The sequence below is a fragment of the bacterium genome, assembly GCA_035419245.1.
Lineage (GTDB): Bacteria > Zhuqueibacterota > Zhuqueibacteria > Residuimicrobiales > Residuimicrobiaceae > JAKPUX01.
Genome location: DAOLSP010000001.1, coordinates 755830 through 871172, shown reverse-complemented (window position 1 = coordinate 871172; position 115343 = coordinate 755830). Strand labels below are relative to the sequence as shown.

At 58.8% G+C, this 115343-nt stretch carries 88 protein-coding genes (2 of these 88 only partly in view); 20 read left to right on the top strand and 68 right to left on the bottom strand.

Annotated features, from left to right (window positions below):
• From PLH32_03500 to rlmN, 5 genes are all read right to left on the bottom strand, one after another.
• Positions 1-240 carry the beginning of a hypothetical protein gene (locus PLH32_03500; protein HQJ63654.1) on the bottom strand. 360 nt of this gene lie to the left of the window's left edge, so the window shows 240 of its 600 coding nt (coding positions 1-240); it begins with the start codon at positions 238-240; its stop codon lies beyond the left edge, outside the window.
• Between the two features lie 97 nt (positions 241-337).
• On the bottom strand, positions 338-1663 hold the full coding sequence (locus PLH32_03495) for a saccharopine dehydrogenase C-terminal domain-containing protein (protein HQJ63653.1): 1326 nt from the start codon (positions 1661-1663) through the stop codon (positions 338-340).
• Positions 1664-1673: 10 nt separating this feature from the next.
• The gene (locus tag PLH32_03490) at positions 1674-2984 is read right to left on the bottom strand and encodes a bifunctional lysine ketoglutarate reductase /saccharopine dehydrogenase family protein (GenBank protein HQJ63652.1); all 1311 of its coding nucleotides are present in this window, start codon (positions 2982-2984) and stop codon (positions 1674-1676) included.
• A 121-nt stretch (positions 2985-3105) separates the two neighbouring features.
• Positions 3106-4557, bottom strand: coding sequence for an alpha/beta fold hydrolase (locus PLH32_03485; GenBank protein ID HQJ63651.1), 1452 nt, complete (start codon positions 4555-4557; stop codon positions 3106-3108).
• A 15-nt stretch (positions 4558-4572) separates the two neighbouring features.
• On the bottom strand, positions 4573-5613 hold the full coding sequence (gene rlmN, locus PLH32_03480; GenBank protein ID HQJ63650.1) for a 23S rRNA (adenine(2503)-C(2))-methyltransferase RlmN: 1041 nt from the start codon (positions 5611-5613) through the stop codon (positions 4573-4575).
• Positions 5614-5815: 202 nt separating this feature from the next.
• Here rlmN and PLH32_03475 point away from each other — a divergent pair, with 202 nt between their 5' ends.
• The gene (locus tag PLH32_03475; protein HQJ63649.1) at positions 5816-6814 is read left to right on the top strand and encodes an AAA family ATPase; all 999 of its coding nucleotides are present in this window, start codon (positions 5816-5818) and stop codon (positions 6812-6814) included.
• A 3-nt stretch (positions 6815-6817) separates the two neighbouring features.
• Positions 6818-7726 carry a DUF58 domain-containing protein gene (locus tag PLH32_03470; protein HQJ63648.1) on the top strand — a complete coding sequence of 303 codons (909 nt, stop codon included), beginning with the start codon at positions 6818-6820 and terminating at the stop codon, positions 7724-7726.
• 61 nt (positions 7727-7787) lie between these two features.
• Here the strand turns inward: PLH32_03470 and PLH32_03465 are convergent, their stop codons facing one another.
• Positions 7788-8204, bottom strand: coding sequence for a hypothetical protein (locus tag PLH32_03465; GenBank protein ID HQJ63647.1), 417 nt, complete (start codon positions 8202-8204; stop codon positions 7788-7790).
• Positions 8205-8436: 232 nt separating this feature from the next.
• Between PLH32_03465 and PLH32_03460 the strand changes: the two genes are divergently transcribed.
• From PLH32_03460 to PLH32_03450, 3 genes are all read left to right on the top strand, one after another.
• Positions 8437-9282: an RNA polymerase sigma factor RpoD/SigA gene (locus PLH32_03460; GenBank protein ID HQJ63646.1), complete on the top strand. Its 846-nt coding sequence runs from the start codon at positions 8437-8439 to the stop codon at positions 9280-9282.
• A gap of 172 nt (positions 9283-9454) precedes the next feature.
• The gene (locus tag PLH32_03455; GenBank protein ID HQJ63645.1) at positions 9455-10378 is read left to right on the top strand and encodes a M23 family metallopeptidase; all 924 of its coding nucleotides are present in this window, start codon (positions 9455-9457) and stop codon (positions 10376-10378) included.
• Positions 10379-10438: 60 nt separating this feature from the next.
• Positions 10439-11485, top strand: coding sequence for a hypothetical protein (locus PLH32_03450; protein HQJ63644.1), 1047 nt, complete (start codon positions 10439-10441; stop codon positions 11483-11485).
• Between the two features lie 49 nt (positions 11486-11534).
• On the opposite strand, the gene PLH32_03445 is transcribed toward PLH32_03450, so the two are convergent.
• The 7 genes from PLH32_03445 to rpsU all read right to left on the bottom strand — a co-directional run bounded on the left by PLH32_03445 (position 11535) and on the right by rpsU (position 16960).
• Complete coding sequence (locus PLH32_03445) at positions 11535-12002, bottom strand: metal-dependent hydrolase (protein ID HQJ63643.1); 468 nt, start codon at positions 12000-12002, stop codon at positions 11535-11537.
• Complete coding sequence (locus PLH32_03440) at positions 11987-12433, bottom strand: hypothetical protein (protein HQJ63642.1); 447 nt, start codon at positions 12431-12433, stop codon at positions 11987-11989. The genes PLH32_03445 and PLH32_03440 overlap by 16 nt, the downstream gene beginning before the upstream one ends.
• 3 nt (positions 12434-12436) lie before the next feature.
• Entirely contained in the window at positions 12437-13246 is an 810-nt protein-coding gene (locus PLH32_03435; GenBank protein ID HQJ63641.1) for an inositol monophosphatase family protein, read from the bottom strand.
• A 42-nt stretch (positions 13247-13288) separates the two neighbouring features.
• Positions 13289-15664, bottom strand: a complete 2376-nt coding sequence (locus tag PLH32_03430; GenBank protein HQJ63640.1) for an endonuclease MutS2 — start codon at positions 15662-15664, stop codon at positions 13289-13291.
• The gene (locus tag PLH32_03425; GenBank protein ID HQJ63639.1) at positions 15661-16185 is read right to left on the bottom strand and encodes a CvpA family protein; all 525 of its coding nucleotides are present in this window, start codon (positions 16183-16185) and stop codon (positions 15661-15663) included. The genes PLH32_03430 and PLH32_03425 overlap by 4 nt, the downstream gene beginning before the upstream one ends.
• 93 nt (positions 16186-16278) lie before the next feature.
• Entirely contained in the window at positions 16279-16725 is a 447-nt protein-coding gene (locus PLH32_03420; protein ID HQJ63638.1) for a GatB/YqeY domain-containing protein, read from the bottom strand.
• A gap of 40 nt (positions 16726-16765) precedes the next feature.
• Complete coding sequence (rpsU, locus tag PLH32_03415) at positions 16766-16960, bottom strand: 30S ribosomal protein S21 (protein HQJ63637.1); 195 nt, start codon at positions 16958-16960, stop codon at positions 16766-16768.
• A 227-nt stretch (positions 16961-17187) separates the two neighbouring features.
• Here rpsU and PLH32_03410 point away from each other — a divergent pair, with 227 nt between their 5' ends.
• From PLH32_03410 to PLH32_03380, 7 genes are all read left to right on the top strand, one after another.
• Positions 17188-17523: a hypothetical protein gene (locus PLH32_03410; protein ID HQJ63636.1), complete on the top strand. Its 336-nt coding sequence runs from the start codon at positions 17188-17190 to the stop codon at positions 17521-17523.
• Between the two features lie 22 nt (positions 17524-17545).
• Positions 17546-18202, top strand: coding sequence for a cytochrome c nitrite reductase small subunit (gene nrfH / locus PLH32_03405; GenBank protein HQJ63635.1), 657 nt, complete (start codon positions 17546-17548; stop codon positions 18200-18202).
• A gap of 19 nt (positions 18203-18221) precedes the next feature.
• Entirely contained in the window at positions 18222-19667 is a 1446-nt protein-coding gene (gene nrfA / locus PLH32_03400; protein HQJ63634.1) for an ammonia-forming cytochrome c nitrite reductase, read from the top strand.
• Positions 19664-20662: an RluA family pseudouridine synthase gene (locus tag PLH32_03395; protein ID HQJ63633.1), complete on the top strand. Its 999-nt coding sequence runs from the start codon at positions 19664-19666 to the stop codon at positions 20660-20662. Before nrfA ends, PLH32_03395 begins: the two co-directional genes overlap by 4 nt.
• Positions 20663-20746: 84 nt before the next feature.
• A complete protein-coding gene (locus PLH32_03390; GenBank protein ID HQJ63632.1) occupies positions 20747-21604 on the top strand; it encodes a LiaF-related protein in 858 nt (285 codons plus the stop codon).
• A 246-nt stretch (positions 21605-21850) separates the two neighbouring features.
• Entirely contained in the window at positions 21851-24352 is a 2502-nt protein-coding gene (locus tag PLH32_03385; GenBank protein HQJ63631.1) for a FlgD immunoglobulin-like domain containing protein, read from the top strand.
• Positions 24353-24374: 22 nt separating this feature from the next.
• Positions 24375-24659, top strand: a complete 285-nt coding sequence (locus tag PLH32_03380) for a hypothetical protein (protein ID HQJ63630.1) — start codon at positions 24375-24377, stop codon at positions 24657-24659.
• Positions 24660-24715: 56 nt separating this feature from the next.
• Here the strand turns inward: PLH32_03380 and PLH32_03375 are convergent, their stop codons facing one another.
• The 16 genes from PLH32_03375 to PLH32_03300 form a co-directional block, all read right to left on the bottom strand.
• The gene (locus PLH32_03375) at positions 24716-26635 is read right to left on the bottom strand and encodes a cytochrome c3 family protein (GenBank protein ID HQJ63629.1); all 1920 of its coding nucleotides are present in this window, start codon (positions 26633-26635) and stop codon (positions 24716-24718) included.
• Between the two features lie 121 nt (positions 26636-26756).
• Complete coding sequence (locus PLH32_03370; GenBank protein HQJ63628.1) at positions 26757-27311, bottom strand: cytochrome c family protein; 555 nt, start codon at positions 27309-27311, stop codon at positions 26757-26759.
• Positions 27312-27454: 143 nt separating this feature from the next.
• Positions 27455-28837 (bottom strand): sigma-54 dependent transcriptional regulator, encoded by a 1383-nt coding sequence (locus PLH32_03365; GenBank protein HQJ63627.1) that lies wholly within the window; start codon positions 28835-28837, stop codon positions 27455-27457.
• Positions 28838-28854: 17 nt separating this feature from the next.
• Positions 28855-30150 (bottom strand): ATP-binding protein, encoded by a 1296-nt coding sequence (locus tag PLH32_03360; GenBank protein ID HQJ63626.1) that lies wholly within the window; start codon positions 30148-30150, stop codon positions 28855-28857.
• A gap of 44 nt (positions 30151-30194) precedes the next feature.
• The gene (locus PLH32_03355) at positions 30195-31280 is read right to left on the bottom strand and encodes a glycosyltransferase family 9 protein (protein ID HQJ63625.1); all 1086 of its coding nucleotides are present in this window, start codon (positions 31278-31280) and stop codon (positions 30195-30197) included.
• Positions 31281-31292: 12 nt separating this feature from the next.
• Positions 31293-34376 (bottom strand): family 10 glycosylhydrolase, encoded by a 3084-nt coding sequence (locus tag PLH32_03350; GenBank protein ID HQJ63624.1) that lies wholly within the window; start codon positions 34374-34376, stop codon positions 31293-31295.
• Between the two features lie 87 nt (positions 34377-34463).
• Positions 34464-36626 carry a fibronectin gene (locus PLH32_03345; protein HQJ63623.1) on the bottom strand — a complete coding sequence of 721 codons (2163 nt, stop codon included), beginning with the start codon at positions 36624-36626 and terminating at the stop codon, positions 34464-34466.
• A gap of 17 nt (positions 36627-36643) precedes the next feature.
• Positions 36644-39685 (bottom strand): TonB-dependent receptor, encoded by a 3042-nt coding sequence (locus PLH32_03340; protein HQJ63622.1) that lies wholly within the window; start codon positions 39683-39685, stop codon positions 36644-36646.
• A 63-nt stretch (positions 39686-39748) separates the two neighbouring features.
• Positions 39749-41902, bottom strand: a complete 2154-nt coding sequence (locus PLH32_03335) for a fibronectin type III domain-containing protein (protein HQJ63621.1) — start codon at positions 41900-41902, stop codon at positions 39749-39751.
• 30 nt (positions 41903-41932) lie between these two features.
• The gene (locus tag PLH32_03330) at positions 41933-44959 is read right to left on the bottom strand and encodes a TonB-dependent receptor (GenBank protein ID HQJ63620.1); all 3027 of its coding nucleotides are present in this window, start codon (positions 44957-44959) and stop codon (positions 41933-41935) included.
• A gap of 270 nt (positions 44960-45229) precedes the next feature.
• Positions 45230-47647 (bottom strand): FlgD immunoglobulin-like domain containing protein, encoded by a 2418-nt coding sequence (locus tag PLH32_03325; protein ID HQJ63619.1) that lies wholly within the window; start codon positions 47645-47647, stop codon positions 45230-45232.
• Between the two features lie 159 nt (positions 47648-47806).
• Positions 47807-49030, bottom strand: coding sequence for an IPT/TIG domain-containing protein (locus tag PLH32_03320; GenBank protein HQJ63618.1), 1224 nt, complete (start codon positions 49028-49030; stop codon positions 47807-47809).
• A gap of 45 nt (positions 49031-49075) precedes the next feature.
• Positions 49076-50083 carry a PorV/PorQ family protein gene (locus PLH32_03315; GenBank protein ID HQJ63617.1) on the bottom strand — a complete coding sequence of 336 codons (1008 nt, stop codon included), beginning with the start codon at positions 50081-50083 and terminating at the stop codon, positions 49076-49078.
• Between the two features lie 40 nt (positions 50084-50123).
• The gene (locus tag PLH32_03310) at positions 50124-52199 is read right to left on the bottom strand and encodes a hypothetical protein (GenBank protein ID HQJ63616.1); all 2076 of its coding nucleotides are present in this window, start codon (positions 52197-52199) and stop codon (positions 50124-50126) included.
• A gap of 32 nt (positions 52200-52231) precedes the next feature.
• Positions 52232-55387, bottom strand: a complete 3156-nt coding sequence (locus tag PLH32_03305) for a TonB-dependent receptor (GenBank protein ID HQJ63615.1) — start codon at positions 55385-55387, stop codon at positions 52232-52234.
• A gap of 314 nt (positions 55388-55701) precedes the next feature.
• On the bottom strand, positions 55702-57018 hold the full coding sequence (locus PLH32_03300; protein HQJ63614.1) for a PhoH family protein: 1317 nt from the start codon (positions 57016-57018) through the stop codon (positions 55702-55704).
• A 437-nt stretch (positions 57019-57455) separates the two neighbouring features.
• Between PLH32_03300 and PLH32_03295 the strand changes: the two genes are divergently transcribed.
• The 3 genes from PLH32_03295 (at position 57456) to PLH32_03285 (ending at position 62440) form a co-directional block, all read left to right on the top strand.
• Positions 57456-60449, top strand: a complete 2994-nt coding sequence (locus tag PLH32_03295; protein HQJ63613.1) for a UvrD-helicase domain-containing protein — start codon at positions 57456-57458, stop codon at positions 60447-60449.
• The gene (gene ltaE / locus PLH32_03290; GenBank protein HQJ63612.1) at positions 60446-61486 is read left to right on the top strand and encodes a low-specificity L-threonine aldolase; all 1041 of its coding nucleotides are present in this window, start codon (positions 60446-60448) and stop codon (positions 61484-61486) included. Before PLH32_03295 ends, ltaE begins: the two co-directional genes overlap by 4 nt.
• A gap of 90 nt (positions 61487-61576) precedes the next feature.
• Positions 61577-62440, top strand: coding sequence for an RNA polymerase sigma factor RpoD/SigA (locus PLH32_03285; GenBank protein HQJ63611.1), 864 nt, complete (start codon positions 61577-61579; stop codon positions 62438-62440).
• 58 nt (positions 62441-62498) lie between these two features.
• Here PLH32_03285 and pyrE read toward each other — a convergent pair whose 3' ends face one another.
• The 5 genes from pyrE to rsmA all read right to left on the bottom strand — a co-directional run bounded on the left by pyrE (position 62499) and on the right by rsmA (position 66952).
• Positions 62499-63071, bottom strand: a complete 573-nt coding sequence (pyrE, locus tag PLH32_03280; GenBank protein ID HQJ63610.1) for an orotate phosphoribosyltransferase — start codon at positions 63069-63071, stop codon at positions 62499-62501.
• Between the two features lie 135 nt (positions 63072-63206).
• Positions 63207-64022, bottom strand: coding sequence for an orotidine-5'-phosphate decarboxylase (gene pyrF / locus PLH32_03275; protein ID HQJ63609.1), 816 nt, complete (start codon positions 64020-64022; stop codon positions 63207-63209).
• A gap of 12 nt (positions 64023-64034) precedes the next feature.
• A complete protein-coding gene (locus tag PLH32_03270; protein ID HQJ63608.1) occupies positions 64035-65348 on the bottom strand; it encodes a glycine--tRNA ligase in 1314 nt (437 codons plus the stop codon).
• Entirely contained in the window at positions 65317-66147 is an 831-nt protein-coding gene (gene recO, locus PLH32_03265) for a DNA repair protein RecO (GenBank protein ID HQJ63607.1), read from the bottom strand. Before recO ends, PLH32_03270 begins: the two co-directional genes overlap by 32 nt.
• A 10-nt stretch (positions 66148-66157) precedes the next feature.
• Complete coding sequence (rsmA, locus tag PLH32_03260; GenBank protein HQJ63606.1) at positions 66158-66952, bottom strand: 16S rRNA (adenine(1518)-N(6)/adenine(1519)-N(6))-dimethyltransferase RsmA; 795 nt, start codon at positions 66950-66952, stop codon at positions 66158-66160.
• Between the two features lie 182 nt (positions 66953-67134).
• On the opposite strand from rsmA, the gene PLH32_03255 reads away from it, so the two are divergent.
• Both PLH32_03255 and PLH32_03250 read left to right on the top strand, forming a co-directional pair.
• Positions 67135-68010, top strand: coding sequence for a lamin tail domain-containing protein (locus PLH32_03255; protein HQJ63605.1), 876 nt, complete (start codon positions 67135-67137; stop codon positions 68008-68010).
• Positions 68011-68179: 169 nt separating this feature from the next.
• On the top strand, positions 68180-68845 hold the full coding sequence (locus PLH32_03250) for an MBL fold metallo-hydrolase (protein HQJ63604.1): 666 nt from the start codon (positions 68180-68182) through the stop codon (positions 68843-68845).
• Between the two features lie 94 nt (positions 68846-68939).
• Here the strand turns inward: PLH32_03250 and PLH32_03245 are convergent, their stop codons facing one another.
• Together PLH32_03245 and PLH32_03240 are read right to left on the bottom strand one after the other, a co-directional pair.
• Positions 68940-69881: a C1 family peptidase gene (locus PLH32_03245; GenBank protein HQJ63603.1), complete on the bottom strand. Its 942-nt coding sequence runs from the start codon at positions 69879-69881 to the stop codon at positions 68940-68942.
• 47 nt (positions 69882-69928) lie between these two features.
• Positions 69929-70315, bottom strand: a complete 387-nt coding sequence (locus PLH32_03240; protein ID HQJ63602.1) for a protease inhibitor I42 family protein — start codon at positions 70313-70315, stop codon at positions 69929-69931.
• A 208-nt stretch (positions 70316-70523) separates the two neighbouring features.
• Between PLH32_03240 and PLH32_03235 the strand changes: the two genes are divergently transcribed.
• Complete coding sequence (locus tag PLH32_03235) at positions 70524-71297, top strand: DUF481 domain-containing protein (GenBank protein HQJ63601.1); 774 nt, start codon at positions 70524-70526, stop codon at positions 71295-71297.
• Between the two features lie 58 nt (positions 71298-71355).
• On the opposite strand, the gene PLH32_03230 is transcribed toward PLH32_03235, so the two are convergent.
• The 32 genes from PLH32_03230 to PLH32_03075 all read right to left on the bottom strand — a co-directional run bounded on the left by PLH32_03230 (position 71356) and on the right by PLH32_03075 (position 112996).
• Positions 71356-72612 (bottom strand): sugar phosphate nucleotidyltransferase, encoded by a 1257-nt coding sequence (locus PLH32_03230; protein ID HQJ63600.1) that lies wholly within the window; start codon positions 72610-72612, stop codon positions 71356-71358.
• Positions 72609-73883 (bottom strand): glucose-1-phosphate adenylyltransferase family protein, encoded by a 1275-nt coding sequence (locus PLH32_03225; GenBank protein ID HQJ63599.1) that lies wholly within the window; start codon positions 73881-73883, stop codon positions 72609-72611. The genes PLH32_03230 and PLH32_03225 overlap by 4 nt, the downstream gene beginning before the upstream one ends.
• Before the next feature lie 159 nt (positions 73884-74042).
• Positions 74043-82466, bottom strand: a complete 8424-nt coding sequence (locus PLH32_03220; GenBank protein ID HQJ63598.1) for a CHAT domain-containing protein — start codon at positions 82464-82466, stop codon at positions 74043-74045.
• Positions 82467-82471: 5 nt separating this feature from the next.
• The gene (locus PLH32_03215) at positions 82472-83026 is read right to left on the bottom strand and encodes a DUF1318 domain-containing protein (GenBank protein HQJ63597.1); all 555 of its coding nucleotides are present in this window, start codon (positions 83024-83026) and stop codon (positions 82472-82474) included.
• A gap of 33 nt (positions 83027-83059) precedes the next feature.
• Positions 83060-86347 carry a hypothetical protein gene (locus PLH32_03210; GenBank protein ID HQJ63596.1) on the bottom strand — a complete coding sequence of 1096 codons (3288 nt, stop codon included), beginning with the start codon at positions 86345-86347 and terminating at the stop codon, positions 83060-83062.
• Between the two features lie 69 nt (positions 86348-86416).
• The gene (locus PLH32_03205) at positions 86417-87850 is read right to left on the bottom strand and encodes a UDPGP type 1 family protein (protein ID HQJ63595.1); all 1434 of its coding nucleotides are present in this window, start codon (positions 87848-87850) and stop codon (positions 86417-86419) included.
• A 3-nt stretch (positions 87851-87853) separates the two neighbouring features.
• Positions 87854-90256 (bottom strand): endopeptidase La, encoded by a 2403-nt coding sequence (gene lon, locus PLH32_03200; GenBank protein ID HQJ63594.1) that lies wholly within the window; start codon positions 90254-90256, stop codon positions 87854-87856.
• Positions 90257-90304: 48 nt separating this feature from the next.
• Entirely contained in the window at positions 90305-90748 is a 444-nt protein-coding gene (locus tag PLH32_03195) for an Hsp20/alpha crystallin family protein (protein ID HQJ63593.1), read from the bottom strand.
• Between the two features lie 112 nt (positions 90749-90860).
• A complete protein-coding gene (locus tag PLH32_03190) occupies positions 90861-91517 on the bottom strand; it encodes a TrkA family potassium uptake protein (GenBank protein ID HQJ63592.1) in 657 nt (218 codons plus the stop codon).
• Between the two features lie 21 nt (positions 91518-91538).
• Positions 91539-92909: a TrkH family potassium uptake protein gene (locus PLH32_03185; GenBank protein HQJ63591.1), complete on the bottom strand. Its 1371-nt coding sequence runs from the start codon at positions 92907-92909 to the stop codon at positions 91539-91541.
• Between the two features lie 87 nt (positions 92910-92996).
• Positions 92997-94280, bottom strand: a complete 1284-nt coding sequence (locus tag PLH32_03180; GenBank protein ID HQJ63590.1) for a P-loop NTPase — start codon at positions 94278-94280, stop codon at positions 92997-92999.
• A gap of 138 nt (positions 94281-94418) precedes the next feature.
• Entirely contained in the window at positions 94419-95588 is a 1170-nt protein-coding gene (locus tag PLH32_03175) for a hypothetical protein (protein ID HQJ63589.1), read from the bottom strand.
• 65 nt (positions 95589-95653) lie between these two features.
• Positions 95654-96109 (bottom strand): rRNA maturation RNase YbeY, encoded by a 456-nt coding sequence (gene ybeY / locus PLH32_03170; protein HQJ63588.1) that lies wholly within the window; start codon positions 96107-96109, stop codon positions 95654-95656.
• Entirely contained in the window at positions 96106-98397 is a 2292-nt protein-coding gene (locus PLH32_03165) for an HDIG domain-containing protein (GenBank protein HQJ63587.1), read from the bottom strand. Before PLH32_03165 ends, ybeY begins: the two co-directional genes overlap by 4 nt.
• A gap of 14 nt (positions 98398-98411) precedes the next feature.
• Positions 98412-99377: a PhoH family protein gene (locus PLH32_03160; GenBank protein HQJ63586.1), complete on the bottom strand. Its 966-nt coding sequence runs from the start codon at positions 99375-99377 to the stop codon at positions 98412-98414.
• A gap of 213 nt (positions 99378-99590) precedes the next feature.
• Entirely contained in the window at positions 99591-100445 is an 855-nt protein-coding gene (locus tag PLH32_03155) for a LysM peptidoglycan-binding domain-containing protein (GenBank protein HQJ63585.1), read from the bottom strand.
• A 46-nt stretch (positions 100446-100491) separates the two neighbouring features.
• A complete protein-coding gene (locus PLH32_03150) occupies positions 100492-100770 on the bottom strand; it encodes a hypothetical protein (GenBank protein HQJ63584.1) in 279 nt (92 codons plus the stop codon).
• Between the two features lie 160 nt (positions 100771-100930).
• Positions 100931-102709 carry an aspartate--tRNA ligase gene (gene aspS / locus PLH32_03145; protein ID HQJ63583.1) on the bottom strand — a complete coding sequence of 593 codons (1779 nt, stop codon included), beginning with the start codon at positions 102707-102709 and terminating at the stop codon, positions 100931-100933.
• A 149-nt stretch (positions 102710-102858) separates the two neighbouring features.
• Complete coding sequence (locus PLH32_03140; protein ID HQJ63582.1) at positions 102859-103263, bottom strand: F0F1 ATP synthase subunit epsilon; 405 nt, start codon at positions 103261-103263, stop codon at positions 102859-102861.
• A 46-nt stretch (positions 103264-103309) separates the two neighbouring features.
• Positions 103310-104731: a F0F1 ATP synthase subunit beta gene (gene atpD, locus PLH32_03135; protein HQJ63581.1), complete on the bottom strand. Its 1422-nt coding sequence runs from the start codon at positions 104729-104731 to the stop codon at positions 103310-103312.
• 38 nt (positions 104732-104769) lie between these two features.
• Complete coding sequence (atpG, locus tag PLH32_03130; protein ID HQJ63580.1) at positions 104770-105630, bottom strand: ATP synthase F1 subunit gamma; 861 nt, start codon at positions 105628-105630, stop codon at positions 104770-104772.
• Positions 105631-105633: 3 nt separating this feature from the next.
• On the bottom strand, positions 105634-107145 hold the full coding sequence (gene atpA / locus PLH32_03125; protein ID HQJ63579.1) for a F0F1 ATP synthase subunit alpha: 1512 nt from the start codon (positions 107143-107145) through the stop codon (positions 105634-105636).
• Between the two features lie 42 nt (positions 107146-107187).
• Positions 107188-107742: an ATP synthase F1 subunit delta gene (gene atpH / locus PLH32_03120; protein HQJ63578.1), complete on the bottom strand. Its 555-nt coding sequence runs from the start codon at positions 107740-107742 to the stop codon at positions 107188-107190.
• Complete coding sequence (gene atpF, locus PLH32_03115; GenBank protein HQJ63577.1) at positions 107739-108233, bottom strand: F0F1 ATP synthase subunit B; 495 nt, start codon at positions 108231-108233, stop codon at positions 107739-107741. Before atpF ends, atpH begins: the two co-directional genes overlap by 4 nt.
• Before the next feature lie 21 nt (positions 108234-108254).
• The gene (atpE, locus tag PLH32_03110; protein ID HQJ63576.1) at positions 108255-108482 is read right to left on the bottom strand and encodes an ATP synthase F0 subunit C; all 228 of its coding nucleotides are present in this window, start codon (positions 108480-108482) and stop codon (positions 108255-108257) included.
• A 73-nt stretch (positions 108483-108555) separates the two neighbouring features.
• Positions 108556-109374 (bottom strand): F0F1 ATP synthase subunit A, encoded by an 819-nt coding sequence (gene atpB, locus PLH32_03105; GenBank protein ID HQJ63575.1) that lies wholly within the window; start codon positions 109372-109374, stop codon positions 108556-108558.
• On the bottom strand, positions 109355-109762 hold the full coding sequence (locus PLH32_03100) for a hypothetical protein (protein HQJ63574.1): 408 nt from the start codon (positions 109760-109762) through the stop codon (positions 109355-109357). Before PLH32_03100 ends, atpB begins: the two co-directional genes overlap by 20 nt.
• Positions 109762-110001, bottom strand: coding sequence for an AtpZ/AtpI family protein (locus PLH32_03095; GenBank protein ID HQJ63573.1), 240 nt, complete (start codon positions 109999-110001; stop codon positions 109762-109764). The genes PLH32_03100 and PLH32_03095 overlap by 1 nt, the downstream gene beginning before the upstream one ends.
• 14 nt (positions 110002-110015) lie before the next feature.
• On the bottom strand, positions 110016-110408 hold the full coding sequence (locus PLH32_03090; GenBank protein HQJ63572.1) for a polymer-forming cytoskeletal protein: 393 nt from the start codon (positions 110406-110408) through the stop codon (positions 110016-110018).
• Between the two features lie 41 nt (positions 110409-110449).
• Positions 110450-111355: a M23 family metallopeptidase gene (locus tag PLH32_03085; GenBank protein HQJ63571.1), complete on the bottom strand. Its 906-nt coding sequence runs from the start codon at positions 111353-111355 to the stop codon at positions 110450-110452.
• Between the two features lie 17 nt (positions 111356-111372).
• Positions 111373-112242, bottom strand: coding sequence for a ParB/RepB/Spo0J family partition protein (locus tag PLH32_03080; protein ID HQJ63570.1), 870 nt, complete (start codon positions 112240-112242; stop codon positions 111373-111375).
• Positions 112232-112996 (bottom strand): AAA family ATPase, encoded by a 765-nt coding sequence (locus PLH32_03075; GenBank protein HQJ63569.1) that lies wholly within the window; start codon positions 112994-112996, stop codon positions 112232-112234. Before PLH32_03075 ends, PLH32_03080 begins: the two co-directional genes overlap by 11 nt.
• A 227-nt stretch (positions 112997-113223) precedes the next feature.
• Here PLH32_03075 and PLH32_03070 point away from each other — a divergent pair, with 227 nt between their 5' ends.
• Positions 113224-114123 carry a proline dehydrogenase family protein gene (locus tag PLH32_03070; GenBank protein ID HQJ63568.1) on the top strand — a complete coding sequence of 300 codons (900 nt, stop codon included), beginning with the start codon at positions 113224-113226 and terminating at the stop codon, positions 114121-114123.
• A 2-nt stretch (positions 114124-114125) separates the two neighbouring features.
• Positions 114126-115343: the 5' portion of an NAD-dependent DNA ligase LigA gene (gene ligA / locus PLH32_03065; GenBank protein ID HQJ63567.1), read on the top strand. The gene runs 780 nt beyond the window's last position; the window shows 1218 of its 1998 coding nt (coding positions 1-1218); it begins with the start codon at positions 114126-114128; the stop codon falls past the right edge of the window.

Genomic DNA, 115343 nt, shown 5'->3' with positions numbered 1-115343 from the left:
GTCGCTCTCCGGGAGGTCAGCGATCTCTGCCAGCAGATACTCTCGGGCTGCCTCCCGAGAAGAGATAAGGTGGCCGATGCCGAATCGGCCCTGATAAAGGAGCTTGTAATAGTCCTGGATCTCCATTCCCGGCCGGCGCTGCAGGGCATCCAGGAGGAAGTGCTCCCGGGCAGCATCTTGCCGATCACATGCGAAGGGAAAAAGCACCATCGCCATCAGGCTCCATGCCAGGAGCTTCATTTCATTCTCCTTCTGAGTTGATGCGGCCCCGGCTCATGGCAACAGGCAAAGCAAAAAGAGCCCGGTCGATCCGGGCTCTTTTTGTTGCGCTGGCCGATCAGGCCAGGAACTTGTAGCTATCGACGAAGCGGATGTTCATCTTTTCGAGTTCATCCAGTACCGGTTCATAGATTTCGGGCACGATGGGAATATGAACACCGGTGAGGGTTATCTTGCCCTGGTTCATCAGTTTGACAGCGACCGCGGCGGGGAGGCTGACCGTGCGCGCCATCGAGGTATCGCCGTGAGGGATGCCGTAATCGACCAGCAGGCTGGTGATCGCCTCCTTCTTGCCGCCCGGGTACTCCGCGACGAACTCGTGCTGCAGCACAACCAGGTCGCGCTCGCCTGGACGATAGGCCATCTTTTTCTCCATCAAAGCGGTGAGGGCATCCAGAAGGGTTGGTGGATTGCTCGTCACCGGCTCCGTGCTGAAAAGACCCAGCCATTCGAAACGTTTGATCACCTCGTGAACCTCCGGTATCTCGAGATGGCGGGCCATGGCCGCCTTGACATTCTCCGGCTTGGCGCCAATCAGGGAGGCGGTCAGCTGTGCCCAGTTCCATTTGAGGATCTCCGGCCGTTCGCTGTCGTTGAGAAAACCGAGCAGCACGACCTTTTCGAGTGTTTCACACCAGCCGGGATTGCGGAAGGTGCCGCGGAAAATGGTTTTGGCCTCCTTGAGGCCATAGAGTTCCTGGTAAAGCATCGAATCGCGATTGGGATAGACCTCGAGCCAGCCGATGCCCTTGACGCTCTTGATCATAACAGTACGAAAGAGGTCGCGGTTCTCGATCACCATATCCTTTCCATCCCGGAGGAAATGGGCGGAGTTGCGGCCTGCCAGCAGCACGCCGCGCGGGCTCCATGAGAACTTGTAGCCCCAAGGATTGTCATTGGCTTCGGGCGCCGGCAGGCCACCGCAGACCGATTCAAAAGAGGTCACCCGTCCCCCCTTGTGCGCCACTTCATGGATCATCTTCATCGCCGACATATGATCGATGCCAGGATCAAGACCGATCTCATTCAGAAAAAGCAAACCCTGGTCCTTCGCCTGCTGGTCGAGAGCCCGCATTGCCGGACTTACATAGCTGGTGGTCACCAGATGGGTCTTGTTCTTGAGGCACATCTCGGCCACCTGCACATGATAGATCCAGGGCAGCAGGCTGATGGCCACATCGGCTTCCGCCACCAGACTTTCGAGTTTCTCCTTCTCCTGTACCGTCGCCGCCACCGCCTTGCCGCCGGGATGGCCTTCGATCAGCGCCTCGGCCTTGCTGACCGTGCGGCTGGCGATGATGACCTGCGTATCCGGCTGATCGAGCAGGTAACGGACCAGGGGACGAGAGACCAGACCAGCGCCCAGAACCAGAACTTTTTTCATACCTTTCTCCTTACGCTTTGTTTAGATGTTCCCGTAAATAACGGAACGCGGGTGACAACGCACCCTGATGGCAGAGGATCGCATTCTTGATCTCCGGCGGCAGCTTGAGAGCCTCCAGCGGCTGGGTATAGTCGGCCATACAAATGGCCGGCATGAAGGGCAGCAGGGACTCGCTGAAAGCCCGGGAGGCATCCCGGGGCACCTCGGCGGGCAAATTGTCAACCGCCAAAATCACCACGCCCTCCCCCTCAACCCCGTCGCGGATGGAGTCGGACCGGGGATCATAGACATACATCGGGTGATCCGGTGCGGTGGCTTTCTCGGTGCACTCGATTGAGCCGTTGATATCGCAGCTGATGTCGCCGACAACCTGCAGCTTGAGCGGTTCGCTCTGCGCCCAGCGCGTCTTAAGATAGTGCTTGGTGAGCAGCCGGGGATAACGATTGTCCCAGTAGATGCCGTTTACCAGGGCGCTGAGATGGGGCAAATGCGCCTCGAACTGCGAAAGGTACCCTTCCGGCCGCTCGAAATAATCATTCAGCTCGAAACTCTTGCCGGGGTCGATCGGCCGGACCATGTCGCGCTCGGCAAAAACCACCTTGTGAAACAGGCCATCATGGTTCGGGCTCAAGGCGCTGATCTCCTGCGGTTCGACTTCCTGATGGGGCAGAAGATCGAAGACCTCCTGGGCGCCCTTGGAAACGTGTCCATAACCGGAAAAACCGATGACCATCGGGCGGATGGCTTTGGGCAGACCAGTGGCGGCAATCTTGTTGCCGACCCGCTTGACCTCGGCCTTGGCCTCGGCGATGTCGCGGTATTGATAGGCCATGCGAATCTCCGTCAGGGGGGTATCGTAACCGATATGGCGGAGCCGGAGCCCAAGGGTGTGCAGGGTGTCGACCATGCCGGCCATGCCCGCGAAGCGGCCGAAAAAGACCAGACGGCGGCCGTTGGCATCCTTGATCAATTCATAATCGATCAGGGTGCAGCCGAGTTCCAGCAACCGCGCCAGCATCGGCATATTATAGGGCTGCCCCTTGATGGTATGGGAGAAGAAAAGATAGGTTTTTCGCGGCATCAGCCGTTCGATGGGAATCTCCTTGATGCCGAAGATGATGGCGCAGGGGGAGAGATCGTCCTGGATGCGGGCGCCGGCGCGCTCGTACTCCTCGTCGGAGAAGGCACGCGTCTGGAAGGGCTGACAGATAGCCTCAAGCGGGAGCGCCTCCCGCAGTCGGCTGAGATGTTCCGGTATGATGGCTGATCGGCGTTCCCAGATATTCTTGTCTTCGCGCCGGATCCCGATGCTTGTTTTCATTAGCCGCTCCATTCAGTTCGATCGTATGGCGGTCCAGGAAGCAGCAGGCCGGGGCGGTTCGCAATCCGTCCGGGTGCCTTGATGCAACCGTCCCCTATTCTAACAAAAATCGTCCAGAATGTCAATGGATTTTTGCCGTACGGGCCAAAATCCACTCTGTCAACGTCTCCAGTACCACCGGCGAAAGGGTCTCCTCGATCTGGCCGTACTCGGACGGCGCGCCGGTGGTGGCATTCTGAAAGAGATGGTTGAGGCCGGGAAACAGCCGAACCGTATAGTCACGGTTGCCGCCCGCCTGGAGGGCCCGCTCGATGGCCTGGAGGTTCTCGCGCGGCGGCACCTGAAGATCGAGGGCGCCGTTGATCGCCAGCACCGGACATTTCACCCTTTTCAGCGCCGGGACCGGATCGTAGGTTAGGAAATAGCGGAACCAGGGCGAGGTGATCTGGCGGATCTGTCCGTTAAAATAAAGATCCGCGGGTCCCATCGCCTTTTTTTCTTCCTCGCTCAATCCGGCGATTGCCGCCTCCAAGATCGGGCGCAGCTTTGCAGCCGCCAGCGAATCGTTTTTCTCCGTCTTCACGACCGCAAAGAGCTTCTCCTGGATCGTCCGCTCATTGGCGATGGCCGCTGCGCTTGCCCCGCTGGCCCGGGCGATCAGCTCACCCTGGCGGTAGAGAATCTCCTCGCCGGGCAGACCGGTGCCCGCCAGGAGGATGATCCAGGCGACATCCCGCGAGCGGTTTGCAGCCATGGGGGCGACGATGCCGCCCTCGCTGTGACCGATCAGGCCGATCTGCCGGGGCTGAACGAAGGGCAGCGACTTGAGGTAAGCGACCCCCGCCAGGGCATCACCGGTAAAGTCGGGCGTGGTCGCTGCAGCGAAGGATCCCTTCGACTTGCCCACACCACGGTCGTCCATGCGCAATACCGCGATACCATGACGGGTCAGATAGTCGGCAAGCACCAGAAAGGGGCGGTGGCCCATGAGGGCTTCATCACGATCCTGCGGGCCGGAGCCGGTGATCAGCACCGCGGCCGGGAAGGGCCCACCCGAAGCGGGACGCGTGAGGGTTCCGGCCAGGTCGATGCCCGCCGTAGTGTTGTGCACCGTCACCTCCTCGCTTCGGTAGGGCAGGGGCAGGGCGGGTTCCTGGGGACGCCGCATACTGACCTCGCCCCGTTTCAGATCAAGCGGAAAGCTCATCCCACCCTGCTTCCAAAACCCGGCGAAAACCAGACTGTCGCGATGAAAGCGCCCCTGATAGAGTCCATGGATCAGAGCCGATTCGATCCTCAAGGAATCCCTTTCAAAGGTCACTTTCGAGGTCGGGATATCCTTGGCTCCCTGATCGGGGCTGTCGAGCAGAGCGGTGAGCGTGCCGTCCGCACTCTGCGCGATCCGGAAAACCAGACGCAGCTCGCTGCCCATTACCTTGAGGGTTCCCTGCCATGCGCCGGTGATCCGGTCCGGCGGCGTGGGATGCTGATCTTCTGGCTGGGCCAGCAGGGCGCCGGCGCCGAGGAGCAGAACGGTCAGGCCGATGCCGATGATCTTGTCTATTCTAAACATGGTTTTCCTCCGGGATTATCGATGGTGTGCAATCGCCTTGCCCGCCAGCTGCCCGCAGGCGGCGTCAATATCGGTCCCCTTGCTCCAGCGCACCGAAACTGGGGCATGCAGGGGCGCCAGCCAAGCGGCAAAGCGCGCAACCTGTCCGTCATCGGGACGCCGGAAGCCGAAGCCAGAGAGGGCCGGGTTGTAGGGGATCAGGTTGACCTTGCAGGGCACCTCGGCCGCCAGCCGGCGCAGGGCCGCGGCATCTTCTTCACCGTCATTGAAATCGGCCAGGAGGACGTATTCAAATGTGGGGCGTCGGCGCGCTTTTTTGGCATAGTACTTGACGGCATTCAGCAGTTCGGGCAGCGGATGACGCCGGCCGATGGGGACGATCTGCCGTCGCTTTTCATCAATGGCCGAGTGCAGTGAAATGGCGAGCCGGAAGGGTTGCCCCTCATCGGCGTAGCGCAGGATAGCAGACGGGATTCCGACCGTGGAAATGACGATGTGGCGGTGGCCGATGGCGATACCTTCGGCGTCGTTGATCAAGGCTGCAGCGGCCATGGTGGCCTCGTAGTTGACCATCGGCTCGCCCATGCCCATGAAGACGATGTTCGTCGGCTGGGCGCCGATATCGCGTGCGGTTTGCAGCACCTGATCGACGATCTCGCCGATGGTCAGGCTGCGCCTGAAGCCGAGGGCACCTGTGGCGCAAAAGGTGCAGCCTAGGGCGCAGCCCACCTGCGAGGAGATGCACAGGGTCCGCCGCCCGGCCTCGGGGATGTAGACCGATTCAATCAGGGCGCCGTCGCCGAGGCGGAAGAGATATTTGACCGAACTGCTCGCCGATGAGACCGCCTTTTGCTCCAGGGTCATCCAGCCCAGCTCCGCCACTTGCGCCAGTTTCAGGCGGGTGGCCTTGGCCAGATCGCTCATTTCCGCAAAATCGGCCTTCCCTTTGGCATAGATCCAGCTGAAGAGCTGCCTGCCGCGGAAGGGTTTCTCCCCGATCGATTGCGCATAGGCTTCCAGATCGGAGCGGTTCATGCCGACAAGGTTGGTTTTCATCGTCTCCCAGCAGCGCTTATTCATATCGACCGGCCTTATTTCCGCCCTTAAATTAATCCATCTTGAGCAATTTTCCAATCTTTTCCGCAATCTGGAACAACAATCCGTATAGGCCGGTTATAAAAGGACGATCGCCGCGGTTGATTTTTGCCGCGGATTTGCGTAAGTTGTGCTGGATAATAAAACTTTTCCCGGAGGCGGCATGGAAGTGCGTGGTGCCCACGATCTGGATGCGGTGCAACAGCTCAATCAAGCCTACCAGGCTATCAAGAACGAAATCGGCAAGATCATCATCGGCCAGCACCAGGTGATCGACGAACTGCTCATCTCGCTGCTGGCCCGCGGACACGCCCTGCTGGTGGGCGTTCCCGGCCTGGCCAAGACCCTGCTGATCAGCACGCTGGCGCGCGTCCTGGACCTCGAATTCAAGCGCATCCAGTTCACCCCGGATTTGATGCCCTCCGACATCACCGGCACCGAAGTGATCGAGGAGGAACCGGGCAGCGGCCGCAAGGCTTTTAAATATGCCAAGGGCCCGATTTTCGCCAACATCATCCTCGCCGACGAGATCAACCGCACACCGCCCAAGACCCAGTCGGCCTTGCTCCAGGCGATGCAGGAGCATGAAGTGTCCGCCGCCGGAGTCACCTACAAACTCGACGAGCCCTTTTTCGTCCTCGCCACTCAGAATCCGATCGAACAGGAAGGCACCTACCCCCTGCCCGAGGCCCAGCTCGACCGTTTCATGTTCAACCTTTGGGTGGATTACCCTCAAGAAGAGGAGGAGGAGCAGATCGTGCGGGCCACGACCAGTGCCTATCAGGCCGATCTCCGGGTGGTTCTCAAGGCCGCCGACATCATCGCCCTCCAGGATCTGGTGCGCCGGGTGCCGGTAGCAGAAAACGTCATCCACTACGCCGTGCGCCTGGCCCGCAGTACCCGGCCGGGCTCCGCGCATGCACCGGCTTTCATCCGCGAGTGGATCACCTGGGGCGCCGGCCCGCGCGCCTCGCAATACCTGATCCTCGGCGCCAAGACCCGCGCTATCCTCCACGGCCGCCCCACCCCCGATATCGCCGACGTGCGCGCTCTCGCCAAACCGGTGTTACGTCACCGCCTCGTCGCCAATTTCAACGCCGAGGCGGAGGGGGTCACCACCAGCCAGATCATCGACCGCCTGATCGCGGAGCAGGAGAGGTAGGTCATGGCCGCCGCCGCGCCGAACTACCGGCAGTTCCTCGAGCCCGCGACTGTATCCAAGCTGCACAATCTCAACCTCGTCGCTCGCCTGGTGGTCGAGGGCTTTATCACCGGACTGCACCGCAGCCCTTACCATGGCTTCAGCGTCGAATTTGCCGAACACCGCCCCTACATGCCTGGGGACGACATCCGCCACATCGACTGGAAGGTCTACGCCAAGACCCACCGCTACTACCTCAAGGAGTACGAGGAGGAGACCAATCTCAAGGCCTGGCTCTTGCTCGACGCGTCAGCCTCCATGGGCTACGGCTCGGGGGCGGTCACCAAACTGCAATATGCCACCTTCCTGGCGGCTGCCCTGGCCTACCTGATGATTGGCCAGCGCGACGCAGTCGGTCTGGTCACCTTCGATAAAACGATCCGCCGCTACCTGCCGCCGCGCTCGATCTCCAGTTACCTGAGCCTGCTGCTGCAAGAGATGCAAAACACCACCCCTTCGGCCATCACCGATGTCGCCCAAACACTGCACCAGATGGCCGAGCGCATTCATCGCCGCGGGCTGATCATGCTCTTCTCAGACCTGCTCGATGAACCCCAGCGGATTATCTCCGGCCTCAAACATTTCCGCCACAATCACCACGAGGTCATCGTCTTTCACCTCCTCGACCCGCTGGAACGCTCTTTCGATTTCAGCGAGGAGGGCCTCTTTATCGATATCGAAAACGGCGACACCATGACGACGCAGCCCTGGCATATCCGCGGCGACTACCGCCGCCTGATGGCCGGGCACATCGAGACGCTGCGGCGCCAGTGCCGTGAGAACCGCATTGATTATGTCTTGATGGATACAGGGGTCTCGTTCGAGGGGGCGCTGCTGCAATATCTCAGCAAACGCCAGCGGATCGGCGGTTGAGTTCTGCCCGAGAGGGGATAAAAAAAGCCCGGAAAACCGGGCTTTTAAAAAACAAACGGATTCAGCGGAACATCGCCTTGATACTGCCCCAGGTCTGCCGGGCGGAGGAAATCTGCGGCGTCAGGCGCAGGACCTTGTCGTAGTCGGTGGTGGAGCCATCGTCGTTGACCATGCGCAGCTTGTAATAGAATTCGTGGTTGTTTTCCTTGAAGACACTCTTATCGAGATAGGAATAGGTTTTCTCGCCGCTCTCCAGTTTTTTTGCATCGATGACAGCGATGCTCTCGAAATCATGGTTGTCCAGGGAACGTAACAGCTGATAGCTGCGGAGATTGTTCTCGGCAGCGACGATCCATTTGATCTCAACCTGATTGTAACCCGCTTCGCCCTGAAACGAGGAGATAATGGCCCCGCCGAACAGCAGCGTATTGAGCAAGATCAGAGCAATAACGGTGAGCGCTACGGCAAGTCGCAACATACCCCTGTCCTGAATGTGAGAGTGCGGAAAGATCTCAATAATAATATAATAAGTTTTCGGTCAAAGTCAATTCTTTTCTGCGTTTTGGCCATTTTGGCGGCGCGGACGCCAAATAATCACCGATCGGAGAAATCATATCTTGACAAAGTGGCTCGCTTTCCTTATATTAGCCCGATAGGCCCGCAGAAGCCAAGTTCGGAAACTCGGGGGGTGAAGATTGGCAGGGACAGGGATGCTTTTTCAGATCGCGAACGTCGAGGACTCCCTCGACCGCTATTTACGCGAAATCAACGAGATTCCCCTCCTCACCGCCGGTGAAGAGATCGAACTGGCAGGCCGCATCCGCTCTGGTGATCAGGAAGCGTTGGAGCTCCTCACCAAGTCCAATCTCCGATTCGTCGTCAGCGTCGCTAAACAGTATCAGAACCAGGGCCTCTCCCTCGGCGATCTCATCAATGAAGGCAATCTCGGCCTGCTCAAAGCGGCTACGCGCTTCGACGAAAGCCGCGGCTTCAAGTTCATCTCCTATGCCGTATGGTGGATCCGCCAGTCTATCCTTCAGGCTCTCGCCGAACAGTCCCGCATCGTCCGCATACCGCTTAACCGGATCGGCGCCCTCAACAAGATCGAAAAGCTCTTCTCCTCGCTCGAACAGGAATACGAACGCGAGCCCACCAACGAAGAGCTGGCCGAAGAGATGGACATGAGCCCCGCCGACATCTCCGACCTGATGAGCAACACCAGCAAACAACTCTCCCTCGATGCCCCGATCGATGAAGAGGAGGAGAACAAGCTGATGGACGTCATCGAGGACTATGAGATGCCCGCGCCCGATTCGCAACTTCAGGCGGAATCCCTGCGCATCGAGATCGAGCGCGCCCTCGCCTCCCTCGACAGCCGCGAAGCCGAGGTCATCCGCCTCTATTTCGGCCTCGGCATGGAACACCCCCTCACCCTCGAGGAGATCGGCCAGCGCTTCGTCCTCACCCGCGAACGCGTCCGGCAGATCAAGGAAAAAGCCCTCCGCCGCCTGCGTCATAACTCCCGCAGCAACCTTCTGCGTAAATATTTGGGCTGAAAATCTCCATATTTATCATAGAGTTAAAAATTAGAAGGCAATTTTTACTTGACTATTTTCTTTCGGATTAGTACATTGATTCATTACCCTCCATCTCTATCCCCGTTCAGTAGATCAGGTTTTAGGCATCTAAGGACAGGAGAATCTATCATTTAACTCAAAGGAAATAGAAATGAGCAACAAACAATTGAAGCTTCTCTATTTCTCTTTGGGGGGTACAGAACTTAAGGAAATTAGTCTAGGCTGGAAAAAAATCGTCGGAATCATTGCGTTAGGTATCGCCACGATCGTGCTGGTGGTTGTGGTCAGTGCCAGTCTGATCAATCTGCTCTACAGCGATTATCAGATGGCCAGCCTCAGCCGCAGTAACAGCCGCTTGCAGTCTCTGCTTGCGGACATGAACAAACAGGTCCGCACGCTCGAAGCCAAACTGCAATCCGTAGAAAAACAGGATGATGATCTGCGCGTTTTTGTCGACCTGCCCGCCATCAACAGCGATATCAAGAAGATGGGGGTTGGTGGAAATATCAACGCTGCGGCCATCGACCTGACCTATGGAGCCGGCAACGTGAACCAGCAGGCCTTCCAGATGAAGACCCTGCTGGACAACCTCTCGCAACGTGCGGAATTGGCCGTGGAGAGCCGCCAGGAGATCATGAAAGAGTATTACAATAACCTGCGGCGCTTGAAACAAACCCCATCCATAAGGCCTTTGGGCGGTGGCAGAGTAACGGATAAATTCGGGTACCGGCTCGATCCCTTTATCGACCGGTTCAAACATCACGAAGGTGTCGATTTTTCTGCCCCCCGCGGCACCGAAGTGTACGCCAGCGCCGATGGCAAAGTGGTTGAAGTGGTCACCAGCTACCGGCCCAATCATGACTACGGCAAATATTTGCTGATCGATCATGGTTATGGGCGCTTCACCCGCTATGCCCATCTCGAATCCATCTTGGTAAAGCCCGGCCAGACCGTCAGCCGCTATACCTTGATTGGCCGCGTTGGCGACACCGGACGCTCTACCGGTCCCCACCTCCATTACGAGGTGATCGTGAATGGCAAGCCCGTGGATCCTTTCCAGTACATCATGGACTAGTCCCGAGAGTTCACTGCAAAGCCTGTCGATCGGACAGGCTTTTTTTTTGCCCGGAGCCATATGACCCCTTCTCTTCCTGCGCCGATCCGCTTGGCGGCGGCTCTCCTCCTCCTCTTAGGCCCGCGGTTGCTCTTCTCGAGCCAGCCCGATGCGGCCGTGCTGCGCCAGGGCATTGAATGGGGGGTGATCCATGAGTATGACCGGGCGCTCGACCTCTTCGACCGCGTCATCCGCGACTATCCCGGCCGACCGGAAGGCCCCTTTTATCGCGCCGCTATCTGCCAATCGATGATGCTCGATTTTGAATCGGGCGAATGGCGCGACGCTTTTTATCAAGGCATCGATACCACCATCGCTCTGGCCAAACGGCTGCTGCGCTCGCAACCCCGCGATCCGGACGCCCAATTCTATGCGGGCGCCGCATATGCCTACAAGAGCGCCCAGCTCAGCCGCGAGGGGAAATATTGGCCCGCCTATCGCGCCATCCAGTCGGCCCTCGATTACCTGGAGCCCCTCCTCCGCCAGGACAGCACCTACTGCGATGCCCGCCTCGGTATCGGCACCTGGCAGTACTGGCGCAGCCGCGTAACCTTCCATTTTTCCTGGCTGCCCTTCTTTCCGGACCGCCGCCGTGAGGGTATCGCCAATATCCTGCGCGCCAGTGAATGCACCCGTTTCTCCCCCGCCTCCGCCTGGTCCAACCTCACCTGGATTTACCTTCGCGAGAAGCAATATGACCATGCCATCGCCTTTGCTCGCCTCGGGCTGGCACGCTACCCCTCAAGCCGTTTTTTCCTGTGGCCGCTCGCCGAAGCCCAGTTTCTCAAGACGGATTGGGCCGCCGCTCTCGAGAGCTATACCGCCCTATTACACGTAACCCGCCGCGCCGCGCATAACAACGGCTACAACGAGCTGGTCATCCTCTGGAAAATCGCCCAGTGCTGTGATGCCCTCGGTGAAAAACAGAGGGCCGCCACCTGGTACCGGCAGGTTCTGGCGTGCCCGGTCGCGATGGAGGTCGCCGGACGCGCGCAGGACAAGAAAGAGAAGGCCAGCGAGTGGCTGAAACGGGAGGGGGAGACGGCGCTGGAGGCAGACCAGCCCTGAACTGAATGAGCCGTGTGGTTCGGGCAAGCGGAAGGCAGCGCGTGGGTGTTCATACACCGGAAGAATGCCGGGATCGGCGCCACCAAAGCATCGCTTCCGCCGCCGCCATCAGCCCCAGCCAGAGCGGAATCCACGAGACCGTCGTCTCGGGCCAGAACCAGCCCAGCTCGAAGCTCCGCCAGGAAAAAGGGAAAAACCAGTAGTAGCCGGCGCCGAGATGGCTCTGCATCAAGTCGAGGACGAAGTGGAGGAGTATCCCGGCGCTGATTGCGATACGGGCGGCGCAGCGCAGCGCCGGCGCCATGAATTCGGCGAGCAGCAGAGCGCAAAGGAGGGCGAACAGAGGGGTATGCAGGGCGACCGTATAGCCCTGCCAGCGGGGTTGAAGAATATAAATGGGGCGGGAGATGATGTCGGGCAGAATGGCGCCGACGAAGAAAAAAAGCCGTACCTTGCGCCAGCGCTCGGGCCGTGCCAGCAGCCAGGCCGCGAAGGTATGGGTCACCAGGTCTGGCATGACTTCCGTTCCTCCCAGCATAGTGTGCTGAATCTGAAACGGTAGGCGGCAAGCCAAAATCCGGCGAGGATGAGCGGCGGCAAGGCCGACCAGAGAATTTTGGCGCGGCGGCCTTTGGCGGGATGCAGCTGCTCCAAGTCGAGCCGGGCGGGAGCGCGAAAGATACCCACAAGACTGAGATAATCACCCGGTTGCGCCGTACCAGGCGGCCCTAAAACCGTACAGAGTCGGCCCATCTGCCGAACCCACAAACTGTCCGGCCAGATCCGCACCACCGTCACCTCCGTGGCAAGAATGATGCGCCGGCCGTCGTATCGCGCCGGATCGTTCAAGCAGTCCTGCAGGGTGACCGCCGGATTGTCCGCCTTTCCATACCAGGTCATTCCGGCCATCGCCAGCAGCAGCAACACCATGCGAAACCGGCGCCGCACAGTTCAGGCTCCGGCAACCAGCGGTGCAAGGTGGCGGCGCGTAACCTGCAGCATCATCTCATGCAGCCGTCCGTTGGAAGCCACCACATTCCCGCTCCATACCGCCCGATCGCCGCCGCTGAAATCGCTGATCCGTCCCCCTGCTTCCGTCAGGATCAGGCTCGCTGCCGCGGCATCCCAGGGCGAAAGGCCCATCTCCCAATAGCCCTCAAACCGGCCGCAGGCCACATAACAGAGATCCAGGGCGGCCGAGCCGAGGCGACGAACGCCGCTGACTTGCAGGAAGAGCGCGCGGAAGGCCTCGAGGTAGATGTCCAGATGGTGTTTCTGTTTGAAGGGGAATCCCGTGGCCAGAAGGCTTCGCCCGGGCTCTGTGGTGGCCGAAACCGCGATGGCCGCACCGTTACAGGTTGCTCCGTCCCCCTTCTCAGCGGTGAAGAGTTCATCGCGTACCGGATCCAGCACCAGCCCGAACTGGATTTCGCCCTCCACCTCCAGGGCGATCGAGATCGAAAAAACCGGGATGGCATGAATGTAATTGGTGGTGCCATCGAGGGGATCGATAATCCAGCGGCAACCACCGCCATCCGCCCGGCTTGATTCCTCTGCATAAAAGGAATGAGCGGGAAAGGCACGGCTCAGCCGGTCGATGATCAGCTGTTCCGAACTCTTGTCGACAAAGGTGACGAAATCTGCCGCCCCCTTGAGATCGATCTGCTCCCTTTGAATGGCGCCGAAGTGGCGCATCAGTACAACGGCGGCTGCGCGCGCTGCGGCGATGGCCTCCTCCCGTTCCTTGCCAAGTCGTTGCATAGTTTCCCGATCCTGATATATTGCTCGAGGGGCCGGTGAAGGTCAGTCGGGTCGCAACTCCACCACGGTCACCCCGGTATTGCCTTCGTTCCAATGGCCCAGGCGCGCGGCGGCCACCCGCGGGTGGTCGCGTAGAAAACGGCCGATGGAGGCGCGTAGGGCCCCGGTCCCCTTGCCGTGGATGATGCGCACTTCGGAGAAACCCGCCATGACAGCCTCGTCCAGGTAGAGTTCGACGCGCGCAATAGCTTCATCGGCGCGCAAGCCGCGCAGATCGACCTCGTTACGCACGGCTTCCGACTCATCACGGGAGATCCGCGTGCCGCCCTGACGGCGCAGCCTTCGGCGGCTCACCTTGACCAGTTCCGCAAGCGGCGCCTTGATCTTCAGGCCCTCGACGCGCACCAGCACCCTCCCCTGCTGATCGGGTGCCGCAATCACCTCGCCGATGCCGCTCATCCGCGTCCAGCGCACGGCATCGCCGGTGTGGATCGGCCCCGGTTCCTCCGCCTCCTCAGGGGCTGGACTTTCCTCCTTCGTCTGCTCCATCACCGTCTCAACCTGCTGGCGTTGGGCCTCGAGGGCTTGCTTGGCCGTCCGGATCGACTCGGTTGTGGCCTGACTCTCACGAATCTCGCGGATCGTCTGTTCCATGGTGCTGTTGGCCTGGCGCAGGATCTCTTCGGCTTCCACCGCCGCCTTGCGCTTGAGGGCCTTTTCCTCGCGACGCAAGGCATCGCTGCGCTCCTGGTAGAGCTTGGCCAGGCCGCGGTATTCGGTCTCGCGCAGATCCGCCGCCCGTCCCGCTTCAGCAAAGTGCTGGATTTTACTCTCGAGCTCGAGGATCAAACCCTCCAGGCGGTCCTTTTGTGCCCCCACCAGCGCTTGCGACCGGCTGATCAAGGCGGCGTCAAGTCCCATCCGGCCTGCGATCTCGAAAGCATAACTCGATCCGGGTATCCCTGAACGGAAGTGATAGGTGGGCTGGAGGGTTGCGACGTCAAATGCCATGGAGCCGTTCTCCACGCCCTCGGTCCGGTAGGCAAAGGCCTTGAGGGCGCTCTGGTGCGTGGTCGCCAGCGTCAGAACCCGTTTCGCCGTCAGGGTTTCAAGGATGGCCATGGCGAGGGCGGATCCCTCCTCCGGATCGGTCCCGGCGCCAATTTCGTCGATGAGAACCAGACTGCCGGCTCCCGCTGATTCAACAATGGTTTTTAGTCCGGCGAGGTGCGAGGAAAAGGTAGAGAGATCATTGTCGAGCGACTGCTGATCACCGATGCTGGCGAAGACTTGCATAATGGTGCCGATGCGCGAGTGCGGCAAGGCCGGAATGTGCAGGCCGCTGCGGGCCATCAACGTGAGCAGGCCCACGGTCTTGAGCGCAACGGTTTTGCCGCCGGCGTTGGGGCCGCTGATGATGATGGTGCAATGGTTCTCGCCGAGGGTGATATCGAGAGGCACGACCGCCTTCTCCCCCATGCGCAGCAGCAGCAGGGGATGGCGGCCGCCGGCGATTTGCAGGAGGGGCACGTCGACCAACTCCGGGGGATAGGCATTGAGGCGGCGCGAAAAAAGTCCCTGGGCGTAGAGCAGATCGAGCTGGCCGAGCTGTTCGAGATTGTTCTCAAGGGCCGGCAGGGCCTCGCGCAGTAGATCGGCGAGGCGGCGCAGAATCCGCTCCTCTTCACGCACCTCCTCCGCCTGGATTTCGCGGATGCGGTTATTCTCCTCCAGCGCCTCGATCGGCTCGACAAAGAGGCTTGATCCGCTCGCCGACTGGTCGAGGACCAGGCCGCGGACCTTACGCTTGTACTCCTCCTTGATCATCAGCACCAGCCGCCCGTTGCGGACCGTAACGACATTCTCCTGAAGTACGCCCTGGCCCGCCAGGGTGCGCAGCAAGCTCTCCATATGCTGACGGGCCTGGTTTTGCGCCCGCGCCAGCTGCTTGCGCAGCGCAGCCAGTTCGGGCGAAGCATCGTCCCTTATCAGCAGGGTATTCTCGTCGATACAGCGGCGGATCTCCTTTTCGATCCCCTCCCGTATTTCAAGGCGGGCGGCGATTGGGTACAGATGGGGGGTCTTGTCACGGCGTGTCGCAAAATAGAGATGGAGCCTTCGGGCTGCGCCCAGGCTCTGCAAAACCTGGATAAGCTCTTCGGGAGGGAGGTAACTGCCGCCGATGCGCAGACTTTTAAGATGCGGAGTGAGATCCTGGATGCCGTCGATCGGCAGGGTCTGATCATAATCGAGCAGATCGCGCATTTCGGTGGTTTGCGCCATGCGTTCGGCCAGAAGCGATACCGTGCCGAGCGGTTCGAGAGCGAGGGCGCGGCGCCGGCCCAGGTCGGAACTGGCACTCTCGGCCAGTTTTTCGCGCACCCGATCAAATTCAAGCGTGACAAAAACGGAGATCATTGCCGCGACATGTCCTGATCAGAAGATTTCCGCGCCCCCCGCTCGGGGGCCACAACTTTGTCGACCACGAGTTGGGCGAAGCGAGACATGTGCGGAAAAAGGGAGGAGCGCTGCTGATAGTCTTCGAACCGGGGGCCCAGTTCGAGGCTGTTGATGGCCAGCGCGATAATACTGATGATAAAAGCCCCGCGGACAAAACCGATCACTCCGCCGCCGGCTTTGTCCAGAAAACTTTGCCCCTTGTCGCCGACCAGTTTGCGGAGCATGAAGCCGAACACGCGGAAGCAGAGGTGGGTGCCCAGCAAGGCGATGATAAAGCCGCTCACCCGGGTGGGCACGGCCTTGATAGCAGGCAGCAGGTTTTCCGCGTTGGCGCCCGCCCAACCGCCGTATTTGAGGGCCACGAGCACGGCGATGAGCCAGCCGGTCAGGCCGATCAATTCTTTGGCCATTCCGGTTTTGGCTCCCTGGTAGACGAACCAGATCAGGGCGGCGATGATGATGAGGTCAAACGGACTCATTCCCAGGTCCTGTCTTACTGCAATAAAAAAAGTGAATAGTGCGCCGCGATTGTGACGCCCTATTCACTCAATTCTGTTGCAGAAATCCGATCGCTACAGACTCAGTTTCCGGCGCACCATTTCGCTGACCATTTTGCCGTCCGCCCTCCCCTTGGTCTGGTTCATCACCAGAGGCATCACCTTGCCGAGGTCGCGGATCGTTTGGGCGCCCGCTTCCGCAAGGGCCCGGTCGACAATCGCTTCCACTTCGGCAACGCTCAGGGCCGCGGGGAGATAACTCTGGATCACGGCCAGTTCGGCCTCTTCCTTGGCGGCGAGATCGAGACGGCCGGCATCCTGGTAGGCTTGAATGGCTTCACGACGCTTTTTGGCGGCATTGGCAAGGACACCCAATTCCTCATCATCAGTCAGGTCGGCGCGTTTATCGATCGCAGCATCCTTGATCTGACCACGCAACAGGCGGATCGTGCCGAGACGCACCGTTTCGCCTGATTTCATGGCTGATTTCATATCCTCAGTGAGTCGGTCGAGAAGACTCATGGTCGCTCCAATGGGCCCAAAAGCCTGATTTTGTAGAGATTTAGCGTTCCATCATCTGCAATTTGCGCATCTTGCGACGCGCGGCATTGAGCTTACGTTTGCGTCTTTCGCTCGGTTTCTCAAAGTGCTGATGTTTTTTGATGTCAGACATCAAGCCTGCTTTTTCGCAAGCCTTGGTAAAACGCTTTAAAGCTCTTTCGAAGGGTTCGTTTTCACGAATGCGAACTCCCGGCATTCAGAAATCAACCTCCTTTCGGTTCGATTTTTTTAACTCTGTCTCAAAATTTAATAAAAAACAAGCAGAGAAGCAAGGAGTTTTTCGGCATTTCATGGCGTCCCGGCCGGCCGTTAAAATGGTTGGCGATGCGCTTTTTTATTGCTTTGTTCGCGATTTTAATGTATCCTATAGGCGGCGTCCTGTTTGAACCTTTTGCATCTGATCCTTCATCTCGTGGAGGTCTTATGATCAAAAAAATCCTGCTCGCCATCCTCATTCTGCTGATTGCCGGCATCGCCTACCTCTATGTCAACAAGGACAAGATCGCGCGCATGGCCGTCGAAAAGAGCGTACCCCTGATCGAATCCTCCCTGCTCGACAACATCCCCGCCGATGTCAACAAAGAGGAGGTCAAGGAGGTGTTTGCCCGCGTGGACGCCCGGATCAAGGAGGGCAAGATCGATTTTGTGCAAATGCAGGGCCTCATCCTCAATTTCAGAGATGCCCTTAAGGACCAAAAGGTGGATTCAGTCGAATTCCACAAGGTTTATGAAGCAATGAAAAAGCTCGCGGGCCAGTAGCCGGCGGAGAGGGATTCCGGAATTGCCACATGCACCCCGTACCGGCTGGAGGAAGATCATCGGAAACATAAAGCCCCACCGCCTGCTCGAACGGATCATGCCGCCCCCGCGCTGGCGGCTCCCCGTCGTCGTTTTGTTCGGCCTTCTCGCCGGGCTCGGGGGGCTCACCCTGCGGCTGGCGCGGGCGACTTCCTACTTATCCGATGATCCGATCACGTGCCTCAACTGCCACGTCATGCGCCCGCAATATGCGACCTGGCAGCGCAGCAGTCATACGCGTGTGGCATCCTGCAACGACTGCCATGTCCCCCACGACACCTTCATCCGCCACTATGGCTTCAAAGCCAGGGACGGCCTGCGTCACGCCTTCATGTTCACCTTTCGCCTCGAGCCCCAGGTGATCCGGATCAAGCCGGCGGGCGCCGCGGTAGTCCGGGAAAATTGTATCCGCTGCCACCGCCAGCTTGTCGAGCAGCTGCCGATGTACCGTTTTGCAGCAGCGAGCCCGCGAGCCGGGGCCCCGGCCCAGGGCTGTATCGCATGTCATGCCGCCACCCCCCATGGCCTGGTCAACGGCCTGGCTTCCGTCCCCATGGCACGGCTGCCGCGGCTCACACCGGCAGCGCCGGCCTGGCTGCTGCAATGGACTGAAAAAATCGGCCCCTTGCCCGCACCCTAATCCCGATGGAGAGTTAATAATGCGCCACAAATCCATGCTGCAAAAGCCCTGGTTCTACTGGCTGCTCTTCTTCGCCACCGCGGCCGTTGTCTTTTGCCTCGGCCTCTTCGGCGCATCGATCATGGAGCGCCGCAGTGAATCCTATCAGCTCCTGCAGCCCATCAAACCTCTCGCCGAATGGGAGCCTCGCAATTCGGTCTGGGGTGAGAATTATCCGCGGGAGTACGAAACCTACCGCGCTACAGCCGACACCTTGTTCTCCAGCCCGCATGGAGGCTCTGCCACCATCGATGTACTCGAGCGCTATCCCCGTCTGATTGTGCTCTGGGCGGGCTACGCCTTCAGCCGAGAATACAAACAGGGTCGCGGCCATTACCACGCTGTCGAGGATATCCGCAACACGCTGCGAACAGCTGTGCCCCAGCCGGGCACCTGCTGGTCCTGCAAGAGCACCGATGTCCCACGGCTGATGAACAGCATGGGCATCGCGGAATTCTACAAGGCCAAATGGACCGATCTCGGGCCCGAGGTGGTCAACAACATCGGCTGCCAGGACTGTCACGATCCCAAAAGCATGAACCTGCGCATCACCCGGCCTGCGCTGATTGAGGCATTCCAGCGCCAGGGCAAAAAAATCGAAGCCTCGACTCACCAGCAGATGCGCTCCGAGGTCTGCGCCCAATGCCACGTCGAATACTACTTCAAGGGTAAAACCGAAAGGTATCTGACCTTCCCATGGGACCAAGGCGTCACCGCCGAGGAGATCCAGAGCTATTACGACCGGATCGAATACGTCGACTGGACCCATGCGATCAGCGGCACCCCCATGCTCAAGGCGCAGCACCCCGATTGGGAGATCTTTCAAATGGGCATACACTTCCAGCGCGGCCTCGCCTGCGCGGACTGCCACATGCCATACCGTAGCGAAGGCGGCGTGAAATTCACCAACCACAAGATTGCAAGCCCCCTCGAAAATATCGCCACAACCTGCCAGGTCTGCCACCGCGAAAGCGAACAGACCCTACTCCAGAATGTCCTGGACCGGCAGGAAAAAGTGCGCCAGCTTGCCGGGATCGCCGAAGATCTTTTGGTTAAAGCTCATATCGAAACCCGGGCAGCGCTGCAACAGGGCGCAACCCCCGAACAGGTCAAGAACATCCGCCAGCTGATCCGTGAGGCGCAATGGCGTTGGGATTTTGTCTCGGCCAGCCATGGCGGCAGCTTCCATGCACCGATCGAGTGCGCCCGGATCATGGGCACCGCCATCGACAAAGCCGCCGCGGCCCGCACCCTGCTCGCCGCTCTGCTGAGCCATCTCGGAGCCCCTCTGCCGGTGCCCATGCCCGACCTTTCGACCAAGGATAAAGCGCAAGCTTTCATTGGACTCGACATGGCACAGCTGCGGCGCGAAAAAACCGACTTTATGCGCACCGTGGCAGCGAAATGGGGCCAGCCGGCCGAATGACCTCCGCTGCAGCCGACAGGCGTGAACGCCACCTCGAATTTGTGGTCTCACCGGACCAGGAGAAGGAACGCCTCGACCTCTTCCTTGCCAACCGCCTCCCGGCAGTCACCCGCGCCCGGATCAAACGCCTGATCGACGAGGGCGCTGTGACCGTCGATGGCGCGGCCTGCAAGGCGGGTCATCCTGTGCGCCCCGGAGAGATCATCACCGTCGACTTTCCTCCGGCCCCGTCCGGAACCGTCGCCGCCGAGGAGATCCCCTTGGATATCCTCTATGAGGACGAGCATCTTCTGGTGGTCAACAAGGCCGCCGGCATGGTGGTTCATCCCGCTTATGCCAATCTGAGTGGCACCCTGGTCAACGCCCTGCTCGCGCACTGCCGCAACCTCTCCAGCGTCGGGGGCGAGGCCCGCCCGGGACTGGTCCACCGCCTGGACAAGGAAACCTCGGGACTGCTGGTCGTGGCCAAGGATGACCTGACGCATGTCGGTTTGGCCCGCCAGCTTGCGGAACGCAAGATGGAGCGTGAATATCGCGCCATCGTCTGGGGCCATCTCAGGCAGCACCAGGGCACGATCCAGGCTGCACTGCTTCGTAATCCCAAAGACCGGCTGCGCATGGTGATCCATCCGGATGGCAAGATGGCGGTCACCCATTACCGGGTACTGGAGGAGCTGCCCCTCACCAGCTATATGCAGCTCAACCTCGAAACCGGGCGGACCCATCAGATCCGCGTGCATATGGCCAGCCTCGGCCACCCGGTTTTTGCCGATGCGACCTATGGCGGGCGTTCCGGTCAGCTCGCCGGCCTCAATCATGAGAGAACACAGCTCGGACTGCAGCTGCTCAAGCGCTACACACGGCAGATGCTCCATGCGCGGACGCTGGCATTTGTGCATCCTGTCACCGGCGCATTGCAGCGTTTCGAGAGCGCCATCCCCGCCGACATGCAGGCTCTGCTCGACGAGCTACGTCAATATCAAGCCACCGGCTGAAAACTTTTCCATCCGTTACGCGTACAAGAGACAAACCGGGGCAGCCGTGATGCCCGATCTACAAAGTCCTATCAGGAGGAGCGTATGATGAAAATTGCACTGCTTGCGCCGCTGCTCTGGGTTGTTCTTAGCAGCGCCCAGGCGGAAACCGTCACCCTCGACAAGACCATCAAGGCCGGCGGGGAAATGACCCTCTCGTTCCGCTGCGACGGCGGCAAGGTCGAGCTCTTCCGCAACGAAAACAACGATTGCCATGCCTGGGTTGAATACGACCAGAAACGCTGCCACACTGAGTTGAACTATGACGACGACACCCGGACCCTCGAGCTCTTCATTGACCACGATAATTGGGAAATGACCAAAAAAAGCGGCGACGAGAAATCGAAATATGCCCGGGTGCGTATCGGCCTGCCGTCCAAAGCGGATCTCAACCTGGATCTGGTGGTCAAAGCCGGTGAGCTCAAAATGACGCTGGGTGATCTCCATATCCAAAGCCTCGAAGTGCGCAGCTATGCCGGCGAAAGCCATATCGATTTCGACAAGCCCAACCGCTGCGAATTGAAGACCTTCGACGTCGATTTCAAGGTCGGCAAGGTCCAGCTTGTCAACCTGGGCAACGCCAACTTTTCCGAAGCGGACATCAACAGCAGCGTCGGCGAAATGTCCATCGATTTCAACGGCGAAAAGATCCGCCACGCCATGGCCCGCGTCGACCTGGAGATCGGCGAGACCACTATCATCGTCCCGGAGGATATCGGTGTCAAGGTCAAGGTCTCCAAATTCCTCTTCCTTTCCAACGTCGATTATCCCAACTGGTTCACCCAGGAGGGCTCCTACTATTATTCACGCAACTATGAAAAGGAGAAGGATTCGCTCTACCTGGTCGTCTCCACCGGCATCGGCACGCTCAAGATGCGCGTTGACAAACGGGAGGATCACTAGGCCATCCTCCTTCGCGCCTTCGGTCCGGAGGCGATCGGGTTCCATATCGCCCTGATACTCACCCTTCTGCTTGTCGTTGCCGCTAACCTCTGGGCCCAGGGAGAGGTCTACCTGGTATACGGCTCGGATACGAGCATTTGGGACGGTCTCGATGTCAACTCTTTCGTCTGCCATTACAAGCCGGAGACCTATTCCAGCCCCGCCAGCAACGCGGCCCGGGTCATCGATCCGGCTTTCCGCGCGAAATTGCTCGATTCCGCCGGCCAGCCGCTCCCCCTCACCTGGTGGATGCATGGCGGCAATGTCTTCCGTTATGCTGATAACTGCGATGTGCCTCTCCCCAACACCATCGCTTTGCACCTGATGAAGCGCTATTACAGCCAACCCCTCAAACAGGTGGGCGATGAGCTGACCCTCCATTACCACACCTGGGTCTGGAACGATGAAAATGGCGACGGCCGCTATTACTGGAACCAGGCGCGCAATTTTTCCGAGTGCCGCGAAGACTTTGATATCACCCTCTGCCATTACCTGCTGGAGGAGGAGATCTTCCCGGTTTCGTTTCGAAGCGGCTGGCATTACATGGATAATGAATGGCAAAACTACATCGACAAGTTGATTCCCTTCTGCCTGCATGACGCCTGGCCGGACAAACGACTCCAGGATGATGAACCCAGCGACAACATCTATGACTGGTCGCTCTCTTCTTCCGAGTGGGTGCCGTTTCACCCCTCCCTGACCAACTACCAGCTGCCGGGCGCAGCCAGGGGCTGGAACGTGCGCTGTATCAAGATGAACAGCCTCACCGCAACGATTGTCAATCAGATGTTCGCCAGGGCGGCGGCAGGTAAGGACCAGCTGGCTTGCCTCTGGTCGCATCTTCCCGAAACCGACTTCCCCGACCAGATCCGCAATGCCCATGACCTCATCACCGCCACAGCCAAACGCTATCCCGGAGTCCACTTCCACCATATGACCGCCGTCGATGCCTTCAAAGCCTGGCTGAAGACGCCGGATGACCAGGCACCGGCGCTCACGTTTACTGATCAAGGCGGCGAGGAGCCGCGCTTCCTCATCCAGACCGACGAGCCCATCTTCCAGACGCAGCCCTTCGTGGCCGTCAAGGATATATACAGCCGCTACCAGATCTTGTCCTGCACGCCCACCGGCGTAAATAAGTGGGAGGCGGTATCTCCCGTCAAACGGACGCAGCTGGCTAAGGCGGGTGTCGCCTTGACCGACACCGTCGGCAATCAGAGTCTGCAGCTCATCCGCTATCTGCCCGACGATCTTTTTCTCGACAATGAGTCGGAGGGTTACCGCGAGCTGGTGGGAGGATTCACAATCATCGATCAGTACGCCTGGGGTACCGATGCCCGCGTAGCGCGTGTTGCGGCGGGGGATTCGGCGGTGATCCGCCTCGACCTGCCCGTGCGCGAAAAGGGACTCTATCAGCTCTTCTTTCAGCAAACTCCTGTATCCCAGCCCATGGACACCCTGACGCTGGTCTTGACGCAGTCAGGGCGTCAGGAATGGCGGCGTGAGATCGCCGGTCCCTGGGAGGCGAAGCAGTGGCAGCGCGCCGCCACCTGTACACTCGATCCCGCCGCTGCGCCGGCGCTCTACCTGATCGCCCGTAATCGCAGCAGTTCTTCCCGTTCGTTCAGCATTGATGCACTCAGGATCACGCCGCTCATCCCCGACCGTCAATTGCTGATCTCGCCGCACCTTCTCACCTTCGGCGAGATCAGCCTTTTCACACCAATCGAAAAGCACCTGCTGCTGCAGAATACCGGCAAGGAGCCCCTGCGGATCCATTCCATCTCCAGCCAGCAAGGCTTATTCATCCCGAGCCGGCAAGGGCCGCTGGAGTTGCCGCCCTTCAGCGAGGTCACCTTGTCGATACGCTTCCGCGCCGAGCAGACAGTGACGGCCACCGATTCCCTGATCATCCTCAGCGATGATCCCATCACACCGCGTAGTATCCTGCCCATGACGGTGCAAGCGAATGCCTATTTCATAACCGTGGATAATGCAGATTCTTCTGGCTATCGCGAGTATGGGGACTGGCGCACCTCGAACGCACAGGCCTGGGGCCCCAGCAGCCGCTATGTCAATCTCAGCGACGGCCCGGGCACCTTCGCCCAGTTTACCGTCCATCTGCCTCTTGCCGGGCGCTACAGCCTGGCGATCATCGTGCCCAAGACAGCCAATGCCAGCGATCATGCCCTCTACCGGATCCTCTGCGGCGGCCGTACCCTGGATTCGCTCTACGTCGATCAGAACAGCAGCAGCGGCACCTGGGTGACCCTGGGCGAGTATGATCTATCCGCCGGCGTGCCGGTTCTGGTGCAGGTCATCCACGCTGGCGGGCAGAATGCCGGCACGGTGCTACGTGCGGATGCCATCCGCTTCACCCTCCTCGGCTACGGCACCGGTGTGGCCCGGCGCCAGTTCACCCCGCAACCTGTTGAGGCGCAGCTCTTCTCCCCCTATCCCAACCCCTTTAACACCTCCACTGTGCTCCGCTTTTATCTTCCGTCGGAAGGGGAAGTCAATCTCGATATCTATGATGTCCAGGGGCGCCGCGTGCGCAGCCTAATTTCGGGCCGTGCGGGAAAGGGAGAGCAGGAGAGCGTCTGGGATGGAAGGGATGAAGCCGGGCGTCTGGCTGCCTCGGGGCTCTATTTTGCCGTGCTCTTCGGCACGGACTTTATGATCTCAAACCGCATGTTTCTGATCCGGTAAATTCAGCAAAGGAGATTCCATCATGAAGTCACTTCCATTTTTCCTGGTTTTCCTGCTCTTCGCGCTGCTGCTCTTCTCCGGCTGTGCTCCCGGCACCGGCAAATATACGGCTGCCGGGCCGGCCGGCTTTTTCGACGGCGTCTGGCACGGCTGGATTGCTCCCGTCACCCTAATCATCGGCCTCTTCGATGACCAAGTCCGCATATACGAGCCCTTCAACCGGGGATGGTGGTACGATTTCGGCTTTTATATTGCGGTGATCTCCGGTTTTGGCGGCCTCTCGCTCTCCCGCCGCAGAAAACACTGACCGCCTGGACATAAAAAAGCCGGATCATCCAATCCGGCTTTTTTTACTCAAGCAGCTTATTCCGCGCCGCTATCCTTGGCCTCCTCCTTTTTCTTCACCTCCTCAAACCACGCCGGGAAGCGTTCCTCCGCCTCCTCTTCGGTGATCTTGCCGGTGAAGCCGGTGAGGTTGATGGGGTAATCGGCCGGGTGGAAAATCGCAAAGAACATGTGATAGAGCAGAATAGCCAGGAATGCAAGCCAAGCCTCATAAAGATGAATGGTCTCGGCTACCTTGACAATCCAGGCGGGCAGCAGATAGGTGGCGGTCGTCGGAAACCAGAGGATAAAACCGGTCAAAGCCATGACCAAGGTGCCCCAGACGAGGGCCCAGTATTCCGCTTTTTCGACATAGCCATAGCGCCCGAAATTGGCGCGCTCCTTGCTCATCCCCAAATGAAATTTCATATTGGCAATGAACTGGCGGACATCGTTGATGCCGGGAAGCAGGGCTTGCAGCTCGCCTCGGGCGCTGCGCGCAAAGGCGAGGTAGCCGAGGTGATAGAGCCCGGCCGCCAGCATCACGGCGGCGGCGATTCGGTGAATCGTCCCGCGCAGCCATTCGTTCAGACCGAGCGTCGTGAGCAGCCGGGCCCACGTGGTATTCGGGTATTTGAGGGCAAAACCGGTGATCACCAGGAGAGTGAAGGAGATCAGGATCGCCACATGCTGAATAATCCACTGGCGGTCGAAGCGCTGGATCGTCTTTTGGAGTTTGAGGGCCCGCCATTTGGCGCGGGCATATTTGAACCAGATGATCAGGTTGTGAAGCACCATGCCACCGATCACCACAACAATCAGCCAGATGTACGCCTTGCCGATATAAGCGGCCAGGGCATCGCCAAAAGAATTGGGTCTGGCATGGATATAGCTCCGAGAAAATTCCTGGCTGGCGTTGGGATGACAATAGCCGCAGGTCTTGCTCAGATTGGCCACATGAATGGTTGAGGCCGGATCGGATTGTGGCAGGATGGCGTGCACTCCGTGGCAGCTGGTACAGTTAGCCGCCACCTTGGAACCGCGGTGGGTAGCCAGACCATGATAGCTGCCACGATACGACGTAACCGGATCGAGGTTGATACCATATTTTTCATTCAGTTGCAGCATGCCATGACAGGAAGCGCAGATCTTTTCAGAGACATTGCTCGCTGCAGTGGGAGAGTTATTATCGTTCGGCGAAAGGATTTCGTGTTCACCGTGGCAATAGGTGCAGGTGGGCACATCGGCAATCCCCTTGGCAAGGTCCTTGCCGTGAATGCTTGTATCAAATTCGGCCTGTACATCGCCGTGGCAAGTGCCGCATGTTTTAGAAATATTAGCCCGGTTGACCGGAGATTTCGGATCGCTCGCTGCCCGCAGATTGTGGACTTCGTGGCAGCTGCTGCAGGTGGCGGCGCCATCGTTGCCATTCATAAGCGCCTTGCCATGAACCCCACGGCTGAATTTTTCCACCGGTGCTGCGATCCGGATATCGTGCTTCTCCGCCAACCCCTTGTCGCGATGGCACGCGCCGCAAGTTGATGGAAGATGGGCGGGATGGGTGCGGGAGGCGGTTTCCAGAGAACTTAGGATATCATGCTTACCGTGACAGTCACTGCAAACCGGAGCATCCTGATCGCCTGCGGCCAGGGCGCGTCCGTGCAGGCCCTTGGCGTACTCCGCGGCGGCATCGCCATGACAGCGGGCGCAATCGACCCGCTTGAGGGGGGTATCATGGGGATCCCCCACCGCATCGCGGTGACAGTCCGAGCAATTCAACCGGCCATGTACGGATTGGGCGAAAAGAGCTTCATTGACGTAAAGAGAATCCTCGCCGCCGGTCACATTGGGTCGCGTCATCGAGGAATCGCCATGGCAGGCGGCACACGGGCTTTGCGCGAAAGCGCCCGCTGCAGCCAATACAATCAAGAGCATGAAGCAGAGGCCTGACTTTTGCATGGTTCGGTCTTTCGCTTCGTGGTGGGATGAGAATAAAAACCTCGCGCTGCCTGGGGATGGCAGCGCGAGAAAAAAGGTGGTGCCTTGCCGACCGGTCAAGGCGAAACCGGACGTGTCCGAATCAGCTCTTGGGTGCAGGATGCGCAATGAGCTTGAAGGCCTCTTCCGCCTTGAAGGGCTTGAACGTCGGGCTTTCCTGATTGTGGCATTTGACGCAGCTCTTCTTGTCGCCGGGGTTATAGGCGACCGCAGCAGCGTCCTGGGTCTTGGCCTGAAGCGCCTTCATGACCTTCATCGACTGATAGAGCGAGCCGGGGCCGTGGCAGGTTTCACAGGTCACGCCCTCTTCCATCTTGTAGGTGGCCGCTTTCGCGGTGGCGGGAGCATCGTAGGCGGTGACATGGCATTTGAGACATTTGGCCGATTTTTGCGGATCTTCGATGCCGGCCTTTTTCCCGACCGCTTTGGCCTCCTCAGTGGCCAGGGTGGCATACGCACTGGCATGTTTGCTCTTGGACCAGATGGGATAGGCTTCGCCCTTGGCCTTCGCGGAATGGCACATTTTGCATTTGGCGGCGCCGATGTATTGGGCTTTATCGGCCTGGGCGAAAAGGGTCACGGCAAAGACCAATGCCAGGACGAGGATCAGGCCCCTCACAAAGACACGTTTTTTCATTGTTTACCTCCAGCAGGTTGAAGTACTTGTAATGCATCGCTATTAAATAACCAATAAAAGATGAAAATTGCAACAGCAAAATTCATCACCCGGCGAAATAAGAGCGATTTGCATCCCTAATAACGCAAAATTCGTTAATAAGTTCATTCCGGGGGCTCTTTTTTTTCATCATCGCCCGGCATCTCCCAGCGCTCCATGCGCGAATAGAGCTGCCGGCGAGTGATGCCGAGCAGCCGCGCCGCCTTGCTTTTATTGCCCTCTGCCCTGGCAATGGCGCGCTCTATGAGATGGCGCTCCATCTCGTCGAGAGTGGGCAGTTCATAGGCGGACCGCAGCGCTGCCTCACCCTGCAGCTCTTGGCCGCGCAGATGGGCCGGGAGATCGTTGAGGGTGATGGGTTTGCCACCAGAAAGGATCAGCGCCCGCTCGATGATGTTTTCCAGTTCGCGGACATTGCCCGGCCAGCCATAGGTCATCATGCTTTGCAGGGCGGCGGCGTCGATACCCGTCGGATCCGCATTCTGCCGCGCGAGAAAGTGGGCCACCAAATCGGGTATATCCTCTGGCCGTTCGCGCAGCGGCGGCAGTTGAATTGGAAAAACATTGATCCGGTAGTAAAGATCCTCGCGGAAGGTCTGGCTGCGCACCGCGGCTTCGAGATCCCGGTTGGTTGCCGTGAGGATGCGCGCTCGCATGGTCAGGGTCTCCGTCCCGCCCAGCCTTGTGAATTCACGCTGCTGCAGAACCCGCAGCAGCTTGACCTGAGTCGCCGGCGCCAGATCGCCGATCTCATCCAGGAAAATCGTCCCCGCATCGGCCATTTCGAATCGGCCCGGCTTTTGCCGCTCCGCTCCCGTGAAGGCCCCCTTCTCATGGCCGAAGAGCTCGCTTTCGAGCAAGGTCTCCGGCAGAGCGCTACAGTTCACCGCGATGAAAGGGGCTTCGCTGCGCCGGCTGCGCTCATGGATCGCCCGCGCCACCAGTTCCTTGCCGGTGCCGCTCTCCCCACGGATGATCACAGTGGCATCGGTCGGCGCCACCTTCTCCACCAACTCATAAACCTTCTGCATCGCGCCACTCTGGCCCACCAGATTTTCGAGCGAAAAACGCTCCTTCAACTGGACCCGCAGGTCCCGGTTCTCTTCCTGCAGTTGGTGCTTATCCAGAATATTGCGGATCTTGAGACGCAGCTCCTCGATTTCGAAGGGCTTGATGATATAATCGAACGCACCGACCTTCATCGCCTCCACAGCCGTCCGCGCATCGGCGTAGGCGGTCATCAGCAGGACCTCGGTCTCGGGCATGCTGGCCTTGACCTTTTTGAGCAGCTCCAGCCCGCTCATTCCGGCCATTTTGATATCACTGACAATCACATCAAAGCGTTCAAGGGAGAGCGCCGCCCAGGCCGCTTCACCACTATCGGCGGTCGTGACCGCCAATTGCGGCGTTGCCAGGGCTTCGCGTAGCACCGCGCACATCCGTTTTTCGTCGTCCACGATCAGGAGCTTGGCTGTTTTTATCTCCATCCTTCACTCCACCTTGATCAATTGCCCAGGGTTATGCGCATCAGGGTCCCTCCGCCGGGGGCGTCGAGGGCTTCGATCTCCCCGCCGTGCGCTTCGACGATTCGTTTGCAGATCGCCAGCCCCAGTCCGGTACCGTTCGCTTTAGTCGTGAAGAAGGGCTCGAAAATCTCCCTGCCGCGACCTTGCAGTCCGGCTCCGTGGTCTTCCACCTCAATAACCACCTGTCTCCATCCCCGCCGCCGCTGTTCCTTGAGCCGGAGGATGATGGCCTCGCTCTCCGTCTCGCCGAGCGCCTGCCGGGCATTGATCAGCAGATTCAGCGCCACCTGTTCGATCTGTGCGGGATCGCATTGTATCCACAGCTCGGAGAGCCCGCATTCCCAGGTTACGGTGGCGCCCTGGCGGGAAAAGCCCGTGGCCACTCCCTGCAGCAGGGGGACCAGATCGCAGCGGCGTCGTTCCAGCCGCGGTTCGCGCGCGTAGGCGAGAAAGTCCGTGATGATCCGGTTGAGGCGGAGGATCTCCTCGTCGATATAGCCAAAAAACTCGTCGGTGCGCTCGTGCTGCGTTTGTTTTTCCCGCAGCACATCCGCCGTGCTCTTGATGATGGCCAGGGGATTGCGGATTTCGTGTGCGACGGTCGCCGCCATCTGCCCCATGCTCGCCAGACGCTCCGATTGATAGAGCCGGCTCTCGGTACGCACAAACTGGAGCATCGCCAGGGTCAAAAAGACGGCCAGGGCAGCGAGGAGCAGCACGCTGATGCTGACGCCGATGTAGAGCGCCCGGTAAAACTGGCCGGTTGTGCGCAGGAATCCGGCGCTGGCCTCCAGCACGAGGATGGCTGTTTTGCCATAGACATCACCGACGGGTGTATAAGCGCTCTTGAAGTGATTGCCGGCAACCGTATGCAGCCGAGAGGCACGGGTGGCGCCGCCAAGAGCCGCGCGGATCTCCAGACTATCTTCCGCCACATAGCTTCGCCCGGCCACACCCTCCAGATCGCGGCGGGCGTCGAGTACCACTCGGCCCTTCGGATCGATGAGGTAAGCCGCCTCCAAATCCTGATCAAGGCGGATGCGGGTCAAAATGGTGCGGAGCAGCTCCGCATCCGTCGCATCGGAAAAGCTGACCGCACTGCGCTCGATGAGATCCGAAGTCAGCGAGGCGGCGGTCATCAGCCGCTGGTCGAGTCCCTGTTCGAGTTCCCGGCCCATATGTTTGAGGAAGAGATAGGAACCGAGATTGTAAAGTAGCAGAAACAAAAAGGTAACCAGCATCACCGTCGCGACGGTCCATTTGCGGCGTTGCAACAAGCGCTGCTGCACGGGAGGAAGAACAGAAGTCTCCGGCCGAATCATGGCTCTGCCCTCGCTCCGGCCTCCTGGTGTGCCAGGGCCGATTGGACGGCCGTGAGGACCTCCTCCGCGGTAATCGCCCGCATGCAAGCCATGTCGGGGCAAAGGTCGCGGTGGCAGCGGCTGCAATCCAGAGCATGATAGACGAGGCGATGGCCCACCGCGGCCGGGTAAGGGAACCAGATGTCGGGTTCGCCCGGGCCGAAGATCCCGACCGTCCGGGTGCCCACGGCGGGGGCGAGATGCAGCGGCCCACAGTCATTGCTGACATAGACCCGCAACTGAGACAGCAGGGCGGCGAAGCGCCGCAAGGGGAGGGGTTCCGGCCGCGCCAGCGGGAAGGGCAGCAGCCGGTAAACCGCATCGATGATCGGCTCCTCGCCCGGCCCCATCGTGAAGAGAGTCTGCATCTTCGCCTCGTGCAAGCGGGTGGCGAGAGCGGCAAATCGCTCGGGAAACCAGCGTTTGGCCGGCCAGGTGGCGCCCGGATGCAGGCCGATGACCGGCCGTTGCAGATCGTATCCCCGGTCTTCGAGGTACTGCCGCGCCTCCACCTTTTCCCCGGGCGTGACGGTGATGACGGGCAGCAGCGGCTCTCCGGTGATGCCGAGCGGGGCGAGATAACTCAGGTGGAAAGCGATGGCTGTCATCCGCTCGCCCGGATCGGGGATGCGGTGGGTGTAGAGGTAACGCCGGCCGCGGAAATCGCCGCCGATGCGCCGGCGCGCCCCGCTTAGATAGAGCAGCATGGCTGAGCGCGGATTGCCGAAGAGGTCGATCGCCACATCCCACCGATGCCGCCGCAGGCGGCGGATCAGGCCGATCTGGCTGCGTTCATCGCCGCGCCGGAAGGAATAAAGCTCGTCCACAGCCGGATGATGCTCCAGCAGATGATGGTAGGGGGCCTCCGCCAGATAGCCGATGCGGGCCTCTGGATAATGTCGCCGCAGCGCCGCCAGCAGCGGGGTGGTGAGAATGATATCCCCCATGAAACGCAGACGCGACACCAGGATGGCGCGGAGCGGCCCCGGAACGATCGGTGGGCCGCTCCAGACGGCGGTGTCGGGCTTTTCTTTCGCAGACACAGACGGCCCTCTTCAGCGGAGCAGCAGCAACTTGCGTGCGAGAGTATGGCCGCCCTGGCTTAGACGATAGAGATAGGTGCCGGAGCTCAGGGAGCGGCCGTCGACGTGGATCTCATGACGCCCGGCAGTGTACATGCCTTCCGCCAGCACCGCGACTTCGCGTCCGAGCAGGTCATAGAGCGCCAGGCGTACGGTGCCCGCCTGCGGCAGTTCAAAGCGGATGGAGGTAACCGGATTGAAGGGATTGGGATAATTCTGTTCCAGTATGAACCGGGCGGGGAGGGTCACCTCCGGTTGCTCCACTGCCGTCGGGTTGGTAGTTTTGAGAACGACCACCAAGTTGTCCAGATAGATCGATCCACTGACAGCCGATCCAGCCGCCGGCGCCAGTTGGATACTGTCAATGGTCAATTTGTTGCCGTCCAGCATGCCATTGGTCGCCAGCCAGGAGCCGACCACGCCGGGATCGCTCAGCTTCCATTCCACCAACCGCCAGCCGTACCAATCGATCTTAACCCACTGGGTCACCTCCGGCAGGGTGTTCTTGGCAGGCACCTCATCGATCGCCAGACGCAGCAGCGAGCCACTGCCGTCGCCAAAGACCTGAATTTGCAGAGTATAGGTCGTGTCGAAAAAGACGGTGGCCGGGGTCGTTGCCGGATCGAGATAGACGCGGCACAGGTGCTCGGCTGCTGCGGTATCCCACTGATAGCGCAGGGCCGCGGAATATTTTTGCGTTCCAAGGGAATTGGGAAGATAGACCGTCCGGTCCATTTCAAAAAGGGTTTTGGCGGCAATGGTGCCCACCGTGGAGCCGCTGTAGCCGGGATCCTTCCAGTTGCTGGCGCCGAAGAACTTCTCAATGGTCACCTCTTTCAGCGTACGTTCACCCCGCGTCGTCAGATCCAGATCGATAGGCTGCGGGATGCTATTGCCGGAGGTGTCGCTGAGGGTCGGCTTAAGGAGCAGATGAAAGTTGGTGTTGATCTCGAGCGGTTTGGCCGGCTGGATCGAAAGCACGGAGCGGTTTCCTACAGGCACATGGGACCACATCGATTTCACGGGCACCCCGTCCAGGGTAACAAGGATCGTGGAATCCTTTATGGAAGCGGGCAGGATCCGTTCATTGAACACCAGGTTGATCACCCCTTCAACCGGCATGGGCTCATCCGGCCCGGCTGGGTACAGGGCGACCAGTTCCGGGCCGTTAAGATCACGGGCATCGGTCGTGAAACGTATTTGAAATGATCCGCCCGCGGCTCCGTCGGCATCGCCATCCAGCGCAGTGCCGTTGCGATCGCTGGCGGCGTCACTCAGGTTCAGGGTATAGGTCGTAGCGAACGAAAGGGGTGCCGCCGGCTGCAGGGTCATGATGTGGTAGTCAGCGCTCCAGGAGATCTTGCCTACCACAATCGCGGGCGTGAAGCTGAGAGCGGCCGCCACCGAGGTAGAATCCATACCCTTGCTGAAGACGAGTACCAGGTCATCGCCGACATGAACGGTATCGCCGTCAGCGGGGGTTGTGGTGGAAACCTGCGGCGCAAAGGAGGGCACCGGTCCGGCTTCGGCGACTTCCGAGGGCAGGGATTCGTTCCAGAACCGGTCCAGGAATGTCGCATAGTAGTAAAACGAGCCGGCGTGATCCTGTAAGCCATCAAAATGGTCGGTGTAGTTGATGCTGCCGTTGCACCAGAGCATCTGGCGGATGGCATCGCGTTCTGGATGAGGGTCATTGGTTTCGAGGCGATACAGGGCAATGCGCCCGGGCGCGATCGAGCCGGCGGGCAGGGTGACCGTCACCTGGTATGTGAGCGAATCGACGCGATTCACCGTGAGCAGGGGGGCCGCGGGAACGACATCGGACAGAAATTTGGCCGCACGGACCTTGGTCTTGTTCGGGAAGAAACTCGCGGCGGCTTCCTTGAAAAAGAGGTTATCCTCCCAGGAACCATAACTGAAGAACTGGAACCCGTCGACCCAGGGAACCAGACGGCAATATGCAGCGATCTCGGTGTGACGGTCCATAATCCGGTTTTCGCTGAGGATATAGGAGGGCGGGCCGACGCTGAAAAGCCGACCGGCGGCGATCCCCTCCTGAATATAGGTCCCCCAGCTGGCGGAGGAACCGGTCAACATGTTGTAAAAACCGGCCCCGGTAGTCCAGTGGTAATGCATCGGCACCAGCTGATCGATGTAACCGCGGTTGAACCAGAGGGCTGCATCCTGATAGACCGTACCATAGCCCTGCCAGCCGCCCCAGTTGTAATTTCCGAGCGCCGCGGCCGAAAGACGGACCCAGGGCTTGGCCTCCTGGACGGAATCGTGCAGGGTATGCACGAATTCAGTGACCGACCAGCGCCACCACTCTTCCCAGGAGGCGAATCCGGACGGCACCCCCGCGCTGTAAGGATGGTCGATATCATAAAGATAACGCGAGGCCATATTGGCCTGCAGGTCGGCGAGTTCGGACTCGCTGATCTGGCCATCCAGCCGTGGCCGCGCCGGCTCCTTCTGTAGTGCGGTTGCGCCCGAATACTCGTTCCAGCGCACGTAATCGAGATGCAGGCCGTCTATGTCATATCGGCGGACCAGATCCATCGCCACAGCGACGGTATAGTCGCGCACTGCGGCAAGGCCCGGTGAGAAGCAGCGGTCGGAACTCATGGGCTCGCCACTGCTGTTGCGGCAAACCCATTCGGGATGCTTCTGCACCGCCGCACCGGATGTGCTCGAACTGACGTTGAAAGCGTTGAACCAGGCATGCAGCTCCATGCCGCGGCTATGGGCCTCCTCAATCGCATAGGCCAGGGGATCAAATCCTGGATCGGCTGCGTCGAGGTAAGCACCCCAGGGTTCAAAAGGAGAACTATAATAGGCGGTGCCTCCCTGGCGAACCTGCCAGAGGACTGCGTTCATGTTGGCCTTCTGATGATCATCAAGGATCTTGCGGATGCGCGCCTTGACGGTCTCGACCGGCTGGTGGCCGCCATAGATTTCCCAGGTGATGACCCATGTGGCGCGGAATTCGGTGTTATCCGCAGCGAGCAGAACGGAAAAAAGGATCAGTACCAGAACGATGATGCTGTTTCGTTTCATTTCACGCCTCAATAAGGATTCAGGGCAAAAAAAACCGCTGCGGCCGCCCTGCGGCAGAATCTTCGCAGCGGTTTTACCCAGCTGAAGTTAACGGATGATGACAAGCTTGCGAACGGCGGTGTCGCCTTTCTTGTAGAGCAGCGTATTGGTGGCCGAATCGTATTGATCCGCTGTGACTTCAAAGTGGACAATGTAGATGCCGCTGACCACCACCTGACGAGATGAGGTGATCGAGTTCCAGCTCTCATCACCGCTGCCGTCTTCATGTTCGATGCTGTTGATCAGATCCCCCCGCTCCGTAAAGATCCGGATCCGGCAATGGCCGGGAATGTCATAGAACATGATCTTGTCCAGATCGTTCACCGTGCCAAACTGCAGTGCGCGGGAGCGGATATTGTAGGGATTGGGAACCACACGGATCCCCTCCAGGGTTTGCCCCGCCTGCCGGCGCAGATAAGCTGGTTCGGTGGTCTGGGTGTAATAGCGGCTGCTCAGCAACGGACCGGTTGGATTGCACTCGCCGGTCGTGTTCTTGCTGCCGTCATTGAACGCGGAAACATAGTAATAGTACGAGATGCCGCGGATGGCCGAGACATCAGCAAAGGCGTGGATCTCCTTGCTGCCGCTGTAAATCTCCTGGAAGACGGTATCGGTGCGGCCGACCGCGCGAAAAACCTTGTAACCGGCGAAATCGGCATCTCCCTCCGATGGGCTGGCGGTCCATGAAATGGTGATGCGGTCGCCGCCCGATTTGACGTCCACCAGGGGCGGAGGCAGTGGCGGTTGAGGGATTTTGTACTGGGCATCCATCGCCCGTTTGGCGCGGCCAAAGGTGAGCAGGATCGAATCCTTGCCGGTGAAAACCCACTTGTTCTTGTAGACATCCTTGTCGTTGGTGGTGCTGCCATCGGGGAGGGTGAAAGGCCCTTTGTCGGCCGGATCGAGATAGGCCTTCTTCCAGCGGGCGCCGATGGTCTCACACTGCTGCCGGTTGATCCCGGAGACGCCTTCGGCTTCGACAATGGTAACCGATTCGCCGTGCTGGAGATCCCATGGGCCGTAACACACCCAGAGGTTGGTGCCGCCGCCGTCGTTGTGTACGGTGGAGGGATCAGGGTGGGTGGCCATATAGGTTTCATCAAAACGGTTGGTACCGCCCAGTCCCATGTAGGGATTGCCGCTGATCACGTTGTAGAGGATGCCCATCGATACTTCCCCTTCCTTGGTGTAGCTGGTGACACCCGGGTAAGAATCGCCCGCATGCCACCCCAATTTCAGGGGTTGCGCCGGATCGTCGCTGTGATCGCTGGCCGACTTGTCGACATGGAGAATCGCCACACCCGCGTGCTGCGGGGCGGCCAGGCGGCCGTTTTTGGAGAGGTAGGGACCTCCGATATTGTCAAAAGCGTTGACCGGATTCTGACCGGCAAATTCAAAACCGCAGCGGATCCAGTCGACTATGGGGTTGGCTTCGGTTATTTTTTCGCCATAGTGCTCGGCATAATTTTCGCCGCGTCTGGTAACCCAACTGAATTTGCCATAGGTCTGGGCCCCGCCAATGGGACTGGCTCCCTCCCGGCACACCGAATAGCGGACCCCAAAACTGAACCGGACCCCCGTCAGCGGCCGGGTCAGTTCGATCTCGTCGTCATAATCCACATTGCCGGTGTTCTCCAGCGTCCAGGTCTGGATGAAGTAATTATTGTGATATTGCTGGCTGAAGGCATAAATGGTGCGGGTTATGGTCAATCCGATCAGGGTGTTGACCTTGTTTATCACTATGCGGTCGGGGATAATCGAGGGATCGATCTCATCGACATCAGAAGCATAGGGAGCGCTGATATCAATGCCGTCCACATAGACGACGGGCAGTGCGAATTTGGCGATCTGCTTCAGCTCCACCGGAAACAAGGCGGTCCCGACATTGCCCTCGGAAAAGGTGATGGCAAAATTCTCGAAATGCTCGTCGCGCGGATTGGTAAAGTTCGTGCAGCCGATCCACTGGCGGCGGATCACCGAGTTGTCCTGATAATAATAGCCCGCCGGCCAGCGCAGCCCTTCATAATAGGTATTGTTCCAGGCGCGGTCCGAACCGTAGGCGGTGTAATGGTTCTGCAACTCGCCGATACGGATATAGCGCCGGTCGGTTGAAACCACCTGGGAAAGTGCCGCTGCCCAGATTCCGGAGAGCATCAGGGTGAGGATGATCCCCTTGATTCCAGGCATTGGGGGGTGCTTGGTTCTTGTCATTTGAATTCCTCGTACGATTAAAAGTTGATCCTGATGCCAAAGGTGATATCACGGGGATTCAGCCACCAGAGAGAATCGACATTCGGGTTGTCGATATAGCTCTTGTTCTCCTTGCGAACCTTGTTGCGCGCGCTGATGGCCGGGTCGTTATAGGGATTGAGTTCGAGAGCCTCATACTTCGTCCCTTCCGGACGCAGATCGCCGATCTTGTCGCTCCCCTTCTCATCCCCCTTCTCCCAGCTGAAATTGAGCGATTCAAGATAGTCCACATAATCGTAGTTATCCGCAAAGCTGGCATAATTGAGATACTTGAGATTGAGCACATTGGTGAAATCCAGATAGACCTGGCTCTCCAGGCGTGCAATACGAATCGACTTGGCCAGGCGCAAATCGAGGTTGAACTGATCTTTCCAGCGCACATTGTCGATCACGCCGGGAATGTTGTTGGGATTATAGGTGACATAGCTGCCGGCCCGCCAGTCTCCGAGCAGGCTGATATTGAAGGATTCCAGGGGATGCAGGCCGGAGATCTCCGGCCCGAATCCCTTGGGGGTATGCATATCGAGGTTCGCGCGGGCGTAGGGACGGGGATGCGGCCGCTCCTGATAGAGATTCTCGCGCAGGTAAGCCCGCTGCTCATTTGGGTTTTCATAATTGGAAACCAAGCCGAAATATCCCCGCGTCGAGACTTCATAGGTATAATTGACAAAACCCGTGAGCCAATCACCACTCTGCTTGGTCAGCGTTACTTCAAAGCCGCGGATGTCCTCATAGCGGTTGTTCTCCGCCTTGTAGTAATCCACCGTACCCTTGAAATTGTGGTAATAAACCCAACCCGCCTGGTTGCTCACATCTTTGTAATGGGCCGCCAGGTTCAGCAGCATACTGCTGAAGAGGCTCTGCGAGTAGCCCAGCTCATACGAGACGGTCTTTTCCATGACCATGTTGGGGTCACCAAGATAGGTGACCAAGCCGCTGCGCTCCTGCTGCAACCGGAACCGGTAGGAGGAGTAAGGCTCCTGCCGGAAATGGCCATAGTTGAAATAGAGTTTGCTGTTGTCGGTGATCGGGTGTGAGATGCCCAGGCGCGGACTCCAGTAGGTCTGTGACTTGCTTTTAGCCTTCGCTACGTGGCTGGTGATCTCCTTGCCGTACCCCGCGCCCAGGTTAACGTCATAGGCATCGAGGACCATATAATCCCCATTGGGATTGACCTGATCCATGCGCAACCCCAAATTGGCGACAAAGCCCTGGTACTCGATTTTGTCCTGAACATAGGCACCGATACGGAATGGGAAGACATGGTAGGTCATGGAGCGGTTCCAGGTGTCCATGGAGGGACTGACGGTCCCGGAGTTGATGTCATAGTCGTTATAAACCACCTGGGCGCCGGTCTTGATCTGATGGCGCGCGGCGATTTGACTGGTCAAGTCGAGCTTGATGTTGGTTGTGGTGTTGACGCTCCTGTCGCGACCCAGATTCATCCATCCGCCCATACGGTCGCCGTTGATGCTGTTGGTGCCATATCCCCAGTACCCATAGGGCATCTCGTCAACAAAATAGCCGGGCATGATCTGATGCGTTTTGGCGGTATCCCGCAGGCTCATCTGATAGGTATTGGTGCGGTTGTATTGATATTCCGCTGTAAATTCATAAAAGGTCTTCGGCGAGAGCATATGGGTCAATTTCAAGCCGTGCATCTGACGATAGATCGCGGTGGGGCTGTAATAGGCCGGCACATAAAGGATGGCGAGGCCGTCGGTGCTGTTGAGCAGATCGGCGATCTCGCCCTGATCGCGTAGCACATACCCGGTCGGCGCCGTGGTCCAGTTGTATGGGGAGACCGAGTAGACTTCGCCGTAGAGCCCGGTATACATCAGCTTCATGTTCTTCGAGAGATCTGAGGTTAGTTTGAGCTGGGTATAATTCTCGTTATAGCCGTCGCGGGAGAGCGGGAAGATGAACATTTCCTGTTCGCGGAAGTGGCTGAGGAAGAAACGGGTTCGCCCGAACTGGCTTAGCAGGGGAACTGGTCCGCCGAAGCCGAGATCCGCCACATAGTCGGGCTTGGTGATATCGCCCTGGCGGCGGTGCTGCCATTCATAGAGCCGCTTGGCGCCCTCGGCGGTGAGATCATTGGCGGGGTTGGCATCCTGAAGGGTTTTGTCGGCGACCGACTTCCAGCCGTCGAAATTGGGGTACTGGCTACGGGTATACTCATCCCAGGCGCCGTTGTTCGTGCCGGTGTAACAAACCGCCGGATCCATATAAACCCGGTTGAAATAAGACATCGGATCATACAGAGAGCGCCCGAAATGCTTGCTTGCAGGCGGACTGTAATTCAAATTGGCGGTGAAATTGTAGCGGGCGGCATCGCCCTCCTTGGTGATGACATTGACCAGCCCGGAGCGGATATTGCCGTATTCGGCGCTGAATCCGCCGGTCTGGATCTGGATCTCCTTGACCGCGCTCATGGAGAGTGCGGCGTAGGGAATATTGGAGCGCTCATCATTCAGCGACAGCCCGTCCAGCAGCATGCCGGTTTGATTAGCGGCCCCGCCACGGATCAGCAGGCCTTCGCTGCCTTTCTGGATGCCCGCCTGAAGGACCAACGCTTCACGCACGGTCTGCACCGGCATATTCTCGATTGCGGCGGCCTCGAGATTGGTCTGGCTGCTGGAGACATCGCGTTTGACCACCGGCCTCTGAGCCACGACGATTACGTTCTCGCCTTCGATGGCCTGGCTCTTCAGAGTACGATTGACCTCCGTCGTACGGTCGATCTCGACACGCACCTGGCGAACCTGATACGTGGCATACCCCAGCATCGAGAAACGGAGATCATAGGTCCCGGGCGGAAGATTGATGATGGTGTAATGCCCCTCGATGTTGGTCACGGCGCCATAGCTGGTCCCTTCAATGACGACATTGACGCCAGGAAGCGGCCCCCCGCTCTCGGCATCCGTCACCGTGCCGGTCAATTTGCCGGTGGTCCCGGCTAATAGCCCGCAGGCAAGGCTGAATACAAGAATCAGGCTCCCTTTTAAAAGTCTTGACATAATGCTTCTCTCCTGTAGTCCATAATGCCCTTAAACGTGCGTACGGTCGGAACGATACCTTGCTCAGCGAATGATCACGAATTTGCGGAATGTGCCCTCTCCCTTTTTGTAAAGGAGCTGGTTGGTTACGCTGTCCCGATAATCCTGAGTGACCTCGAAATGAACGATGTAGACGCCGGAGACCACCACCTGCCGTGATGAGGTGATCGAGTTCCAGCGCTCGTCGCCGCTGCCGTTTTCATGGTGAATGGTATCGATAAGATCGCCTCGCTCAGTATAGATCCGGATGGTACAGTGACCGGGGATATTGAGAAACATAATCTTGTCATCCTCGCCCACATACTGCAGCTTGCGCGAGCGGATATCGTAGGGATTGGGGACGACGCGGATATCCTGTAGATTCGCGCCCGCTTGCCGAGAGAGATAGGCTGGCTGGCTCGCCAGCCCATAAAACTTGCTGCTGTGCAGGGGACCGGTTGGGTTATAGCGGCCGTCGGCATTATTCGATCCGTCATTGACGGCAACCACATAGTAATAGTAAGCCTGCCCGCGCACTGCTCGCTTGTCATTGTAGACATAGGTCCCGGGTCCACCGCTGTAGATTTCGGAGTAGATGGTATCCGGACGTCCGATAGCGCGGTAGACCTTGTATCCGCCAAAGCCGCCAGCGCTTTCGGAAACGCTCGGCCCCCAGGAGACGCTGATCATGTCACCACCCGATTTGACCTCAACATAGGAGGGAGGAAGCGGCGGTTGCGGAATCTTGAAGCCGGAATCAAAATTCCGTTTGGCCCGGCTGAAGGTGAGCAGAATAGAATCCTTGCCGGTGTAAACCCATTTATCCTTGTACTCATCCTTGCTGGTGGTCGTCGAGCCATCGGGCAGCGTGAAGGGCCCCATATCACTGGGATTGTTGTAGGCCTTTTTCCAACGTCGGCCGATCTGTTCGCACTGCTCGCGCGATAATCCCGCCACCCCCTCCGCCTCAACGATAGTGATGCTTTCGCCATGCGCCAGATCCCAGGGCCCATAGCACACCCACATATGGGTTCCGCCGGCATCTCCATGCACTGTGAAGGCATCGGGAGCGGAAGCAAGATATTTTTCGTCAAAGCGTTCATTGCCGCCGAGGCCGCCCAGGGCTGCGCCGGCGGTCATGTCATACAACTTGGCCATCAGCGGCAGATCGTTGTCGGTCATCAATCCTGTCGAGAAAAAACTCTGGGCATCAGCGCCATGCCATCCATTCAGCAGGGGCTGGGCCGGATCATCCGCCTTGTCGGCTCCGCTTTTGTCGACATGAAGGATGACATTGCCGGCATGCTGGGGAGCGCACAAACGGCCGTCTCGATTGACATCCGGAGCGCCGATGCAATCCCAGGCAATCTCCTTTTTCTGCCCGGCCCAGGCAAAATTACAGCGCAGCCAGTCCACAGGGCCGTTCGCTTCGGTGAGAGTCTCACCGGCATGGGCGGCGTAGGTCTCCCCGCGTCGGGTCACCCAGCTCTGCTGGCCCCATTGCTGGGTGCCGCTGGTCATCATCGCCCCCTCCCTACAAACGCTGTAACGCACCCCGGTGCTGATACGAACCCCCTTAAGGGGTGCAGTCAACTCGACCTCGTCATCGAAATCGGTGTTGCCGGTATTGGTGAACGTGAAGACCTTGATGAAATAGTTATCGTGGTATTGCTGCGAAAAATAGTAGATCTCGCGCGTCATCGAAAGGCCCATAGAGGTGTTGATGCGATTGATGATGACGCGATCGGCAGCCTGGTCGGGGTTAATCTCATCCACGTCCCCTGCATAGATCGCGGTAATATCGCTGCCATCCACGTAGATCGAGGGAGGAGCGAATTTGGCGATCTGTTTGATCTCAAGCGGGAATATCGCCAGACCGACATTTTCGTCGGTAGCCATGGGAAAGGCATATTTCTCGTAATATTTCTCATTCTTGTTCTTAAACTCCCGGCAACCCATCCAGATACAGTTGATGACGGCATTGTCCTGATAGGAATAGTCGGCTGGCCACATCAATCCTTCATAATAGGCGTTATTGAAGGCGCGCTCGCGTCCATACGACTGGAAAAAGCTCTGCAGCGGACCGACGCGGACATAGCGACGCTCGGTGCCCAGCAGTTGCCCCGAGGCGTTTTGCAGCAGCGTCAGCCAGATCAGCGCCCCGACGATGATCGACAGAAATGTGGAATTCTTGTTCATGAGTTAATCGCTCCTCTGCCGTTTGCCGGGTTAAAAGTTCAACTTTAAACCAAAGGTGATATCACGGGGATTAAGGAACGTCAGAGCCTCGATGTTGGGATTGTCGATGTAGGATTTCTTCTCCTTGCGCTTGGCATTGCGGGCGGAAATCGCCGGGTCATTGCCCGGATTGGCCTCGAGTGGATCATAAGCGACATCATCGGGACGATAATCGCCAATGCGGTCGCTCCCCTTGTTGTCGCCCTTCTCCCAGGAGAAGCACAGCGACTGCATATAGAATTCATAATCATAGCTGTCGGAAAAGCCGGCATAGTTCAGGAACTTGAAATTAAAGATGTTGCTGGCATCCACATAAAGCTGCACCTGCAGGCCAGAAACGCTCACCTGCTTGGAGAGGCGCATGTCGAGGTAGTAGGTGTCTTTCCAGCGGACGTTATCCTGGATGCCCGCCAGATCGTTGGGATTGTAGGTATCGTAGGCGCCTGCGCTCCAGCCGCCGAGGCAGTTGAGGTTGATATCGCTGAGCACCTTGCCGCCCCAGTCCTTGGGCGTGTGCAGATCCAGGTTGAAACGGGCATAAGGCTGCGGCCGCGGTTTGGATTGATAGGTATTCAGGGCCAGATAGTCCCGCTGCCGCGCCGGGTCCTGATAATAGCTCAGCAGGCCGAAATAGCCGCTGGAGCGGACATCATACGTATAGTTGATGAAGCCGGAAATCCAGCGGCCCGCTGTCTTGTTGAGGGTCAATTCCAACCCGCGGATATCCGCGTAATTGTTGTTGGCCGCCTTGCTGTAATTCACCGTGCTGTTGACATTGATGTAATTGATCCATCCGGGCTGGTTGGTGATATCCTTGTAATAGGCGGCAATGTTCAGCAAGAAGAGGTCAAGAAGATTTTGCGAATAGCCCAGTTCATACTGGATTGTTTTTTCCGGTTGCAGATTGGGATTGCCCAGAAAAGTCACCGAGCCGTTCTGCTCGCGCTGCAGCATGAAGCGGTTGGCGGATGAGGGTTCCTGGGTGAAGTGCCCATAGTTGAAATATAGCTTGGAGTTCGCAGTGATCGGATGCGAAACCCCGAGGCGCGGGCTCCACAGCATCGACGATTTGGCGTCTGCCTTGCGGACGGTCTGCAGCAGTTTTTTACCCAACCCCTTGCCGAGGTTCACGTCAAAGTCGTCCAGGACCAGATAGGTGCCATTGGGGTCGCTGTAATCCATGCGCACACCGAGATTGGCGATGAATCCCTGGAACTCGAGCTTGTCCTGCAGGTATACCCCGACGCGGTAGGGAAAAACGTGGTAGAACATGGTACGGCTCCAGCCATCGGGAAGTGCGGGACTCTCGGTAAACGACCGGATATTATAGTCATTATAGACGACTTGCACACCGGTCTTGACCTGGTTGCGTTGGTTGAACTGGCTGGTCAAATCCAGTTTGAAATTGGTGGTCGCGTTGACGCTCTTATCCCGGCCGAGATTCATCCAAGCGCCCATGCGATCGCCGTTGATGCTCGGCGCGCTGTAGCCCATATAGCCGTAGGGCAGTTCATCGACGTAATAGCCCGGAACCGGCTGGTAGATACGCGCGGTATCGCGATCCGAGGTCTTGTAGGTATTGTTGCGGCTCAGGTTATACTGCAGCGAAAGATCATAAAAAGTCCGGGTGCTGACCATATGGGTCAACTGCGCGCTGTAGACCTGGCGATAGATCGAACTCGGGCTGAAATACCCCGGCATGTAGAGGATGGCCCGTCCCTCCGTGGCGGTGAGCTGATCGGCGATCTCGCTCTGGTCGCGCAGCACACGACCGTTGGGCAGCGTCGTCCAGTTATAGGGCGAAACGGAATGCACCTCCCCATACAAACCCGAGAGGATCAGTTTCATTTTGGGGCTGAGGTCACTGGTGAGTTTGAGCCGGGTGTAATTCTCGCCGTAGTTGTCGCGCGAGAGGGGAAAGATGAACATATCCTGTTCCCGGACGTGGGTGGCCAGAAAACGCAGATGGCCCAATCGGGTGCCGATCAAGGGTACCGGACCGCCCAAAGTGCCATCGACGATATAATCCGGTTTCTTGATATCCCCCTGCCGGCGGTGCTGCCATTCGTAGAGACGTCGCGCGCCTTCCGGCGTCAGATCGTTACTGGGATCTTTGTCCTGGAGGGTCTTTTCCGAATAAACGTTCCAGCCGTCAAAGCTAGGGTACTGCCGGCGGGTGAATTCATCCCAGGCGCCATTATTTGTGCCCGTGTAGCAGACCGCCGGATCCATGTAGACTCTATTGAAGTAAGAGTAGGGATCATAGATCGAAGGGCCAAAATGCTTGGCGGCCGGCGGGCTGTAGCGCAGGATCATGGCGCCGTTGAATCGTCCCGATTCTCCTTCCTTGGTGATTACATTGACCAGACCGGCGCGCAGATTGCCGTATTCGGCGTTGAAGCCACCGGTCTGCACATTGATCTCCTTGACGGCACTGAAGCCGACGGCGGTATAGGGGATGTTGGAGCGTTCGTCATTGAGCGAGACGCCATCCATCATAAAGGCCGTCTGACCCGCGCTGCTGCCGCGGACGAGGATGCCTTCACGGCCGGACTGAATGCCGGCCTGAAGACTGAGAACCTGACGCACGGTCTCCACCGGCATGCTTTCAATCTTGGCTGCCTCGATGCTCATTTGACTATTCGAGATATCCCGCACCACCAGGGGACGGCTGGCGACAACGACTACCTCCTCCCCTTGCAGGGTTTCCGCCTTGAGCCCAATGTCGGCCTGGGTGGTCAGATCAATTTCCACGCGCACCACGCGCAGCGTGACGGTGGCATAGCCCATCAGGCTGAACTTGAGATCGTAGGTCCCGGGCGGGATGTTTAGAATCAGAAAACGGCCTTCCAGATTCGTCACGGCGCCAAATCCGCTGCCAGGGATGGTGACGTTGACCCCCGGCAAGGTTTCCCCGCTCTCGGCATCGGTGACAATTCCGGTGATCTTGCCCGTTGTTCCGGCAAATAGTGTCCCCGCTGTGAGAACCATCAGAATAAAAAGCAGCGCTCGTCGCATAGATCCCTCACCTCAAAAATAATCATGATTGGGCGATGATGCAGCGACCGATAGGGGTGGAGGAGCTATCAAAATGCCCTCCCGGTCCAGGGAAACCAGCAGTATGTCCGTGTTTTGATCGGGGAACGCCCGTAAGGGTGCTCCCGGCCGGAAGGCGGTATGTGCCGCCTTCCGGCCGGGAGTATCTTGACTTCAGATGAATGAAAGTTCATGATACATTCAAAGAAAAGCCTGTGCGCTAGCAAGCGCACAGGCTTTTTCGACAAGACTTTACTTCATCAGCGTCATTTTCATGGTTTTGGCAAAACCATTGCCTTCGAGGCGGTAGAAATAGATGCCGCTCGGGGCCACGCTGCCATCCAGATTGGTGCCGTTCCAGGAAACCCTGTAGCTGCCAGCATTCTGTTCGCCGTCAACCAGATTCGCCACAATCTGGCCCATCGCGTTGAAGATCGTCAGACGGACATGGCTCTTCATGGGCAGATCATAGGTGATGAAAGTGGTCGGGTTGAAGGGGTTCGGATAGTTGGCATTCAACGTGAACTCCGCCGGCAGGCCGCTGGTCGGAATTCTATCAACCTTGACCCACTGCGAGCCAAACTTGTCGGTCGGGACGACGAAGACCGGGTTGGCATCGCTGATGGTGACTACATGGTTCATGGCAATACCGGCTTCGTTGTCCATCGGCGTGGTGCCGGCATTGAGGGTGTCGGTGTAACCGGTGGAGTAGATGCCGTACTTGTAATAATGGGAGGCGGTGGAGCCGGCCGGGAACTTGACCTGAACAGTCCAGATCTGGTCGCCTGCAGTGGCATCGCCATTGGTGCCATCATCGAACATCGAGATCAGGGTGCTGCCGATATCAGCGACACCCCAGCCCGCCCAGCCGCCGGTACCCAACGGAGCGAAATCGCCGTTGAGGACGACCTTTTCGACGGTCGGGAAAGCCTTCTTGTTGAAGTAATCCTTGGCGCCCTTGGTGTCAACCGAGAACGTCACGGTGACTTCCTGGGAGAGTTTCTTGCCAGCCGGGGTCACATTCGGTTTGAAGGCCGGAAGCACCAGGTCTTCACCGGTGAAGGTGAAGGTATGGTTGTCGCCGCCTTCCCAACCGTTGTCGGCAAAGTTCTCAGCCGGACGTCCACGCCACTTCCAGCCCTGGGTCGTGCCGGCGATGTCGGTGATGGCATGGGTGACCGTGTAAAGCGTCGGGACCACCAGATCGGGCTGAGCGATCCACTCATCATTGTAGGCCCATCCATTGAAGCCGCCGAGGACGAGGATCTCATCGGTGGCGGGGTTGAAGCCCTTGGCCAGCATATCGGTCACATCCGCCTGGAAAGTGACGTTCGCGGTCTTGGTCTCGGTGTACTTGTCAATGTTGTTGTAGAAAGCCATATCCAGGACCTTGGAGGCGCCCGGAATGGTCAGCTTGCGGTTGTCGATGCTCTCCCAACGATCGCCGGGCATCAGCACGTACTTGTATTCAATATCTGTGCCCACCTGGGCCGCCGGGAAGGTCTTGGTCAGTGCGTAGACACCCGCTTCAGCCGTAGGCAGGCACTCATCCGCATCACCCGCCCAACCGTTAAAGCTGCCGCGGATGACGACCTTGTCGGTGGCCGGATTGAAATTGCCATACTGCTGCTGAACGCCCATGTTGATGCGGAAGGTGACGTTGACATCGCCGCCTGCGGTCTTGACGAACATCTGCGCCGGAACATAGTAATCCGCGCCGAAACAGGAGACGTATGCGGTGTCGCCGGTGACGGTGAAGGTGATGCCGCGCGGCTTTTCGCCAGCCGGTTGGGTCGGATCATTGGTCTTCCACTGGATGCTGTCCGTCGGGGTGAAAGTGACCGGATCGATCTCGTACCAGGTCATCGATTTGTAGCGGCCGCCGGAAGGGGCTTCATCGTTGTTGCCGCCATCGAGCCACAGCTTGCCGGTGGCGTAGTTCCAGTTCATTGAAGCCGTAGCTGCGCCGCGGCAGAGGGTATCGGGAACCGCGAAGGGGCTGAACTTGTCGGGACGGGTGTAGCGCAGCAGAAACTTTTTATCGTATCTCGGAACGTAAACGGAGAGACCGTCATCCGTGACCGCCATCGTGCGGCCATAGCCATCCTGCGAATCGGTCACATTGCCGAGGTAGGAACCGTCGGCGCCGTAGGTCTCTACCGGGTTGCCCGGCAGGACGTAGCCCAGGTAGATATCACCATCGGCGTCCGCCACCGGCGCGCAGTACGAGGTCAGTTTCTGCGGCACGATACGCTGCATCAACTCGCCGGTTTTGTAGTTGAAACGGTAAATGTAGGGATAGGCGGTCCAGAGGATGTTGCCATCATGGTCCATGCCCAAGCCGCGATGCGAATTGTAGAGGGTGTCGGTCTGACCAAAGCCAGTGACCAGGTTCGCGCCGCTCCAGGGCGTGGGGGTGCCGTCCGGATAGAAGCAGAAGATTTGCCGGGTATTGCCGGTTGTACCATTTGCCTTGGTAATCGTTGTTGTGGCGCCATACATTTGCAGCCAAACCTTGCCTTCACGGTCAACGATGATGCCGTGCGAGCCCATACCACCGGCCGGCTTAAAGTCATTGTTGGGAAAATTACGGACGAACTCCCAGCCAGCCGATGCGGCCACGGCGGTGAGCAGAAGCAGCGCAAAGGCGAACACTAACATTTTTTTCATGCTAACCTCCTTTGTGAACAACTGTACAGAATTACCATTAGCGTGCTGCCGTGTTGTTTCTGCCGATCACCCTCCTTTCAGAGTCAATTCCTTGCCGGGAAGGAGTTGAACACCTTCCAGTTATTATGGAATACTACAATCTGCGGGAAAGTCGCCCGGTCATTGCAGACCGTAATAAGGCGCACTCTCCTTTTGCGTATTGATGCGAATGATGGTCTGGGCATACTTGACTTTGTCGCCTTCCAGCACCTGCTCGCGCGTCATATAGAGATTGGATCCCGGACCCCAGGCGAAGAGCAGCGTCTTGGGGAAGAATTGGCCCGGATAGAGCGCTTCATAGGAACCGGTGGGGCTGACCAAAAAGATGGCTTCCGGGGCATCGGTACCGACGTACATATAGCCATCCGCCGAAAAGGTAATACAGTAGACGCCGTAGCCGCCGCCCACCTTGCCCGAAAAATTAAAATACTCTTCAACAGCGCCGAGATCCTCACCGTTGAAGGGGAACCGCCAGACCTTGTCGGCATTATCCTTCTTGCCGGCGACATAGAGATAGCCGTTGTAGACCCGCACCGATTTGAGGTTGGCGGTGAAGGGGAATTTGGTAATGTTCTTGTCCGGTTTGATGCGGTAGATGTCGGTGTTGTTGCCCACGCCCCAGAGGTTGTGGTTGGCATCAAAATCCAGATCATAGATCGTGCCCAGACCGGAGGAGACGAAGGTTGCCGGTTTGGCCGCTGCCGCGGCGATCGTAAAAATGCCCTTGAGATTACGCGCGCAATAGAGCACTTTGCCCGGGCCCATCTTCATAGCCGACCAGAAGGTCTCACCGCCTTTTGGGGCATAGTCCACATATTTATCAGCGCCCGGGGTGATAATCTTGACGCCGGCGCCGGCATTGCTGACCACCAGCGAGGCATAAACGTTGCCGTCAGTATCCGTCGCGATGCCATAGGGGATCTCGGCAGGCGTAAAAGTGAGGAGATTCACCTGTGCCGCCTCAAGCTTGTAGGGCCATTTGTTGCTGAAGAGCTCGGCATTCTTCACCGCGATGCGGATAGCAATCGAGTCGGAGACGTAAATCGGCGCACGGACCTTCAACTGCGTCGCCGAGGCCTCCACCACCGTTCCCTTCTCGGCGTTGAAGTAGACGATGTTGTCCTCCTTCACCGGCGAAAAATTGCTTCCCGTGATGGTAATCAGGGTCACGCCCGAAAGGGCGACACTGGCAGGATCCACTGCGGTGATGACCGCCGCAGCACTGGTCTTGGCGTTGGGATCATACAAGCTGGGCGGATAGTCATTACTTTCACACCCCGCCAGCACGAGCATCAAGGCAGCCACCAGGATGATCGCTTGTACAATGAAAACTCTCTTTCCCATATCAAACGTCCTCATCTAAGGATCAATGGATCTACGTTCAGTGAATTAGATGCCGAATCTGCAAGTGAAGCGATGAACGTTATTGAATACATCCATCGGCGAATAGGAGTAATCGATACTCACGCCAAAATTGGTGTTCACACCGAAGCCTGCAGTGAAGCCATAGTCATCCTGCCGCGTGATGTAGCCGGCGCGCAGAGCCAGCAGATCCATGAGCTTGTACTCGGCGCCCAGATTGAGATACTCGGGGAAATCGCGTGGATGGACCGCATCGATCGAGAACAGTAAATTGTGATTCTTGCCGATCGCGGGGAAGAGATCAAGGGCATCCATCGAAAAGCCCACCTTGAAGGTCAGGGGCAGCTGGAAGCCTTCGCGTTCGTACTTGACTTCCTGTGAAAAGTTGCGCACGCACATGCCAAAGGCGAGACTCTTGAACCCGGTTTTGTAAAGCGTGCCGAAATCAAAGGCGAAGACATTCTTGAGGTAATCCTTCTTGTCCGTGATATACGGCGCGGTATTATTCAAGGGGATGGTGACATGACCAAGATCCTGATGCACATATTTGGCCTGCCCGCCGACTGAGAAGCGGTCGGTTAGATCGATGGCATAGCCCAGCCCGACGGTCCACGCGCTCGGCCCAAATTTGCCGGTATCCAGAAAACCCTGCTCATTATCTGCGACGACCGTGCCGTCCAGATCGCCATAGTCAATCGCCATGGCGCTGACGCCGAAGGTGCCATACTGGCCGCGGAAGGGCCGGCCGGCCAGCGACAGGGCCAGGTACTGGATATCGGCGATCCAGGTCATCTGGGTGAAGGAGGCATCGAGATTCTTGATATTGCCGGCCATGCCGGCGGGATTGTAGAAAAGGGCGGAGCCGGAACCCTCCACCGTCGTGAAGGCCTCACCCATTCCGGTCGCGCGGGCATCGGTGCCGACGCTGAGAAACTGGCATCCGGTCTGGGCGAGCTTTTTCTGCGCCTGGCCATCCGTATAAAAGGCGCCAAGCACCAGAAGAACGGATACGATACCAATGATCATACGCTTCATAATCCATCACTCCTCTATTGGGATTGCGTGTCTATAGCCTTTAACGGATGACAACAAATTTGCGGACGGCTTTCTGGCCATCAGGCGTCTCAAAGACAACGATATAAACCCCACTGACAACCGTCTGGGCCGAGGAGGTAATGGAATTCCAGGCCTCATCACCACTGCCATTGGTATGCTCGATGGAGTAGATCAGGTCGCCTCTCTCGGTAAATATCTTGATCGTGCAAACACCCGGGATGTTGTAAAACATGATCCGGTCCGGCCCACTGTCGCCGAACTGCAGGTCCCGCGCGCGAATGCTGTATGGATTGGGAACGATGCGGATGTCCGCCAGCGATTCTCCCGCCTTGCGCTTCAGGTTGGTCGGATTGATGGTCTTGGTGTAAAAGATGCTGCTGTAGAGCGGGCCGCCGGGATTGGCCGTGGTTTTGTTGCTGCTGCCATCGTCGAAGGAGACGATGTAGTAGTAATAGTCAAAACCACGGATAGCCGTCATGTCGTCAAAACTGTTGACGACCTGGGGATGGCTGGTGCCCTTGCCGCAGGCGAAGATCTCGTCGAAAAGGGTGTCCGGTGTATGAATAGCCCGGAAAATCTTGTATCCGGCAAATCCTGGCCAGCTTTCGGCATTGTTCGACCATTTCAGCTGGATGCGATCGCCGCCACCGGCGACTTCAAAAAAGCTGGGAGCCGGCGGGGGCACCGGGATCTTGTAGTTGACCTTGAAATTGGCAGCAGCGCGCTTGAAGGTCTTGATCAGCGAATCGCGGCCGGTATAGACCCACTTGTCCTTGTACTCATTCTTGTCGGTAGTTGTCGAACCGTCCGGCAGCACATAGGGGCCCTCCTCCTTGAGCCACTTGGCGCCGATGGTGTAGCAGGACTTGCGGTCGAGGCCGGCGATGCCCTCGGCCAGGACGATACGGACGCTGTCGCCCGGCGCCATGGTATAGGGCCCGAATCCGGCGCACTGGGTGAAGCCGCCGACTGTCCCCAGATACTCATCCGCTGCCTGACCGGAGGCGATGCAGCCGTCCGCATGGGTTTTAGCCGGATGGCCTGCCGTCATCGCCGCGTACTCCTGGGTCATCTTGGGTTCGTTGTAGGGATCATTGCCCGAGGTGATGGTGATATCCGAACCCATATATTGGGTCGTCGTCGGCTGCTTCTTGTCATTGGAATGATCCGAGGCGCTCTTATCGGCGTGCAACACCGCAAAGCCCGCATAATGGGGCGCGGTCAGGTGACCGTCGCCGTTCTCACGGTTGTCCGGGGCGCCGATGCAGTCGAAACCCGCTTTGGAGTGCTGCCCTTTCCAGGAGAAGAGGGCGAGATACTTTTCGATCCCCTCCTGATCCGAAACCCACATGGTATCATTCATTTCGTTATGACCCCAAGCCGCCGACTGGGGCAGGATGCTCAGGCCATAGACACAGGCCTCCTTGGAGACCGAGTAGCGATGCTGGAAGAAAAAGACCACCCCGGTCAGGGTCTGATTGACCTTGGTCCCCTTGGTGTCGATGATGCCGGTATTGACAAAGGTGTATTCCTGGATGAAATAGTTGTTATGATATTGCTGACCGAACTGATAGACCTTGCGTTTTTCAGTGATGCCCATCTGGGTATTGGCCTCGGTGTAGAGATAGCGGTCGGCCGTCAGATTGGGATCGACCTCATCGACAAAATCGAGCAGATCGAGCTTGCCGCCGGCGGTCCCGTCGACATAGACGGTCGATTTATCGTGGCGGCCATAGAGCTTGAATTTCGACGGCATCCATTCGCTCAGTTCATTGAGCACGCGCGGGCCGACGTGAACCACCTTGTAGGGGTAGGTCTTGCCGGCGATCGGATCGCTGTAGTTGGTCGCTCCGATCCACAAGGCCTTGGCGGCCTTGCAATCCTGGTACTCAAACAGCGCCGGCCATTGCAGACCGTCCTGCTGATCGGCCACCAGATGACGCCGGCCGACCTCCTGTTCATAGCCGGCGCTGGAGAACCAGTCATGCAGCATGCCCGTAGCCAACCATTTGGTGTCATCCGCCTGGACCGGGTGAATGGCCAGGGACAAGGCGGCAACCAGGCTGGTCAGGATCCACAGTGTTTTTCGTCTCATATCCGTTCCTTCTCGATTAGGGGATGAGAAAATTAAAAATTATAGTTCAGCGTAATGCCGAAGAAGATTTGCCGCGGATTGAAGAAATTGAGAAAGGTCTGGTTCGGCATATCGATATAGGCTTTGTCGTCGAGAATCTTCTTGATCTTGGCGTCGGGGACCTTTTGCCACTGGCCATCCACATATTGCAGGTAGCGTCCCGAAGGGCCTTCATAATAGACCGCCCGGGTGCTGGGCGCGGTAACCGTATTCACATCCGATACCCACTCCATCGGCACAAACTCGACATCATCATTCCGATAATCGCCGGGCTGATCGTTGCCGGGGATGTTGTTGTAGCCAAGGTGGCGGGTGACAGATTCGGGCAGATGGAGCGATTTCATGTAGTAATTATAATCATAGATGTCGACGTGGGCATTGCCGGAGAGGTACTTGTAGTTGATGGCATTATAGACATCGACAAAGCCCTTGAGCTCGACCGGACCGAGATCGAAGGTCTTAGAGAGCTTGAGGTTGAGGCCGTACCAGTCTTTATACTGGGTGTTGTAGCTGATGCCGGCGATATCCTGGGGATTCCAGGTCATCCAGTAACCGGCGATCCACTGCGCCGTGGTGGTAAAATGCCAGTTGCCGAGGATCGCGCCGAAATCGGTGGGGGTGTTGAAATCCAGATAAGCCTTGACCCGTGGCCGCGGCCGCGGCTTGGACTGAACCGGATTGCTCTTGTTGTACTCGCGCTGCGCCGCGGGATCCTCATACTGATAGGCGCGGCCGAAATAGCCGGAGGTCTCGACGCGGTATTCATAATTGACGTCGCCCACCAGCCACCGCCCCATTGTCCGGGAGAGATCGACTTCAAAGCCGCGGATATCCTCGTAGGAATTGTTGGTGTTCTTGTAATAATTGACTTTGCCGTCATAGCTGATATAACGCACCGAATAGGCCTGATCGGTGATATCCTTGTAATAAGCGGCCATGTGCAGCAGAAAATTATTGAAAAGCGCGTGGTCGTAGCCCAACTCATACGCGACCGTCTTCTCGAAGGGGACCGTCGGATCGCCATAACGGCTCAGGGCGTTGATGCCGGTGCGCTGGACGCGGTAGAGGCTCTCCGAGGTCGGGATCTGCCGGTAATGGCCATAGTTGAAATAGAGTTTGGAATTCTCCGTGATCGGATGTGAAATGCTCATGCGCGGGCTGAGGATCCAACGCGGTTTGACATCCTTGGATTTGTACTGCGCATCCAGGTTGCTGGTATAGCCTTGGCCGAAGAAGGTCCGGTCATAAGTGGAGACGTTATACCACTGGCTGTTGGGGGTGTAATAATCGAGGTTGGCGCCGACGGTGGCAATAAAGCCTTCGTATTCCAGCTTGTCAAGCAGATAAAAGTTGCCGCGGATGGGCTTCTGATCGACGTTGTTCCAGAAATTGCCTTCGGGCAGATAGGCGTTGTAGGCGCCGTAGGAGAGCTGATAATCATCCATGACCACTTCGACGCCGGTCTTGATCTGGTTGCGGCGATTAACCTGACTGACGAAATCGAGCTTACCGCTGTAGGTCATGTACTTGCTGTAATCGCGGGAGACCCCGACCGCACCGCCCATCATGAAATCGCCGTCGATGCCGTAGACCGGCGTCGTGCTGAAACCGAAGGGGGCTTCATCGACGAAATAACCGGGGACGATCTCGTATTTGGCCGACGGTTGCCGAAAGCGGCCGGGATGGGTGAAGTATTTTTTCTGTGAATACTTGAGCTGAAAATCGTAATAGGTGCTCTTGTTGACAAAGTGGGTCAGTTTGGAGGAAAAGGTCGAGTAAAATCGCGAAGTCGGCGAGAAATAGATGTTGGTGTAGATACGCGTCGGCACAGTGAATCCCGCGGAAGCCATCTGTGCCGCAATATCGTCCGGGCTGCTCATGATCGAGGTGCCGCCGGAGAGACTGTAGTTGGTGCCATAGGTTTCACCATAGAGGCCGCTCAGCGACAGCTTCATCGAGGGGGTGATATCGGCGCCCAGTCGCAGTAACGTGCTTTTATCGAGCAGATCCTTGCGGGACATTTCAAAGAGGTACTGCTCGCTCTCCTGACGCCCGGAGATGAAGAAGCGCAGGTTGCCGAGCTTTTTGCCGATGAGTGGCACGGGGCCGCCGAAACCGAAATCAGCCAGGTAATCGGGTTTGGTGATGTCGCCCTGCTTGCGGTGCTGCCATTTGAAGATAGTCTGGGCCGCTTGCGGGGTCACGTCGTTGGTCGGGTCGTCATCGGTCAGCGAAGTCTGCGAGACCGCATTCCAGCCGTCGAACTCGGGATACTGCCGCCGCGTATAGGCATCCCAGGCGCCGTTTTTGGTGCCGGTCCAGCAGACCGCGTCATCCAGATAGGGGCGCAGCCAGTAGGAGTCGGCACCGAAGGGCGAGACATCGCCGAAATACTTTTTCAGGTAGCTCTTACCGGAATTCCAGGGCTGGGCGTTGGTCCGGAATGTGAAGGTGCCGCTGAGACGGTTGGGATCACCCTCGCGGGTAACCACATTGACCAAACCCGAACGGACGTTGTTGTACTCGGCCCCAAAACCGCCCGCCTGTACCGAGACCTGCTTGACGGCGCTGAGAGGAACCTTGGCAATCGGGGTATTGTCGCGTTCGTCGCGGAGAGAGATGCCGTCGACCATGAAGAGGGCTTCCTCGGAACCGCTGCCGCGGATCGAGAGGCCGGAGGTGACACCGGCCTGGATGCCGATGGCTTCGCCTACCGACGAGATCGGCAGATTCTTGATCTGGTCGGAGGTGACCTGAAGCTCGCTCGCCGCCAGGTCCTTCTGGATCACCGGGCGTTCGGCGCGCACCGTGATCTCCTCCCCCACCAGGGACTGCTCGCGCAGTTTGACGTTCTGGGTGGTGGTCAGATCGATGTTCACCTTGACATCCGTGACCGTGACGGCGCTGAACCCGATGAAGGAGACCTGCAAATCATAGGTTCCCGGCGGGACATTCAGGATGGTATAATGACCATCCAGATCGGTGACTGCGCCAAAACTTGTACCCTTGACGAGGACATTAGCGCCGGGCAGCCCCTGACCGGTGGCGGAATCGGTGATCGAGCCGGCGATCTTGCCGGTCGTCCCCGCCAGAATCCAGGTCCCGGAACCGAGAACCAGCAACAATACCAGTAGCCGACGAAGCTTCATAACGGATTTCTCCTCTATTTGGGAAAGTCGTGTGATTTGAGGGCAGACTTGAGAATGGTCGCCCCGCATGGCGGGCGGTGCCGAGGATGAGAAGGGCTGCTCCAGAATATGATCCCGCACCGTGGGCTATTTCGCGACAAGGGAGGCTGCACCTAGAGAGGCAGGATGAGCGCATCCTGGTTACCTCCCCTGTAGTGGAAGCTAGAAGGTTATTCATAACCGAGAGCAGTTTTCGTCGTGGGCCAGATAACCCTGCAGAAAATCGGGTCATAATTATAGTCTACCACTTTTCCCCCACAAAGTCAACACTTTTGTTAGAGCAGATCACTCGCCAATTCCGCCAGCGGTGAGCGCTCCCCCTTTTCCAGTGTGACATGCGCGTACATCGCCTGACCCTGCATGCGGTTGATCAAATAATTGAGGCCGGTCGACCGGCTGTCGAGATACGGCGTGTCGATTTGCGAAGGATCGCCGGTGAAAACCACCTTGGTGCCCTCGCCGGCGCGAGTGATGATGGTCTTCACCTCATGGGGCGTCAGATTCTGCGCCTCGTCGACGATGAAATAGATATGGTCCAGACTGCGCCCGCGGATATAGGCGAGCGGGGCGATCTCCAGCTTGCCGCTTTCGAGCATTTCGCCGATGCGTTGCGCCCGTTCATCACTCTCCTTGAATTGATTGCGGATGACGCTGAGATTGTCATAAAGGGGCTGCATGTAGGGATCGAGCTTGGATTCGATGTCGCCGGGCAGATACCCAAGGTCCTTGTTCGACAGGGCAACCACCGGCCGCGCCAGGAAGATCTGCCGGTACTCCTTGCGCCGCTCGAGGGCCGCCGCCAGAGTCAGCAGGGTCTTGCCGGTCCCCGCCTTGCCGCTCAACGTCACCAGAGGCACCGCGGGATTGAGCAGGGCGTGCAGGGCAAAGGATTGTTCGGCGTTGCGCGGCGTGATCCCATAGGCCTGCAGCTTTTCGACGCGCTCCAGCATCTGGGTGTGCGGATTGAAGCAGGCCAGGACCGATTTGCTGGCATTGCGTAAAATGTAATATTCATTGGCGATGGGATCTTCGATTTCGGCTTCGGCGGCGGGGACTTCGAAGGGGGCGGTGAACAAGCGGTTGATGATCTCCGGATTAACCTCCTCAATCAACCGCTTGCCGCGATAGAGCTTGTCGATATCCTTGATCTTATCGGTGGTGTAATCCTGGGATTCCAGGCCCAAAGCGCGGGCCTTGAGACGCAGGTTGACATCCTTACTGACCAGAATAACCTGCGCGGCGCGGTTGGACTTGTGGAGAAAAAGGGCGGCGCTGAGGATGCGGTTGTCGGGGCTCTGTTCCAGAAATGCCCGATGGATTTCCGGCTCTTCGTCAAAGAGGGTAAGGATGGAAATACGGCCCCGGCCCTCTCCGAGACTCACCCCGCCCTTCACCAGGGCGTCGCCGGGGAAGGTATCGAGGAGACGGACAAACTCGCGCGCATGAAAATTGATTAGATCCTGTCCCCGTTTGAAGGCGTCGATCTCTTCAATGACGGTGATCGGGATGACGATGTCGTTCTCTTGGAAAAAAAAGATGCAGCCTGAATCATGCAAAATTACGTTGGTATCAAGGACAAAGGTCTTCTTCAACGCCTCCTCCTGCGCACACTTCTTTTGCACGATAAAATAATATTATAATTAAAAATATGCAAGTTTTATTTGGCTGATAAGTATCACATAATGGTTTATTTTTATACAAAATCAACCAAGAACAGGCCTTTCCTTAATAGGGAAAGGGGACGAAAAACCCGGCTAAATGGCCAGGAAAATCGGCCTCTGACACGCCCTCCCCATGAAAGTTGCTGTTGTTTTTTTGGCTGGCCAAATTACCAGTGGGCCGCTCTTCGCCCGTTCAGGCGCCCTCTGCCGCCGATTTCCGCCTTGGGGCATAATGGGATCCGGCCTCGCAAACGGCGGCCCGGCACTCGCGGCTGTTAAAAGGGTTGGCACTTTGCCGGAAAATTCGTATATTTAACTATTCCGATCCTGCCGTCATTCCATACCAATCCGCAGAGGCCCCCGGCGCCATGAGGTTCATCGCCGATCTCCATATCCATTCCCACTATTCCCGGGCAACCAGCAGCCAGTTGGTTCCGGAGCAACTCTGGCGTTGGGGCCAGCTCAAAGGCCTCCAGGTCATCGCCACCGGCGATCTGACCCATCCCGCCTGGCTCGAAGAGCTCCAGGCTGCCCTTGCTCCCACGGCCCGCGCCGAAGGTCTCTTCGTCCTGAACCCGGAACGTGCCGCCGGCCAGACCAGTGCCGTGCCTGCCGCCTGCCGCCGTGAGATCTATTTCATCCTCTCCGGTGAAATCAGCAGCATCTATAAAAAGGCAGGAGCCGTGCGCAAAGTCCACAATGTGGTCTTTTTCCCTTCTTTCGATGCCGCCGTCCGCTTCCAGCACCGTCTCGAGCGCATCGGCAACATTCTTTCCGATGGCCGCCCCATCCTCGGCCTCGATGCCCGCGACCTCCTCGAGATCGTCCTCGAGACCGATCCCGGCGCGCGGCTGATTCCGGCGCACATCTGGACGCCGTGGTTTTCGGTGCTTGGTTCGCAGTCGGGATTCGATTCCCTTGAGGCTTGTTTCGGCGATTTGACGCCCCATCTCTTTGCCGTCGAAACCGGCCTCTCCTCCGACCCGCCGATGAACTGGCGCCTCTCGATGCTCGACGGTCTCCATCTGGTCTCCAATTCCGATGCCCATTCCCCGGAAAAGCTCGGCCGCGAGGCCAATCTTTTTGACACCAACCTCTCCTATCCCGCGATTTTCGCTGCGCTTGCCGATCACCAGAGCCTCGATTTTGCCGGCACCATCGAGTTCTTCCCCGAGGAGGGCAAATACCACATGGACGGCCACCGCAAGTGTGGCCGGATGATGCGCCCCGCCGAGACCCTCAGCCACGGCGGTCTCTGCCCGGTATGCGGCAAGCCGGCCACCCTCGGCGTCAGCTACCGCGTCCAGGAGCTCGCCGACCGCCCCGAGGGCTTCCATCCTCCAGGAGCCAGGCCGTTTCACAGTCTGATCCCGCTGCCGGAACTGCTCGGCGAGGTCCTGGATGCCGGTCCGGCGACCAAGAAAGTGCAGGGGCTTTATCACGCCCTCCTGCGCGATCTGGGTCCTGAACTCGCGATTCTTATGGAGGTTCCGCTCGCCGACCTCGAGCGCACCGCCGGCCTCATGGTGGCCGAGGCCGTTCGCCGCATGCGCAGCGGCGAGGTCGTCGCCCTGCCCGGATACGACGGCGAGTACGGACATATCGCCCTGTTCCATGCCGAAGAACGCGCGCACTGGCTGCGTCAGGCTGCCCTCTTTGCGCCGGTTGCTGCACCTCGCGCTGCGTCCGAAGCCGCACCCGCTGCACCACCCGCCCGCATCGCCGCAGCGCACCACGCCGCCGAACAATCCGGCGATCCCTGGGGCCTCAATTCCTCCCAGACCGAGGCGGTCACGCATCGCGGCACCCCGCTGATCATCCAGGCCGGCCCGGGCACCGGCAAGACCCGGACCCTGACCCGGCGCATCGCCCGCCTGCTCGAAGAGGACTTTGCCCGGCCCGAGGAGATCCTCGCCATCACCTTCACGCGCAAGGCAGCCCGAGAGATGCAGGTGCGCCTGGTGCAGATTCTCGGCACTGAAAAAGCCGCCCCCCTGCAGATCCAGACCTTCCACACCTTCGGCAAGAGCCTCCTCCAGAGGGCCGGCGCTTTCTTCGGCCGCGCCCCCGGTTTTCGGCTCATCGATACGGAAACCGACGGCGAATTCCGCCAGGCGGTTACTGAGCGCAGCGGCGAACGCCTCAGCGCCACCGCGCTGCAGCGGATCTCGGCCCTCAAGGGGCTGCTCTATACCCCGGAAACCCTGCCGCAGGAGATCGCCCGGAGCTTGCCCGCCAATTTCCCCGCTCTTTTCCGCACCTACGAAAGCCTGCTTGTAGAATGGAATGCCGTTGATTTTGACGACCTGATCGCCCTGCCGGTGCGCCTCCTACGTTTCGAGGCCGGGTTCCGGCGGCAGCTGCTCGGGTCCGTTCAGGTGATCGCCGTCGATGAATTCCAGGATATCAACACGGCACAGTACGAGCTCTTTCATCTCTTCGCTCTGCACGCCCGGGATGTCTGCGTCATCGGCGATCCGGACCAGTCCATCTACGGCTTCCGCGGTGCAAGCCCCGAGTTCTTCAGCCGGATGCAGAGCGATTTTCCCGCGGCGCGCCGCATCACCCTGCGCGAGAACTACCGCTCGGCGCCGGCCATCCTGGCCGCATCAACCGGAATGCTGCGACAGGGCAATCCACCCGCTCCCGGAGAGACCTTGATCCCACGCCTCGCATCGGATCTCAAGGTCCAGTTCCATGCTGCGGCATCCGACCGGACGGAGGCGCTCTTCGTCATCCAGCAGATCGAATCGCTGATGGGAGGCACGAGCCATTATGCTCTGGACCGCCGTGTTGGGTCGCCGGAGGCCGGGAGTACCTGCAGCTTCGGCGATTTCGCGATCCTGCTGCGCAGCCGGTTGCTTGCCGATCCTCTGGAGGAAGTCCTGGCTAAAAGCGGCCTGCCCTTCAAGCGCATCGCGGACCAGTATGAACAGGATCGTATGGATCTGACGCGCGGCGAGGAGGGACCGCCGGCGGATGAGATCGAGACCGCCACACCTCTAACCCTCGATCCGCGTGGCGACCGCATTCAGATCCTCACCCTGCATGCCGCAAAGGGTCTGGAGTTTCCTGTGGTCTTTATCATCGGCTGCGAGGAGAACCTGCTCCCCTTTGCCTTCGGCCGCACCGGCGATGTGGAGGAGGAACGCCGGCTTTTCTACGTCGGCATGACCAGGGCTCAAAACCGGCTTTATCTCTCACATGCGCGCACCCGCCTGCTGCGCGGCCAGCGCCATGCCCAGATTCCTTCGCGGTTTCTCCAGGACATCAACAAGCAGCTGTTGCAAAAGCACACGGTGCCGCGAGGATGGGCTGGCGCCAACCATCAAATGAATCTCTTTAAACAGGATCCTCTATGAAAAGCATCGATTTGCGCAGTGACACCGTCACCAAACCAACCCCGGAAATGCGCGCGGCCATCGCCGCAGCCGAAGTCGGCGATGACGTTTTTGGCGAAGATCCGACCGTCAACCGGCTGCAAGCTCGGGTCGCCGCCCTCTTCGGCAAGGAGGCGGCCCTTTACGTGAGCAGCGGCACCCAGAGCAACCAGCTGGCGATCAAGAGCCATACCGCGCCCGGCGACGAGATCTATTGCGAGGAGAACGCCCACATCTTCAATTATGAAGCCGGCGCCCCGGCCGCCCTGTCGGGTGTTCAGGTTCGGCCCCTTCCGGGTGTGCGCGGGGTGATCACCGCGGAACAGATCGCCGCCGCGTTGCGTCCTCCGGACCACCACAATCCGCAGTCCCGCCTGGTGATGCTCGAGAACACCCACAACCGCGCCGGCGGGGCGATCTTTCCCTTCGCGGAGATGGAAAAAATTTCCGCCCTGACACGCAAGAAGGGTCTGGCCCTCCATCTGGATGGCGCGCGCATCTGGAATGCCCATACAGCCACTGGCATCCCCTTGCTGGAGTACGGCCGCCTCTTCGATTCGATCTCGGTCTGTCTCTCCAAGGGACTTGGCGCGCCGGTCGGTTCGGTGCTGACCGGTACGGCCGATTTCATCGACCGTGCCCACCGCTTCCGTAAAATGTGGGGCGGCGGCATGCGCCAGGCCGGCCTGCTCGCCGCAGCCGGCCTCTACGCCCTCGACCACCATATCGACCGGCTGGCCATCGATCACCGCCATGCCCGTCAAATTGCTGAAACTTTCGTCAAATTTCCTCCCATCGAAGTGGATTTTGAAGCGACACAAACCAATATAGTCATCGTCGAGCTGAGAAAAACAGGATTAAATGCGCCTGATTTGGTTGTTAAACTGAAAGACAAGGGTGTTCTCTGCTTGGCCACCGCCCCCACTCGCATCCGGCTGGTCACGCACCTCGACGTCGATGACGCCGCGATCGCGGAGGCCTGCGAGCAAATAGAAAACGTCCTGCGCCAGGCATTGTAAGCAACACCATTAATTCACGCTCGTTTTCACCCCTTAACCAACCCTTTTCAAAAAGGCCCGTTTCCATCTATGCCAACGCAAGTGCAGCTCATGACCAAGAAGAAAAAGAAAAAACCTGCCGAGACCAGGACCAAGGAGTCGATTGAAAAGTATCTCGAGGAGATCGGCGGATTCTCACCGTTACCTCCAGAAGAAGAAATCGCTCTGGCCCGGCGTATTCGCAAAGGCGATGAAGAGGCTCTGGACAAGCTCGTCAAAGCCAATCTGCGCTTTGTCATCAGCGTCGCCAAGGAATACCAGGGTCAGGGATTGCCCCTTCAGGATCTGATCAGCGAGGGTAATCTCGGCCTCATCAAGGCTGCCCAGCGATTCGATGAAACCAGGGGCTTCAAGTTCATCTCCTACGCCGTCTGGTGGATTCGTCAATCCATCCTGCAGGCGCTGGCGGAACAATCCCGTGTGGTGCGCCTCCCCCTCAACCGTGTCGGGGCTATAAACAAGGTCGGCCGGGCGCTCGAAGCCCTAGAAAAAGAGTACGGCCGCGAACCCAGCATGGATGAAATCGCCACCCGCATGGACATGAGCTCCTTTGAAGTAGCGGATGTCCTTAAAACCTCCGCACGTCATCTCTCCCTCGACGAACCATTCAAGGAGGATGAAGGCAACAGTCTCCTCGATGTGCTCGAAAGCGATCGCTACGAGCCCCCCGACGGCACCCTGATGCGTTCCTCCCTGCGTGAAGAGATCGAGAAGGTCCTCTCCACCCTCAAACCGCGCGAAGCGGAAATAGTCAAACTCTATTTCGGGCTGGATGGCGACCGTCCTCTGACTCTCGAGGAGATCGGCGAATACTTCACCCTGACGCGCGAGCGCGTCCGGCAGATCAAGGAGAAAGCCCTGCGCCGTTTGCGCCACCGCTCCCGACTGGAGCCCCTGCGGAAATACCTCGGCTAAAACACAAAAGCCCTGTCATCAGACAGGGCTTTTTTTTGACCCTTCGGTCCTGCGAAGATCAAATCTTGCGGCTGCCCGGCTTGACAACGGGAATCCCCTGGGCGCATAGGGGGCAGGTCTCGGGCTGATGGGTGACCACCTCCATTTTGAGGGCTGCGAAAAAGGGCACATCGAACTGCACCCGACCGGCGCTGCGGTCGACGATAAAGGCCGCCCCAATCACCTGGGCGCCGGCTGACAGGGCCAAAGCGATCACCTCCTTGACCGATCCGCCGGTGGTCACCACATCCTCCACCGCCAGACATCGCTCCCCCGCCTTGATCTCAAACCCCCGGCGCAGGGTCATCATCCCCTCCTCGCGCTCGGCAAAGATCGCCCGGCACCCAAGCAGACGCGCCACCTCCTGGCCGACGACGATGCCGCCGATAGCCGGAGAGATCACAACCGTGATGCCATCCGTCCGGAACCGCTCTGCTATCAAACGGCAAAAGGTCTCGGCATGTTGCGGGTACTGCAGTACCTTGGCGCACTGGAAATAGTGGGGGCTATGCAAACCCGAGGTGAGGCGGAAGTGCCCTTCCAGCAGCGCGCCGCTCTCCTTAAAAATTGCCAATGCCTCGTCGTTGGTCATCCTCTCTCCCTTTCATGACATCAAATCACCGCGGACCGGATGGAACCACCGGCCTACCTTTTCACCAAATCGTACACCCGGACAAAATCGACGAGCCAGAAATCGGGCAGCGCGGTGGTGCTGCACGTCGAGGGCTCACAGCCGCTCTCCCGCCCGCTTGAGGTCATCCCGGGTCTCGCGGGCGACCCTGGCGGCAGCCTCCCGGAAATCCTCTCCAGTCGAGGCATAGAGGATCGCCCGGCTCGAGTTGTATAGGGCGCCCCGGCCCGCGCGGTCCGTGCCCAGGTGCACAGAGGCCTCAAGATCACCGCCCTGGGCGCCGATGCCCGGGACGAGAAAGGGCAGGTCGGGCACCAGGCGGCGGATCGATCCCAGCTGTTCCGGCTGGGTCGCACCGACCACCAGCCCGCAGTTGCCCAAGGTATTCCACTGCTGCACCTTCAGGGCGATGGTTTCATACAGCGGGCGGCCGCCGCAGTCGAGGTATTGGAAATCCCGCGAGCCGGGATTGGAGGTGAGGCAAAGAAAGAAGACGCCGCGCGATTCCTCCTCGAGAAAAGGCGCCACCGAATCGCCGCCCATCAGGGGATGGACCGTCACCGCGTCCGCCCCCAGCTGCTCGAAAACCGCGCGGGCGTACATTCTCGAGGTGTTACCGATATCGCCGCGTTTGGCATCCGCGATGCGGATGACCTCCGCCGGCAGATAGCGGAAGGTCGCTGCAAGCGCCCGCCAGCCCTCCAGTCCATGGGCTTCATAAAAGGCGGTATTGACCTTGTAGGCCGCTGCGTAGGGCGCTGTGGCGTCGATGATCGCCTTGTTGAAAGCAAAGAGCGGATCGGGCTCATGCCGCAAGGATTCCGGGAGCTTTTCCAGCACGCTATCCAGACCGACGCAAAGCAGGCTCTCCCTGGACCGGATGACCTGGTCGATACGTTCGGCGAACTGCATCGCCACTCCTTTCTATCCGTGGATCTTTTTATGCAAGAAGGCCGCCAGATCGGCGATCTTGAGGCGTTCCTGCTGCATGGTGTCGCGGTCGCGAACCGTGACCGTCTCATTCTGCAGGCTCTCCGTATCGACTGTCAGGCAGAAGGGGGTGCCGATCTCGTCCTGGCGGCGGTACCGGCGTCCGACGGCACCGCTTTCGTCGTAAAAAACCGCAAAGTAGGGCTGCAGCAACGCTTCGATCTCATGAGCCATTTCGGGCATACCGTCTTTCTTGACCAGCGGAAAGATGCCGGCCTTGACCGGAGCGATGGCCGGGTGGAAATGGAGAACCGTGCGGGTATCCTTCTCGAGTTCCTGCTCCTCGAAGGCGTCACTCAGAATGCACAGCATGGTGCGGTCGACGCCGGCCGAGGTTTCGATAATGTAGGGGATATAGCGCTCGCGGGTCACTTCGTCAAAATAGCTCAGATCGACGCCGGAGTACTCCTGGTGGCGCTTGAGATCAAAGTCGGTGCGGTTATGGATGCCCTCAAGCTCCTTCCAGCCAAAGGGAAACTCGTACTGGATGTCGAAAGCAGCAGCGGCATAATGGGCCAGCTCATCCGGACCGTGCTGATGGAAACGGATCTTGTCGGTTCGGATGCCCATGGCGGCGTAATAGTCCTTGCGGTCCTGTTTCCAGGTCTCGAACCACTCCATGTCCGTCCCGGGCTTGACAAAATATTGCATCTCCATCTGTTCAAACTCACGGGTGCGGAAGATGAAATTTTCCGTGGTGATTTCGTTGCGGAAGGCCTTGCCGATCTGACCAATGCCGAAGGGCACCTTGAGGCGGCTGGAGTCGAGGACATTCTGATAGTTGACATAGATGCCCTGGGCGGTCTCCGGGCGCAGATAGACCACACTGGCGCTCTCCTCGACCGGTCCCATGAAGGTTTTGAACATCAGATTGAACTGACGGATGTCGGTCAGCTGGCCGCCGCATTCCGGGCATTTCCCCGGTTCCGGGACCAGGTCGGCGCGGAAGCGGCGCTTGCAGACCTTGCAATCGACCATGGGGTCGGTGAAACCGGCCACATGGCCGGAGGCCTCCCATACCCTGGGGGCCATAAGGATGGCGGCATCCAAGCCGACCACATCGCGGCGGCGGCGCACCATCCAGTTCCACCAGAAATCCTTGATATTCCGTTTCAACTCGACCCCGAGAGGGCCGTAATCATAGCAGGCATTCAGGCCGCCATAGATCTCGCTCGACTGAAAGATGAAACCGCGACGGCGGCACAGGGAGATGATTTTATCCAGGGTATTGGGGATCGGGTTGGCCATACGTTTTTCCTTGTTCTTCCTCTTGGGTTTGCTGTAAATGGCTCTGTAATTGTTCCAGATAGGCGATACTGCGAAGCAACCGCAGCGGCTCTAGATGCCAGCGTAGATTGGCGAGCAGGAACTGATCCAGCTCGCGCCCGAGTTCAGGATCGCTGCGCAAGTTGATGCTTTGATCCAGGCGGGCGTGGCCGAGATAGTGGAGGGCCTGGAGCGCCCGCTTCGAGATCGGTTGTCCCTCGCCTGCCATGCCCTCGCAGGCGCTGCAACGGTAGCCGCCGCTGCTGTAATCAAAAAACTGCCGATCGCGCAGTTTTTCCTCGCGGCAGCCCAGGCAGAGGCGGTACTCCCCGCGGAAACCGGAGAGATCGAGATAGTGGAGCATGAAGGCGCGGACAATCTGACGCTGACCGTTCTCCGCCGTGTCCAGCAGCAGCAGGCTCTCCAGCAGGAGGCTGAAGAGGGCCGGATTGGCATGGCCCACCGCTTCGTTCCGCTCACAGATCTCGCAGGGGATCGACGCCAGGGCCATCCGGCCGAGCTCGCCATGGATCCGGGGGAAGGGATGGACCGCTTCCGCCTGACTAAGATAGTGCAGATCGCGGTTTTCATAATGATAGAATACCATCTGAATATGGGTCAGCGGCTCGAGCACACCGCTGTACCGCGATTTCAGGCTGCGCGCCCCCTTGGCCATCACGCTTTGGCGGCCGTGGTGCAGGGTGTAGAGTGAGAGGATCTTGCTGGTCTCTCCCTGTTTGCGCGCGTGCAGCACAATCGCTTCGGTCTTGTTCAGAGGCATGAAGCTCTCCTCAAGGCGCGCCCGCCGGCGGAGCGGCAAGGGCGTTGGCCATGGCGATCCAGTCGCCCACCTCCAGCTCTTCGGGGCGGCGCGTAAGATCGAAAAGGGCCAGCCTTTCGAGATCGAATCTGTCGCGCAGGGATTTGCGCAGCATTTTACGGCGCTGGCCGAAAGCCGTCCGCACCAGGCGGCGGAAAAGGGCTTCGTCGTTCAGTCCCCGCGTATGACGATCGGTGAAGCGCCAGCGCACCAGGGCGGAATCGATCTTGGGGCGCGGTTTGAAGACAGTCCGCGGCACCTGCAGGAGAATCTCCGCATCAGCGAAGGTGCGGCTGAAGACCGAGAGAATGCCATAATCGGGATCGCCGACCCTGGCGACGATGCGTTCGGCCACTTCGCGCTGCATCAACAGCGCCATATCGATGAGGTTGCGGCGGTGGTCAAAAAAGTGAAAAATAATCTGCGAGGTGATATAGTACGGAATGTTGCCCACCACGCGCAGGGGACGCTCTTCGGCAAGCGCCATCGGCGTCATCTTGAGGATGTCCCCCTCCACCAGCCGGAAATTGGCGGCGCTGAAAAATTTCACCCGCAGCATCGCTGCCAGCTGGCGGTCGATTTCGACCGCCAGTAGCTGCCCCACGCGCGGCTGCAGCAACTCCGTGAGCAGGCCGGTACCCGGTCCGATTTCCAGCACCGTATCCCCAGGCCCGAGCGCCAGCGCGTCGGCGATATTGCGCAGGACGTTGCCATCGACCAGAAAATTCTGACCGAGACTCTTTTTCGGCCGGATAGGATAGCTCATGCCGCTCTCAGGGTTGGATGTCACCAGCGCCCTTAAAATAGGGGAATTTGAGCAAAAAAACCACTCTTTTTCTACAGCGGTTGAACGGGGCAGCTCGGAACCTCGGAAGGTCTGCGGCACCCTTCCAGCGGAGTGGCGATTTTGTCCCTTGATTTTCTCTTGCAGGATAGGGAAATTGAAGTATGCGGATTCCGGTTGGACATCTTTTTCTGGCCATGGTTGCACCCGCCTGGTTGCTGGCGCAATCGGTGGTCATCAACGAAATCGCCTGGATGGGGACCCAGGCCAGTGCCAGTGATGAGTGGATCGAACTCTACAATCCCACCCAAACCGCAATCGACCTCCAGGGGTGGCACCTGACCGCGGCCGACGGTACCCCGTCGATCCCGCTCACCGGCATCATCCCGCCTGGCGGCTTTTATGTACTGGAGCGGACCGACGACCAGACCATCAGCGACCGGCCCGCCGATCAACTTTTCACCGGTGACCTCAAGAACAGCGGCGAATGGCTGATCCTGAGCAACGTCGATGCACTGCTGATCGATCAAGTGCGCTGCGATTCGAGCGGCTGGTTTGCCGGCAGCAACAGTCCCAAAACCAGCATGGAGAAAAAACATCCCGGGCTTGACGGCAGGCTCCCCTCCAGCTGGGCCGCCAACGACACCCTGACGCGCAACGGCATCGATGCCAAGGGGATGCCCATCAACGGCACACCGGGTGCTGCCAACAGCGTCTTCGATCAGACGCTGCCGGTCGAGATCGGCCGGGAATACGCCCCCACCGGTGCGGCAGTGGTGCCCGCCACGCTGGCCGCCTGGCCCAATCCCTTTATTCCCGATACCATCTTCGAATGGCAAACGCCGGAACCGGCCATCCTCGAAATCCTGGACCTGCGCGGCCGCGTCGTGCGCTCCTGGGCCACGCCGAGCGGCCGTCAGCGCCTGCAATGGGATGGACGCGACCGGAATGGAGAACCACTGGCCTCCGGCATCTACTTCGGCCGGCTCCGCCGCGGCGGCACCCTCTCCCCTGCCCTCCGCCTCGTCCGCCTCCGCTGAAAGGCCATCCCGGCGGTCACTAAAATGGCATTGCTTTTTTCCGGCTAAAGCGATAGATTAAGGATAGAATTGCGGGGAAAATCGTTTAAACCATGCAGAGGCGTCGATGAAACAGAGCGCAATTATCATCTTTCTTGTCTTGCTTCTCACTTCAGCCGGGAGCCACGCCATGTCTAAAAGTGATACTCTGGCGACGGCAAAGGGCCCCGTCGTCCTCTCCTTCATCGGTCACGGCAGCCTGATGATCCAGTTCGGCCCGCTGGTGACGTACATCGATCCGGTCTCGGAATTTGGCGACTACAGCAGCCTGCCCAAGGCGGACCTGATCCTGGTCACCCATGCCCATTACGACCATCTCGATCCCAAAGCGATCCGCCAGATCTCCCAGCCCGCGACGCAGATCATCGCCGCGCCGGTTTGCCGCGAAAAGGCCCCCACTGCGACCTTTTTGCGCAATGGCGAGAAAATCCCCGTCGGTGATCTCGAGATCGAGGCGGTGCCGGCGTATAATATTCTCCACAAGCGTCCGGACCAGCAGCCCTTCCATCCCAAGGGCGAGGGCAATGGCTACATCCTCCGCTTCGGCGGCAAAAGCATCTACATCGCCGGCGACACGGAGAATACTCCGGAAATGAAGGGACTCAAGAGCATCGATGTCGCCTTCCTGCCGATGAACCTGCCCTACACGATGACGCCGGAAATGGTGGCGGATGCGGCTAGGGCCTTCCAACCGCACATCCTCTATCCCTACCATTACGGGGATACCGACACCCGAAAGCTGACCGATTTGCTGCGGGGGGAAAAGATCGAGGTGCGGATCCACGAACTGCACTGATCTCACCGCTGGAGAAAGGAATGGGCTCCATTGAGCCCATTCCCGATACCCTTGCAACGGATGTTCCGTCCTGCGGAGCTTTTGCCTTCCCGGTTCAATAGACGCTGGCCGCTGCAAAACCCACTTTGCTGATGCCGTATTTAATCCGCATGTAACCCGCCTCCCCCCAGCCGGTGCTCCAGCTGTTGCGCAGGATCCATGCCCCCTGCGCGTCATCCCACCCCACCAGCAGGATCGCATGGTTGACATTTTTATCGGGCGAACAGCTAAGGAATCCTCCTTTGGCCTCCTCTTTGTCGAAGACCCCGCCGGTGTAGGCTTGAAAATAAGAACCGACATAGACTGCAGCGGCTACCGGACCGATCTGATAGATCGCCTGCTTGATCTTTTGTGTATCCGCGACCTGGTTTTCGCCATCGACATAGGCCCAGCCGCTGGCTTGGTAGGCGTAGGTCAGGCCGGCGGGGCAGGGGATATCCGAGGCGACGTAGGGAAATTGCGATTCCAGAACGGCCCCGGGATTGATCAGCAAATCAAAAGCCCACCAGCCGCCGCCGCATCCATAGCTCCACGGATTGCAGGAAACCAGTTGCTGCTCCGAGAGATCGGTGTTCACGCCGTTTTTCGCGAGAAGAAAGCACTCGAAGGCGCCAATGGTTCCGAAGGCCCAGCAGCTGCCGCAGTTCCCCTGGTCGCGGATCGCCGTCACGCCGCTGTGATCCCGCCAATCCCACTGGGCCGGAAGGGAGACCGATGCCTTCAGTTTGGCCGTGGCCAGCTTGGCCAGATTCTTGGCCCGGGCCGTCTGCCACCAATCCTGTGGCGGCTTGGTGCCGCACAACTGCGCGATGGTGCGGGTCATCGCGGCATTGTAGCCGACGCGGAACGAGAGCTTCTGTTTGCCGATCTCCTCCCGCATCCTCTGCAGCTGCAGGCGTACAGCCGGCAGCGCCTGGCTCTCATCCAGCCCCTGCGCCCAAACTCCGGCGTACAGAATGAGCAGCGCAAAGCAACACAGCCAGAGACTTCTCCTCATAGCCACCTCCCTTAGTGCAGTTCAAATGCTGCTTTTCCCAGGAAAAGTTAGTTACTGACGACCAGGGTGACGGAAAAGATTTTGGCGGGTTCTGCGTCCCGTTCCCATGCCCGCCGGTATTCCATGATCAGGGGTGCTTGACCGATGGCCATCGCCTGGAAATGAAAGAGTTGTTTACCCGGTGCACCAAGACGCTTCGGGTCGTTCGGAATGAACTCCTCCCGCAGCAGCTTGATATGGGGATTATCCCCCTTGCTCAACTGCCAGGAGAAGCCCGTCGTCGGATTGCTCTCAAGCGCGACGACAAATTCCTGATGTACCTGACAGGGGATGAGTTTGCCCTGATCTTCACGGGTGAGCAGGTTCGCTGGTGGATTCTGGGAGCAGGTCAGCAGGAGCATGCCGATGCAAAGCAAGGTCTCGATGGGAATCATCGCTACCCTCCCTTGTCGATAACTACAGAGGGCGGAGTCGCCCTTCAAGAGAGTGTATCATTATTTTGGATGAAATGCAAGTGAAAAACCATCTTTTCACTGCCCTTGCTGAAAAAGCGTGATTCAGATCAAGGGTTGCATTTTACTTTCGCGGATGGTACATTATCGACAAATCTTTCCTCCCCACTGATTGAAATGAAAGGCCGCCATGAACCGACACGCCCGGATCATCGCCATGCTGCTGTTGCTGGCGGCAGCGTTCCCTGCCGCGCAAGGCCAGATCAACACGGAACGCTTCCGCCGTGCCACACAGAAGAAAGGATTCGAGGGCAACCTCGACCTCGATCTCACCCTCATGACCGGAAATACCGATTTCCGTCTGATCGGACTCAACAGCCGTCTCAACTTCAACTGGACCACAGCCTATACCTTTCTGGTCCTCAACGGCGGGATCGGCTGGAGCAGCGGCGATCGTTTCATGGACCAGAACACCGCCCACTTACGCCATGTTTTCCTGCTGAGCAGCCGACTGCAAAATGAATGGTTTGTCCAGTTCGACAGCAACCGCAAACGCCACCTGAGCGGCCGCGAACTCGCCGGGGCAGGTCTTCGGCTCAAAATGCTCACGTCGCAGCTGGCTAAATTGCGCCTCGGCGCCGCCTGGATGTACGAACGGGAGCATTACGACCTGGCGGCCGGCAACCATCATCCACGCGTACAGAAAACCCACCGCCTCAGCACCTATGCCACCTGGGAACTCGGGCGCGAGGGCGGTCTCTCCCTGCTGAGCGTGACCTACTTTCAGCCCGCCTTAAATGGTTGGCGTGACAACCGGATCCTCTCTGAAAATGCCCTGGCGATGGATCTCACCACCTTTCTCGCACTCAAACTCGGCTTCACCCTCCGTCGTGACAGCCGCCCGCCCGACGGGGTGAAGAAGCTGGACACGATAACCAAAACCACCCTTTCGGTCCGATTTTAGCCCCAAAAAAAAGCGCCAGGTGGCGCGGGCGCTTATCTCAGAATCGAGCCTGGGCGGCTCAGCGTTTTACATAGGAACCGGTTCGCAAGGTGATACCGGAGAAACTGCTCTCGGACGCCAGCGGCTCGACGATGGTATTGGCGGCAATCCGGATGCCGGCCGGGATGTCCGCCCGCTTGCCGACGACCGTCAGACCGCTGTAGAGGTGTTCGGGATATTTTTCATTGGGCTCGTCGGCTTCCACGCCCCCGGCGACAACGCCTTCACCGAAACGGGCATGTTTGTCGGCGATCACCCGGAAAAGCCGGGCATTGGCGCTCACCAACGCGTCCTGCATGATCACCGAATCGATCACCTCCGCGCCCTTTTCGATGCGGACGCCGGGAGAAAGGATGCTATTCTGCACGAATCCTTCAATCCGGCAGCCCGCCGAGACCAGCGAATTGATCACCCGCGCCTCGCTGCCGATATGCACCGGCGGCCGGTCGCCCTTGAGCCCCTCCTCGTCGAAATTGGTACGAACCCCCCACTCCTGTAGCCGCAGGCCCGATTCCGGCAGCAGGATATCCATGCTCGCCTGCCAATAGGCCTTGATCGTCCCGACATCCGCCCAGTAGCCTTCGAAGGGATAGGCATAGACATTTTTGGTCTTGATCGCATCGCGGATGATATTTTTGCCGAAATCATGGCCGCTGCGCTTCGCCAGCGCATCCTCGAGATATTCCACATCGAAGACATAGACGCCCATCGAAGCGAGGTTGCTCTTGGCCTTTTCCGGCTTTTCCTCCCATTCGATGATGCGCTGTTCCTTGTTGGTGATGCCGATACCGAAATGCCGCGTCTCCTCCCAGGGCACGCGCATCATGGCGATGGTGATATGGGCCTTTTTCTCCTTGTGAAAGGCCACCATAGGGGCATAATTCATGCGATAGATATGATCTCCGGATAGAACCAGGAGGCGCTCTGCCTGATAGCGGTGCACGAACTGCATATTCTGGGCGACGGCATCCGCCGTGCCCCTGTACCAGTCATAATCGTCGATGCCGGTGGAGGGGGGCAGCACCTTGGCGCTGCGACTGCGGCCGATCAGATCCCACGATTCGCCCGAGCCAATGTGGCCCATGAGGGAGTAGGGCCGGTACTGCGTGAGAATGCCGATCTGCTGAATGCCGGAATACATGGCATTGCTGAGCGTGAAATCGATGAGCCGATAACAACCGCCAAAGGGGACGGCCGGCTTGGCGCGCATCCAGCCCAGGATGTTGAGGCGGCTGCCCATGCCGCCGGCGAGCAGTAACGCGACGGTATTTCTCATTTGATGGTCCTTCCATTGGCAATATTCAGGCTCGAGAAATCGGCTTCCTTCTTGTTGGGATAGAGGATGCAGTTCCTTCCGACGCGCATGCCGCTGGGGAGGCTGGTATTGCGCCCGATGAGGGTAATGCCCGAATTGAGCAGATTGGGATATTCGGTATTGGCTCCGCTCTCTTCGCCATCGCCGATCACCGCGTTAGGGCCGATTGTCACCTCGACGTCGGTGATCACGCGGCTCAGCTGGGCCCCCTGCTCGACGAGGGTGTCGAACATCAGAATCGAGTTTTCGACCGATGCCCCGGCCTTGACCCGCACGCCGGGGAAGAGGATGGAATTGTAGACCTTCCCCTGGATCTCGCAGCCGTGATGGAGCAGAGTCTTGCTGCACTCGGCGCCGGCGCCGATCAACGCCGGCGCGCGGTCGCGGATCCGCTCGTTGTCCAGGTTGGTGCGCACCGGCCATTCATCCAGACGTAGCGCCGGCGAATCGGAGAGCAGGTCCATACTGGCGGCATAGTATTCATCGATGGTGCGCGTATACCCCCAGGCTCCATGGAATTTGTAGCCGAAAACCTTCTTCTTGCCGATCAGCACCGGCAGAATATCGCGGCCGAAATGCTCGGTCGCCGGCGGTTGCATCATCTCATCGAGGATATACCGCAGGGTGTCGCGGTTGAAAAGGTAGATCGTCATCGAGGCCCAGGATGAGATCGATTCGGTGGGCTTTTCCACATAGCGGGAGAGCCGCCCGCCTTCGGGATCGTCGCCGTCGATGACCCCCTGCCCAAAGCGTTCCATGCCGCCGGCCGGCGCCTCGACAAAAGCGCAGGTGAGATCGGCCTCCATACGCTCATGAAAGGCGATCATCTCCTGATAATCCATCCGATAGATATGATCGCCCGAGAGCACCAGGACGTAATCCGGATTATGACGGGCGATGAATTCGCGATTCTGGTAAACCGCATCGGCCGTCCCTTTGTACCAATCCGAACTCTGCGTCCCCTTCATCGGCGGCAGCATGGTGATGCCGCGCTGGCTGCCGATCATGTCCCAGCCCGCGCCCGATCCAATATGGTTGATGAGGGAGTCCGAACGATATTGCGAGAGGATCCCGATGCGCTCGATGCCCGAATGCAGCAGATTGCTGAGAGGAAAATCGATGACCCGGAAGAGGCCGCCAAAGGGCAAAGCCGATTTGGGACGGAACAACGTCAGCACGGAGAGTTCGTCGACCCGGCCGCCGGCCAGGATCAAAGCGAGGGTCTTTTTCATGGGTTTTCACCGGTTAGGGTTCAGCCAGAAAACGGGGGTTTTCGTCTGCTTCCCGGCTACGCCAGCCGACGTCGCCTGGGCTAAAATATCAAGTTTTTCCATGCAACGCAACAGCTTTTTACAGCGACTCCTGCCCCAGTTTTCTCGACCATCCCCTTTTCAGCGATAATCGCCGCTGATCTGGAATGCCGCCCAGAAGGCCGGGTAGGGATTGATCTCCTCGGCGACGACCCTTTGCGCCTTGCGCAGCGCCTCGGGACGCGAGTCGCCCTCGGCCAGATAGCGGAAAAAGCGTTTGACCAGCACCGCCGCCGCAAGGTCGTCCACCTTCCAGAGCGTGGAAAGCTGGGAGACCGCCCCCGCATAGGTAAAGCTGCGCGCCAGACCGATCACTTCATCGCCGCTGCGCAGCGCCCCGATTCCGGTCTCACAGGCGCTCATCGCCACCAGATAGGCCTCCATCTTGAGCGCAAAGATCTCATGCGCCTCCAGACGCCCATCGTTCTGGCCATCCGGCGCCAGCAGCAGGGCCGAGAGCAGGGGATTGGCCTCGTCATAGACGCCGTGGCAGCTGAAAAGCACCAGGGGCGGCGAGGGCAACGAAGCCCGCAGCCGGGTCTCGCTGGCCTCCTGGCCGATGAAGAGCGTGACCTGGGGATAATAGCGCTTCAGGCTGGCCGCCTCACGTCCCGCAAAGGGGAGATCGTACTGCCGGTCGCCGAGGTCGGGATCTCCGAAAGCGAGGACCGGCATCAGCCGTTTCTCCTGCCCGGCAAAGGCCTCCCCTTTGGCCAGACAGCTGGCGAGCACCGAGGCGCTGGCGGCGAAGGAGAGGGTGTGTTCGACCCCAAGGCGGCGTTTCCCTTCATCCTCAAGTACCGCAAAGGGCAGATAATGTAGGACGCCGTACGGCAGGATAACCAGATGGGCGCAGCGTGCAATCTCGGCGTCGAAGGGTTTAATCAGCTCATCATAAAGGGTCCGCGCCGATTCGCTGATCGTGAGCTGCCGCCCCAGGGTCCGGCGCAGCGTCGAGACCTGCGCCGCGAGCGCCGCCTCCCCGATTTCCACCCGCTGCAGCTGGATGGTATTGGGCGTGACCAGCCAGATAAAAAGGCGGGCGCGCAAAAGATGGTAGACCAGCATGGCTCCCTTTTCCGGGACGAGCTTTTGGATCTCCTCCTTGCCCAGGGGCTGGATCTCCATCAGGGTGGAAAGCTCGGGGTTCGCGGCGCGTACATGGGTGAGATGTTCTGAATAGCTGCGGCGCAGCGTCACAATCCGCTCCTGTAGCTGGCGCAGACGCTGCATTTGCAGGGGATCGTTTTGCGCCTGAAGATAGAGGAGTTCACTTTGTGCCCGCGCCAATTCGGTTTGCAGGCTGTCCCCGGCCGCAGCCAGACGGGCATCGGCCGGGTTGGCAAAGGGAATCTGCTTCTGTCCGAGCAGGTCGAGGAATCCCCGCCCCCGTCCGCGTTCGGCCACTTCGAGCGCCTCGCCGGCCCGGTTCTCCGCTGCCAACGCTTCGATCAGGGCGCCGTAGACTTCCAGTTTGTCATCGATGAACCCTGCAGCGTAATCCTCCACCTGGATGCGGGCGCGCATACCTTCGATGATTTCGAGGCTGGCGTAGAGCGCGGCGATCTGGGCGTTGCGATTTTTTTCCGCCTCGTAGAGGTCAGCCAGCTGCCGCTGTGCCCGCCATCCGATGTCCGGCATGAAAAAGGAATCAGCCATGGCCGCCGCCATCTCGAGATGGCGGCGGGCAGAATCGGGCGTACCGAAACGCCGCTGCAGGGTTCCCAGAACGAGCAGGCTCTGCGCTTCATTGCGACGATCCTGAATCTCGCGGCTCAGACTCAGACCGCGGCGTGCCAACACCACACCCTCCGGGCCGCGACCGATGAGGCCATAGATGGCGCCGAGATTGCGGTAATCGTAGGCCAGACCGCGCCGAGAGACCAGAAGGGAATCCTGGAGCCGCGCCTGCTCAAAGCTGGCACGAGCCAGCTCGAAACGGCCATCGGCGCGGTAGATCATGCCGAGGTTTTTCTGAATGGTCGCCTGATTGAGGCGATCGTCGAGCCGGGTGGCGATCTCAAGCGCCTTCTGTTCGAACTCGAGGGCCTGCTGCGGCTGGCCCAGGCTCAGGGCGAGCAAGCCACGCGTCGCATAGGCTGTCTGGAGCAGCGGCTCGTCCCGCAGCCCGGCAAAGGCCTCGAGGGCGGCGTTCTGGTTCGCCAAGGCCGTCTGGTACTCCCCCATTTTCCATTGTACATTGGCGAGATTTTGCTGCGAAAGTGCGATCTCTCTTTCGCTGCCGCTTTTGCGGGCGATCGCCAGGGCTTCCGTCTGAATCCGCAGGGCGGCCGGATATTCTCCCATCTTTTCATGGGTAATACCCAGGTTGTGCAGGGCATCGATCAGGTCGCTACCAGCAGCCTCGGGACGCAAGAACTCCAACGCACGTTCCTGCAACGCCAGCGCTGCCGCGTAATGATCACGATAAAGGAATTCGATGCGGCCCTTGTCCCGCAGACACTGGCCCATTCCAAGGCGTTTGCCGATGCGCTCGTACAACGCAAAAGCCTGATCGAAGAGCACCATGGCCTGGTCGTATTGTCCGCCGCGCTCGTAGATCAGGCCGGTTTCACGCAGCGATTGCGCCTCTTGTTCCTGCAGGCCGTATTTCTGCGCCAGTTCGGCGTACTCCTTTTTAGCAGCAATGCCCTCGGCATACTGACCGTTCCGCGTATAGAAATAGGCAAGGTTGTTCAGGCTGCTGGCAAGGGCATCGACGTTGCCGGCGGCTTCTGCCACCAGTAAAGCGCGTTGCTGGATCTCGATCGCCTTGCTCCACAGACCGCCGTTTACAGCCGCTTCGAGGATGCGCTCCTCCAGTCGGGTTTTGCTCTCTGTATCGCCCTGGCGTTCGGCCATCTGCAGCGCCTCTTCATAGGAAACGATGGCTTCGCGCCATTCGCCCAGTTGGAAGGCGCTGTGGCCCCGGCGCACAGTCCCCGCAAAGCCCTCCACGGCGAATTGCCGTTCTTCCACCTCGGTCATGCCCCCGAATCCATAGAGCTGAAAGCGTCCCCATTCTGCAAAGGGGACGCCGCGGTCCGCCAGATCCCGCTGCACCTGCGCCAGGGCGGCCGCTGGCGGCATCTCTTTCAGGTCGGTATAAAAGAGACCCAAAAACTCGAGTTCGTTCGTCGGGTCTCCCGGCCACAACGTAGTGAGAAATCCGGGGATTCCCGCGTAGACGAGTCCCCGTTCCCAGGCAACAAAGGGCTCGCTGCTGGAGAGCCCGGTGAGCGCTTGGCTGCCCGTCAGGGAGAGGAGGGCAGCCGATAGTCCGGTTCCATAGATCTGTTTGACGCTGAGGACGGCCGGCGCAGCGCCGGAGACCCGGAAGCCGATACGGGATTCGAGGGGATCGATGCTGTTCCACGCGGTTTCGGCATGAAGATGAATCAGTTCCGCGAGCCCGAGCAGACTGACCTGGGCCGGATAGCTGTTCTCGCGCTCGCCCGGCACCGGCAAGCTGATCTGATATTGCTGTTTGTCCAGCGCTGCAGCGAGGGCTGGATCATCCGCGATATAGATCTTGCTGCCCTGCAACTTGCGCTTCTGCGCGGCATAGAAGTAGCTGGTCAGGCTGGAACTGACGGTGACGGCCAGCTCGCGACCCCGCGCGGCTTGCACAGAAGCGCTCCAGGGCAGGCAGAGCAGCGTGCCGTCCGGGACGACCACCAGGCGCTGCACCTCCGCGGGAAGCCGCAGGAGGGGGCCGGTCATCGCTCGCCAGAGTGTATCCTGCAAGATGGCGGCAGCCTGCCCGGCATCACTCCAGCGGCGCAGCGCTGCACCCAGCTCCGCTCCCGACAGGGGGATCTCCTCCATCGCGATCACCTGCGGCCGAATGGTCCAGACCAGCATCGCAGCCGGCAGCAACTGATTGACGACCACCGCCTCCTTGTTTTGCAGCGACCTTTGTAGTTGCAGCAGTTCGACCGACTGAACGCGCACCATGCCCTCGAGCTCTGGGACCTCCCTGCGGACCTGCTGCAGGATCTCTTCGTACTCCTTCTGGAAGGCATCCCGTTCCTGCCGCCAAGCCCTGACCTGTTTGGCTGAAACGTCGCCTTGGCTGCGCGCACGCAGCAGCTCGCTATTCAGGGCATCGATCTTGTTTTGCACAAAACGGGCATTGCCCAGAAAGATCTTGTGCCGCTCCTTACGCAGTTCGATCTCCTCCTGGCGGCTCAGATCCAGGAAGACCTTGGCGCGCTGGCGTTCGGCGAAGACCAGGGCGCCTTTCTGGTCGCCCATCCTGGCCAGGGCGGCGATCACCCGGTTGTAGGGCTGCAGCCGCACCCGGCGCGAATCGACCGCCATCGCCCCGACTGCAGCGGTGGGATACGCCTCGAGAAGGTCGACCGCCTCCAGATAGAATTCCAGGGGTGTCTTCTGGATGGCGTACTTGAACTTGCTCTCGCGGCTCATCCGTTCGAGGAGATCACCCAGAGCCAGATCGATCCGCCAAGCAAGCTCAAACTCCCCCTGGCGCAGGGCCAGGCGGCGGCAGCGGTTGAGCTGCTCCCAGGCCCTTTCGACGTCGCCCGAGCTACGGTAAACCTCGGCGATGGCATAGGAAGCAGCCAGCTCGTTACGTTCAAGTCCATACCGCTGACTCAGTTCAAGCGCCTCGTCCAGATAGAGCTTGGCCTGACCCAGCTGATCCAGACGCGTCAGCGCGCCGCGCAATCCGCCTGCCCCGCTCCCCCCATCAGCCGGCGGCGATTCGATGAGCAGGACCTCGGCCAGCTGCAGCAGCAACAGTGAACGATCTCTTCCATAGAACAGCTGGGTTTGCTCGAGAAAACGCAGGGCCCCCTTGATAACCACCGCCGCCGAGTCGGCATACGCCCGCCGCGCAACCAGGCGGCCGCTCGCCCGCAGCCCCAGCTGCTGCTGCAGATTCATACCGCTGGCGAGCCGTCCGAGATTGATGCTGTTCTGGATCACGCCATCGGCTATCTTGTATTCCTGGCACAGCTGCAGCGAACGGCCATAGTGATGCCAGGCCTCGGCATAGTCGCCCTTGAGATAGAAAATATAGGCCAGATTATTCTCGAAAGTCGCCTCAGCACGATAATTCTTGCGCTTGTGAAAGATAGCGCTCTTCTTGCGGACAAAATCGATAGCGGTATCATACTCGCGGCTTTGCTGGTAGCTGTCGGCAAAGATGGAGAACAGCAGGGCGCGCTCGTCCTCGGTGGTGAAACTTTTCAGCGAATTCACCCCCATCGTGCTAAAATCAATGAAGGGTACAGGAAAATACCATCCGAGGAATCCGATCTCCATCCGGCTGCTCTCGCCCTTGATCTTTTTGATCTTACCGCTATCCAGCAGTTCCAGAGCGCGGCGGGCATAAAGGATAGCTTCTTGCGGCTCATTGAGGCGGAGATAGTTGAAGGCTATGCTGCGATAGCTGCGCATCAGATCGACGAGATTGTTCTCTTTCTTTTCGATCTCGGCGGCGGCCTGATAATGGTCGATCGCGGTCTGATATTGCTCCCCGATCTCATAGAGGAGAGCGAGACGTTTGGTATTGAGGAGAACCTTCGCTTCCTTGTCCATGGCGGCATAGAGTGCGATCGCATGTTTGAGAAAGCGCGGACCTTTATCCAGATCCTCGGTCACCAGTGCACAATGGCCCATGCGCTCGTAGATCAGGGCTTCGCGTTGCTTGTCGATGAAGGTGGAATCATAAAGGAGTTTGATCTGGTAATAGGCGTAGGCCTTATCGAAACCGAATTCACCCAGGCTGTAATAGTTGTTGGCTAGATTGAGGGCGAGATTGGCTTCGAGGAGCGGATCTTTGGATTCATCGTTGAGGACGATCGCCTTGTTGAGCTCATGAATGGCCCGCTCGTAATAGCGGGCCGGTTTGCGCTCTTCATAAAAGGTGAGGCGATGATAGATATCCACGATAGGCGCCGTGAGGGCCTTCCAGGCCCGCCGCAGGGGATGGATTTGCTTGGCACGCTGCTGCGCCTCATAGTTTTCCATCATTTCGAAATTGAAGGCGATGGTCAGGTAGCCCGGTACCATGGTATAGTCGTAGGAGAGGGCGCGGGCGATGACCGCGCTCGACCGGTTGACCAGGAAAGTCGGATCAAGACCGCCCGGATCGTTGTAGAGCTCCGCCTTTTCGGTCCCTTTGTAGCTGTAGGCCAGGCCCAGGGCATAGGTGAGGATATTGTCCTTGGGATGAAGGATATTAAGCTGGCGGTACTCCTCGATCGCCTGATCGATCTTTTTCTGGTAATAGAGGCACTCCAGATAGCCGCGGTGGGCGTTCAGATTGCGCAGGTCCCGTTCCCAGGCATTGCGGTACCGCAGCGCCGCCAGCTGCAGGTCGCCGCTGGCGCGCAGATGGTCGGCCGATGAGAGCAAGGCCGCGACCAGGCGGTCGGAGGCCAATTCGGCCAGGTCTGGCCGCTTTATCTGCACTTCTTTGCCCAGCTGGTCGAGCAGGGTAAGGGCGGTGGCGCTGTCGCCGAGCCGGAGATACGCCTCGGCCCGGCTCATGCGCGCCGCAAAGACCTCATCCACCAGGTCGGGGAAGAGGGTTTCGACCGCCTCGAACTCACGGATGGCGGCGCGGTACTCCTTGCCGGTAAGCAGGAGGTTGCCTATGCGAAATTGCGCTTCGGCGGCGAGTACCGGATAACGGCGATACTGCCCGGCGATCTCGCGGTAACGGGCCGTATAGGCAGCGGTGCCGCGGCGGCCGGCGATGAGCAAATCGAGGATGCGGTCCCGCGCCGGGAGCATCCACTGACGCTGGTCGGGATAGTCATCGATGACGCGGAGGTAGGCCTGAACCACCTCCTCCTGGCTGGCGAAGCGCCGGAACAGGTCGCCGATCTTCAGCTGGCTGGCAGCGCACGCATCGCGTTCTCCGGGGTACTCCTTGCGCACCCGGGTATATTCCTGGAAGGCGCGCGTGTTGTCGCCCGCAGCAAAGTAGAGATCGCCGACGGCCAGCCGCCCCGCGGCGGCGGGGGCGCTCTGGTCAGCATACCGCTTCAGAATATCGTCCACACCGCGTTTCAGCCGGGCGATGCTGCGCTCATCCCCGCTTTTCCCTCCCTCCTGCATCCCCAGCAGGGCGAGTTCGGCCCATGCAGCGGTTTGACGCTCCGCTCCATACCGGCTTAGAACCAGATTCAGGCAAGTACGAGCCAGAGCTTCGTCGCCCTGCAGCAGGGCGACGATCCCCATTCCATACAGGGCCTCAGCTGTATAGTAACTGCTGTCCGGAAAGAATTCCGGAAGACGGCGCAGGGCGAGGAACCGTTCGTTGAGCAGCCGCGTTTCCTCGACATCGGGTATGACAGCCTGGTAGCCGGTCAACAGCGGGCCAAGATACCAGCGCGAGGCGCGTTCGGGCAGGGGAAAGGTGGTCTCTGCCCAGCGGTATTGCTCAACAGCAGTCGCAGCGCGCGGCACCGGCCCCTCGAGCGGGACCGACCAGATATCGAGGTTGCCGCCGCGATCCGATGAGAAATAGACGCGGTTGTCACCGCCGCACCAGGGCTGCATGATGGTGTCACTATCACTGGTCAGCGGCATCGCGCTATGCACCAGCGCCGGGTTGAAGGAGGGCAAGATCAGCGCGGCGAGCGGTACGGTGGAGAGGGCGGGCGGCTCCGGCTCCCTGGTCGGCGTCATGCTCCAGAGGGCCCCGCGGTCGGCCGGCGTCAGCAGGGAGTCGCCGTTGGTGTCCCGGCTGAAACGCAGGAAGAAAATGCGGCTGGCGTCGGGCGACCAGGTCGGAAAACCATCCGCTGCACCACCGCGGGTGAGGCGGTAGACGGGATTCTCCCGGGGATCCCACCAGGAAGAATCCGCCTCCTCGCGCGGCCGGGGGCCGTGCAAGTTCATCAACCAGATATCGCCAGCGCAGGCCGGTCCGGCGCGAAAGGAAGTAAACGCGAGGAGGTCCTGACTGGAGCTCCAGGCAGGATGGGTGCCACCGAGAAAGGTCAGCTGACTGGTTTTGCCGGTATTGTCATTATGAAACCAGATTTCGTCACGGCCCGTCGCATCAGAAACCCAGGCGATCTTTTTGCCATCGGGCGAGACTGTCGGATAGCCATCGAAACCTTGATACCGGCTGATCTTCTCAGGCTCACCCTTGGGGATGAGATCACCCTTGACCTCGCGGAAACGGATGCGCCAGATGTCACCGGCAGCGTCTTCTTTCTGGGAGACAAAGACCAGCGAGCGGCTGTCGGGATACCAGACCGGATAAAAATCATCCGCCTTGTTAAAGGTGACTTGGCGCGAGCGCGTGCTGGTGGTGCTCTTGATCCAGATATCAAAATTATAGGTTTGCCGCGAGACATACGCCAGGTATTTGCCGTCCGGCGAGAGGCGCGGCGAAAGATCTATATCGGGATGGGTGGTCACCTGACGCAAATCCAGCTGCTGCGCCTGCAGCGGATCAGGGAAAACCAGCAGCACCAGCAGGAATAATGCAGTGAGCATGAGAGGCCGGCGTTCCATGCGGACTATTTTCCTTTTTCCACCCAACTCCCATCCGGATTCTGGATCATGGTTCCGGCAGGTGAGTTATCGAAATTGAGTTTGGCAAATATTTCGTTGGCTTGAGTGTTCTCCGCGGTGTTCTGGTTGACGCTCAGGACCCGTTCATAAATGACCAGGCGGTCGTTGTTCTCCTCACTGACGATCTGATCTACATAGAATCGGTACTCCGGATCACCATCGTAGCGGGTATTGGGGAGCGTTTGCAGCAGGCCGCGATTGTTCTCGCCGACGACCTTACCGGCCTTGAGCTCATCCACCTCATCCTTGTTGAATTTGCGGTTCTGCACCGCCTCCATCACCTCTTTTTTGTTGCCGGAGAGGAGCCTCGCTGAAGGCGTGCCGACCGCCCGGGCCGAGGCGATCAGCCAGGAATCGTTCTCGATCTGCTGGTAGGAACCCAGCACCTGATTCTCCAGCGCGGTCTTTTCGCCGGTCACATTGAGTTCCGGCGCTTTGACGCTGCACTGCAAAAAAGCCAGCGCAAGCAAGGTGCCTATTCGGTGGATTGTTCTGTGCATAAAACCTCCCAACCTTCGGGCCCTGCAGCGCCATCAGCGCACCGCAGAACCCGTAGCGGATGCTCGCAGGAAAAAGTCCAGTGGTATGCGCGCCAGTTCGACCTTGCCACCGCTGAGACGCATCGGGAAATACCAGGGCTGGTAGAAGATGATCTCGGGATAGAGATAGCCATGACGCAGCACAAAGGTCATCAGTTTGGGTTTGAAGCCCTGATTGATCAGCAGCCGCGTGGTGCGGATGCTCGAATCCTTGCCTTGCGGATCGAGGGAACGGAGCAGATTGTCGGCCACCCTGGGACCGATTTGGGTGATATAGGCCTGTCCCTCCAGCCGGATGCCGGCGGTCAGGTCAAGGCCAGTTCCATGAAGATCGAGGTTGCCATTGATGTTGCCTTGCCTGGAGTGGCGCTGCATCTTGGGTAGGAGCAGGTCCGAATTGATGTTGGCGAAATGGGCATTGATGTCGAAACTAGCTTTACGCAGATCCCCTTCTGCTAGATCCACCTCCGCCCGACCACCCATATTGCCTCCGTAGATCCTGGCCGTCACCTCCGGGATTTCCAGCCGCCCTTGTCTTGCATTGAGCTCGAGATCGATATCATCCACCGCATATCCGCCGAATTCCACCCGGTTGATGTGCACGTGCGAGAGCCCCGGCAAACGCCCTTGGTAATAGCCCCGGTAGACCAAATAATCCATCAGGGCCGTGCTCGGTGTGGCGATCTGGTACTGTGGCATGCCGATCAGGCGCTTGTGGAGCAAATCCACCTCCTGGTCCAGATGGATATCAGCGGCCATATCGCGAACGAGCAGGTTGCCCGGCATGAACAGGGAGAGGGCTGTGGTCGCCAGTTGTGCGGTGATATGCGCCCTCGCGGTGTCCGCCTCAAGCTGGATCGATAACCGGCTGTCACCGCGCAGCTTGATCCCCTGGGGCAGTCGCAGCGTATCGGCGATGCTCTGATTCAGCATGAACTTCGCCTTGACGCGCAGGGCTTTTTTCATATCGGTGATCCGGCTCTGGAAGGCGGCGCTGGTGAAGAGGTCCGGGAGTTCGAGGCGGCCATCGGCCTCGATCAGCGCAGCCGGATCCTTGCTGCTCAGGTTGAGGACAAGGCGGTTGTGATGGAACGCAACGCTTTTGGTCCGGCCGGTACGCAGACTATCCAGGCCCGCCGTCAGGGCCGCGCGGAAGCCCTCGCGGCTGCCGGCATTCACCCGGGCTTCGATCCCGAGGCCGTGAACCATGGTGAACTGCGTCGAGGCGATGAAGGAGGTGTTAAGCGTGGCCAGCTGCGCCGCGAGGGTGTATTGCATCGCCCCGCTTGTCATTGCGACATGGCCGCGGCCGCTGAGGGTAGTCGAACCGGTCAGCTCCGCTTCGCCAAAAGCCTCGCGCAGCGCCTCGGGGATATAGTTCCAAATCAAATCATGGCGGACGACGATCCGCCGCATATCCAGATCAGCCGAAAGCGCCGGCTTCAACTGGATCTCTGCCGCGGCGGCGCCCTCGACCATGCGGTTCAGCGAGAATCGCAGGGAATCCACGTGAAGCATACTGAAAGTGGCATCGGTCTCGGCTCGCGCGGCGAGAGTAAAGTTCAGCTCGCTGAGGAGCAAAGGTTCTTCATCGATACGCAGAGTCAGCGGCGAGGTGATGACCCGGAGTTGCGGCTGGATATCCGCCAGCGAATGAATCTGACAAGTCAGCACCGCCTCGCTCTCCCCGGCCACCTGCAGGGCGGGAAAGCGGGCGAGATCGATCCCCGTTAGTCGGAGCTCGCCGCTGCCGCGCAGGTCATTTAACGAAGCGCCACCGCGCAGGTCGCATCCTCCTAGCAGTTTCATTCCAACCAGGTTGTTGATCTGGAGCGTGGTGTGAAGCCTTTCCGGCAGCATTTGCGGATTGAGGAGAGCGTCGACTGCCAGGCTGCCGGAACCGGAGGTCAAAACCTCTCCTGCCGCCTGGAGAAGGTTCAGGCTGTCGCAAACGATGCTCCCCTTTAGGGCAGCGCTCTGCAGCCCCGCGGGGACCAGCACGCCGTGCAGGGAGATCTCCGCCGCCAGCCCAAAGACACGCAGGGAATCCCGGTTCATCCGCAGGCCGGCTTGTGTCAGCTGCAGCGGGACCTCGAAGTTCCATCCTCTGGCCGGGGAACCCGTAATCCGGGTGCCGCTGAAGCGGAGCGCCACTTGGTCATCGATCCAATAGAAATCGGACAGGGCTCCGGCGGGAAGCAGCTGCCGCGCCAGATCGAGGGCATAGGCGAGAGGAATCATGCCGTACGGCATCCGTAGGGCGAGGCGGGCCTGGCTGTATAGGCTGTCGGCCTCCGCCTCAGCGTGCAGCCATTTTTTGCCGTTGAGGGCAAACACCAAGGAATCGAGACGCGCAGCCCCGGCCAAACCATCCCCATGAGCTGCAAGGGTGAGCCCCAGCGCGGGCGGAAAGCGGGTGGCCTTGACGTGTACCCCGTCGCTCTCCTCCAGAACCAGATCCTGCAATCCCAGCCCCAAAGCGAGGGCGATGTCGCGGTAGCTGTGCACGGCCAGTCTGGCCTCAAGATCCATGTAGCCCTGCAGACGCGCGGAGGAACCAGTGTGCAGATCGCTCTGGCCGATTCTCAAGGGGCTGTTCACACTGCGGAGCTGCAGCTGCACCTGCAAGGCGCTGTCATGCGCCAGGAATCCTCCCGAGGGCAGCCGGACCTCTTCCAGCGTGCCACCGAGATCGCCGATATAGATCTCCTGCCGGGTCAGCGTGTCAGCCAGAATGACCTTGATCCTGCAATCCCGCATGCGAAAGGATTTGAGATCGATGGCCAGGGGCAGATCGGTACGCACCAGTGCCGCCAGATCGACGGCCGTCGTATCCAGCATGTCGACAAAGATCTCCATCTCAGGCTCGATGATCTCGACCGCGGTCAAATGGAACTTGCGGTCCAGGATATCGGCCAGTGAGTATTGGAGGGCCAATTTCTTGATGCGAAGCTGGCGGAAGACGAAGAGATCGTATCCCGCCGTGGAATCGGGGTAGGGCAGGAGTTGAACATCCTCGAGGATCAGACCGCGCAGGGGATGGATCCAGACCTCCCCCACCCTGAGCTGGCGGTTGAGATGCTGGATGGCGGCAGCGTTGGCCATGGCGCGGAGACGGTCCGGAGGATAGAGCAGCCGTAGGACCACAGCGACGGTCAGCAGCAGGAAGAAAAGCAGCAGGAGGGAGAAGAGAAGAACCCGAAGCGACCGGCGCCAGAGCGGACGATTTTTGCGCTGCACTTTGGGCTCGGTTCCGGTATGATCGTCAGGTATTTTGTTCACCACATCGGTTCTCTCACATAACCGGGTTCCTTGCAGGGCCGGGATGGCCGGTCCGGCAGAGCTCGTCCATCAGGAATGATCCTCGAGCAACAGGTCGGCATCCACATTCAGGTGGGCCGGTAAACGCGACTTCAGCTCCTCGGCCGAGAGGGCGACCAGGGGGCTGATTTCCAGTCGGACAGCTAGGGAGCCATCGGCATGGCGTTTGGGCGGGCGCCCGCAGGCTTCGAGCCATCCAGCGTAAAGTTCGCTGAGATCGCGGCGGGCGGTCTCCGGCGAATCGTCGCCTTCACGATTCTTGATCGGGCTAAATTCCAGACGCCGGTCGCTCTCCAGCACCATGACCCGGCTGGCATAACGGAAGGCATCGAAAATGAATTGCTCAAATTTGACAGCATTCAGGCCGTCGGACGTCCGTTCCGGTGCTTGATCAGGAACGCTGGCCATCTTTTTAAAGGCGATATGGTAAGGCAGTTCGATCCGCTGCCGCAGCAGGCGATCGAGAAAATCGACCGAGAAGAGATGGATGGCGATGCTCCCCTGACCGAAGAGCAGCCTGCCGTCACGGTTCCGGGCGGTCTTGAGCGCCTCCGGCAGTTCAGTGTATTCAATGACCCTGAATTGGCCGCCAAGGAGCCCGATATTGCCCAGCTTTTCCCAAGGATCGCGTTTGTAGACCGTTCTGGCGGACATTTCAGCGGCCTTCTCATGATGAAAGCCCAGATAAACAGGATCCGCGATGCGGGCGAGAACATTGTCCACCTGGAAATAATAGAGGTGGCGGATGCCGCGCTGCTGCATATCCTCGAGGAGATGGTGCTGTTTGAGCGCGTGGAGCACGCCGCCGTGACCATCGGGCGAGAGGCTCAGCTTGCCCTTGTCTTCCAGCAGCAACCGTCCCTGGGGATCAAAAACCGGCAGCATGCGCTGCGGGAAAAAGTGCACACTCTCCGAATCCTTGCCGAAAAAGCCCTCTCGAATGAAAAAGTCACGCGTCGCCTGGTGGTTAGCCGGGCTGGTCATGATATAAAAAGGCACGATGCAGCCGAATCGCCGTTCCAGGGCGAGTATTTTTTCCGTATGGTACTGAAAGAGCGAGCGCCTGCTCACCGGACCGATGGGATACAAGCCCTTCGGTCCGGGGAATCCCAGCCGGGTGCCTTGCCCTCCGGCAACGACCAGGGCAGCCACAGCCCCTTCGGCCAGGAGCGCCTCACCGCACTGCCGCGCCCGCTGCCAGGTCGGCTCTTCATCGGGCTTGGCGGGCAGAGGGATGTGGTCCAGGGGCGTAAAGGCATCGAGCGGTCCGCTCTGGAACTCAGACGGCGGCCAGGCCCGGCCGTTCAGGGAGGCGATGAAAGCCTCATCCAGTTGGTCGAGCTGATCAAGGAACTGCTCCTGCGCTGCCGGATCGAGGTCATCCCAGAAGCGCAGCACACTTTCCTGCCCCCAGCCGGCGGTTTTCTGCCGCATCCGGCGATAGCGGTTGCTCAGCGATTCCATGCGCTATCTCTTGGGGCCGCGGTTCCGCTTCGCGGCTTTTCTACCACGCCGCAGCGCCAGATCGAGCACCTCGTCGAGGGTCTCGACGAAATAAAAGGTCATCTCTTTTTTGGCATGATCGGGAATCTCTTCCAGGTCATCCCTGTTCTTGGCCGGCAGCATGACCTTGCGGATGCCCGCCCGTCGCGCCGCTAGGACCTTCTCCTTGATGCCGCCGACGGGGAGGACCTTGCCGCGCAGGGTGACCTCGCCGGTCATGGCCATATCGCTGCGGACCGGCCGCTTCTGGATGAGCGAGACCAAGGCGGTGGCAAGGGTCACGCCAGCGGAGGGGCCGTCTTTGGGGATAGCGCCCGCCGGGATATGGATATGGAGATCGTTCTTCTCGAAAAAATCCTTCTTGATGCCCAGCTCCTGGGCATGGGCGCGAATCCAGGAGAGCCCGGCTTGCGCCGACTCCTTCATGACATCACCGAGCTGGCCGGTGAGCATCAGCCCCTTGGTGCCGCTCATCTGGGTCGCCTCGATGAAGAGGACATCGCCGCCGGTGGGGGTCCAGGCGAGCCCGACCGCCACGCCCGGCTCACTGGTGCGTTCGGCCACCTCTGAATAGAAGCGCGGCGGCCCGAGCACCTCAACCACCTTTTCGGGAGTGATGGTGAAGGGACCGCTCTCTCCGGCGGCGACCTTTTTGGCCATCTTGCGGCAGACCGTCGCAATCTCGCGTTCAAGATTGCGCACCCCCGCCTCGCGGGTATAGTCGCGGATGATCCGGGTGAGGGCGGCTTTGGAGAATTTGATGTCCTTCTTGCGCAGGCCGTTCTCCTCGATCTGGCGCGGCACCAGGTAGGTGACGGCGATCTGCAGCTTTTCCTCCTCAATATAGCCGGGCAGTTCGAGCACCTCGAGGCGGTCACGCAGGGCCGAGGGGATGGTATCCAGCACATTGGCCGTGGTGATAAACATCACCCGGGAGAGATCAAAGGGCACATCCAGGTAATGGTCGGTGAAGGAAAAATTCTGTTCCGGATCGAGCACCTCGAGCAGTGCCGAGGAGGGGTCGCCGCGGAAATCCTGGCCGATCTTGTCGACCTCGTCGAGCATGAAGATCGGATTGTTGCTGCCGGCATTTTTGATGCCCTGGATGATACGGCCGGGCAGGGCGCCGATATAGGTGCGGCGATGGCCGCGGATTTCCGCCTCGTCATGGACGCCTCCAAGAGAGATGCGGATGAAATTTCGTCCCATTGCCCGTGCAATCGAGCGGCCCAGGGATGTTTTGCCCACGCCGGGAGGGCCGACGAAGCAGAGGATCGGGCCCTTGGTATTCGCCTTGAGTTTGCGCACGGCCAGATATTCGAGGATGCGCTCCTTCACCTTGATCAGATCATAATGATCCTCATCGAGCACCTCGCCCGCCTCGTTGACGTCGAGATTGTCCTCGGTTGCCTTGGCCCAGGGCAGCGCTACCATCCAGTCCAGATAGGTTCGCGCTACGGTATACTCGGCGGCCCCCGGCTGCATCTTGCTCAGCCGTTCAAGCTCGCGCAGTGCCTCCTTTTTCGCCTCCTCGGGCAGTTGCGCCTCCTCGATCTTTTTCTGCAGCTCCTCCATCTCCGCGGAGCGCTCGTCACCGACGCCGAGTTCCTTCTGGATAGCGCGCAGCTGTTCGCGGAGAAAGTACTCGCGCTGATTCTTGCCCAGCTCGGTCTGCACTTTGTCCTGGATCCGGGAACCCATCTCCAGCACCTCGAGCTCGCGGTTCACGTAGACCGTGAGCCGCTTGAGCCGCTTCTTCACATCCACTGTTTCAAGGATCTCCTGCTTTTCGGAGAGCGTGAGGTTCAGATTCGAGGCGACCAAATCGGCGAGCTTGTCCGGATTGTTGGTGTTGACCACCACCACCTGGAGCTCATCGGGCAGCTGCGGCACCAGACTGACTACTTTCTGAAACTGGATAGCGACGTTGCGTTTCAGCGCCTCCAGCTCGGTCGTCGGCACAAACTTTTCCTCAAGGACCTCCACCTCGCCGATCATGTAGGGCGATTCCTGCACCAGTCCCTTGAGCCGGATGCGGGAGAGCCCCTGGACGAGGATGCGCAGGGAGCCATCGGGAAACTTAATCATTCGCAAAATCACCGCGGCGGTGCCGTATTCGAAGACATCTGCAAACCCGGGATCCTCAACTTCGGCTTCGCGCTGGGCGACCAATCCAAGAATACGCGAACCGGCGATGACGTCGTTGATCAATTGAACCGATTTGTCGCGCGCCACCACCAGGGGGGTGACGATATGCGGGTAAACCACGGTATCCCGCAACGGCAATATCGGCAGCTGCTCGGGAATTCTGGCCACCATGATCTCTTCAGCGGATACCGCTGCAGGGGAGTCCATCAAATCATTCATATCTGCTCCAATCTCCAACACACTCCCGCGGGGTGCGAGCCGGGTGGCTTAGGCCTTCTCATCAAACCCGGTAATCGGGATCTCAACCGACCGCTCATCCTTTGAAATGACTACCTCAAGCACCCCGTCTTCGAGGGTTGCCGTGATCTCGTTATGCTCAACCGTCTCCGGCAAAGCGATGATGCGCATGAAATGGCCATATTGCTGCTCGAGCTGATGGTAGCAGATCCGCTCTTCCGGACGCCGCTCCAGGCGGATTCCGCTGACGATCAGTCTGCCATTTTTGAGCTCGATACTGATGTTCTCCCGGCTGACGCCGGCGAGTTCAATCCGTATCCGCACTTGCCCTTCGCTTTCCAGGATATCGGTGTTCGGCTTCCACCAGGAAACCATCGGCGCATCGATATCCGGACAGGAGTAGGGGCATCTCCGCTGTACGGCGCCGCCGCGATCGCTTACATCGCGAACGATATGCAATACATGTAGGGGCATTTCGACCAATCTCCCTCAATCACTCAGAGGATCCTGGATCGGATTCCAGGCGGGTTGTGATGCAAAACAGATAATTCATTACAGCGCGTAAATATTCCCCCTTTGGCGCGATCTACTCCAGTTCTTTCATTTTTTCGAGATCCTCATCCCGGCCGAGCAGGACCAGGGTATCGCTATCCTTGATCACCCGGTCGGCGGTCGGTATCAACACAACCTTCTCCGGAACCCACTCTTTGATCAGCAGTACCGAAACCCCGTAGCGGTTGCGCAGATCCAGTTCACCGAGGGTTTTGGCGACAAAGGGTTTGGGCGGAGCAATTTCGATGATGCTGATCCCCTCATACAGGGTGATCGCATGCAGGAAATAATCGCTCTCAAGGGTATGAGCCAGACGCATCGCTTCGTCGCGCTCGGGAAAGACCACCTGGGTGGCGCCGATGATCTCCAGTATGCGGCCGTGGTCGTTGGTGATCGCCTTGGCGATGATCTTTTTAACCTTGAGCTCCCGCAAATAGAGGGTGACCAGGATGCTGGCATCGATCTTTTCCCCCATGCTCACTACCACGCCATCGAGCTCGGCCAGTCCCAATCCCTCCAGCGTCTCCTTGTCGCCGGCGTCGGCGATGATCGCGCGTTCTACAAAGCCGCGCACCTTTTCAATTTTATCTTCATCAATATCGATGGCGAGGATATGGTGGCCGCGGTGGCTTAGTTCCTTGGCCAGATAATGGCCAAAACTACTCAGACCGATGATAGCAAAAGAGCGCATGATATCATTCCTTGAACCGGGTTAACCGACAATGACGTTTTCTTCCACATAGCGAATGGGCAGCGACCGGTGTGCCGCAATAGAAAGGGCCAGGGTCACCGGGCCGATCCGGCCGATGTACATCAACAACACACAGATGATTTTACCGGCGGCACTCAGGCGGGGGGTAATCCCCATACTCAACCCGACCGTGCCCAGGGCAGAAAACGCCTCAAAGACGATTTCAACCAGAGTGCGGAGGGCGAGCGGATCGGAAGCAGGCCGCGCTTCGGTGACGCTCATCAGCAATGTCGCTACCGCGATGGTCATGAACCAGAAAAAGCTGATGCCGATGGCCTTGGTCACAATCGATTCAGGGATACCGCGGTTGAAGATCCGGACCTGTTCCTGAGAACGCAGCCGGGTGAAAAAGGAGACCAGGATGATGGCAAAGGTCGTCGTTTTGATTCCACCACCGGTGGACCCGGGTGAAGCGCCGATCGCCATGAAAAGGGTCAGCACCACCAGGGCCCCGTTGGTCAAGTCGCCGATCGGCAGGGTATTGAAGCCGGCGGTGCGGGCGGTAATGGACTGGAAAAACGAGGCGAGAAGTTTTCCGCCGACGCCATAACTCCGCATCGAATTTTCCTGCTCAAAAAACAGCAGCAAGCAGGCGCCAATGAGAATGAGCAAGCCGGTCATCGACAAGGCGATCTTGCTGTGCAATGACAGGTGTTTGTGCCCGCCAGGTCGCCAAAAAAAAAGGTCATGCAATACCCAAAAGCCCAGTCCTCCGATAACAATCAGCGTCATGATGGTCAGATTGACGGTGACGTCCGTGGCATGCCCGGCGAGGTTGTGGGTGAAGGTGGAAAAACCGGCGTTGCAGAAGGCCGACACGGCATGAAACAGCCCGATCCACAACGCCTGCCCAAAGGGATAGTCTTGGCTGAAGCGCAGGGTCAAGATCAGGGTGCCGAGGCCCTCGATCAACAGGGTGCCGACGACCGCGAATTTAAGCAGCCGGCCCAGGTAGGGCGCAGGTTGGGAGCTGATACTGTTCTCGATCAAATCGCGTCCGCGCATGCTCAGTCGCCCGGCCAGAATATAGGCAAAAAAAGTGGAAAAGGTGATGATCCCAAGGCCGCCCAGCTGGATCAGCAAAAGGATCACAACATTCCCGAAAAAGGAATAGGTTGTGGTGATGTTCACCGAAGTAAGGCCCGTCACACAAGCTGCGGAGGTGGAGATGAAGAGGGCATCCACCACCCTGGCATCCGGGTCAAGCTTGCTGACCGGCAAGGTCAGCAGCAAGGTTCCAATGAGTATTAATGCGAGAAAGCTGAGCGCCAGGATATGGGCTGGATGGGCATGACGGGAGAGGTTGCGCCAAAATCGCAGCGGAGTATTCATATCTGCCTTCTAATTAAAAAAGGTGAACAGTGTTCTGTTCACCTCATAGTATACATAATATTGTTAAAAAAGAAAAGCAATTTCAAATCAGGCCTTGAAGATGGGATCGAGATGGCGGACCGGGCACGGGTAGCCCCCATTCTGGTATTCGCAGTCCCCCCAATAAAAACATTGCACCGAACAGATGGTGTCGCTCTCCCGCATCGACTGAAGGGGATAGGCCTGGTTCTGCTGCCGGATCTCGCGCAGCACCCGGCGCTTCTCCCGAAAGCCGGCCCATCCGGTCTTCTTGAGCAGACCCACCGCGATCATTTTCGCCAAACTCCGGGCGGCCCGGGAATGCGGATCGTCAATGACAAATGGACGCAATTCCTTGACAGCCCGGCGCACGCTCTCATCATGCTCCACATACCCGAGGAATTCCATCCTAATCGAGAGCAGCTCCTCGGCCGCGGTGCGCAGAGCGACGCCCTCCTTGACCTCGTCATTGGAATGGACCATATTGAGGATTAGCGCAGGGTTGAAAGCATCGAGAATCCCCCGAATCCGGCTCGCCGTCGCACCTTCGCTTGCGGCAAGGATTTCCAGCGCACTGCTGACCGGTTGAGCCATCCGCCCTGAATCGGCAAAAATCTCCTGCTCCAGACGGCTGATCGTCTCGGGATCATCCCGAAACTCCCGCGTCAGCTTGCGCATCAGGGCAATCTTGAGAAAATTAAAGGTCTCCTGAATTGCCATCGGCTCAGGTGTCGTCACCACCAAGCCCTGATCCGCAGCAAGGAAAAAATCAATGACATTGAAGGAAGAACCGGCGCCGAGATCGAGGAGGATAAAATCCGCATCGATTTTGCGTAGTTCGTGGATGAACCGCAGCTTTTGGGAATAACGCGGATTGGCCAGCCCCAGGGTGCCGCAAGCGCCGCTGATCAACTTAAGATTCTCGACCGGCGTGTCGAGAAGAATGTCGCTGAGACTCTCCTTCTGAAGGGAATAAAAGTGATAAAACGTATATTGCGGCTCGAGGATCCCCATACAGGTGTGCAAATTAGCGCCCCCAAGGTCGGCATCGACCATCACCACCCGATGCCCGAGCGTAGCCAATCCGATACCGATGGAGGCGGTGAGCACAGTTTTGCCGACACCCCCTTTGCCGCCACCAATGGCGTATACGATTCGTTGCAATGTCGCAGCGGATTCCTGCGGAAAAAGCTTGCGCAGTTCCTCCATCTGACCCGCACGCACCCATTCCTGCTGAGTCTCGCTGAAGACGAGATCGTCCTGGTCGAAGGATCCTTCGGCGACCAGTTTCCGCAGTTCAGGATAGGAGTAGGGACCCAACTGCTGATCTTTGATCTTGATGAAGACGGACATGTTGCATGCGTTCTTTCTTCAAGGGATGCGATACCAAGGCAGACTCTGTCCGTTTTGGATGTAAAGCCCCCAAAACCCCCAAGCCTACACAGTCTTAATAAACTAGCAGCGAATGAGTCCAATTGCGGAAAAGTCAGGCTAATTCTGCTCCGCCGCCGGCTCCCCGGCGCTGATGCCCATCTCAATCTCCTCCTCCTCACACTCCTCCTCCCGGTCCTTGCGCTCGAGCAGATTCACGCCGTCCTTGCGCTTGCGCAGGGCGAGATAGGCAAGAACCGCCCCCGTATTGAGGGTGGCGAATCCGTAGGCGACGACCCAGCCGGCCAGCACAAGCAGTCCAAAGGCATAAAGATACCCTGCAACCGCCACGCTCGGCCGCGCCAGCTCCTGTACCGGCAGGTAGTAGAACTCCTGGGTGAAGAAGAGATACGGAGTGAAGCCGCGGAAGAGCCAGAAGAGCGCCTCCTCCCCTGTAGCGCTCCAGGCCTGAACGAGAGCCTGACCGTTGTTGGCCAGATCACTAAAATTACTTCCCATGAAGAATGAAAAGAGGTAATTGGTAAGGACCACTCCCTCCTTGCAAAAGGCCGCGAAGAGACCAAGCGCGACCACCGCCAGCAGCCAGGTAACCAGGCCGTAGAGCAACAGCCGCCACGGTTGCCGCCAGGTGAGGGCAAAGAGCTGGAATATCGCTTCGAAGGCATCCTCATCGGTTGTGGCCACAATGGCCGGCGCCAGGAAAAGCGATACGCAAAATACCAGGCCGAGATAGACCAGCAAGAGGGCCAGAACAAACCAGATGAGGCTGAAGAACGCCACGCCCAGTTCACCGACCCAGGGGATCCGGCCCAGGAGGCCGACCAGAAAGCTGCCGGTGACCAGAAGGAGGATCAGCAGACCGAGCGCGAGCGGCGTCATGAGCACCGCGCCGAACTTGCGGCGGGCGAAGGCATAGGACTGTTTGATACTATAAAAATGTTCGCCCTTGGCCGACATGTAAACCGCCCGCGCCAGGGCCGTTTGGGCCAGCAAGAGGGCGACGAGTGCCACGGCGGTACCGAGGAGATGGAGCACCCAGCTGTACCACGGCAGGCCACCGCTCAAACCGGACAAGACCGGCAGCAGGCCAAAACGGTGCCAGAGGTCACTCATGCCACCGCCCGCCAGCATCAGGGCCAGATAGGTGAAAAGGGCATAGATCAGCCAGCCGAGGCCGAGGCCAACCAGCATGATCCACATCCGCTGCAGGCTGAGCGCCAGCCGCGGCGCCCGCAAGAGATCTCGCAGATCAAATTTCAGTGTGAGCATAAAACACCTCCCTCCTGCTGCTCTGCACCCATCAGGTGCTCCTTTTAAGCAATTTATCAAAATCTTCAGCGGCCGAGGCAGGCCGCCGCCTGCTGCAAGGCTTCGTCTTCCAGTGCGGTCATGATCTCCTTCTGCTGCGGCTCACCATCCTCATAGCCGAGGAGATGGTAAAGGCCATGTGTGGCCAGCCGCTGCAGCTCGTTGCCGAGGCTCACCCCATAGACTTTCGCCTGGCGTTCGGCCACCTCCAGACAAATATAAACCTCCCCTTCAAGAACCGGTTCTGTGGCGGCGTTCAGATTGAAAGAAATGACATCGGTGGTCTCAGACCGCTCGAAATATCGCCGATTCAAGGCGATCATCTGCCGCTCCGGCACCAAAATAATCCGGATATTCCATCCCGCTCCGGTCCTGTTCTTCGCAAGCACCAATCCGCCGATCAGCCCAAGACCGCCAAGAGCGAGTTTACGCCGGGTCTGGTTGATGAACTGCAATTGCCGCGTCGCTTCTCGTGCGGTCACGATTGCTCCTCTTCGGTCTGGTTCTGCCCAGGATAGGGGATGCGGCGGTGAAACCGCGCATTGAGAATTTTCTGAAAGGCCTCCGAAATCCGTGCCAGATCTTGCAATGTCAGCGGCGAGTTGTCCAGCTCGCCGCTCTTGAAACGCTCATCGATGATTTCGTCAACGATGGTCTTGATCCGGCTGAAGGATGGCTCGCGCAGGGTCCGCGAGGTGGCCTCGACCGCATCCGCCAGCATGACGATGGCCGACTCGCGTGACTGGGGGCGCGGGCCGGGGTAACGGAACTCATCCTGCGGCACCAGCTCGACCGAGCTTTGTGCGATTGCCTTCTGATAAAAATAGTGCATCAGGCTGGTGCCATGATGCTCAAAAATAAAATCCTTGACGGCCTGCGGCAGATGGTATTGCTGAGCCATCTCCCCGCCGCGGCGTACATGGTTGGCCAGGATCAGCGAACTCATGGTCGGCGCCAGCTTCTCCTGGGGATTGCGTCCGCGCATCTGGTTCTCAACAAAATACTCCGGTTTTTCAAGTTTGCCGATATCATGGTAATAGGCCCCCACTCGCGCCAGCAAGCCATTGCCGCCGATCGCCTCAGCCGCTGCCTCCGCCAGATTTCCGACCGAAAGAGAATGATGGTAGGTCCCCGGCGCTTGTATGGCCATCTGGCGCAGCAACGGATGGTTCAGGTCCGATAGCTCGAGAAGCGTCATGTCGGTGGTCAGGTGGAAGGTACGCTCCAGCAGCAACACCAGGGCATAGGAAATGATGGGTGAGATAAAACCGTTTATAAAACCAAGGCCCCAATCGCGCAGCATCTCCTTGATACTCTGATAGTTGAGGATGTCGTGCACAGTGATGGAGAGCAGGTACGCGGCAATCACCACCGCCATGCTGCGTAGAACCCAGTTGCGTGACCGGACCCGGCTCACCGAGAGGATCGCCATCGCCGAGACGAAGATCGAAATATAGGTGATGCCGAATTCGTTGCCGCGCATCGCCCCGATCAGCAGGCTGACCGACAGGGCATAGAGCAGCCCGACGTAGACATCGAAAAAGATGGTGATGATCATCGCTCCTGCCGCAACCGGGATGAGCAGGGGGGAGAGATTGAGCTGGGTCACCAGGAAGGTCAGCGCCGCCGGCAGCAAAACAATCAGGCCGATAAGCAGCAGTTGCTTGGGCGCGGCGGTGATGTCGCGCCGACCCTGCCAGAGGAATAAGAGCAAAATACTCAGAATGAACAGGATATTACTCCATTGGCCGAGGCCATGGACCACATGATTGATCAAACCTTGCCGCTCATCGCGCTCGCGCTTGGCCGCAGCGTAAGAGTTCAGCTTTTCGATATGCTCCCGGGTGATGCGTTCATGCCCGTCAATGATGCGCTCTCCCGCCAGCACCTGATCCTTGGCGAGCGGCACCAGGGCTTCGACTTCCTCGATGCGTGACTGCGTCTCTCTCTGGTCGTAAAGCAGGTTGGGTGCGAGGAAGGCCACAGCCAATTGATAGCCGATCTTGACCTGCCGCTCGTCCAGCTGTTGGCTGGCGCGCAGTTTTTCCAGGAGTTGCATCTGGCTGTCATTGAGGCCGGCGTAGAATTCGCTGTTCTCGAGGACTTCCAGCCCATCGTGGCGAACCGAGATCTTGGGCGGCATGGGATTGAAGGTGCTGCGCTCGACGCTGAGAATGCCGTTGGTGTAGGCTTCTTTAAGCGCTTTCTCAACCGCACTGGCGATCTCGCGAAAGCGGTACCATTGCCGGTTTTCTGCCGCGCCTGCCGCCTCGGTGCCCGAAAGCAAATTGAGCAGGTCTCCTTCCGAGAGCACCACGCCGGACTCCTGAAAGACCCGGCTCACTGCGTCGGCGGTGATCCCCCCGCTGCGCAGCACCATCCCAGCCCGCTGGACCAACAGGTTGAATCGTTCCAGCTGTTGCGCAGCCACCTCATCATCACGTGTGAAGACCGGCGTCACTTCGGCGCGCGCCCGCTGCAGATCCGCCTGGTATTCGTCGTGGCTCTTGTTGACCGGAAAAGTGAACGAGGCGATGATCTCGGGGCCGATATAGACGCGCCCTTCGCGCAGGTCAGAAAACTGGAACGACTTTTCGCCGGGAAAAAGGAGGGCGATCAAGGCAGCCAGGAGGAGACCGACCAGGATCACATACCGGAAGCGGCGCAACCACTCCATCGGGAGGCCGCGCCCGCCGGAACGCCGCTCCTTGTTCTTGCCCCCGTTTAACGCGGCATTTTTGGCCGCCGATTTGTCAAAGCGCTGGCTCATCGCTCACCCTGGAATCAGCCCTGCCGAAGCGTTTCATACGCCTTGATGATCTGGCGCACCAACTGGTGGCGGACCACATCGCGATCGCCAAGATAACAAAAACCAATGCCGTCGATGCCCTTGAGGATGGACTGGATCTGCACCAGACCCGAGATGGAGCTCTCCGGCAGGTCAATCTGGGTGATATCGCCGGTAACAATCGCGCGGGAATTGACGCCGAGGCGAGTGAGAAACATCTTCATCTGCGCAGCGGTGGTATTCTGCGCCTCATCGAGGATAACAAAGCAGTTGTTGAGGGTGCGCCCACGCATGTAAGCGAGCGGAACAATTTCGACCACCCGCGTTTCGATTAGCCGGCGCAGCTTGTCCCCGGGGATCATGTCGTGCAAGGCATCATAAAGCGGCCTGAGATAGGGATCCACCTTCTCGCGAAAATCCCCCGGCAAAAAACCCAGGCTTTCGCCCGCCTCCACCGCGGGCCGGCATAGGATCAGACGGTCGACCAGATGATCGCGCAACGCCGCCACCGCCATCGCCACCGCCAGAAAGGTCTTTCCGGTGCCAGCGGGACCAATCGCGAAAACGATGTCATTCTTTTGCGCACTGGCGACATACTCCTCCTGGCCGGGGGTGCGCGGTTTGATCACGCCCCCCTTGGTATAGACCAGCACCGATTCGGTATCGGGCGCCGCACCTTCGCTTCCGCCACCTGTTTCGCTCACCCGCAGCACCGCCTCGATGTCCTGGGGAATCACCCGGCCATTGCGGTTCGCCAGAAAAACCAGCTCACTGATGATGCGCTCAGCTTGCTCCACCTGCTCGGGCATGCCCCGCAGCAAGATCTCATGGCCGCGCACAATCACCTGGGCCTGCAGCTCGGCCTCCAGAAGATGGAGATTGGTATCCTGGGCACCGAGAAAATCAACCGGATCAATACCCCGCAGGCTGATTCTTTTTTCGATGACGGTTTCTTCCTTCAATCGGCTTCCCGTATTCTTCAAACCATACAAAAAAACTCCCGGTCTTCAACCATAGGCGGTTAGACCGGGAGCTGTATACTCATTCGCGCGCTATGCGTCATTCATCCCTCATCCCCGCCGCCCGATTTCAGGAAAGGGGAAACAGCCGGGCCAATACAGCAGCAGCTGCATCGCCCCGAATAGACCCATCGCTCGCAGCCCGAGGTAAGGCTTCTACCGGGGAATGATCAACACGGTATGCGGGAAGATGCGCAGGGGATCTTCGCCGATAACCGCTTTGTTCTTCTGATAAATCTTCGTCCAGGCGGAGGGATCGCCAAAAACAGCCGGATTGGCGGCAATCTTTTTTAAATTATCACCCTTGACCACCAGATATTCATCGGGGCCACACTCGCGCTGGATCTTGAACTCCTGTTTCGGATAAATCAGATCCGGATTCTTGATTTGCTCCTTGTTGTAAGAGTAGATGCGCATCCACTGCATCGGATCACCGTAGATGTCCTTCTTGCCCGAAATCTTCCAGAGGTAGTCGCCTACCACTACGGTGTACATATCATACAACGCCTTCGGCATCTTGTTCTTCAACTGGGCGATCTTGCCTTCGAGAGCCGCAAGCGCATTCTGCATCTCGGTCAGGGCATAAAGCTTGTTTTTCTTCAACTCGGCCAGCTGTTTCTCGGCCTCAGCGAGCTCACCGCGTTTCTTGAAGAGCTCTTCCGGAGAAAGGGCTAGCAGCCCGTCGATCTGGGCTTCCAGGGCCTTCACTTTGGCCTTGTAGGCCTCATACCCCGCCTGATCCGAATCAAGGCTCTTGAGGATTTCACTCCAAAGCTGCTCAGCTTCGGCCTTCGCTGCAGCATTCTGAGTGGTCAGATTGGCACAAGCAGTTGCACATTCCTCCGCTGCTTTCTTGGCAGCGACTTCGCGATCTTGCCATGATTTGAGCTGGGCACGGTACTCATCCATGCTCATTTTCTTGTCCTGCGCATAGGTCAGCTGCGCACCCATAATCAGCAAGAAGGAAAGCACAAGTGCTAAAGAGACCATGAGCTTGCTAGAAAATCTCATTAGCTTCCCTCCACAGTTTTTTGTGATGGTATCATCGATGATGTAGTTATTGCCATTCGGAGAGACGTTTCGCTACCGTGGCCTTTTCCTGTTTCAGGCTCTCGACCTTCTGTTTCTGTTGGGCCAGCTGCTGTTCGAGGCTGGCTTTTTCCTTTGCGCAGTCTGCGGCTTTGGTCTCCGCTGCCAACGCTGCCTGCTTGGCCTCTTCCAGCGCCTTCAACTCCTTTTCATTGGGGTGGTTATGACAACCCACCACCAGCATAAAAGCGAAAAGCAGCAGACAAACAGCGGCAATCCGGGGGATCCAGCGTGATGTGCTCTTCATGCAATACACCTCCTTTCACTGCGTTGCTTTCAAGCCCGTACAGAAGCTTGTAACTCGATAGAAGAAAACAGATGTACCTTTCGGCACCGTCCAACAATACTCGAGTCATTTTAACAATTATTTGGTTAATAGTCAAGGATAAAGATAATTACTTAAGCTTTTAGACGACCGTGGGCATCTCTTCCTTTTCCAGCCGCAGGCCCAACTCTTTCAACTGCGCCGGGTTGACCGATGAGGGGCAGCCATCCATGAGCGACATGGCGCTTGCCGTCTTGGGAAAAGCGATCACCTCACGAATCGACTGACACCCGGCGAGGATCATCACCAGACGGTCGAATCCAAAGGCGATGCCACCGTGCGGCGGAGCGCCGTAGGCGAAGGCTTCGAGCAGAAAGCCGAATTTCTCTTCGGCCTCGGCCGCCTCGATGCCCAAGGCCTGGAACATCCGCGCCTGCATGTCGCTCTTGTGGATACGGATGCTGCCGCCCGCCACTTCCATTCCGTTGAGTACAAGATCGTAGGCCCGCGCCTTTGCACGCCCGGGATCGCTGAGCATCAGTTCCTCATCGCCCGGTCGCGGTGAGGTGAAGGGATGGTGCCGCGCGACATAGCGCTGCTCCTCCGGACTGTATTCAAAGAGAGGAAAATCGACAATCCAGACCAGGCTGTAGACCCCTTCGGGGATGAGTTTTTCCTGAACGGCGAGCTTCATTCGCAGGTCGCCGAGGAGCAGCTGGGCCTTCTCCCGTTCATCGGCCACCAGTAGCAGGAGATCGTCGCTGCCGGCTCCCATCGCGCGCATAATCTCGTGGCGTTGGGCATCGCTGAAGAATTTGGCCAGTGAGCTCTCCCAGTCCCCTTCCTTGAGTTTGATCGCCACCAGTCCGGCACCGCCGTGCTCTTTGACCCAGGCGGTGAGATCGTCGATCTGTTTGCGCGAATAGCCGCCGCAGCCCGGAAGACAAAGGCCGGCCACCATGCCGCCGGCGGCCACCGCCTCACGGAAGACCTTGAATTCGCTCTCCACCACCAGCGCCGAAATATCCTTGATCTCCAGGCCGAAGCGCAAATCCGGCTTGTCGCTGCCATAGCGGGCCATCGCTTCTTCGAAGGGAAGGCGCGGCAGCGGCAGTGTCAGCTCAATGCCGAGCATTTGGCGGAAAATATCCACCATCAGCCCCTCGACCATGGCAAAGATCATTTCTTCATCGATGAAGGACATCTCGACGTCGATCTGGGTGAATTCGGGCTGGCGGTCGGCGCGCAAGTCCTCGTCGCGGAAACAGCGGACGATCTGGAAATAGCGATCGTAGCCGGCCACCATCAGCAGCTGCTTGTACTGCTGCGGCGACTGCGGCAGGGCGTAGAAACGGCCCTTCCAGACGCGGCTCGGCACCAGGTAATCCCGCGCCCCCTCGGGGGTGCTTTTCATCAGGATCGGGGTTTCAATCTCGATAAAATCGTGCTGGCTGAAGTAGCTGCGAACAATCTGGGCGGTGCGGTGGCGGATCAGGAGATTGCGCTGCATCTCGGGCCGACGCAAATCGAGATAGCGGTATTTCAGACGCAAATCCTCGTTCACGCTGCCCTCGCCGCTGATCATGAACGGCGTGGTACGGGCCGTATTCAGCACCTCAAGGTCGCAAGCAGCGACTTCCACTGCCCCGGTGTCCAGCCGGGGATTGACCATCCCCTCCGGACGCAGCTCGACCAGACCGCGGATGGCCAGCACATATTCATTGCGCACCTGTTTGGCAGCCTCATAGCAGGCCGCATCCGGATCGATGCGCACCTGGGTTACTCCATAGCGGTCGCGCAGATCGAGAAAAATCAACGAACCGTGATCCCGGCGCCGGTCTACCCAACCCATGAGGATGACCGTTTGTCCCAGCTGGGCGGGCCGTAACGCTCCGCAGGTATGTGTGCGCTGATTCATCATAGGGTTTCTACTCTCCATCGTGCAGGTAAAAAAAAGAGCTGGCATCTCAAAAAATCAAAACGGCACCCGATAAGAGGCGCCGTCCTTTGAATAATGAACTCCGGCAAGGGACGGTCGCAGCCTGCGGCGGTACCCTCCCCGGCCGGGGCTTAATGCAACTCTGAAACTTGTATGCGGTTCATGGCGCGCGCCAGAGCGGCCTGGGCGCGCGGTATATCGATGTCCGGGGAACGGTGCTCCAGACGGGCCATCGCCCGGTCACGGGCCTGCTTGGCGCGCTCGACATCGATCTCCGTGGCAGCCTCGGCGGTTTCGACCAGGATTTTCATCCGGTTTTCCATCACCTCGCAAAAACCGCCGCTGGTCGCATAATAGCGCATGCCCGCCGGCGTCCGCGCCTCAATCACCCCCACCTTGAGGGCGGTCAAAAAAGGCGCATGATTATGCAGCACGCCAAAGTACCCGGCCACCCCGGGCGCTTTGACGTGCAATACCTTTTCCGTGCTGACCACCTTGGTCGGGGTCACGATTTCCAGAGTAAAGGTCTTGTCCATGTTCTCGTGCACTCAGACGTTACCAGAATACAACGCCCCGCGCGGCCTAAGCCTCGCGGATCTGCTTGGCATTCTCGACGGCTTCGTCGATGGTTCCTACCATCCAGAAAGCCCGCTCCGGCAGGTCATCATGCTTGCCTTCGATGATCTCCTTGAAGCCACGGATGGTCTCCTCCAGCTTGACATAGCGGCCCGGGCGGCCGGTGAAGGCCTCGGCCACCGCAAAGGGCTGCGAAAGGAAGCGCTGCAGCCGCCGGGCGCGATTGACCGTGACCCGGTCCTCCTCGGAGAGCTCCTCCATACCGAGAATGGCGATGATGTCCTGGAGATCCTTGTACTTTTGCAGGATCTGCTGGACAGCCCGGGCGACGCTGTAATGCTCGTCGCCGACGATGCGCGGATCGAGAATCCGCGAGGTCGAATCGAGCGGATCCACCGCGGGATAGATACTCATCTCCGCCAGCTGCCGTGAAAGCACGGTGGTGGCGTCGAGATGGCTGAAGGTGGTAGCCGGAGCCGGATCGGTCAGGTCGTCGGCCGGTACATAGATGGCCTGCACCGAAGTGATCGAGCCCTTTTTGGTCGAAGTGATCCGTTCCTGCAGCAGGCCCATCTCGGTGGCCAGTGTGGGCTGATACCCCACCGCCGAAGGCATACGCCCGAGCAGCGCCGAGACCTCGGAGCCTGCCTGGGTGAATCGAAAAATATTGTCGATGAAGAGCAGGACATCCTTGCCCTCTTCCTCGCGAAAATACTCGGCGATGGTCAGCGCCGAAAGGCCGACGCGCAAACGGGCGCCGGGCGGCTCGTTCATCTGCCCGAAGACCATGGCGACCTTGGAGCGGGTCAGATCCTGCATATCGATGACCCCCGACTCCTGGAATTCACGCCAGAGATCATTGCCCTCGCGGGTGCGCTCGCCCACGCCGGCGAAGACCGAAAAACCGCCGCGCTGGATGGCGATGTTGTTGATCAACTCCTGGATCAACACCGTCTTGCCTACCCCGGCGCCGCCGAAGAGGCCGGTCTTGCCGCCCTTTGCGTAGGGTTCGAGCAGATCGATGACCTTGATGCCGGTCTCAAACATCTCCGTCTGAGTCTCGAGCTCTTCAAAGGTGGGCGCGTCGCGATGAATGGGCCATTTTTGTTCGACCTGCAAGGCCCCGAGATCATCGATCGGATCGCCGACCAGGTTCAGCAGTCGACCCAGGGTCGCCTTGCCCACCGGCATCTTGATCGGCGACCCGGTGTCCACCACCTCCTGGCGGCGCTGCAATCCATCAGTCGAATCCATGGCGACACATCGCGCCGTGTTTTCGCCGAGATGCTGCGCCACTTCCAGCACCAGGCGCATACCATCCTTGCGCGTATATTCCAGAGCGGTATTGATCGCGGGCAGCTTACCGCCTTCGAAAAAGACGTCCACTACCGGCCCGATGACCTGCGCTATATGACCAACATTAGACATCCTATACTCTCCTGAAGATCAATGAGGTAAAAATCCGTTCAGCTCTTGAGCGCCTCGGCACCGCCGATCAATTCGGTGAGTTCCTTGGTGATCGCCGCCTGACGCGCCTTGTTGTAATAAAGCACCAGTTCTTTGATCATGTCGGCGGCATTGTCCGTCGCCGTGCCCATCGCCGTCATCCGCGCTCCCAACTCCGAGGCATGCGATTCCAGCAGGATACGCCACAGCTGGACATGCAGGTTGAGTGGGCAGATCTCTTTCAGGATCCGATCGGGGTTGGGCTCAAAAATGTATCCCACCGGGAAGCGGTTCTCCTCCGGGACCAGGGGGACGATGGGCAAAAGTTGTTCGACAATAATCTTTTGCTGCACCGCATTCTTGAACTCGTTGTAAATGACCATGATCTGGTCAAACTTGCCTGCCGCATACCAGGCGGCCAGCGCATCGGCGATGCGCTGCGCCTGGCTGAAATCGAGTTTGTTGAAGACATCGACATGACGGGCGAGAACGCGGACGTCCCGGCGGGTGAGGTAGTCGTACCCCTTGCTGCCGATGGTCACCACCGCCGGATTCAGGGATGCGCTCAGGTGGATCTCCTGGAGAGCGCGACGGCTGATGTTGGAGTTGAAACTGCCGCACAAACCACGGTCCGCACTCACCACCACATAGCAGATCCGCTTGATCTTGCGCATTTCCAGCAACGGATGCTGGTTGCGTTTCATCCGGTCGGCAATGTGACCTAGGACCTCTTCTAGCTCGCGGGCATAGGGCCGCGCGCTGATCAGCTGGTTCTGCGCCTTGCGCAGCTTGGCCGCCGCCACCATCTTCATCGCCTTGGTGATCTGCTGCGTGCTGCGCACGCTGGCGATGCGGCGCTTGATATTTCGCAATGTGGCCATCGCTTATTCCGCCGCGTACATCTTCATGAACTCCTCGCACGCCTTGACCAACTGGGGCTCGATCTCGGGAGTGATCTCTTTCTGCTCGCGGATGCTTCGCAAAACCGACTCCTGCTGGGATTCCATGTAGCGATGAAACTCGGATTCGGCGTTGGGGATCCGCTCCACCTCGACACTGTCCAAATACCCCTTGACGCCGAGATAGATAACCGCCACCTGCTTTTCCACCGGCAGCGGGGCATACTGCCCCTGGCGCAGCAACTGCACCATGCGCTGACCACGACCGAGCTGCTGTTTGGTCGATTTATCGAGATCGGAGCCGAATTTGGCAAAGGCCTCGAGCTCGCGAAACTGGGCCAGATCGAGGCGAAGACTGCTGGCGTACTTTTTCATCGCCTTGATCTGGGCGTTGCCGCCGACGCGTGAGACCGAGAGGCCGGCATTGATCGCCGGCCGGATGCCGCCGTAAAAGAGGTTCGGCTCGAGATAGATTTGGCCGTCGGTGATCGAGATGACATTGGTCGGGATATAGGCGGAAAAATCACCCGCCTGGGTCTCAATGATCGGCAGGGCGGTCAGTGATCCGCCGCCGAGGGCATCGCTCAACTTGGCTGCACGCTCCAGCAGCCGAGAATGAAGATAGAAGACGTCGCCCGGATAGGCTTCGCGTCCTGGCGGACGGCGCAGCAGCAGTGATACCTGGCGGTAAGCCCAGGCATGCTTGGAGAGATCGTCATAGGCGATCACCGCATGCTGGGCGTTGTCACGAAAATACTCGCCCATCGCCACGCCGGCGTACGGCGCAATATACTGCATTGGCGCCGGAGAATCGGCCGTGGAGGTGACGACGATCGAATGGGCCATGGCGCCGTAATCCTCGAGGGTTTTGACCACCCGGGCCACGGTCGAGGCCTTCTGGCCGATCGCCACGTAAATACAGACGACGCCGGTCTCCTTCTGGTTGATGAAGGTGTCGACGACCAGGGCGGTCTTGCCGATCTGGCGGTCGCCGATGATCAGCTCGCGCTGGCCGCGGCCGATCGGAATCATCGAATCGATCGCCTTGATGCCCGTCTGCAGCGGCTCCTTCACCATCTGGCGCTGCGCCACGCCCAGCGCCTTGCGCTCGATCGGACTGAATTGTTTGGCGTTGATCGGTCCCTTGCCGTCCAGGGGTTGACCCAGGGGATTGACCACCCGGCCCAGTAATTCCGGCCCGACCGGCACCTCGACCACCCGGCCGGTGCGCTTGGCAATGTCACCCTCCTTGATCAGACTGTCTTCGCCGAAAAGCACGCAGCCGACATTGTCTTCCTCAAGATTCAGCGCCATGCCGAAAACGCCATTGGGAAACTCGACCAATTCCATGGACATCACATTCTCGAGGCCGTACACCCGGGCGATGCCGTCGCCCACCTGCAGCACTTCGCCGACCTCTTCGACATCGATCTGTTTTTCGAATTGTTCGATCTGCTTTTTCAGAACCGAGGTAATCTCTTCGGGTCTAATTTCCATGGTTATAACCTGCTATCTGAAATATGAAATGAGTATCATGCACTAGAGCGCGGCGGTCTTGACCTGCCGCAGTTCCTGGCGCAATTGATTGAGCTGGTGGCGCAGACTGCCGTCAATGACCACGCCGGCAAACTGGATGATGACGCCGCCCAGGATAGCGGCATCAACACGATTCTCCAGGAGAACCTCGGCCTTGAGATATCGGGCCACCTCCTGGCGAATCTGTTCCATCTGCGCGGCTTCGAGCGGCACCGCCGAATAGACCTGGGCGCGGACGCGGCCGATGCTCTGGTCATAGAGCTCGCCATAGGCCGCAACGATCTGGCCGAGGTAATCCTGCCGGCCCTTCTCCACCAGCAACTGAATAAAGTGGCTGAAGAGAGGCGTGGCCCGGTTCTCCAACAACTCCTGCACGACCGCCTGCTTCGGCTTCTTCTCCACCTCCGGCGACATCAGAAAAGCTTTGATCCGCCGGTTCTGCTGCAGAAAGGCGGTGAAGGATTTCAGCTCCTCCAGCACCGGTCCGGTTTTGTCAGTCTCTTGCGCCAACCCGAAGAGGGCGCGCGCGTAGCGCCTGGCCAGGGGATGCGTTCTCAATTCAATTCACCCAGTTTTTGCAGCGATTCGTCGATCAGCGCCTGATGATCCTTAGCGTCGAGAGAGCGGCCGACCAGCCGGGCGGTTGCAGTCATCGACAGCTCGACGGCGAGGTCGCGGATCTCCTCCAGGGCCTTGTCGCGGCTGAGATCGATCTCCTTGCGCGCCCTGGTGATCAGCAGCTCCGCTTCTGCGCTCGCTTTTTTGATAATTTCGTCCTTGGTCACCTCGGCCGCCTTGCGGTTACGCGCCAGGATCTCCTGCGCCTCCTTGCGGGCCGCATCGAGGATCTGATTCTGCTCCGCCAGGGTTTTTTGCGACGCAACCCGGGCCTCTTCCGCCAGCGCCAAAGACTCGTTGATCTTTTTCTCCCGTTCGTCAAGCATGCTCAGGATGGGCTTCCAGCCCACCTTGGTCAGCGCGAACAGGAGCAACAGGAAGGTTAGAGTGGTCCAGAAGATGGTGCCACCCTGGGGGGTCATCAATTCCATAACAGCATACCCCGCGATGGTTTATTTAAAGCCGAGCAGCAGACAGATAACCACGGAGAGCAGCGCCACGCCTTCAATCATGGCCGCCGTGATGATCATGGTGCCGCGGATCTCACCTGCCGCTTCGGGCTGACGCGCAATGCCGCTGATGGCCGCGCTAGCCAGCTTGCTGATGCCGAATGCTGCGGAAAAAGTCACCGCCGCAGAACCAAAACCTGCAGCCAGATAGGCAAACGCAGTGGGATTCATAGTACTACCTCCTGATCCAAGAAATGTGAGTATGGGTTTGATGATGAAAAGCCACTACCGAACAGCATCAGTCCTAATGCCCCTCCGAAACCGACGCACTGATGAACACCGCCGAGAGGATCGTGAAGACATAGGCCTGAATGAGCGAGATCAGCACTTCGAGAACGGCCGAAAAGAGGATGATCGCCAGCGGGAAGGCCGATACGAGCCAGTTTTTGAAGAAAAATATGACCGTCAACAGCGCCAGGATGGTGATATGGCCGGCGATCATGTTGGCGAAAAGACGGATCGCCAGGGCAAAGTGCTTGGTGATCATGCTGATCACCTCGACCGGGACCATGATGAACTTGAGGAGAAAAGGGATGCCCGGCGGACTGAAGGTGGCCAGATAGCCGAAAAAGCCGTGCTTGCGCACCCCGGCGATCTGCACCGTGAAAAAAGTACACAACGCCAGCGTCGCGGTGACCGCAATATTGCCGGTCGCCGTGGCCCCGTAGGGCACCAGACCGGCGAGATTGCATAGGAGAATAAAAAAGAAGGCGGTTAACAGATAGGGCGCGTAGGCCTGACCTTCATGACCGAGGTTCGGCTTGATGATGTCGTCGCGCAGGTAAGCCACCAGGGCCTCCAGGGCATTGGCCAGCCCGTGCGGAACCAGCGATGGCCGCTTGAAGGCGATCCAAAAGGAGAAGATCAATAGCGCCGATACGATCCACATCCACAGGATATGATTGTTGATTGAGAGATCGATGCCCCATACCGTCGGCAGCTTGATCACCGGATGGGCCAGGACGTGATGCATGATGAAGCCAACGCCGCTCTCGCCATGCTCCGCCGCCTGCTGGACCGCTTCACCGTGTTCTACTGTATGTTCAACTATCTGTTCGATCATGGGAGTCAACGTGTTTATTTTTCAATTCCGAGTTGATAAACCGGATTTCATGGTACTGCAGGAAAAGATAAAACAGCACAAACGAGACCAGAAATCCGATCAGGGGCCAGTGCAGCACCGCAATGACCAGCCCGGCCACCACAGCGAAAAGAAGGAACCGCAGCGCCATTCCCCCGAGAATCACCGCATAAAAGGTCCTGATCTTGCGATGAAAGGCCCAGCGGATCGAGATCAGGCTGAAGATGATGTTGCCAAGACTGACGAGATAACCCAGCGCATAAGAGCGCGTCAGACCGATTCCGCCGTAATGGTAAACCGGCACCAACAGCACCAGAAAAGCCAGGAGCGTCCAACCGACAATCCGCCAAACCCTGAAAGAGGCTGCCATTATGATCTCTTGCCCGAGCGCTTTTGCTTGATGACCGGGTAGACGGTTTTATAGATAGTGATAAATCCCGCAGTTCCGCCCAGCAACACCCCGATCAGCAGCAGAAGCGGTGTGGTATGCAGCTTCTTGTCGAGCCAGTACCCCAGCGCCGTCCCGATGAGTACCGCGATGGCCAGCTGCAGGCCAAGATCCATGTAAGGCCCGATGACCCCCCCTTTGTTGTCATCGTTATCTGCCACCGAATCGTACCACCCTATTTAATGATGGCCTCTTTGTCGCTGCTGCGCTCGGTCTTTGCGCCGCTCTTATCCTCCGACATCGAACATTTGCCGTCAAAGAAGGCGCCTTCGTCGATGACCAGTTTGCCGGTCTTGAGTTCACCGCGCAGCTCTGAACGGGCCTCAAGCACCGTCCGGCCCGGGGCTAGAACCGTTCCGGTGATCTTGCCGCCGAGAACTAGGTTCTTCACATGAACATTGCCCTTAATTTCCCCTTCAGCGCCGACAATCAGAGTATCGCCGGAAACGACATCACCAATCACCTTGCCATCGATCCGCAGGCTCAGCTCCACCTTGATGTTGCCATCAACCACTGAACCCTTGCCAAGGATCGTACTCAATTCACCCGGTTTTTCGTTGCTTTTCATATTACACTTCCCTGTTGATGAGGGTCGGCCCCGCTACGGCATCACATCCGCGCAAAAGCGAGGATGTAATCGGCGGGATTGAGTGCGACGCCATCTTTCCACAACTCAAAATGCAGGTGCGGCGCTGTACTCTCACCCGAGGAGCCCACCAGCGCGATATGGTCGCCCTTGCGCACCAGTGTCGAACGCAGCACCAGATTTCTCTGGGTATGACCGTAATAGGTGAAAAAACCGTTGCCGTGATAGACGATCACCATATTACCCAAATCCTGTGTCCATCCCGAAAAAATCACCACCCCATCGCCGGCCGAACTGATGAAGGTGCCCCGCGGCGCCGCGATATCGATACCATAGTGGGCCGTTCCCTCCTCGGAATAATTCCGGGTCAGAACCCCGGCGACCGGCAGATAGGTCGGCAGACTTTTCAGGTATTCATGAATGCCGATCTCTTTGGACTGCTGGAGAAATCCCAGCTTCTCACTGATATTGACCTCGACCGGTTCGACTCGCTTCAGCTGCGATTCGCGCGGCGGTTCCGGCGGCAATCCCCGTAGGGGTCGCGAACCTAAGGCTTCCGAATCGAGTGACTGACTCTCGTGGTTCTCCCCCAGGCCGAGGGCACTGCGCAGCTTGGCGTCTGAGGCTTCCAGTTTCTGGAAAAGGGCGGCCAACTCATACACCTTGCGGCTGTTCTCGACCAGCTGCTCGTTCACCCTGTGGAGCCCGCTGTTGGCCACAGCAAAGCGCGCCCACTGAAAGTAAGCGACAACGCCGAACAAAAAGTGCAGAGCCAGTACGATCCCTGCCGCGCGCATCACTTTAAGCTTGCGCACCGAGAGTGTGTAATGTCGCGGTTCCGCCTGGTCATCCGGGATCACCAGGATCTGAATCAGCCGGCGGTGACGGCGCACATTACTTGCAGGCTTCTTGAGCAGGGGTAGTTTCATAGAGGTTGCGGGTGAGATCATTCACCGAGGAGGAGCGCAATGATCCGCTCCAATTCGTCGGAGGAATAGTACTCTATCTCGATCGTACCGCCTTTGCTCTTGTTCTTCACACTGACCTTGGTCGCCAATCGGTCGCGCAGCCGACTTTCCAGCTCGGCCAGGTAGTAATTCTGCACCGGATTGACGGGCTTAGCCGGCGCGCTCTTGACTTTCTCCGGCTCGCGCACCATTTCCTCAACCTTGCGCACCGAGAGATTGCCGCTGATGATCTTTTTCCACAATGCCAGCTGCTCCTCACTGCTGCCGAGAGAGAGGAGGGCACGCGCATGGCCAAAGGAGATTTCGTTGCTTTGCACGCTCTCCTGAATGCGCCGCGGCAGCTTGAGCAGCCGTAGAAAGTTGGTCACGCTGGTACGATCCTTGCCGACCTTAACAGCGACCTCCTCCTGCGTGAGCTTGCATTCCTCAATGAGCCTTTTATAGCCGTTCGCTACATCGATAGCGTTCAGGTCTTCGCGGTGAATATTCTCAATGATGGCCAGCTCAAGCATTTCCTCATCGGTTTCGACGGTCAGAATATAGGCCGGGATCTGGGTGATCCCCAACTCGCTCACCGCGCGCAAGCGCCGTTCGCCGGCGATCAGCTGATAACCGTTGCCATAAGGCCGGACGGTAACCGGCTGCACCAGGCCTTTTTCCGCAATCGACTGCTTCAGCTCGGCCAGACGCTCGGGATCAAATTTCTCCCGCGGCTGGAAGGGATTGGGGGCTATCCGGGCCACAGCGATCATCTGAACACCCTGGGCGGCCGAATCCTCTCCCTGCTCGGCGGGAATATCGGGAATGAGCGCCCGCAGGCCGCGTCCCAAAGCCTTCTTATTCGCCATTCTTGATAATTTCCTCCGCCAGGCTCATATAGTTTTCCGATCCCGAGCAGACGGCATCATAGAGGATAATCGGCTTGCCAAAACTGGGCGCCTCACTGAGCCGGACATTGCGAGTGACAATGGTGTCGAACACCCGGCCTTCAAAGTAGCGGCGCACATCCTCGGCCACCTGACGCGACAGGTTAAGGCGTGCATCGTACATCGTCAACAGCACCCCTTCGATCACCAGGTGCTCATTGAGGTGCTTCTGCACCAGCCGGATCGTGTTCAGCAGCTGCCCAAGCCCCTCCAGGGCGTAATACTCGCACTGGATCGGGATCAGCACCGAATCGGAAGCGGTCAGGGAGTTGATCGTCAGCAGTCCCAGCGAAGGGGGACAGTCGATGAGGATATACTTGAATTGATCGCGCAGGGGTTCGAGCGCCCGCGCCAGGCGCTGCTCCCGCGAAATGGCTGATACCAGCTCTACCTCCGCACCGACCAGACTAATCGAGGAAGGAAGCAGTTTTAGATAATCCAGCTGGGTATCGAGCAGGAGGGATTGCGCGGTTTGTTCGTTGATGAGCGCATCATAAATCGTCGCCTGGAGGGCGCGCTGATCATAACCATAGCCGCTGGTGCTGTTGGCTTGAGGGTCCATATCGACCAGCAGAGTTGGATATTCGGCCACCGCTAGAGCGGCTGCCAAATTGACCGCCGTCGTGGTCTTGCCCACGCCCCCTTTTTGGTTCGCTATGGTTATGATTTTGCCCATCTGGGGGGCTTCCTCCATTTTCTAATATATTATGATAATATAATCCCCATGAACTTTAAAATCAATGAAAAGTTTCTCTGTTCTGGCGCCCGCCCCTGGGCGGACTTTGTCCTTGACATTTAGAGCAGAAACATGTATTTTTTCACGCCGGAACACCCCCTCCGACCCCGTTCTCCATCATCCAGACTGGCTGCTCCACAACCCCCAATCCAAGAGGAAGCGTCATGATAAACCTCTTCAACAAACTGGTTATATTGTTACTCCCCCTCATCCCCAAATTCATCGTCCGCATGGTCGCCAAACCCTATGTGGCCGGCCCGGCTCTGAACGATGGCATCCGTGCCGTTAAGGAACTGAACCAGAAAGGTATCTGCGCCACCATGGACGTCCTCGGCGAAAGCGCCCAAAAACTCGAGGAGTGCCAGGAGGCGATCGACGAGTATTTCAAGGTGCTCGACGCCATTGTGGCGGAGAGGCTCGATGCCAACATCTCGGTCAAACTGACCCAACTTGGCTTGCTCCTAGACAAGGAGCAGTGCTATCAGAACATCCGCAAGATCGTCGCTAAAGCGGACTCCCTCGGGATCTTTGTTCGCATCGATATGGAAGACTCCGCCGTGACCAGCGATACCATCGCACTCTTTTTGCGCATCAATGACGAGTTCAAGCGCACCGGTATCGTCATACAGGCCTATCTGCGCCGCAGCCTCGCCGACATCGTACAACTCTCCGCCCGCAAGACCAACTACCGCATCTGCAAGGGGATCTATATCGAACCGCGCAAGATCGCTTTCAAGGACAAACAGATCGTCAATGACAATTACGGGCTGCTGGTCGACACCGCCTTCGCCATGGGCAGCTATGTCGGCATTGCCACCCACGACGAAAAACTCTACTGGAAGGGGCTGGAGCTGATCCACCGGCATAAGCTCACCCGCGAGCAATATGAATTCCAGATGCTCCTCGGGGTGGACGAGGAACTGCGCGATATCATCGTGTCCGCCGGACACAAACTGCGCATCTACGTCCCCTTCGGTAAAAACTGGTATGCCTACTGCGTACGCCGCCTCAAGGAAAACCCGATGATGGCCTGGTATATCGTCAAGGCCCTGTTTGGTCTGAGGTAACGATGATAGGGAGCCCCGAGGAGCGGATCCGCGAATTGCGCGATCTGATTCATCATCACAACCACCGCTATTATGTGCTCGACGATCCCGAAATCTCGGACGCCGAATACGACCGTCTCATGCGCGAACTCCTCGGGCTGGAACAACAGTATCCCGATCTGGTCACCGAGGATTCGCCCACGCAGCGTGTCGGCGGCGCCCCCCTCGAGGCCTTTGCGCCCGCAAGACACACCCTCCCGATGCTCAGCCTCGATAACGCCCTGACGGAGGAGGAATTCCTCGCCTTTGACCAGCGCACCCGCCGAGCCCTGGGCAGCGAGGAGGAGATCGACTATGTCTGTGAGCCCAAGCTCGACGGTCTGGCGGTGGAACTCGTCTATAACGACGGTCTCTTCACCCTCGGTTCCACCCGCGGCGACGGCTATACCGGCGAGGAGATCACGCGGAATCTGAAAACCATCAAAAGCATCCCGCTCAAGCTCCTGAATCCGCCGCCGGGACGGCTCGAGGTGCGCGGCGAGGTGATCCTGGGCATCCGCGAGTTCGAACAGCTCAATCAGGAACGGCAAGCACGGGGTGAGCCGCTCTTCGCCAATCCGCGCAACGCGGCCGCAGGATCGCTACGTCAGCTCGATATCCAGGTCACCGCCGCGCGCCCTTTGAGCATATTCTGCTACGGCATCGGCCAGGCAGAGGCCCTCACCTTCACCACCCATGCGGAGATGCTTGATAAATTCAGAGCCATGGGCCTGCGAGTCAATCCCCTGATCGAACAGGTCAAGGGTGCGGCGGCGGTTATCGCCTATCATCGCGCTATGGGGGAGCGCCGTGCCCGGCTGCCGTACGAGATCGACGGGATCGTCGTTAAGGTCAATGCCGTGGCGCAGCAGGAACTGCTGGGCGCCAAAAGCAAAAGCCCGCGATGGGCGATCGCCTTCAAGTTCCCCGCCCGCCAGGAAGTGACACAGATTCTTGAAATCCAGGTGCAGGTCGGCCGCACCGGAGCCCTGACGCCGGTGGCGATCATGCAACCGGTCCAGGTCGGCGGGGTCACCGTCAGCCGTGCCACCCTCCACAACCAGGACGAGATCGACCGCAAAGACATCCGCATCGGCGACTGGGTGGTCGTGCAGCGGGCCGGGGATGTCATCCCCGAGATCGTCAAGGTCCTCGAAACCCGACGCACCGGCGCAGAGCAGCCCTTTACGCTGCCGGAACGG

Coding starts and splice junctions, on each gene's coding strand:
- PLH32_03495 (HQJ63653.1), bottom strand. CDS start 1,663: ATGAAAAAAGTTCTGGTTCTGGGCGCTGGTCTGGTCTCTCGTCCCCTG.
- PLH32_03490 (HQJ63652.1), bottom strand. CDS start 2,984: ATGAAAACAAGCATCGGGATCCGGCGCGAAGACAAGAATATCTGGGAA.
- PLH32_03485 (HQJ63651.1), bottom strand. CDS start 4,557: ATGTTTAGAATAGACAAGATCATCGGCATCGGCCTGACCGTTCTGCTC.
- rlmN (HQJ63650.1), bottom strand. CDS start 5,613: ATGAAAACCAACCTTGTCGGCATGAACCGCTCCGATCTGGAAGCCTAT.
- PLH32_03475 (HQJ63649.1), top strand. CDS start 5,816: ATGGAAGTGCGTGGTGCCCACGATCTGGATGCGGTGCAACAGCTCAAT.
- PLH32_03470 (HQJ63648.1), top strand. CDS start 6,818: ATGGCCGCCGCCGCGCCGAACTACCGGCAGTTCCTCGAGCCCGCGACT.
- PLH32_03465 (HQJ63647.1), bottom strand. CDS start 8,204: ATGTTGCGACTTGCCGTAGCGCTCACCGTTATTGCTCTGATCTTGCTC.
- PLH32_03460 (HQJ63646.1), top strand. CDS start 8,437: ATGCTTTTTCAGATCGCGAACGTCGAGGACTCCCTCGACCGCTATTTA.
- PLH32_03455 (HQJ63645.1), top strand. CDS start 9,455: ATGAGCAACAAACAATTGAAGCTTCTCTATTTCTCTTTGGGGGGTACA.
- PLH32_03450 (HQJ63644.1), top strand. CDS start 10,439: ATGACCCCTTCTCTTCCTGCGCCGATCCGCTTGGCGGCGGCTCTCCTC.
- PLH32_03445 (HQJ63643.1), bottom strand. CDS start 12,002: ATGCCAGACCTGGTGACCCATACCTTCGCGGCCTGGCTGCTGGCACGG.
- PLH32_03435 (HQJ63641.1), bottom strand. CDS start 13,246: ATGCAACGACTTGGCAAGGAACGGGAGGAGGCCATCGCCGCAGCGCGC.
- PLH32_03430 (HQJ63640.1), bottom strand. CDS start 15,664: ATGATCTCCGTTTTTGTCACGCTTGAATTTGATCGGGTGCGCGAAAAA.
- PLH32_03425 (HQJ63639.1), bottom strand. CDS start 16,185: ATGAGTCCGTTTGACCTCATCATCATCGCCGCCCTGATCTGGTTCGTC.
- PLH32_03420 (HQJ63638.1), bottom strand. CDS start 16,725: ATGAGTCTTCTCGACCGACTCACTGAGGATATGAAATCAGCCATGAAA.
- rpsU (HQJ63637.1), bottom strand. CDS start 16,960: ATGCCGGGAGTTCGCATTCGTGAAAACGAACCCTTCGAAAGAGCTTTA.
- PLH32_03410 (HQJ63636.1), top strand. CDS start 17,188: ATGATCAAAAAAATCCTGCTCGCCATCCTCATTCTGCTGATTGCCGGC.
- nrfA (HQJ63634.1), top strand. CDS start 18,222: ATGCGCCACAAATCCATGCTGCAAAAGCCCTGGTTCTACTGGCTGCTC.
- PLH32_03395 (HQJ63633.1), top strand. CDS start 19,664: ATGACCTCCGCTGCAGCCGACAGGCGTGAACGCCACCTCGAATTTGTG.
- PLH32_03390 (HQJ63632.1), top strand. CDS start 20,747: ATGATGAAAATTGCACTGCTTGCGCCGCTGCTCTGGGTTGTTCTTAGC.
- PLH32_03380 (HQJ63630.1), top strand. CDS start 24,375: ATGAAGTCACTTCCATTTTTCCTGGTTTTCCTGCTCTTCGCGCTGCTG.
- PLH32_03375 (HQJ63629.1), bottom strand. CDS start 26,635: ATGCAAAAGTCAGGCCTCTGCTTCATGCTCTTGATTGTATTGGCTGCA.
- PLH32_03370 (HQJ63628.1), bottom strand. CDS start 27,311: ATGAAAAAACGTGTCTTTGTGAGGGGCCTGATCCTCGTCCTGGCATTG.
- PLH32_03365 (HQJ63627.1), bottom strand. CDS start 28,837: ATGGAGATAAAAACAGCCAAGCTCCTGATCGTGGACGACGAAAAACGG.
- PLH32_03350 (HQJ63624.1), bottom strand. CDS start 34,376: ATGAAACGAAACAGCATCATCGTTCTGGTACTGATCCTTTTTTCCGTT.
- PLH32_03345 (HQJ63623.1), bottom strand. CDS start 36,626: ATGACAAGAACCAAGCACCCCCCAATGCCTGGAATCAAGGGGATCATC.
- PLH32_03340 (HQJ63622.1), bottom strand. CDS start 39,685: ATGTCAAGACTTTTAAAAGGGAGCCTGATTCTTGTATTCAGCCTTGCC.
- PLH32_03335 (HQJ63621.1), bottom strand. CDS start 41,902: ATGAACAAGAATTCCACATTTCTGTCGATCATCGTCGGGGCGCTGATC.
- PLH32_03330 (HQJ63620.1), bottom strand. CDS start 44,959: ATGCGACGAGCGCTGCTTTTTATTCTGATGGTTCTCACAGCGGGGACA.
- PLH32_03325 (HQJ63619.1), bottom strand. CDS start 47,647: ATGAAAAAAATGTTAGTGTTCGCCTTTGCGCTGCTTCTGCTCACCGCC.
- PLH32_03320 (HQJ63618.1), bottom strand. CDS start 49,030: ATGGGAAAGAGAGTTTTCATTGTACAAGCGATCATCCTGGTGGCTGCC.
- PLH32_03315 (HQJ63617.1), bottom strand. CDS start 50,083: ATGAAGCGTATGATCATTGGTATCGTATCCGTTCTTCTGGTGCTTGGC.
- PLH32_03310 (HQJ63616.1), bottom strand. CDS start 52,199: ATGAGACGAAAAACACTGTGGATCCTGACCAGCCTGGTTGCCGCCTTG.
- PLH32_03305 (HQJ63615.1), bottom strand. CDS start 55,387: ATGAAGCTTCGTCGGCTACTGGTATTGTTGCTGGTTCTCGGTTCCGGG.
- PLH32_03295 (HQJ63613.1), top strand. CDS start 57,456: ATGAGGTTCATCGCCGATCTCCATATCCATTCCCACTATTCCCGGGCA.
- ltaE (HQJ63612.1), top strand. CDS start 60,446: ATGAAAAGCATCGATTTGCGCAGTGACACCGTCACCAAACCAACCCCG.
- PLH32_03285 (HQJ63611.1), top strand. CDS start 61,577: ATGACCAAGAAGAAAAAGAAAAAACCTGCCGAGACCAGGACCAAGGAG.
- pyrE (HQJ63610.1), bottom strand. CDS start 63,071: ATGACCAACGACGAGGCATTGGCAATTTTTAAGGAGAGCGGCGCGCTG.
- pyrF (HQJ63609.1), bottom strand. CDS start 64,022: ATGCAGTTCGCCGAACGTATCGACCAGGTCATCCGGTCCAGGGAGAGC.
- PLH32_03270 (HQJ63608.1), bottom strand. CDS start 65,348: ATGGCCAACCCGATCCCCAATACCCTGGATAAAATCATCTCCCTGTGC.
- recO (HQJ63607.1), bottom strand. CDS start 66,147: ATGCCTCTGAACAAGACCGAAGCGATTGTGCTGCACGCGCGCAAACAG.
- rsmA (HQJ63606.1), bottom strand. CDS start 66,952: ATGAGCTATCCTATCCGGCCGAAAAAGAGTCTCGGTCAGAATTTTCTG.
- PLH32_03255 (HQJ63605.1), top strand. CDS start 67,135: ATGCGGATTCCGGTTGGACATCTTTTTCTGGCCATGGTTGCACCCGCC.
- PLH32_03250 (HQJ63604.1), top strand. CDS start 68,180: ATGTCTAAAAGTGATACTCTGGCGACGGCAAAGGGCCCCGTCGTCCTC.
- PLH32_03245 (HQJ63603.1), bottom strand. CDS start 69,881: ATGAGGAGAAGTCTCTGGCTGTGTTGCTTTGCGCTGCTCATTCTGTAC.
- PLH32_03240 (HQJ63602.1), bottom strand. CDS start 70,315: ATGATTCCCATCGAGACCTTGCTTTGCATCGGCATGCTCCTGCTGACC.
- PLH32_03235 (HQJ63601.1), top strand. CDS start 70,524: ATGAACCGACACGCCCGGATCATCGCCATGCTGCTGTTGCTGGCGGCA.
- PLH32_03230 (HQJ63600.1), bottom strand. CDS start 72,612: ATGAGAAATACCGTCGCGTTACTGCTCGCCGGCGGCATGGGCAGCCGC.
- PLH32_03225 (HQJ63599.1), bottom strand. CDS start 73,883: ATGAAAAAGACCCTCGCTTTGATCCTGGCCGGCGGCCGGGTCGACGAA.
- PLH32_03220 (HQJ63598.1), bottom strand. CDS start 82,466: ATGGAACGCCGGCCTCTCATGCTCACTGCATTATTCCTGCTGGTGCTG.
- PLH32_03215 (HQJ63597.1), bottom strand. CDS start 83,026: ATGCACAGAACAATCCACCGAATAGGCACCTTGCTTGCGCTGGCTTTT.
- PLH32_03205 (HQJ63595.1), bottom strand. CDS start 87,850: ATGGAATCGCTGAGCAACCGCTATCGCCGGATGCGGCAGAAAACCGCC.
- lon (HQJ63594.1), bottom strand. CDS start 90,256: ATGAATGATTTGATGGACTCCCCTGCAGCGGTATCCGCTGAAGAGATC.
- PLH32_03195 (HQJ63593.1), bottom strand. CDS start 90,748: ATGCCCCTACATGTATTGCATATCGTTCGCGATGTAAGCGATCGCGGC.
- PLH32_03190 (HQJ63592.1), bottom strand. CDS start 91,517: ATGCGCTCTTTTGCTATCATCGGTCTGAGTAGTTTTGGCCATTATCTG.
- PLH32_03185 (HQJ63591.1), bottom strand. CDS start 92,909: ATGAATACTCCGCTGCGATTTTGGCGCAACCTCTCCCGTCATGCCCAT.
- PLH32_03180 (HQJ63590.1), bottom strand. CDS start 94,280: ATGTCCGTCTTCATCAAGATCAAAGATCAGCAGTTGGGTCCCTACTCC.
- PLH32_03175 (HQJ63589.1), bottom strand. CDS start 95,588: ATGCTCACACTGAAATTTGATCTGCGAGATCTCTTGCGGGCGCCGCGG.
- PLH32_03165 (HQJ63587.1), bottom strand. CDS start 98,397: ATGAGCCAGCGCTTTGACAAATCGGCGGCCAAAAATGCCGCGTTAAAC.
- PLH32_03155 (HQJ63585.1), bottom strand. CDS start 100,445: ATGAGATTTTCTAGCAAGCTCATGGTCTCTTTAGCACTTGTGCTTTCC.
- PLH32_03150 (HQJ63584.1), bottom strand. CDS start 100,770: ATGAAGAGCACATCACGCTGGATCCCCCGGATTGCCGCTGTTTGTCTG.
- aspS (HQJ63583.1), bottom strand. CDS start 102,709: ATGATGAATCAGCGCACACATACCTGCGGAGCGTTACGGCCCGCCCAG.
- PLH32_03140 (HQJ63582.1), bottom strand. CDS start 103,263: ATGGACAAGACCTTTACTCTGGAAATCGTGACCCCGACCAAGGTGGTC.
- atpD (HQJ63581.1), bottom strand. CDS start 104,731: ATGTCTAATGTTGGTCATATAGCGCAGGTCATCGGGCCGGTAGTGGAC.
- atpG (HQJ63580.1), bottom strand. CDS start 105,630: ATGGCCACATTGCGAAATATCAAGCGCCGCATCGCCAGCGTGCGCAGC.
- atpA (HQJ63579.1), bottom strand. CDS start 107,145: ATGGAAATTAGACCCGAAGAGATTACCTCGGTTCTGAAAAAGCAGATC.
- atpF (HQJ63577.1), bottom strand. CDS start 108,233: ATGGAATTGATGACCCCCCAGGGTGGCACCATCTTCTGGACCACTCTA.
- atpE (HQJ63576.1), bottom strand. CDS start 108,482: ATGAATCCCACTGCGTTTGCCTATCTGGCTGCAGGTTTTGGTTCTGCG.
- atpB (HQJ63575.1), bottom strand. CDS start 109,374: ATGATCGAACAGATAGTTGAACATACAGTAGAACACGGTGAAGCGGTC.
- PLH32_03100 (HQJ63574.1), bottom strand. CDS start 109,762: ATGGCAGCCTCTTTCAGGGTTTGGCGGATTGTCGGTTGGACGCTCCTG.
- PLH32_03090 (HQJ63572.1), bottom strand. CDS start 110,408: ATGAAAAGCAACGAAAAACCGGGTGAATTGAGTACGATCCTTGGCAAG.
- PLH32_03085 (HQJ63571.1), bottom strand. CDS start 111,355: ATGAAACTACCCCTGCTCAAGAAGCCTGCAAGTAATGTGCGCCGTCAC.
- PLH32_03080 (HQJ63570.1), bottom strand. CDS start 112,242: ATGGCGAATAAGAAGGCTTTGGGACGCGGCCTGCGGGCGCTCATTCCC.
- PLH32_03075 (HQJ63569.1), bottom strand. CDS start 112,996: ATGGGCAAAATCATAACCATAGCGAACCAAAAAGGGGGCGTGGGCAAG.